Annotated in this window: 119 protein-coding genes and 2 riboswitches (1 of these 121 running past the window's edge); of the genes, 44 read left to right on the top strand and 75 right to left on the bottom strand. The window is 70.4% G+C overall.

Features of this window, described 5'->3' with window-relative positions; genetic code table 11:
• Window positions 1-328, bottom strand: the beginning of a protein-coding gene (locus KME80_RS51705) for an AfsR/SARP family transcriptional regulator (protein WP_219501490.1). It extends 2,363 nt beyond the left edge of the window; the window shows 328 of its 2,691 coding nt (coding positions 1-328); the start codon lies at window positions 326-328; the stop codon falls past the left edge of the window.
• A 114-nt stretch (window positions 329-442) separates the two neighbouring features.
• On the opposite strand from KME80_RS51705, the gene KME80_RS06660 reads away from it, so the two are divergent.
• The gene (locus KME80_RS06660; RefSeq protein WP_219501488.1) at window positions 443-1,366 is read left to right on the top strand and encodes a M23 family metallopeptidase; all 924 of its coding nucleotides are present in this window, start codon (window positions 443-445) and stop codon (window positions 1,364-1,366) included.
• Here KME80_RS06660 and KME80_RS06655 read toward each other — a convergent pair.
• Entirely contained in the window at window positions 1,363-2,166 is an 804-nt protein-coding gene (locus KME80_RS06655) for an FKBP-type peptidyl-prolyl cis-trans isomerase (protein ID WP_219501486.1), read from the bottom strand. The two genes, KME80_RS06660 and KME80_RS06655, sit on opposite strands and share 4 nt — an antisense overlap.
• Window positions 2,167-2,258: 92 nt before the next feature.
• On the opposite strand from KME80_RS06655, the gene KME80_RS06650 reads away from it, so the two are divergent.
• Both KME80_RS06650 and KME80_RS06645 read left to right on the top strand, forming a co-directional pair.
• Window positions 2,259-3,296 carry a DUF2293 domain-containing protein gene (locus KME80_RS06650; RefSeq protein WP_219501484.1) on the top strand — a complete coding sequence of 346 codons (1,038 nt, stop codon included), beginning with the start codon at window positions 2,259-2,261 and terminating at the stop codon, window positions 3,294-3,296.
• Complete coding sequence (locus KME80_RS06645) at window positions 3,293-3,667, top strand: MmcQ/YjbR family DNA-binding protein (RefSeq protein WP_219501482.1); 375 nt, start codon at window positions 3,293-3,295, stop codon at window positions 3,665-3,667. Before KME80_RS06650 ends, KME80_RS06645 begins: the two co-directional genes overlap by 4 nt.
• Here the strand turns inward: KME80_RS06645 and KME80_RS06640 are convergent.
• From KME80_RS06640 to KME80_RS06605, 8 genes are all read right to left on the bottom strand, one after another.
• Complete coding sequence (locus KME80_RS06640) at window positions 3,647-4,261, bottom strand: LysE family translocator (RefSeq protein WP_219501480.1); 615 nt, start codon at window positions 4,259-4,261, stop codon at window positions 3,647-3,649. The two genes, KME80_RS06645 and KME80_RS06640, sit on opposite strands and share 21 nt — an antisense overlap.
• A 116-nt stretch (window positions 4,262-4,377) precedes the next feature.
• Entirely contained in the window at window positions 4,378-5,565 is a 1,188-nt protein-coding gene (locus KME80_RS06635) for a kynureninase (protein ID WP_219501477.1), read from the bottom strand.
• Between the two features lie 4 nt (window positions 5,566-5,569).
• Window positions 5,570-6,676, bottom strand: a complete 1,107-nt coding sequence (locus KME80_RS06630) for an ABC transporter substrate-binding protein (RefSeq protein WP_219501475.1) — start codon at window positions 6,674-6,676, stop codon at window positions 5,570-5,572.
• Window positions 6,677-6,690: 14 nt separating this feature from the next.
• Window positions 6,691-7,659: an amidohydrolase family protein gene (locus tag KME80_RS06625; RefSeq protein WP_219501473.1), complete on the bottom strand. Its 969-nt coding sequence runs from the start codon at window positions 7,657-7,659 to the stop codon at window positions 6,691-6,693.
• Window positions 7,659-8,174 (bottom strand): 3-hydroxyanthranilate 3,4-dioxygenase, encoded by a 516-nt coding sequence (locus KME80_RS06620; RefSeq protein WP_219501471.1) that lies wholly within the window; start codon window positions 8,172-8,174, stop codon window positions 7,659-7,661. The genes KME80_RS06625 and KME80_RS06620 overlap by 1 nt, the downstream gene beginning before the upstream one ends.
• Window positions 8,171-8,575 (bottom strand): RidA family protein, encoded by a 405-nt coding sequence (locus KME80_RS06615; protein ID WP_308125642.1) that lies wholly within the window; start codon window positions 8,573-8,575, stop codon window positions 8,171-8,173. The genes KME80_RS06620 and KME80_RS06615 overlap by 4 nt, the downstream gene beginning before the upstream one ends.
• Before the next feature lie 26 nt (window positions 8,576-8,601).
• The gene (locus KME80_RS06610) at window positions 8,602-9,399 is read right to left on the bottom strand and encodes a 2-keto-4-pentenoate hydratase (RefSeq protein ID WP_219501467.1); all 798 of its coding nucleotides are present in this window, start codon (window positions 9,397-9,399) and stop codon (window positions 8,602-8,604) included.
• On the bottom strand, window positions 9,389-10,825 hold the full coding sequence (locus KME80_RS06605; protein ID WP_219501465.1) for an aldehyde dehydrogenase family protein: 1,437 nt from the start codon (window positions 10,823-10,825) through the stop codon (window positions 9,389-9,391). Before KME80_RS06605 ends, KME80_RS06610 begins: the two co-directional genes overlap by 11 nt.
• A gap of 106 nt (window positions 10,826-10,931) precedes the next feature.
• Here KME80_RS06605 and KME80_RS06600 point away from each other — a divergent pair, with 106 nt between their 5' ends.
• From KME80_RS06600 to KME80_RS06590, 3 genes are all read left to right on the top strand, one after another.
• A complete protein-coding gene (locus tag KME80_RS06600) occupies window positions 10,932-11,474 on the top strand; it encodes a VanZ family protein (protein WP_219501464.1) in 543 nt (180 codons plus the stop codon).
• A gap of 154 nt (window positions 11,475-11,628) precedes the next feature.
• Window positions 11,629-12,381 carry a GntR family transcriptional regulator gene (locus KME80_RS06595; RefSeq protein ID WP_308125632.1) on the top strand — a complete coding sequence of 251 codons (753 nt, stop codon included), beginning with the start codon at window positions 11,629-11,631 and terminating at the stop codon, window positions 12,379-12,381.
• Window positions 12,382-12,493: 112 nt separating this feature from the next.
• Window positions 12,494-12,724 (top strand): hypothetical protein, encoded by a 231-nt coding sequence (locus KME80_RS06590; RefSeq protein ID WP_219501459.1) that lies wholly within the window; start codon window positions 12,494-12,496, stop codon window positions 12,722-12,724.
• Between the two features lie 155 nt (window positions 12,725-12,879).
• Here the strand turns inward: KME80_RS06590 and KME80_RS06585 are convergent, their stop codons facing one another.
• Window positions 12,880-13,878 carry a coiled-coil domain-containing protein gene (locus KME80_RS06585; protein WP_219501457.1) on the bottom strand — a complete coding sequence of 333 codons (999 nt, stop codon included), beginning with the start codon at window positions 13,876-13,878 and terminating at the stop codon, window positions 12,880-12,882.
• 144 nt (window positions 13,879-14,022) lie between these two features.
• On the opposite strand from KME80_RS06585, the gene KME80_RS06580 reads away from it, so the two are divergent.
• Entirely contained in the window at window positions 14,023-14,544 is a 522-nt protein-coding gene (locus tag KME80_RS06580; RefSeq protein WP_219501455.1) for a gamma carbonic anhydrase family protein, read from the top strand.
• Here KME80_RS06580 and KME80_RS06575 read toward each other — a convergent pair.
• Window positions 14,516-15,418 (bottom strand): DUF1349 domain-containing protein, encoded by a 903-nt coding sequence (locus tag KME80_RS06575; protein ID WP_219501453.1) that lies wholly within the window; start codon window positions 15,416-15,418, stop codon window positions 14,516-14,518. The two genes, KME80_RS06580 and KME80_RS06575, sit on opposite strands and share 29 nt — an antisense overlap.
• A 53-nt stretch (window positions 15,419-15,471) precedes the next feature.
• Between KME80_RS06575 and KME80_RS06570 the strand changes: the two genes are divergently transcribed.
• Window positions 15,472-16,809: a hypothetical protein gene (locus tag KME80_RS06570; RefSeq protein ID WP_219501451.1), complete on the top strand. Its 1,338-nt coding sequence runs from the start codon at window positions 15,472-15,474 to the stop codon at window positions 16,807-16,809.
• Between the two features lie 450 nt (window positions 16,810-17,259).
• On the opposite strand, the gene KME80_RS06565 is transcribed toward KME80_RS06570, so the two are convergent.
• The 7 genes from KME80_RS06565 to KME80_RS06535 form a co-directional block, all read right to left on the bottom strand.
• A complete protein-coding gene (locus tag KME80_RS06565) occupies window positions 17,260-17,541 on the bottom strand; it encodes a metal-sensitive transcriptional regulator (protein WP_049560737.1) in 282 nt (93 codons plus the stop codon).
• 28 nt (window positions 17,542-17,569) lie between these two features.
• Window positions 17,570-18,637 carry a glycosyltransferase gene (locus KME80_RS06560; protein ID WP_219501449.1) on the bottom strand — a complete coding sequence of 356 codons (1,068 nt, stop codon included), beginning with the start codon at window positions 18,635-18,637 and terminating at the stop codon, window positions 17,570-17,572.
• Window positions 18,634-19,428 carry a hypothetical protein gene (locus KME80_RS06555; RefSeq protein WP_219501447.1) on the bottom strand — a complete coding sequence of 265 codons (795 nt, stop codon included), beginning with the start codon at window positions 19,426-19,428 and terminating at the stop codon, window positions 18,634-18,636. Before KME80_RS06555 ends, KME80_RS06560 begins: the two co-directional genes overlap by 4 nt.
• Window positions 19,429-19,575: 147 nt before the next feature.
• Window positions 19,576-21,675, bottom strand: coding sequence for a (Fe-S)-binding protein (locus KME80_RS06550; RefSeq protein ID WP_219501445.1), 2,100 nt, complete (start codon window positions 21,673-21,675; stop codon window positions 19,576-19,578).
• 117 nt (window positions 21,676-21,792) lie between these two features.
• Window positions 21,793-22,374 (bottom strand): TetR/AcrR family transcriptional regulator, encoded by a 582-nt coding sequence (locus KME80_RS06545; protein WP_219501443.1) that lies wholly within the window; start codon window positions 22,372-22,374, stop codon window positions 21,793-21,795.
• Window positions 22,371-23,120, bottom strand: a complete 750-nt coding sequence (locus KME80_RS06540) for a class I SAM-dependent methyltransferase (RefSeq protein WP_219501441.1) — start codon at window positions 23,118-23,120, stop codon at window positions 22,371-22,373. The genes KME80_RS06545 and KME80_RS06540 overlap by 4 nt, the downstream gene beginning before the upstream one ends.
• An 11-nt stretch (window positions 23,121-23,131) precedes the next feature.
• Window positions 23,132-23,941, bottom strand: a complete 810-nt coding sequence (locus KME80_RS06535; RefSeq protein ID WP_219501440.1) for a sugar phosphate isomerase/epimerase family protein — start codon at window positions 23,939-23,941, stop codon at window positions 23,132-23,134.
• A gap of 56 nt (window positions 23,942-23,997) precedes the next feature.
• On the opposite strand from KME80_RS06535, the gene KME80_RS06530 reads away from it, so the two are divergent.
• The 6 genes from KME80_RS06530 to disA all read left to right on the top strand — a co-directional run bounded on the left by KME80_RS06530 (window position 23,998) and on the right by disA (window position 31,596).
• A complete protein-coding gene (locus KME80_RS06530; protein WP_219501438.1) occupies window positions 23,998-24,696 on the top strand; it encodes a class I SAM-dependent methyltransferase in 699 nt (232 codons plus the stop codon).
• A gap of 44 nt (window positions 24,697-24,740) precedes the next feature.
• Window positions 24,741-25,109 (top strand): MerR family transcriptional regulator, encoded by a 369-nt coding sequence (locus KME80_RS06525; protein WP_219501436.1) that lies wholly within the window; start codon window positions 24,741-24,743, stop codon window positions 25,107-25,109.
• Window positions 25,106-25,411 (top strand): thioredoxin, encoded by a 306-nt coding sequence (trxA, locus tag KME80_RS06520; RefSeq protein ID WP_219501434.1) that lies wholly within the window; start codon window positions 25,106-25,108, stop codon window positions 25,409-25,411. The genes KME80_RS06525 and trxA overlap by 4 nt, the downstream gene beginning before the upstream one ends.
• A 73-nt stretch (window positions 25,412-25,484) precedes the next feature.
• A complete protein-coding gene (locus KME80_RS06515; protein WP_219501432.1) occupies window positions 25,485-27,701 on the top strand; it encodes a M28 family peptidase in 2,217 nt (738 codons plus the stop codon).
• Window positions 27,702-28,109: 408 nt separating this feature from the next.
• Window positions 28,110-29,516 (top strand): DNA repair protein RadA, encoded by a 1,407-nt coding sequence (gene radA / locus KME80_RS06510; RefSeq protein ID WP_219501430.1) that lies wholly within the window; start codon window positions 28,110-28,112, stop codon window positions 29,514-29,516.
• A gap of 997 nt (window positions 29,517-30,513) precedes the next feature.
• Window positions 30,514-31,596 carry a DNA integrity scanning diadenylate cyclase DisA gene (disA, locus tag KME80_RS06505; RefSeq protein WP_219501428.1) on the top strand — a complete coding sequence of 361 codons (1,083 nt, stop codon included), beginning with the start codon at window positions 30,514-30,516 and terminating at the stop codon, window positions 31,594-31,596.
• Window positions 31,597-31,625: 29 nt separating this feature from the next.
• Here disA and KME80_RS06500 read toward each other — a convergent pair whose 3' ends face one another.
• Window positions 31,626-32,306: a hypothetical protein gene (locus KME80_RS06500; RefSeq protein WP_219501426.1), complete on the bottom strand. Its 681-nt coding sequence runs from the start codon at window positions 32,304-32,306 to the stop codon at window positions 31,626-31,628.
• Window positions 32,307-32,385: 79 nt separating this feature from the next.
• On the opposite strand from KME80_RS06500, the gene KME80_RS06495 reads away from it, so the two are divergent.
• Window positions 32,386-33,261 carry an HhH-GPD family protein gene (locus KME80_RS06495; protein ID WP_219501424.1) on the top strand — a complete coding sequence of 292 codons (876 nt, stop codon included), beginning with the start codon at window positions 32,386-32,388 and terminating at the stop codon, window positions 33,259-33,261.
• A gap of 10 nt (window positions 33,262-33,271) precedes the next feature.
• On the top strand, window positions 33,272-33,742 hold the full coding sequence (locus KME80_RS06490) for a MarR family winged helix-turn-helix transcriptional regulator (protein ID WP_219501422.1): 471 nt from the start codon (window positions 33,272-33,274) through the stop codon (window positions 33,740-33,742).
• 14 nt (window positions 33,743-33,756) lie between these two features.
• Here the strand turns inward: KME80_RS06490 and KME80_RS06485 are convergent, their stop codons facing one another.
• The 6 genes from KME80_RS06485 to KME80_RS06460 all read right to left on the bottom strand — a co-directional run bounded on the left by KME80_RS06485 (window position 33,757) and on the right by KME80_RS06460 (window position 41,527).
• Window positions 33,757-34,695 carry a TIM barrel protein gene (locus tag KME80_RS06485; protein WP_219501420.1) on the bottom strand — a complete coding sequence of 313 codons (939 nt, stop codon included), beginning with the start codon at window positions 34,693-34,695 and terminating at the stop codon, window positions 33,757-33,759.
• Window positions 34,696-35,048: 353 nt separating this feature from the next.
• Window positions 35,049-37,538 carry an ATP-dependent Clp protease ATP-binding subunit gene (locus tag KME80_RS06480; protein WP_219501418.1) on the bottom strand — a complete coding sequence of 830 codons (2,490 nt, stop codon included), beginning with the start codon at window positions 37,536-37,538 and terminating at the stop codon, window positions 35,049-35,051.
• A gap of 710 nt (window positions 37,539-38,248) precedes the next feature.
• On the bottom strand, window positions 38,249-38,581 hold the full coding sequence (locus tag KME80_RS06475) for a histone-like nucleoid-structuring protein Lsr2 (protein WP_219501415.1): 333 nt from the start codon (window positions 38,579-38,581) through the stop codon (window positions 38,249-38,251).
• A gap of 514 nt (window positions 38,582-39,095) precedes the next feature.
• On the bottom strand, window positions 39,096-39,581 hold the full coding sequence (locus tag KME80_RS06470) for an RDD family protein (protein ID WP_219501414.1): 486 nt from the start codon (window positions 39,579-39,581) through the stop codon (window positions 39,096-39,098).
• A gap of 112 nt (window positions 39,582-39,693) precedes the next feature.
• The gene (locus KME80_RS52615; RefSeq protein ID WP_219501413.1) at window positions 39,694-40,872 is read right to left on the bottom strand and encodes an RDD family protein; all 1,179 of its coding nucleotides are present in this window, start codon (window positions 40,870-40,872) and stop codon (window positions 39,694-39,696) included.
• Between the two features lie 85 nt (window positions 40,873-40,957).
• On the bottom strand, window positions 40,958-41,527 hold the full coding sequence (locus KME80_RS06460) for an amino-acid N-acetyltransferase (protein ID WP_219501412.1): 570 nt from the start codon (window positions 41,525-41,527) through the stop codon (window positions 40,958-40,960).
• Between the two features lie 266 nt (window positions 41,528-41,793).
• Window positions 41,794-41,941, top strand: a riboswitch (cyclic di-AMP (ydaO/yuaA leader).
• Between the two features lie 3 nt (window positions 41,942-41,944).
• Between KME80_RS06460 and KME80_RS06455 the strand changes: the two genes are divergently transcribed.
• A complete protein-coding gene (locus KME80_RS06455) occupies window positions 41,945-42,940 on the top strand; it encodes a C40 family peptidase (RefSeq protein WP_246644224.1) in 996 nt (331 codons plus the stop codon).
• 24 nt (window positions 42,941-42,964) lie between these two features.
• Here the strand turns inward: KME80_RS06455 and KME80_RS06450 are convergent, their stop codons facing one another.
• A complete protein-coding gene (locus KME80_RS06450) occupies window positions 42,965-43,177 on the bottom strand; it encodes a LuxR C-terminal-related transcriptional regulator (protein ID WP_219501411.1) in 213 nt (70 codons plus the stop codon).
• A gap of 222 nt (window positions 43,178-43,399) precedes the next feature.
• Between KME80_RS06450 and KME80_RS06445 the strand changes: the two genes are divergently transcribed.
• The gene (locus KME80_RS06445) at window positions 43,400-44,542 is read left to right on the top strand and encodes a cytochrome P450 (protein WP_246644222.1); all 1,143 of its coding nucleotides are present in this window, start codon (window positions 43,400-43,402) and stop codon (window positions 44,540-44,542) included.
• Here KME80_RS06445 and lysX read toward each other — a convergent pair.
• Window positions 44,526-45,983: a bifunctional lysylphosphatidylglycerol synthetase/lysine--tRNA ligase LysX gene (gene lysX, locus KME80_RS06440; RefSeq protein WP_246644242.1), complete on the bottom strand. Its 1,458-nt coding sequence runs from the start codon at window positions 45,981-45,983 to the stop codon at window positions 44,526-44,528. The two genes, KME80_RS06445 and lysX, sit on opposite strands and share 17 nt — an antisense overlap.
• A 169-nt stretch (window positions 45,984-46,152) precedes the next feature.
• On the opposite strand from lysX, the gene KME80_RS06435 reads away from it, so the two are divergent.
• Window positions 46,153-46,626, top strand: coding sequence for a hypothetical protein (locus tag KME80_RS06435; protein ID WP_219501409.1), 474 nt, complete (start codon window positions 46,153-46,155; stop codon window positions 46,624-46,626).
• 51 nt (window positions 46,627-46,677) lie between these two features.
• On the opposite strand, the gene KME80_RS06430 is transcribed toward KME80_RS06435, so the two are convergent.
• The 5 genes from KME80_RS06430 to KME80_RS06410 form a co-directional block, all read right to left on the bottom strand.
• On the bottom strand, window positions 46,678-47,460 hold the full coding sequence (locus KME80_RS06430) for a type III pantothenate kinase (protein WP_219501408.1): 783 nt from the start codon (window positions 47,458-47,460) through the stop codon (window positions 46,678-46,680).
• Between the two features lie 3 nt (window positions 47,461-47,463).
• On the bottom strand, window positions 47,464-49,986 hold the full coding sequence (locus tag KME80_RS06425) for an L-aspartate oxidase (RefSeq protein WP_219501400.1): 2,523 nt from the start codon (window positions 49,984-49,986) through the stop codon (window positions 47,464-47,466).
• A gap of 77 nt (window positions 49,987-50,063) precedes the next feature.
• Entirely contained in the window at window positions 50,064-50,891 is an 828-nt protein-coding gene (panC, locus tag KME80_RS06420; protein ID WP_219501397.1) for a pantoate--beta-alanine ligase, read from the bottom strand.
• Between the two features lie 49 nt (window positions 50,892-50,940).
• Window positions 50,941-51,831: a Rossmann-like and DUF2520 domain-containing protein gene (locus KME80_RS06415; protein ID WP_219501395.1), complete on the bottom strand. Its 891-nt coding sequence runs from the start codon at window positions 51,829-51,831 to the stop codon at window positions 50,941-50,943.
• 321 nt (window positions 51,832-52,152) lie between these two features.
• Window positions 52,153-52,392, bottom strand: a complete 240-nt coding sequence (locus KME80_RS06410; RefSeq protein WP_308125631.1) for a chaplin family protein — start codon at window positions 52,390-52,392, stop codon at window positions 52,153-52,155.
• Window positions 52,393-52,538: 146 nt separating this feature from the next.
• Between KME80_RS06410 and KME80_RS06405 the strand changes: the two genes are divergently transcribed.
• A complete protein-coding gene (locus tag KME80_RS06405) occupies window positions 52,539-53,501 on the top strand; it encodes an SAM-dependent methyltransferase (RefSeq protein ID WP_219501394.1) in 963 nt (320 codons plus the stop codon).
• Window positions 53,502-53,536: 35 nt separating this feature from the next.
• Here KME80_RS06405 and KME80_RS06400 read toward each other — a convergent pair whose 3' ends face one another.
• Window positions 53,537-54,727 carry a cytochrome P450 gene (locus tag KME80_RS06400; RefSeq protein ID WP_219501392.1) on the bottom strand — a complete coding sequence of 397 codons (1,191 nt, stop codon included), beginning with the start codon at window positions 54,725-54,727 and terminating at the stop codon, window positions 53,537-53,539.
• Window positions 54,727-55,455: a TerC family protein gene (locus KME80_RS06395; RefSeq protein WP_219501390.1), complete on the bottom strand. Its 729-nt coding sequence runs from the start codon at window positions 55,453-55,455 to the stop codon at window positions 54,727-54,729. Before KME80_RS06395 ends, KME80_RS06400 begins: the two co-directional genes overlap by 1 nt.
• Window positions 55,456-55,561: 106 nt before the next feature.
• Window positions 55,562-55,677, top strand: a riboswitch (SAM riboswitch).
• Between the two features lie 43 nt (window positions 55,678-55,720).
• Here KME80_RS06395 and KME80_RS06390 point away from each other — a divergent pair.
• The gene (locus KME80_RS06390) at window positions 55,721-57,010 is read left to right on the top strand and encodes an aminotransferase class V-fold PLP-dependent enzyme (protein ID WP_219501388.1); all 1,290 of its coding nucleotides are present in this window, start codon (window positions 55,721-55,723) and stop codon (window positions 57,008-57,010) included.
• Window positions 57,011-57,013: 3 nt separating this feature from the next.
• Here KME80_RS06390 and KME80_RS06385 read toward each other — a convergent pair whose 3' ends face one another.
• Window positions 57,014-57,742, bottom strand: coding sequence for a DoxX family protein (locus KME80_RS06385; protein ID WP_219501386.1), 729 nt, complete (start codon window positions 57,740-57,742; stop codon window positions 57,014-57,016).
• Between the two features lie 101 nt (window positions 57,743-57,843).
• Between KME80_RS06385 and KME80_RS06380 the strand changes: the two genes are divergently transcribed.
• Window positions 57,844-58,989, top strand: a complete 1,146-nt coding sequence (locus KME80_RS06380; protein ID WP_219501384.1) for an NADH-quinone oxidoreductase subunit D — start codon at window positions 57,844-57,846, stop codon at window positions 58,987-58,989.
• On the top strand, window positions 58,986-60,080 hold the full coding sequence (locus tag KME80_RS06375; protein WP_219501382.1) for an acyltransferase family protein: 1,095 nt from the start codon (window positions 58,986-58,988) through the stop codon (window positions 60,078-60,080). Before KME80_RS06380 ends, KME80_RS06375 begins: the two co-directional genes overlap by 4 nt.
• A gap of 7 nt (window positions 60,081-60,087) precedes the next feature.
• On the opposite strand, the gene KME80_RS06370 is transcribed toward KME80_RS06375, so the two are convergent.
• From KME80_RS06370 to dacB, 12 genes are all read right to left on the bottom strand, one after another.
• Entirely contained in the window at window positions 60,088-60,288 is a 201-nt protein-coding gene (locus KME80_RS06370; protein ID WP_219501380.1) for a hypothetical protein, read from the bottom strand.
• 77 nt (window positions 60,289-60,365) lie between these two features.
• Window positions 60,366-60,821, bottom strand: a complete 456-nt coding sequence (locus KME80_RS06365) for a DUF3180 domain-containing protein (protein WP_219501378.1) — start codon at window positions 60,819-60,821, stop codon at window positions 60,366-60,368.
• Window positions 60,818-61,321, bottom strand: coding sequence for a 2-amino-4-hydroxy-6-hydroxymethyldihydropteridine diphosphokinase (gene folK / locus KME80_RS06360; RefSeq protein WP_219501376.1), 504 nt, complete (start codon window positions 61,319-61,321; stop codon window positions 60,818-60,820). The genes KME80_RS06365 and folK overlap by 4 nt, the downstream gene beginning before the upstream one ends.
• The gene (folB, locus tag KME80_RS06355; protein ID WP_372455345.1) at window positions 61,318-61,683 is read right to left on the bottom strand and encodes a dihydroneopterin aldolase; all 366 of its coding nucleotides are present in this window, start codon (window positions 61,681-61,683) and stop codon (window positions 61,318-61,320) included. Before folB ends, folK begins: the two co-directional genes overlap by 4 nt.
• Window positions 61,673-62,119, bottom strand: a complete 447-nt coding sequence (locus KME80_RS06350) for a nuclear transport factor 2 family protein (RefSeq protein ID WP_219501370.1) — start codon at window positions 62,117-62,119, stop codon at window positions 61,673-61,675. The genes folB and KME80_RS06350 overlap by 11 nt, the downstream gene beginning before the upstream one ends.
• Window positions 62,116-62,967 (bottom strand): dihydropteroate synthase, encoded by an 852-nt coding sequence (folP, locus tag KME80_RS06345; protein ID WP_443681011.1) that lies wholly within the window; start codon window positions 62,965-62,967, stop codon window positions 62,116-62,118. Before folP ends, KME80_RS06350 begins: the two co-directional genes overlap by 4 nt.
• A 101-nt stretch (window positions 62,968-63,068) precedes the next feature.
• A complete protein-coding gene (folE, locus tag KME80_RS06340) occupies window positions 63,069-63,647 on the bottom strand; it encodes a GTP cyclohydrolase I FolE (protein ID WP_219501367.1) in 579 nt (192 codons plus the stop codon).
• Window positions 63,644-65,638, bottom strand: coding sequence for an ATP-dependent zinc metalloprotease FtsH (gene ftsH / locus KME80_RS06335; RefSeq protein WP_219501365.1), 1,995 nt, complete (start codon window positions 65,636-65,638; stop codon window positions 63,644-63,646). The genes folE and ftsH overlap by 4 nt, the downstream gene beginning before the upstream one ends.
• A gap of 237 nt (window positions 65,639-65,875) precedes the next feature.
• Entirely contained in the window at window positions 65,876-66,427 is a 552-nt protein-coding gene (hpt, locus tag KME80_RS06330; RefSeq protein ID WP_049568591.1) for a hypoxanthine phosphoribosyltransferase, read from the bottom strand.
• 11 nt (window positions 66,428-66,438) lie between these two features.
• Window positions 66,439-67,395: a tRNA lysidine(34) synthetase TilS gene (gene tilS / locus KME80_RS06325; RefSeq protein WP_219501362.1), complete on the bottom strand. Its 957-nt coding sequence runs from the start codon at window positions 67,393-67,395 to the stop codon at window positions 66,439-66,441.
• A gap of 210 nt (window positions 67,396-67,605) precedes the next feature.
• On the bottom strand, window positions 67,606-68,682 hold the full coding sequence (locus KME80_RS06320; protein ID WP_219501360.1) for an Rv3626c family coenzyme F420 biosynthesis-associated protein: 1,077 nt from the start codon (window positions 68,680-68,682) through the stop codon (window positions 67,606-67,608).
• Window positions 68,683-68,706: 24 nt separating this feature from the next.
• On the bottom strand, window positions 68,707-70,128 hold the full coding sequence (gene dacB, locus KME80_RS06315; RefSeq protein WP_219501358.1) for a D-alanyl-D-alanine carboxypeptidase/D-alanyl-D-alanine endopeptidase: 1,422 nt from the start codon (window positions 70,126-70,128) through the stop codon (window positions 68,707-68,709).
• 85 nt (window positions 70,129-70,213) lie between these two features.
• Here dacB and KME80_RS06310 point away from each other — a divergent pair, with 85 nt between their 5' ends.
• Window positions 70,214-70,708 (top strand): inorganic diphosphatase, encoded by a 495-nt coding sequence (locus KME80_RS06310; RefSeq protein ID WP_219501356.1) that lies wholly within the window; start codon window positions 70,214-70,216, stop codon window positions 70,706-70,708.
• Window positions 70,709-70,711: 3 nt separating this feature from the next.
• Here KME80_RS06310 and KME80_RS06305 read toward each other — a convergent pair whose 3' ends face one another.
• The 6 genes from KME80_RS06305 to KME80_RS06280 form a co-directional block, all read right to left on the bottom strand.
• On the bottom strand, window positions 70,712-71,809 hold the full coding sequence (locus tag KME80_RS06305; protein WP_219501354.1) for a C40 family peptidase: 1,098 nt from the start codon (window positions 71,807-71,809) through the stop codon (window positions 70,712-70,714).
• Between the two features lie 59 nt (window positions 71,810-71,868).
• Entirely contained in the window at window positions 71,869-73,305 is a 1,437-nt protein-coding gene (locus KME80_RS06300; protein ID WP_219501352.1) for an RNA polymerase sigma factor, read from the bottom strand.
• A 101-nt stretch (window positions 73,306-73,406) separates the two neighbouring features.
• The gene (locus tag KME80_RS06295; protein ID WP_219501350.1) at window positions 73,407-74,207 is read right to left on the bottom strand and encodes a hypothetical protein; all 801 of its coding nucleotides are present in this window, start codon (window positions 74,205-74,207) and stop codon (window positions 73,407-73,409) included.
• 64 nt (window positions 74,208-74,271) lie between these two features.
• A complete protein-coding gene (locus KME80_RS06290) occupies window positions 74,272-75,882 on the bottom strand; it encodes an ABC-F family ATP-binding cassette domain-containing protein (RefSeq protein WP_219501347.1) in 1,611 nt (536 codons plus the stop codon).
• Between the two features lie 45 nt (window positions 75,883-75,927).
• A complete protein-coding gene (locus KME80_RS06285) occupies window positions 75,928-77,346 on the bottom strand; it encodes a serine hydrolase domain-containing protein (protein ID WP_308125630.1) in 1,419 nt (472 codons plus the stop codon).
• Window positions 77,347-77,356: 10 nt separating this feature from the next.
• Window positions 77,357-77,944, bottom strand: coding sequence for a hypothetical protein (locus KME80_RS06280; protein WP_219501345.1), 588 nt, complete (start codon window positions 77,942-77,944; stop codon window positions 77,357-77,359).
• A 109-nt stretch (window positions 77,945-78,053) separates the two neighbouring features.
• Here KME80_RS06280 and KME80_RS06275 point away from each other — a divergent pair, with 109 nt between their 5' ends.
• From KME80_RS06275 to KME80_RS06255, 5 genes are all read left to right on the top strand, one after another.
• Window positions 78,054-79,229: a DUF5005 domain-containing protein gene (locus KME80_RS06275; protein WP_219501344.1), complete on the top strand. Its 1,176-nt coding sequence runs from the start codon at window positions 78,054-78,056 to the stop codon at window positions 79,227-79,229.
• The gene (locus tag KME80_RS06270) at window positions 79,229-80,239 is read left to right on the top strand and encodes a DUF4432 family protein (RefSeq protein WP_246644218.1); all 1,011 of its coding nucleotides are present in this window, start codon (window positions 79,229-79,231) and stop codon (window positions 80,237-80,239) included. Before KME80_RS06275 ends, KME80_RS06270 begins: the two co-directional genes overlap by 1 nt.
• Window positions 80,236-81,006: an SDR family NAD(P)-dependent oxidoreductase gene (locus KME80_RS06265; protein WP_219501335.1), complete on the top strand. Its 771-nt coding sequence runs from the start codon at window positions 80,236-80,238 to the stop codon at window positions 81,004-81,006. Before KME80_RS06270 ends, KME80_RS06265 begins: the two co-directional genes overlap by 4 nt.
• 110 nt (window positions 81,007-81,116) lie before the next feature.
• Window positions 81,117-81,536 carry a peptidase inhibitor family I36 protein gene (locus KME80_RS06260; protein WP_219501326.1) on the top strand — a complete coding sequence of 140 codons (420 nt, stop codon included), beginning with the start codon at window positions 81,117-81,119 and terminating at the stop codon, window positions 81,534-81,536.
• A gap of 65 nt (window positions 81,537-81,601) precedes the next feature.
• On the top strand, window positions 81,602-82,393 hold the full coding sequence (locus tag KME80_RS06255; protein WP_219501325.1) for a hypothetical protein: 792 nt from the start codon (window positions 81,602-81,604) through the stop codon (window positions 82,391-82,393).
• A gap of 16 nt (window positions 82,394-82,409) precedes the next feature.
• Here the strand turns inward: KME80_RS06255 and KME80_RS06250 are convergent, their stop codons facing one another.
• From KME80_RS06250 to KME80_RS06220, 7 genes are all read right to left on the bottom strand, one after another.
• Entirely contained in the window at window positions 82,410-83,642 is a 1,233-nt protein-coding gene (locus tag KME80_RS06250; RefSeq protein WP_219501322.1) for an enolase C-terminal domain-like protein, read from the bottom strand.
• Window positions 83,639-86,644, bottom strand: a complete 3,006-nt coding sequence (locus tag KME80_RS06245) for a glycoside hydrolase family 38 N-terminal domain-containing protein (protein ID WP_219501321.1) — start codon at window positions 86,642-86,644, stop codon at window positions 83,639-83,641. Before KME80_RS06245 ends, KME80_RS06250 begins: the two co-directional genes overlap by 4 nt.
• Entirely contained in the window at window positions 86,644-87,453 is an 810-nt protein-coding gene (locus KME80_RS06240) for a carbohydrate ABC transporter permease (RefSeq protein ID WP_219501312.1), read from the bottom strand. The genes KME80_RS06245 and KME80_RS06240 overlap by 1 nt, the downstream gene beginning before the upstream one ends.
• Entirely contained in the window at window positions 87,450-88,292 is an 843-nt protein-coding gene (locus KME80_RS06235; RefSeq protein WP_308125629.1) for a carbohydrate ABC transporter permease, read from the bottom strand. The genes KME80_RS06240 and KME80_RS06235 overlap by 4 nt, the downstream gene beginning before the upstream one ends.
• Window positions 88,289-89,539, bottom strand: a complete 1,251-nt coding sequence (locus KME80_RS06230; RefSeq protein WP_219501310.1) for an ABC transporter substrate-binding protein — start codon at window positions 89,537-89,539, stop codon at window positions 88,289-88,291. The genes KME80_RS06235 and KME80_RS06230 overlap by 4 nt, the downstream gene beginning before the upstream one ends.
• A gap of 17 nt (window positions 89,540-89,556) precedes the next feature.
• Window positions 89,557-90,258 carry a FadR/GntR family transcriptional regulator gene (locus KME80_RS06225; RefSeq protein ID WP_219501308.1) on the bottom strand — a complete coding sequence of 234 codons (702 nt, stop codon included), beginning with the start codon at window positions 90,256-90,258 and terminating at the stop codon, window positions 89,557-89,559.
• 63 nt (window positions 90,259-90,321) lie between these two features.
• The gene (locus tag KME80_RS06220) at window positions 90,322-90,846 is read right to left on the bottom strand and encodes a DUF305 domain-containing protein (RefSeq protein ID WP_219501306.1); all 525 of its coding nucleotides are present in this window, start codon (window positions 90,844-90,846) and stop codon (window positions 90,322-90,324) included.
• A gap of 117 nt (window positions 90,847-90,963) precedes the next feature.
• Between KME80_RS06220 and KME80_RS06215 the strand changes: the two genes are divergently transcribed.
• Complete coding sequence (locus tag KME80_RS06215) at window positions 90,964-91,356, top strand: peptidase inhibitor family I36 protein (RefSeq protein ID WP_219501304.1); 393 nt, start codon at window positions 90,964-90,966, stop codon at window positions 91,354-91,356.
• A 15-nt stretch (window positions 91,357-91,371) separates the two neighbouring features.
• Here KME80_RS06215 and KME80_RS06210 read toward each other — a convergent pair whose 3' ends face one another.
• The 9 genes from KME80_RS06210 to KME80_RS06170 form a co-directional block, all read right to left on the bottom strand.
• The gene (locus KME80_RS06210; protein ID WP_219501302.1) at window positions 91,372-91,986 is read right to left on the bottom strand and encodes a class I SAM-dependent methyltransferase; all 615 of its coding nucleotides are present in this window, start codon (window positions 91,984-91,986) and stop codon (window positions 91,372-91,374) included.
• The gene (locus KME80_RS06205) at window positions 91,983-92,312 is read right to left on the bottom strand and encodes a hypothetical protein (RefSeq protein WP_246644216.1); all 330 of its coding nucleotides are present in this window, start codon (window positions 92,310-92,312) and stop codon (window positions 91,983-91,985) included. Before KME80_RS06205 ends, KME80_RS06210 begins: the two co-directional genes overlap by 4 nt.
• 122 nt (window positions 92,313-92,434) lie before the next feature.
• Complete coding sequence (locus KME80_RS06200; protein ID WP_219501299.1) at window positions 92,435-92,668, bottom strand: hypothetical protein; 234 nt, start codon at window positions 92,666-92,668, stop codon at window positions 92,435-92,437.
• A gap of 145 nt (window positions 92,669-92,813) precedes the next feature.
• Complete coding sequence (locus tag KME80_RS06195; RefSeq protein WP_219501296.1) at window positions 92,814-93,770, bottom strand: DUF3558 domain-containing protein; 957 nt, start codon at window positions 93,768-93,770, stop codon at window positions 92,814-92,816.
• Window positions 93,767-94,771, bottom strand: a complete 1,005-nt coding sequence (locus tag KME80_RS06190; RefSeq protein ID WP_219501294.1) for a hypothetical protein — start codon at window positions 94,769-94,771, stop codon at window positions 93,767-93,769. Before KME80_RS06190 ends, KME80_RS06195 begins: the two co-directional genes overlap by 4 nt.
• Window positions 94,772-94,825: 54 nt before the next feature.
• Window positions 94,826-95,323, bottom strand: a complete 498-nt coding sequence (gene kilB, locus KME80_RS06185) for a plasmid transfer protein KilB (protein WP_219501292.1) — start codon at window positions 95,321-95,323, stop codon at window positions 94,826-94,828.
• 385 nt (window positions 95,324-95,708) lie between these two features.
• Entirely contained in the window at window positions 95,709-96,317 is a 609-nt protein-coding gene (locus tag KME80_RS06180) for a DUF6461 domain-containing protein (protein WP_246644232.1), read from the bottom strand.
• Window positions 96,318-97,243: 926 nt separating this feature from the next.
• Window positions 97,244-98,128: a ClpX C4-type zinc finger protein gene (locus KME80_RS06175; protein WP_219501288.1), complete on the bottom strand. Its 885-nt coding sequence runs from the start codon at window positions 98,126-98,128 to the stop codon at window positions 97,244-97,246.
• Between the two features lie 56 nt (window positions 98,129-98,184).
• Window positions 98,185-99,207 (bottom strand): alkylmercury lyase family protein, encoded by a 1,023-nt coding sequence (locus KME80_RS06170; RefSeq protein WP_219501286.1) that lies wholly within the window; start codon window positions 99,205-99,207, stop codon window positions 98,185-98,187.
• 88 nt (window positions 99,208-99,295) lie between these two features.
• Here KME80_RS06170 and KME80_RS06165 point away from each other — a divergent pair, with 88 nt between their 5' ends.
• Window positions 99,296-99,784, top strand: a complete 489-nt coding sequence (locus KME80_RS06165) for a heavy metal-responsive transcriptional regulator (protein ID WP_219501284.1) — start codon at window positions 99,296-99,298, stop codon at window positions 99,782-99,784.
• Here KME80_RS06165 and KME80_RS06160 read toward each other — a convergent pair.
• Together KME80_RS06160 and KME80_RS06155 are read right to left on the bottom strand one after the other, a co-directional pair.
• Window positions 99,721-100,182: a DUF5990 family protein gene (locus KME80_RS06160; RefSeq protein ID WP_308125628.1), complete on the bottom strand. Its 462-nt coding sequence runs from the start codon at window positions 100,180-100,182 to the stop codon at window positions 99,721-99,723. The genes KME80_RS06165 and KME80_RS06160 overlap by 64 nt on opposite strands.
• Window positions 100,183-100,723: 541 nt before the next feature.
• Window positions 100,724-101,452 (bottom strand): phospholipase D-like domain-containing protein, encoded by a 729-nt coding sequence (locus KME80_RS06155; protein WP_219501282.1) that lies wholly within the window; start codon window positions 101,450-101,452, stop codon window positions 100,724-100,726.
• A 136-nt stretch (window positions 101,453-101,588) separates the two neighbouring features.
• Between KME80_RS06155 and KME80_RS06150 the strand changes: the two genes are divergently transcribed.
• From KME80_RS06150 to KME80_RS06140, 3 genes are read left to right on the top strand one after another with little or no spacing between them, the layout of a single operon-like run.
• Complete coding sequence (locus tag KME80_RS06150) at window positions 101,589-101,939, top strand: hypothetical protein (RefSeq protein ID WP_219501280.1); 351 nt, start codon at window positions 101,589-101,591, stop codon at window positions 101,937-101,939.
• The gene (locus KME80_RS06145) at window positions 101,926-102,384 is read left to right on the top strand and encodes a GntR family transcriptional regulator (RefSeq protein WP_219501278.1); all 459 of its coding nucleotides are present in this window, start codon (window positions 101,926-101,928) and stop codon (window positions 102,382-102,384) included. Before KME80_RS06150 ends, KME80_RS06145 begins: the two co-directional genes overlap by 14 nt.
• A 57-nt stretch (window positions 102,385-102,441) precedes the next feature.
• The gene (locus KME80_RS06140) at window positions 102,442-103,008 is read left to right on the top strand and encodes an HD domain-containing protein (protein ID WP_308125627.1); all 567 of its coding nucleotides are present in this window, start codon (window positions 102,442-102,444) and stop codon (window positions 103,006-103,008) included.
• Here KME80_RS06140 and KME80_RS06135 read toward each other — a convergent pair.
• The gene (locus KME80_RS06135; RefSeq protein ID WP_219501273.1) at window positions 102,976-103,452 is read right to left on the bottom strand and encodes an NUDIX hydrolase; all 477 of its coding nucleotides are present in this window, start codon (window positions 103,450-103,452) and stop codon (window positions 102,976-102,978) included. The two genes, KME80_RS06140 and KME80_RS06135, sit on opposite strands and share 33 nt — an antisense overlap.
• 2 nt (window positions 103,453-103,454) lie before the next feature.
• Entirely contained in the window at window positions 103,455-104,195 is a 741-nt protein-coding gene (locus KME80_RS06130; protein ID WP_219501271.1) for an XRE family transcriptional regulator, read from the bottom strand.
• A gap of 148 nt (window positions 104,196-104,343) precedes the next feature.
• Between KME80_RS06130 and KME80_RS06125 the strand changes: the two genes are divergently transcribed.
• Both KME80_RS06125 and KME80_RS06120 read left to right on the top strand, forming a co-directional pair.
• A complete protein-coding gene (locus KME80_RS06125; RefSeq protein ID WP_219501268.1) occupies window positions 104,344-104,544 on the top strand; it encodes a hypothetical protein in 201 nt (66 codons plus the stop codon).
• A complete protein-coding gene (locus KME80_RS06120; protein WP_219501266.1) occupies window positions 104,541-104,687 on the top strand; it encodes a hypothetical protein in 147 nt (48 codons plus the stop codon). The genes KME80_RS06125 and KME80_RS06120 overlap by 4 nt, the downstream gene beginning before the upstream one ends.
• Here KME80_RS06120 and KME80_RS06115 read toward each other — a convergent pair.
• The gene (locus KME80_RS06115) at window positions 104,662-105,003 is read right to left on the bottom strand and encodes a winged helix-turn-helix domain-containing protein (RefSeq protein WP_246644214.1); all 342 of its coding nucleotides are present in this window, start codon (window positions 105,001-105,003) and stop codon (window positions 104,662-104,664) included. The genes KME80_RS06120 and KME80_RS06115 overlap by 26 nt on opposite strands.
• Before the next feature lie 96 nt (window positions 105,004-105,099).
• Here KME80_RS06115 and KME80_RS06110 point away from each other — a divergent pair, with 96 nt between their 5' ends.
• The 8 genes from KME80_RS06110 (at window position 105,100) to KME80_RS06075 (ending at window position 110,352) form a co-directional block, all read left to right on the top strand.
• Window positions 105,100-105,429, top strand: coding sequence for an SCO3933 family regulatory protein (locus KME80_RS06110; RefSeq protein WP_219501264.1), 330 nt, complete (start codon window positions 105,100-105,102; stop codon window positions 105,427-105,429).
• Window positions 105,422-106,747 carry an FtsK/SpoIIIE domain-containing protein gene (locus KME80_RS06105; RefSeq protein ID WP_219501261.1) on the top strand — a complete coding sequence of 442 codons (1,326 nt, stop codon included), beginning with the start codon at window positions 105,422-105,424 and terminating at the stop codon, window positions 106,745-106,747. The genes KME80_RS06110 and KME80_RS06105 overlap by 8 nt, the downstream gene beginning before the upstream one ends.
• Before the next feature lie 19 nt (window positions 106,748-106,766).
• The gene (locus tag KME80_RS06100; RefSeq protein WP_219501260.1) at window positions 106,767-107,387 is read left to right on the top strand and encodes a DUF2637 domain-containing protein; all 621 of its coding nucleotides are present in this window, start codon (window positions 106,767-106,769) and stop codon (window positions 107,385-107,387) included.
• Between the two features lie 14 nt (window positions 107,388-107,401).
• Window positions 107,402-107,722 (top strand): hypothetical protein, encoded by a 321-nt coding sequence (locus tag KME80_RS06095; RefSeq protein WP_219501255.1) that lies wholly within the window; start codon window positions 107,402-107,404, stop codon window positions 107,720-107,722.
• An 11-nt stretch (window positions 107,723-107,733) separates the two neighbouring features.
• The gene (locus KME80_RS06090; protein ID WP_219501252.1) at window positions 107,734-107,895 is read left to right on the top strand and encodes a hypothetical protein; all 162 of its coding nucleotides are present in this window, start codon (window positions 107,734-107,736) and stop codon (window positions 107,893-107,895) included.
• 200 nt (window positions 107,896-108,095) lie between these two features.
• The gene (locus KME80_RS06085; protein ID WP_219501249.1) at window positions 108,096-109,460 is read left to right on the top strand and encodes a replication initiator; all 1,365 of its coding nucleotides are present in this window, start codon (window positions 108,096-108,098) and stop codon (window positions 109,458-109,460) included.
• Entirely contained in the window at window positions 109,457-109,642 is a 186-nt protein-coding gene (locus KME80_RS06080) for a helix-turn-helix domain-containing protein (RefSeq protein WP_219501246.1), read from the top strand. The genes KME80_RS06085 and KME80_RS06080 overlap by 4 nt, the downstream gene beginning before the upstream one ends.
• Window positions 109,639-110,352, top strand: coding sequence for an N-terminal phage integrase SAM-like domain-containing protein (locus tag KME80_RS06075; RefSeq protein WP_246644212.1), 714 nt, complete (start codon window positions 109,639-109,641; stop codon window positions 110,350-110,352). Before KME80_RS06080 ends, KME80_RS06075 begins: the two co-directional genes overlap by 4 nt.
• Window positions 110,353-110,429 lie beyond the last annotated feature (77 nt).

The following is a 110,429-nucleotide window of genomic DNA, read 5'->3' as shown; positions in this document are numbered from 1 at the left end:
CGTGGTCCTGGAAGACGAGCAGGTCGAGCGCGCCGGCGGGGACGTCGATGGCGTAGCCGGATCCGGCGCCGCGCAGGGTGTCGCCGGCGCGGGCGGCGCGGGACAGGTCGGCGCGCAGGGAGCTGACGTAGGTGCGCAGGTTGGCCTGGGCGGAGCGGGGCGGGCGCTGCGGCCAGAGGACCTCGGCGAGCTGGTCGCCGCCGACGACCCGGCCGGCGTCCAGCAGCAGGGTGGCGAGCAGCAGCCGTGGCTTCCTGCCGGAGATCCGGACGGGACGTCCCGCTGACCGGACTTCCAGCGGCCCGAGCACGTGAAAAGTGACCGTCATGACCGCATCAGCTCCTCTTTGGAGGCCTGACAGCTTTTTGTATCGGTTCTGGATGTTCTTTGTGCGGTGAATCTCGACCCTGGGTTCAGAGCCCCTCCCGGAAAGGATCACCCGATGAGGTTCAGCGGAGCAATGGTCGCGGGTGTCGCACTCTTACTCAGCATCGGAACGGCGTCCACGGCCTCGGCCGACCCGTCGCTCGACCCGGAGCCGTCGTCCGACAGCGTCGGGATTCTGGCCACCAACTTCCAGCTGCCGTTCCCCTGCGGGCAGTCCTGGAACGGCAACTCCAGCGCGAGCAGCGCGCACCAGTCGTGGGAGATCGACTTCAACCGGGGCAGCACGGCCGGCGCCGACCTCGGCGACACAGTGGTGGCGGCGGCGGCGGGCACGGTGGGCATCTCGGCGCACCAGGGCTCGGCGAACGGTTACGGCAACCTGGTCAGGATCGACCACGGCAGCGGCTGGTCCACCTACTACGCGCACCTCAACACGCGGTCGGTCAGCGCGGGCCAGTCGGTCTCGCAGGGCCAGAAGATCGGCACGGTCGGCAACACCAGCAAGCCGGGCAACAACATCAGCCCGCACCTGCACTACGAGGTGCGGCAGGGCACCGGCTACCCGGACAACATCCGCAAGGCGGTCTTCAACGGCGTCACGTTCGGCTATCCGGTCCAGACGCTGACCTCGCGCAACTGCGGCGGCTCCAGCAACCCGTACACGCCGCAGGAGGCGTGCGGATCGGGCTACGACGTGATCGACTCGGCCGGGCTGGGCACGTCGGGCACGGTCTACCTGCTGTACAACAACGGCAACGGCAACAACTGCGTCGTCACGATGAAGCACACCTCGCTGGGCACGCCCACGGCCACCACCGCGTATCTGGAGGTGCAGGGCAGCACCCGGAAGACCGATTCGGGCAGCTACTCCTACTATGCGGGTCCGGTGTACGCGTACGCGCCGGGCAAGTGCGTCCGGTGGGGCGGCAAGGCGGGCTCGTCCACGTACGACAGCCCGTTCGAGCACTGCGGCTCCTAGAGCGCGTCGAGGATGTCGATGACGTAGAGCGTCGGCTCGCCCCGTGAGCTGGTGGGCGAGCCGATGGCGACCCGGCCGCCGACCCGCTGGCCGCGTAGGCCGTCGACCCAGCCGGGCGGCACCGTGTCGGGGGTCAGCCGGTAGGCGCTCGGGCCGCCGCGCTTGTAGGAGGAGTCCACGACTTCGCGTGTGGGCCAGGAGGCCGCCACGTACTGGATGACGATCTTGTCCCCGGGCATGACCTCGGCCCCGGACCCGCCGATGAGCGTGCGGGCCGGGGCCGCCGGCGTGAGGTCGGCGGGGACGGTGGGCAGCGGCCGGCCCACCAGGCGGGCGTCCGGGGGGTAACCGCCGATGATGTCGAAGACCACGACGAGCGTTTCGGCGGGCGGGACGCCGTCGAGGCGCATGTCGGGCCCGAGCGTCTGGACGGCGGGGCCGACGAGCAGCACCCGGCTGCCCGCCGCCCGCCCGATGAGGGCTTCCTGCCAGGTGCGGGGCACCGCGCGCCCGTCGAAGACGACGGTGACGGGCTGGTTGACCTCGTACGTGCTCAGGTGCGGCTCGTTGCCCGACCAGCGGCGGATCTCGACGTCGGCGAGCACCACGTCCCCGGGCATCGTGCGCCGTCCGGCGCCGTGGGAGAGCAGGACCACCCGAGGCGTGCGTCCGGGTTTGCCGGGCGGGATGGTGACCTCGGGCGGGGCGCCGACGGGGCCGGCGACGACGGGCAGCGTGCCGCTGTCGGCGACGCCACAGGAGGTGGCGAGCACGAGTACGGCGGGCCAGAGCAGGCGCACGATTCCTCCCGGTGCGAGATCCGCCCGCTTCCTTGCCGGGATCACCACAAGGCATGCCCACCTGCTGACAAAGGCGCGGCACACTAAGGGGCGTGAGCAAGCCGAACCTGGCCCGCAGGGTCGCCGAAGCCGCCGAGCTCGCGCTGACCCGCAACAAGTACGTGACGTTCCTGGACGTGGTGACGGGTCTGCGCTGGCTGCATTCGCGTCATGTCGACACCTGGCGGCAGGGCCGGGCGGCCACGCTGGCGGAACTGGCCGCCGTCGACGAGGACCGCCTGGTGGCCACGGCCGCGCTGCTCGGCGACTGGGCGCGGGCCAGGGGGCTGCGCCCGGTGGAGACGCCGTACGTGTCGGGCAGCCGTGACCGGCGGCCGTTGCGGTTCACGGGCGGGGGCGGGCAGGAGGCGTTCCGGGTGCACTGGCTGTCGCCGGACCTGAGCGAGGCGCGGGTGCGGCAGCTCACCGAGCGGCAGAGCAAGGCGCCTGATCTGGTGGTGGTCGCGCCGCTGGAGGCGTGGACGTGCGCGTCGTGCCGCGACACCGGGCCTTATCTGATCATGGAGGACGACCGGCCGCACTGCCTGACGTGCGCGGATCTGGATCATCTGACGTTCCTGCCGTCGGGTGACGCTGCGTTGAGCCGCCGGGCCAAGCAGGAGAGCCGGCTGTCGGCGGTGGTCGTCCGCTACAACCGGCGGCGCAAGGTCTACCAGCGGGCCGGGCTGCTGGTGGAGGAGGAGGCGCTGGCGCGGGCCGAGGAGCGCTGCCTGGCCGACGAGGAGGTGCGGCTGCGCCGCCGCGAGCGTGACGCGGTGCGCCGGGCCGAGCAGGACGTGGAGTTCCAGGCGCGGATGGCGGCGGAGATCGCCCGGCTGTTCCCCGGCTGCCCGCCGGACAGGGCGCGGGAGATCGCCGAGCACGCGGGGCTGCGCGGCAGCGGCCGGGTGGGCCGCACGGCGGCGGCCAAGGTCCTGGACGAGAACGCGATCACGCTGGCCGTGATCGCGTCCATCCGTCATCGCGACACCGACTACGACGAGCTGCTTATGTCGGGGGTGCCTCGTATGGTGGCCCGAGACCGGATCAGGGCCGCGATCGACCGCAAGCTTGAGGAGTTCCGGACATGACCGACTGGCACGACATCCGCGAGGAGCTGCGCGCGTTCGCGCTCGGCCTCCCCGAGACCCACGAGGACCACCCGTGGGGCGAGACCGTGATCAAGGTGAACAAGAAGGTGTTCCTGTTCCTCGGCATCGACGAGCGGACCGAGAAGTGGGACCCGACCTTCGGCGTCAAGCTGCTGTCGGAGACGCACGGGCACGCGCTGACCGTGCCGGGGGCGGCGCCGAGCGGCTACGGGCTCGGCAAGGCCGGCTGGGTGACGGTGCCGTTCCTGGCCGAGCTGCCGGAGACCGAGGTGCTGCTCGACTGGGTCGAGGAGAGCTACCGGGCCATCGCCCCCAAGCGGGCGGTCAAGCTACTGGACGGCCAGCCGTAGCGCGAAGCCGACCAGCAGCACGCCGGTGACCCGCTCGACCCGGGCGCGCACCCGGGGCGTGCGCAGCAGCGCGCCGACCCGGTCGACGATCAGGTTGTAGAGGCTGAACCAGAGCGCGTAGAGCACGGCGATGATGCCCGACAGCAGCAGCGCGCTGCTCAGCGTGTCGCCGTGCGACGGGAGAAACTGCGGCAGCCACGTCACGAACAGCAGCAGCACCTTGGGGTTGAGCAGGTTGGACAGCAGGCCCCTGCGCACGTGGACGAGCGGCGAGCCGCCGGGCGCCGACTCGGCGGCCTCGGCGGTCTCGGCGGCCTTGCCGCGGCTCGACAGCAGCGCGTGGACGCCGAGCCAGAGCAGGTAGCAGATGCCCAGCCCGCGCACCACGGTGAAGGCGGTGGGCGAGGCCACGAGCAGCGCCGACAGGCCGATCGCAGCGGCGGCGGCGTGCACGGACAGGCCGAGCAGGCCGCCGAGCATGGTGAGCAGCCCGGCCATCCGGCCGTGGGCGAGCGAACTGCGCATGATCAGGGCCGCGTCGGGCCCGGGAATCATGATCATGACAAGCGTGGTGACCACGAAGGTCAGCAGCATGGCGGGGGTCTCCCGGAGCTGGAGGCGCGCTCCGGTCGACCCGCTCGTGCGCAGGCCGCACGGTGACGCGGGCGAACATCGGTGAAGTGCCTTGTGGGCAAGCCGATGTTACCTGGTCAGGTGACCGCGAGCCGCCGCGCGTATCGGTCGTCGCGCCAGAGCTCCTTCTCCAGCACCTCCAGCAGCGTGGTGGCCGCGTCGTACACGTCGGTGTAGCGCGTGTAGAGCGGCGCGAGGCCGAAGCGCAGGATGTCGGGGGCGCGGAAGTCGCCCTGCACGCCCCGGTCGATGAGCGCCCGCATGACCGGGTAGCCGTCGGGGTGGCGGAAGCTGACGTGGCTGCCGCGCCGTTCCGGGTCGGCGGGCGAGGCGAGCTCCAGCGCGTCGCCGACGAGCTCGACGAACAGCTCGCCGAGCGCCACGCTCTTGGCCCGTAGCTGGTCGAGCGGCACCCGGTCCCAGATGTCGAGGGCGGCCTCCAGCGCCGCGAACGACAGCACGTGCGGCGTGCTGATCGCGAACCGCCTGATGCCCTCGGCCGGGCGGTATCCGCTCTCGAACGCGAACGGGTCGGCGTGGCCGTGCCATCCGGACAGCGTGTTCACGGCCGTCGCATGGTGGCGCGGATTCACGTACAGGAAGGCGGGGGCGCCGGGGCCGCCGTTCAGGTACTTGTACGTGCAGCCGACGGCGAAGTCGGCGGCCGAGACGTCCACGCGCAGGGCGCCGACGCTGTGGCACACGTCCCACACCATGAGCGCGCCCGCGGCCTGCACCCGGGCGGTCACCTCGGCGACGTCGTGCCGTTCCGCCGTGCGGTAGTCGACCTCCGACAGCAGCACCACCGCCGCGTCGTCGAAGCGGCCCTCGGCGAAGTCGCGGATCTCGTAGCCGGCGGCCAGCCCTTCGATCATGTAGTGGTCGGTGGGGAAGTTGTTGACGTCGGAGACGATCACGCGGCGGTCCGGGCGCAGCCGCAGGGCCGCCGAGACGGCCTGGTGGACCGCGATGGACGTGGTGTTGCCGGCCACGACCTGGCCGGGCCCGGCGCCGATGAGCGGCGCGATGCGGTCGCCCACGCGCAGCGGCTGGTCGTACCAGCCCGCGCTGTTCCAGCCGCCGACGAGCTGGACGCCCCATTCGTCGGTCACGGCCTGGTTGACCCGTTCCGGAGTGCGGCGCGGCAGCGCGCCCAGCGAGTTGCCCACGAGGTAGATGACGCCTTCGGGCAGCGCGAACTCGTCCCTGAAGTCGCGCAGCGGGTCGTCGGCGTCCAAGGCGAGGCAGCGGTCACGGTCCTGCAACGCGTCACTCCTTCGGGGGGATTGTGGCAATCACCCGATTGATGCCATTTTCGTACTGTCTGGCATACCAGTTCTGGACCGGGTTGTGCGAGGTGTCGTCGAGCCTGAGCTTGCCGCGCGGGCTCTCCAGCTCCCCCACCCCGGCCAGCGCCTCCCCCAGGTCACCGCCACGCGCCGCCGCCCGGTCGATGAGCCGCATCGCGTCCCAGCTCTGCAACGCCACCACCGACGGGTTCTTGCCGGTACGCGCCCGCCAGGTGGCGACGAACGCGGTGTTGGCCGGGTTGTCCAGCGCCGGCGAGTAGCTGCCGACGCTGGTGATGCCCTCGGCGTCCCGGCCGATCGCCGCCAGCACGTCCTCGTCCACGAGCTGCTGGCAGGCCAGCAGCTCGATCCGGGCGTCGTAGCCGAGCTGCCTGAACGCCTTGACGAACGTGACCGCCTCCCCGCCCGCGTAGAACGCGTACAGCAGCTCCGCCTCCGGCGGGATCCGCTCCAGGTACGGCTCCAGGTCCCCGACCTTCCCGTACGGCGTCAGGATGCGCGTGAGCGGGCCCGCGCCGTACCCCTCCTCGAACCCGTCGAGCGTCTCCACGCCCGCCGAGTAGTCGGAGGCCATGAGCACCACGCCGGTCCGCCCGTAGCGCTCGGCGGCGTAGCGGCCGGCCGCCTCGCCCTGCTCGCGGTTGGTGTAGGAGACGCGGAAGACACCGGGGCCGCCCAGCTCGTCGGCGCCCGCGTTGGCGATCACCACCGGCGTGCCGTCCGCCGCCTCGGCGACCGACACGGCGACCGGCGAGGCCAGCAGGCCAGTGATCACGTCGGCGCGCTCCTGGCTCACCAGCCGCCGGGCCTCGCGCCCACCCCGGTCGGCGGCGCCCGCGTCGTCGGCCACGACCAGCCGGGCCGGCCTGCCGCCCAGCCTGCCGCCGTGCTCGTCCAGGTAGAGGCGCATGGCGGCCTCCATCTCGTCGCCGAGCATCGCGTACACGCCGGTCTGGGAGATGATCGCGCCCACCGTGAGCTCGCCGTCGTCGCGGGCCTCGGTCGGGGCCGGCCCGCCGCAGCCGGCGGCCAGCAGCACCAGCAACCCGGCCACGGGCAGGCGCATGGGTGCTCCCTTCGTCAGCCCAGGAACGCTCCGGCGTTGCCGCCGAGCAGCTTGGCCCGCGCCTCGTCGGACAGGAAGCCCGCCTTGCGGACCAGCGCGCCGACGGGCGACTCGCCGAGCGGGTAGGGGTAGTCGGAGCCGAGCATCACGTGGTCCTCGCCGATCGTGTCGACGAGCAGCCGCAGCGCCCGCTCGTCGAAGACCACGGTGTCGACCGCGAACCTGCCGAGGTAGGCCGACGGCGGCCGCTCCGAGACGCCGACCAGGTCGTCGCGCCGGTGCCAGGCGTTCTCGAACCGGCCCAGCCAGAACGCGAACGACCCGCCGCCGTGGGCGAAGCAGATCCGCAGCGTCTCCGGCACCCGGTCGAAGACGCCGCCGAGGATCAGCGCCAGGATCGACAGGTGCGTCTCGGCGGGCATCCCGACCAGCCACTGCGCCATCCACCGCTCGACGCGCGGGCCGCCGGGCATGTCCCACGGGTGCACGAAGACCGGCACGCCGCGTTCGGCGCAGTGCTGGAGGAACTGCACGATCCCGGCGTCGTCGAGGTCGCGGTCGCCGACGTGGTTGCCGATCTCCACGCCCCGGTGCCCGGCCGCGATGCTCCGGTCGAGCTCCGCGCAGGCCAGGTCGGGGTCCTGGAGCGGCACCTGGCAGAACGGGATCAGCCGGTCGCCGTCGCAGATCTCCAGCGCGAGGTCGTTGAAGATCCTCGCGACCCGTACGGCCTCGGCGGCGGGCCTGTCGTAGGCGAAGAACACCGGCGTCGGCGAGACGACCTGCCGGTCCACGCCGTCGCGGTCCATCGCGGCCAGGCGGACGTCGGGGTTCCAGCAGTCATCCTGGATCTTCCGGAAGTTCCGGTCGTTGACGAGGATGGTCGCCTCGCGCTCCGACTCGATCCGCAACCGGGGCGCCCCCGGCCAGCCCAGCTCCGGCCAGCCTCGGGGCACGTGGTGCGTGTGGATGTCGGTGATCATCAGCCCTTGCCAGGATGGAGCGTGCCGCAGGAGTCACAGGTGCGCGCCTTCTCGTCGGTGTAGAAGGCGTTGAAGACCGGCGGCAGGTCCTTGACGATGTCACGCACCTGCAGCTCGACCTCGTGCACCAGCGCGGCGCACTGCGGGCAGTACCACTGGAACCGCTCCAGGACCCCCTCCGGCCGCACCCGTTCCACCACCAGCCCGACCGAGCCCTCCTCGGGCCGCTGCGGCGAGTGGGGCATCCCGGGCGGCAGCAGCCACATCTGCCCCTCCCGGATGTGCACGGTGTCGGGCCCGTCGTCGGTCATCACGTTCACGTGCATGTTGCCGCGGACCTGGTAGAACAGCTCCTCGTACGGGTCGATGTGGAAGTCGGTGCGCGCGTTGGGCCCGCCGACCACCATCACGATGAAGTCCTCGGCCCCCTCGAACACCACCTTGTTCCCGACCGGGGGCTTGAGCAGATGGGCGTGCTCGTCGATCCACTTGGTGAAGTCGATGGGCGGGATCATGATCGCTCCTGGGGGTGGTAGGCGACGGCTTGCATCTCGATCAGCAGGTGGGGGTGCGGCAGCTGGTGCACCGCGACCGTGGTCCGCGTCGGGCCCTCCTCGTCGAAGAACTCGGCGTAGACCTCGTTGTAGCCCTTGAAGTCGTTCATGTTGACCAGGTACGTGGTGATCTGTACGAGGTCGGCCAGCGAGCCTCCGGCGGCCTTGAGAATGTCGCCGATGTTCTCGATGACCGCCCTGGTCTGCTCGCGGATGTCGAGCTCCGGCGCGCCGTGCTTGTCGACGCGCACGCCGACGAAGGTGTTGTCGGGCCGCCGCGAGCTCGTGCCCGACACGTACAGGAAGTCGCCTGCCCGCTTCACGTGCGGGAACCTGCCGAGCGGTGTCGCCTTGCCACGCACCTGCAGTGCCTCGCCCCGATCAAGGCTCACTGGGAGAACACCGCCCGCACCGAGCCCAGCCCGTCGATGTGCGCCTCGAAGGCGTCGCCGGGCTCCACCGGCACGACGGGGCCGAGCGCGCCCGTCAGCACGACGTCACCGGCGCGCAGCGGGTGCGCGGTGCGGCCGAGGGCCCCGGCCAGCCACACGGCGGCGTTGAGCGGGTGGCCCATGCAGGCCGCGCCGGACCCGGCCGACACCTCCTGCCCGGCGCGCGTCATCCGCATGACGGCCAGCCGCAGGTCGGTCCCGGCCAGCGGGACGGGCGTGTTGCCCAGCACGAACGCGCCCGCGGAGGCGTTGTCGGCGACGGTGTCGGCCGGCGTGATGTCCCAGTCGGCCACGCGCGAGTCGGCGATCTCGACGGCGGGCAGCACGAAGTCGACCGCCCGGATGACCTCCGCGACGGTGAACGGCCCGCCCACCAGGTCGGCGCCCATGACGAAGGCGATCTCCGCCTCGGCCCGGGGCTGCAGGAACCTGCTCACCGGCACGGGCAGCCCATCAAGGTAGGACATATCCGCATAAAGCATGCCGTAGGTGGGTGTGTCGATCCCGAACTGCTTCTGCATCAGCGGATTCGTCACGCCGATCTTCCGCCCGACCAGCCGCCGCCCCTCGTCCAGCGCCCGGGCTGTGTTGATCTCCTGTACGGCGTAGCCCTCGGCCAGGGTGCTGACCAGGTCCCGGATGGGCGCGCACGGCTTGCCCGACCGGGCCGCCTCCAGCAGTCGGTCGGCGGCCTGTCCACGCGCATCGACTGCCTGCGACCATTCATCGTGCATCGGGGTACTCCAGCTTGATCGTAATCGTGGTGGGCTCGGAATAGAAGTCGAGCGACCGTGTCCCACCTTCCCTGCCAATGCCCGACAGCTTGACGCCGCCGAACGGGGTGCGCAGGTCGCGCAGATACCAGGTGTTGACCCAGACGAGCCCGGCCTCGATCCGCTGCGCCACCCGGTGCGCCCGGTCGAGGTTCGCCGTCCACACGGTGGCCGCGAGCCCGTAGTCGCTGTCGTTGGCCAGCGCCACCGCCTCGCCCTCGGTGTCGAACGGCGCGACGTGGCAGACCGGCCCGAAGATCTCCTCGCGGTTGAACGCCGACGACTCCGGCAGCCCGGTCACCACGGTCGGCTCCACGAAGTAGCCCCCGTCGCGCGCGTCGCCGAACTCCGGCACGCCGCCGCCGGTCACGAACGTGGCCCCCTCGTCCCGGGCCAGCGCGTAGGCGCCGAGCACCTTGTCCCGGTGCTCGGCCGAGATCATCGGCTGCGGCTCCACCTCGCGCGCCCGCGCCGCCAGCCGAGCGCAGAACTCCTCGAACACCGGCCGCTCGACGTAGAGCCGCTCGGTGCACAGGCAGACCTGGCCGCCGTTGGTGAACACCGACCTGGCGCAGCCCTCGACCGCCCTGTCGAGGTCGGCGTCAGCGAACACCAGGCCCGCGTTCTTGCCGCCGAGCTCGAAGGAGACCGGCCTGACCCGGTCCGACACCGAGCGCATGATGGCCGTGCCGGTGCGGGTGGAGCCGGTGAACGTCACGCCGTCGACGCCGGGGTGCTCGACCAGGAGCCGGCCGCTGGTCCCGTACCCGAAGATCACGTTGACCACGCCGTCGGGCAGGCCGGCGTCGGCGCAGATGTCGGCGAACAGCGACGCCGAGCCGGGGGTGTTCTCCGACGGTTTGACCACCACGGTGTTGCCCGCCATCAGCGCGGGCGCGAGCTTCCAGGTCATGAGCAGGAACGGCAGGTTCCACGGCACGACCACCGCGACCACGCCGAGCGGCCTGCGGATCGTGTAGCTGAGCACGCCGGGCAGGTGGAACGCCTCGTCGGGGCGCTGCGCGGCGATCTCGGCGAACGCCCGGAAGTTGGCGGCGCCGCGCGGGATGTCGAGCGTGCGGGTCTGCTCCAGCGGCTTGCCGGTGTCGGCGATCTCGGCGGCCACCAGGTCGTCGAAGCGGGCCTCGATGCCGTCGGCGAGCCTGCGCATCCACCCGGCGCGCTCGGCCGCGGGCAGCGCCGCCCAGCCGGGCGCGGCCGCGGCGGCGGCCTCGACGGCCTGCCGGACGACCTCCTCGTCCGCCTCGCGCGCCTCGCCGGCCCGCGCGCCCGTCATCGGGTCATGGACGCCGAACGCCGGCCCTTGGGCCACCCGCCGGCCGCCGATGAAGTGGTTCAGCACCGAGCTCGCCTCCTCGCTCTGCATCGTCTCTCGCCGGCGGGCGCCGCGCCATGCCGCTCCTGCATGATCGCGGAGACCTGTCCTGGGAGTCATCTTCTCGTAGCCACGAATCGGCCGACATCATGGTCCGGTGAGGCAGACGTGGGTTTTGTGGGGAAACGTCATTATTGCTGGTACCTTTGCGCTGTTTTTCGGCGTGCTCGCCATCATGCTCCTCGCCCGGCGCCGCGCCCGCCGAGGCCACCCCGCGCCGCTGCGCACCGCGCTCGCCGACGTGGGGATCGTGGTCGGCACCGCGCCGTGGATCTGGATGATCCTCACCCCGGCCACCGGTCAGGAAGGTGTCAGTCTCGTCCCGTTCAAGGACCTCGCCTGGATCGCGAGCGCGCCGTGGGAGACAGTGTTCGTGCAGGTCGGAGGCAATCTGCTGGTGTTCGCGGCGCTGGGGGCGCTGCTGCCCGTGCGCACCGCCAGGATGGCCTCCGCGGCCCGCGTGGCCGCCGTCGCGGCCGGAGCCTCCGCGCTCGTGGAGGTGCTCCAGTATGCGCTGCGGCTCGGCAGGTTCTCGTCCGTGGACGACGTGCTGATCAACACGCTGGGCGCGGCGGCGGCGGCTTTGGTTACTCGCCGCTGGTGGGCGTCTCATATTTCGGTCGGCCCGAATTCCCGATAAATAGGCCATTAAAAACGGGCACTAATCGACACACAGGCACACACCGCTCAAAAGAATGCTCGGGACCAACCTCCGTATCTGTGCGATCGTGGACAAGACGGGGCAAGTTCTCTGGAGACGCCAAACCCGCTTGGTGACAGAGGGTGATCAAACAGTGTCTGAATCCCCGGTACCCCACGAGCCCCCTATCTATCGACGCATCGCCGACGGCCTCCGCTCCCGGATCCTGTCCGGCGAATTGCGCGACGGGGAACGGCTGCCGGGCGAGAACGCGCTCATGGCCGACTACGCAATCGCACGGGCCACCGCCAGGCAGGCGCTTGCGGTACTGATCAACGAAGGGCTGGCGGTGCCGAAGCGAGGCTCGGGGGTCTACGTGAGACTGTTCAAACCGATCCGCCGGCACGGCTCCCGCCGTCTGGCGCGCGAGCAGTGGGGCCAGGGACGATCCATCTGGGAGGCCGACACCCGCGGCCGCCCCTTCACCGTCGACGAGGTCGAGGTGGCCCGCGAACAGGCCCCCGACGAGATAGCCGGCGTGCTGGAGAGCCGCGAGGTCTGGGTGCGCCGCCGGCGCTACTCCGTCGACTCGCGGCCCGTGCAGCTCGCCACCTCCTACTTCCCGGCGCAGCTCGTCGAGGGCAGCGCCATCACCGCCGCCGAGACCGGGCCCGGCGGCGTCTACGCCAGGCTGGGCGACCTCGGCCTGCCCCCCGCCCACTTCACCGAGGAGGTCCGCGCCCGCATGCCCCGCCCCCGCGAGAGCGTCATGCTCGGCCTGCCCGGCGGCACCCCCGTGATCGTCATCGACCGCACCGCCTACACCGCCGGCGGCCTCCCCGTCGAGCTCAACGAGATGGTCCTCGACTCGGCGGCTTACGTGCTCCAGTACGACTTCGACGCCTGAGTCAAGAAGGCAACGCTGACCTGTCCTTCCCGATCATTGACGTCTCTAGAGATGTGGCGCACCTTCGAAGGAGATGGAACCTCGTACAGGGGCCCCTGGAAGGTTGAACCGGATGACCTTTGACCGGCATCTAGCAGAGATCGCCCGGGAGTACCCGAAGTGGACCATCTGGCGTAGCGACGCCGGCCGCTGGTGGGCCACCCGTCACCACCCGCTGGACGCGGCCCAGCGCGACGCCGGATGCGCGATGACCATCGACGCGGACGACCCGGAGCAACTCCGTGAGCAGCTCCGGGACCAGGAGAGGCGCGCAGGCGAGGAGGAGGGGCGCGCCCCTCCCTGAGGCGTGGGCCGGTGCTGGCCGGTCCACGCCCTAGAGCCGCCCGGTGCCGGGTCCAGCGTCTCGGCGGCCCCGGCACCGGGCAACCAAACGGGGCCACTGACGTGGAAGCCTCCGACCCGATCGGGGGCGGAGGCTTCCACTTCGATCCTTCTGTCCTACTTGCGGGCCTCGGAGAGCCGGCCGAGGTTCACGTCCGTGTCGTCGGCGCTCTGCGGCTCCTCCTGAACGTCCTCCCGAACGTCCTCCCGCTCGACGACGATCCGCACGTCGTCCTGCGGGGCCGGGCCCACCGCCGGCTGGGTGGCGTCGGCGATGAGGGCGCCCGCGGCGGCCTCGTTGCGCATGAGGTCGCCCAGCACGCTGGTGACCTCGTTGAGCCGGCGCACCACCTCGGTGTGGGTGTTGGTCAGATACTCCACCCGCCGGCCGGCGTGCTCGTCCAGCGCGGCGACCCGCTGCTGCGCGGCCTGGAGCGCCGCCTCGGCCTCCGCGTTCGCGGCCTTGACCAGCTTGTCCGCCTCCGCCTGGGCGGTGGTGATCAGCCGCTCCGCCTCGGCACGCGCGCCGCCGACCGTCTGCTCGGCCTCGGCCTGCGCCGACGTCACCATGCGCTCGGCCTCGGCGTGCGCCTCGCGGAGCCGGCTCTCGGCCTCGGCGCGGGCGGCGCCTCGGGTCTCCTCGGCGTCGGCGCCCGCCTGCGCCAGCATCCGCTCGGCGGCCTCCGTGGCCTCGCCCACGCGCCGCTCGGCCTCGGCCTGCGCCGAGGTGAGGATCTTGTCGGCCGTCTCGCGGGCCGTGCTCGTCATCCGCTCGGACTCCGACCTGGCGGCGTCGCGCAGCGCCTTGGCCTCGGCCTCGGCCTCCTCGCGCATCGCCGTCGCCTCTTCCTGGCCCAGCTTCAGGATCTGCTCCAGCCGGGTGCTGGGATTGAAGTTCTGCGGCACCTCGGCGATCTGCCGCCTGGCCTCCGCGAGCTCGATCCGGCCCTGCTCGGCCTGGTCGATCGCGCGCGCCAGCCGCTCTTCGAGATCCCTGATTTGGTTACGGGTGCGGATCATGTAGTCGTGGACCTGACGGCGGTTGTAGCCGCGCATCACGACTTCGAACGTGTCCTCTTGCATCAGATCGGGAATGCTCTCGTGCCGGTTTGTCATGCTCTACCTAAGGGGTTGCGTAAGGCGGGGAAAACTGCGGGTTGTGAGGGTCTGACGACGAGACGTTAAGAATCGACTTTCCTGCCATCTGCCCCCCTCCGCAACCGGAACGCCTGAGGAGAGACGGGAATTACGATGGGGCAGATGTACATCGCGGCATTGGACGGCGACGCTGTTCCGGACATCCATTCTCAGGCCTACATCGCCCCCGGTGCGGTCGTGGTCGGCAGGGTCTCGATCGGCAGGGCGTCGAGCATCTGGTACGGCTCCGTTCTGCGAGGTGACGACGAGCGGATAGAGATCGGCGAGGAGTGCAACGTGCAGGACCTGTGCTGCCTGCACTCCGATCCGGGCGAGCCCGCGATCCTGGAGTCGCGGGTCAGCCTGGGGCACAAGGCGATGGTCCACGGCGCCCACGTGGAGTCGGGCGCGCTGATCGGCATCGGGGCCATCGTGCTGGGCGGCGCCCGCATCGGCGCGGGCACGCTGGTGGCCGCCGGAGCCCTCGTGGGCCCCGGCAAGAAGATCCCGTCCGGCGTGCTGGTCGCCGGCGTGCCCGGAAAGATCGTGCGCGAGCTCACCGACGACGACCGGGCGTCCTTCGCCCGCACGCCGGACAACTACATGGCCAAGGCTCTCAGGCACCGGCAGGCGTCAGCAGTTTGATCAGGACCTCGTCCGACACCGAGGCGGTGTTGAGCGGGTCGGCGTACTCGGGCATCTCCGGCCGCAGGAAGCGGACGTAGTCCACGGTCAGCTTCAGGTCGGGCAGCCCCCTGACCTGCTTGGCGTTGCCCTTGGTCACGTCCTTCTTGAGCGTGCTGTAGCTGTCCCAGTCCGTGTAGGCGGTCACCCCCCACTGCAGCACCTCGGGCAGCTCCGACGGCCAGCGGCTGCCCACCTTCCACGCGCCGCCCTCGTCCTTGTAGAGGGCGACCGCGACCCGGCCCACCCGGGCCAGCACCAGCTCCACCCAGGCGCCCTTGACGGCCAGTTCCTGCGGCTTGGAGCTGCCGTCCCTGGTGAACTTCACCTCGACCTGGCTGCTCTTGTCGCCGGTGCCGGTGGTGACGGACATCCAGTTCGGGTTCTCGTACGAGCCCGGCACCCGGGCCATCAGGCCGCCGAGGGAGAACTTGCGCTTGGGCTTGCCGCCCCGCTTGCCCTCGACCTTGACCCGGGCGTGCATGACGATGTCGCCGGCCAGCTCCTGGTAGACGAACGGGCCGCGGAAGCCGTCGAACCAGGCGGACGTCTTCGGCTCCAGGTAGAGGGCGCCCTTGGCGGTCTTGTTCACGTCGAGGACCGCGATCCGGTCGACGTCCTTCTCGGTGTCGCTCAGCTTGGTCCACATCGACAGGTCGGTGGCGGCCCCGAACTCGGTCGAGGCTCCGCCCACCTCACCGCCGGGCGCCGGGGGCGAGGCCTTGGCGAGGGTGAGGACCCCGAGGGTGGGCGTCGGCGGCTGTGCCGTCGTCGCCGTGCCGCACCCCGCCAGGACGCACAAGGCCATCACGCTCCCCGCCATCTTTGCCCTCATAGCGGCCATTCTGCCGTGTTCCGGACGTGGTTGATTCGAGTTCGCCCAGTACGATGGCCGCCGTGCGCCCGTGGAATGCGTTCACCGCCGTGGAGGCGGAGGTCCGCGCGGTGGTCACCGGCCCACGCTGGCCGGAGCTCCCGGAGCCCGCGCGTGCCCACCAGATCGCCTCCCGCGCCCTCGTCACCGCCGACGGCGACCGATGGCTGTTCGCCGCCCACGCCCGCTGGCACCTGCACGACCCGGCAGGAGGCCGCTGGCACCCCGCGCCGCCGCCCCGCCACCTGCCCGCCCGCCGGGTCAGGCACGCCGCCGCCGCGCTGCCCGCCGACCTCGTCCCGCGCGGCCCAGACTTCGCCGCCGAGCCCGGCTCCACCCAGGCGTTCGTCGGCCCCGACGTGCCCGACCGGCTGTGCGGGCACATCCGTGAGCTGCTGCGGGCCAACTGCGGCAAGTCCGAGCCCGAATACCCGCTGACCGCCTTCGGCGAGATCTTCGCCGCCGACGTGCCCAGCACCGTGGCCGCCGTCTGGGGCACGATCATGTGGTGCGCCTACGCGCCCGCGTTCGACGGCAACGAGCGGCTGCTCACGGCCTTCGGGGAGTTCCTGCGCCGGCCGCTGCCCGGCGACGAGTGGGTGCGCTGGCTGCCCGCGCCGCCGCTCGCCGACCTCGTCCACCTCGTCGCCGAACGCCAGCGCGCCGGCCACCCGCGCGCCGCCCTCCGCCTGACCGCGCTCATCGCCGACACCGCCCAGTTCCTGCTCGCCGACGCCCGCTTCCGGCCCCGCGCGCTCGCGCTGCTCACCATGACCGAGCCCGCCCTGCAACAGCCCGGCCTGGACGACCACCTCCTCGACGACCAGGCCCTGCGGAGCGCCTGGCTCGCCCGCTGCCCACCCCGCCTGGCCCGCGCCCTCCTGCGCGACACCGACCCCGAGGCGCACCTCGCCCACACCGTCTACGACCTGCTCGAAGCCCTGGCCCACACCCCCGACCCGGCCCGGGCCGCCGCCGCCCACCTGGCCGACCTGTCCGACTCGCGGGGCCTGCTGCCGGGCCGCCTCGACCACCGCCTGCGCCGGGCCTACGACGACCTCCACCGCGCCGGCCTCACCAGCACCTCGGCCGCCGAGCGCACCCAGCCCGACGGCTTCCCCATCCGCCCGCCCGCTTCGAGGCATGCCACCGGGACGGGCCCGTACGCCGTGCTGGGGGAGGGCGGGGATCGGGGGCGGGTGGCGGCGGTGCTGGGGGCGGCGTACGCCGTGGGGCTCGCCTGGAGCAGGGTGTCGGGGGCGCGGGTGCCGGAGCGGGGGTTCGCGGGGGCGGCGGCGCTGGTGCGCAGGCTCATCCACGAACGGGACGACGAGCCACCCCTAAACCACTAATCCCAATTTTTCACTCCAACCCCGCCTATATCCCCCAATCACTCCATCGAACCGCCCATTCGCTGAATTGTGATCTGGGTTTGGGGAAATGACCCTCCTGTGGCCCGGGTGGCGCCGGAAGGAATGACTCCGATGGGCCATGTCGCCTGAAGGGACCGCACCGTAACCTCGAAGAGGGTGTGGGCTGCGGAAGGAAGGACGACGCGGTGGGGCACGATGACCTGGACTCTCGGGTCCACGACCGTGTCGCGTTGGACGAGATTGCGCTCTACGCCGAGGTGCTCACCGCCGTCGCTGTAAGCGAGCGGCGGCTTACCTTGGATGAGCTCGACGACGCGCTCGGATTGCGGACTTCGGCGAGCCGCTGAAGAAGATGACATGACCTGGTCCCGGACTCCCCAGGGGTCCGGGACAGTGCTTATCTGGAATGGCTCATCCTGACTAGTTCTTTCAGGACCGTACGAGCCGCGCGATGGCCGCCGACGCTTCCTTGACCTTGGCGTCGGCCTCCGGCCCACCGGTGGCGATGGCGTCGGCCACGCAGTGGGAGATGTGCTCCTCCAGCAGCCCGAGCGCCACAGCTTGCAGCGCGCGCGTGGCGGCGGAGACCTGGGTGAGGACGTCGATGCAGTAGGCATCGTCGTCGACCATCCGCTGCAGGCCCCTGATCTGGCCTTCGATGCGCCTGAGCCGGGTGAGATAAGCCTGCTTGTCTCCGCTGTACCCATGCATGGTTCTACGGTACCCGTTACCCGTATGGTCAGCGGAGGTCCGCGATCAGCTTCTCCCACTGCACGCTGACCTCGTCGGCCGCGTGCCTGATCGCGGTGTCGAGCGCTCCCGCCGCGAGCGAGCGCCGCCTGCGCTCGTCGTCGATGAGTGACAGCAGCGCGGCGGCCAGCATCTCGGCCTCGCCGGCCGACTCGGGCACGAGCACGCCGTTGTAGCCGGTCGCCACGAACTCGGCCGGCCCCCTGGCTCCCTCGAACGCCACGACCGGCACCCCGCAGCCCATCGCCTCCAGCACGGTCATGCCCAGGTCGGCGCTGCGCGAGCTGTTGGCCACGATCGACGCCTTGGCGAACTCCCCCGCCAGGTCGGGCGTGGTGCCCATGAAGTAGACGTGGTTGTGCAGGCCCAGCTCGCTGACCAGGGCGCGCAGCCTGCGTTCCTCGGGACCGCCGCCGTACAGCCTGAGCCGCCAGTCGGGGCGCTTGTCGGCGACGATGGCGAAGGCGTTGATCAGCCGGTCGTACGCCTTGGCGGGCACCCACCGCCCGCCGGCCGCCACGATGCGGTTGTCCATCCGGGAGCGCGGCCAGGGCGCGATGGGCAGCGCGTCGGGCACGCTGTGCACGGCCGGGCCGCCGTCGAGCAGCCTGCGCCACTCCTCCTGCGCCGACTCGGTGGCGGTGACGACGGCGTCGAGGCGCGGGTAGAGCTTCCTGACCGGGCCGGGAACGGCGGGGCGGGCCCACTCGCGGGCGATGCGCAGGATCTCGCGCGGCGCGTGCCTGGCGGCCTGGACACTCAGTCCGGGCCGGGTGGTGATGAGAACGTCACTCTTGAGCCCGCGCAGCGCCCGCCACAGCGCCACCTCGGTGCGCACCTGCCCGCGCGGCAGCAGGTGCCGCACGCCGGGCCTGGCGTCGATGACCGAGCGCATGGTCACGTTCGGGCCGACGGGGAAGAACGGCTTCTCCTTCTGCCGCCTGAGGCTGATCACCTCCACCTCGTGCCGCTGGGCGAGCGCCGTGGCCAGGTTGAGCGTGGACCGGACGTCGCCGCGCATGCCGTACGCGGAGGAGAGGATCAGGCTGACTCTCACCCGCCCACCTCGATGCGGAGCTCGTCGTCGGCCGTGTAGGAGGGCCGGATCGGGATGCCGTCGACCCGCGCCGACGGGTAGTGCAGGCGGCGGCGCTTGCCGTCGACGTCGTCGAGCCAGGCGCCGAGCCGCAGCGGCTCGGGCACGCCGTCGACCTCCAGCGACGGCTCCCAGGTGCCGGACCCCTCGGGGTCGGCCGCGAGCACGTCCACCAGCGAGAAGGCGGCGTGGAAGCGCACCCCCTGCACGGTGGCGGTGGCGCACACCCGCGCGCCCGTCTGCCTGCGCTGCAGGGCCAGCATGGCCTCGTGGCGGGAGTCGTCGTCCTCCAGCCCGGTGTAGGCGAGCAGGCCGGTGACCTCGAAGCGGCCTTCCCTGAACCAGACCGCGCGCACCTCGGCCACCGGCTCCGCGTCGTCGATCTTCAGCGCGAGATAGCCGTTGCGGGTGCGGTAGGAGCGGTAGGCGAGCGTGCGCTTGCACAGCGCGTACGCGTCGAGGTGGTCGAGCGAGAAGCCCGGGTCGATGCTGCGCAGCCGCACCCGCTTGCCGTCGTGGCGCAGGTAGGCGTCCCAGCGTCCGGCGCTGAGCAGCAGCGGGGCCAGCGACACGGCCAGGCTGGCCTCGCGGGCCACGGCTCCCGGGGTGCCGAGCAGCACGTCACGCTCGACGCCGCTGGTGCGGTGGCGCAGCACCAGCTCGGTGCCGGCCTTCAGCGGCTCGCGCATGGCCAAGCGCAGGGAGAGCACGTCGGCCAGGGTGACTTCCGCATCCGTCACGACGACGCTCATGCGTGCCCCCTCCCCGTCGAATAGAGCCATGCGACGTTGAGGTTACCGTGATTTTCCCGTTATGTGGATGGCAGATTTACGGGGATCGTCCCTTCTGACGTGCGAAACTCCTCCACAGACGGCTGTGGAGGAGTCCGACTATCCCGGTCAGGAAGGGCTCTTGACCGATTTGATCAAGAGCTGGGCCACGTCCACGACCTCCAGCGACTCCTTGGCCTCGCCGCTGTTCTTCTTCTCGTTGATGGCGTCGCCGAGCATCACCATGCAGAACGGGCACGCGGTCGACACCGTGTCGGGATTCGTGGTCAGCGCCTCGTCCACCCGCTCGGTGTTGATGCGCTTGCCGATGCGCTCCTCCATCCACATCCGGGCGCCGCCGGCGCCGCAGCAGAAGCCGCGGTCCTTGTGCCGGTGCATTTCCTGGGTCTGCACGCCGGGCACCTTCGACATGATGTCGCGCGGCTGCGAATAGACCTTGTTGTGGCGGCCGAGGAAGCACGGGTCGTGGTAGGTGATCTTCTCCTCGATCGGCGTAATCGGCGTGAGCAGCCCCTCGTCCACCAGCTTGGCCAGCAACTGCGTGTGGTGCACGACCTCGTACGTGCCGCCGAGCTGCGGATATTCGTTGGCCAGCGTGTTGAAGCAGTGGGGGCAGGTGGCGACGATCTTCTTGACGCCGGCCTCGTTCAGCGTCTCGATGTTCTGCTGGGCCAGCATGTTGAACAGGTACTCCATGCCCAAACGGCGGGCCGGGTCACCGGTGCACGCCTCCATCGGGCCGAGCACCGCGAACTTGACGCCCGCGATGTGCAGCAGCTCGGCCACGGCCTTGGTGGTCTTCTTGGCCCGGTCCTCCAGCGCGCCCGCGCAGCCCACCCAGAACAGGTATTCGGCGTCCTCGGGCATCTTGTCCTCGACGAGCTCGACCTCGAAGTCCAGCTCCTCGATCCAGTCGGCCCGCTTCATCTCGGACATGCCCCACGGGTTGCCCTTGTTCTCCAGGTTCTTCACCATCACTCCCGCCTCGGACGGGAACGACGACTCCACCATCACCTGGTAGCGGCGCATGTCGAGGATGTGGTCGATGTGCTCGATGTCGACGGGGCACTGCTCCACGCAGGCGCCGCAGTTGGTGCACGACCAGAGCACGTCGGGGTGGATCACGCCGTCCTCGCCGACCAGCGGCTTCTCCAGCAGCGCCAGCACGTCCTGCCCGGCGTGCTCGTTGCTCGCCGCCATCAGGTACGGGGCCACCGCGAAGGCGTGGTCACGCTGGTCGATGATGAGCATCTTCGGCGACAGCGGCTTGTCGGTGTTCCACGCCGGGCACTGCGACTGGCAGCGTCCGCACTCGGTGCAGGAGTAGAAGTCGAGGAAGCCCTTCCACGTGGTGTCGCCGATCTTGCCCCGGCCGAGCTTCTCCGGGTCGAGGTCCTCGTCCTCGAAGTCGACGGTCTTGCCGTCGACCCGCAGCTCGGGGGCCGCGCCCATGGCGTCGGGGCGGCGGGAGAACAGCACGTTGAGCGGCGCGGTGAAGATGTGCAGGTGCTTGGAGTTCATCACGATGACGAGGAACACCAGCATGAAGCCGATGTGCAGCAGCAGCCCGATCTCCTCGAGCAGCTCGCTGTGCGGCAGCACGTCGCCGAGCGCCAGCGAGACGAACGCGCCCGAGGAGTAGGGGAAGTTGCCGTTGGCCGCTGCCGCGCCCCTGGCCAGGAAGAGCGTCCAGATGATGTTGAAGATCATGAACAGCACGAGCCACGCGCCGCCCAGGTGCGACCCGGAGAAGCGGGAGCCCCGGCCGAGCGTCTTCGGCGAGTTCTTCACCCGGATGACGGCGAAGGCGACCACGCCGAGCAGACAGGCGACCGCAATGAAGTCCTGGAGGAAGCCCAGGACCCCCCAGGTGCCGATCAGCGGGATGTGGAAGTTCGGCCTGCCGGTGATGGCGCCCTGGATGATCGCGCCGTACGCCTCGATGTAGACGGTCAGCAGGATGAAGAACGCCCACATGACGAAGAAGTGCGCGACGCCCGACGCCGTCCACTTGAGCAGCTTCTTCTGCCCGAACACCTCGACGAGCTGGGCCTTGATCTCCTGCCCGACGTTGGCCTTGGCGTAGGCGATCCGCTCGGGCGCGGGCGGGCCCACTGTGGCGAGCTTGACCAGGAACAGCGCCCGGCGGCCCGCCATGGCGACCGCCGCGACGGTCATCACGAGCCCGATGATGGCTACCCAGAGCACGGATCCTCCCAACACCTCAGCGTATTGACCGGCCTCCCCAGAATCCTACCCGCCGGTAACATTCACAGGGTAACCCGCTACTCACCTTACGGTCAGGCCCGCGTCCAGAACAATGCTCTACCCGGTGAAGTAGCGTTGAATCGTCGGCCCCAGCAGCTCGGCCAGCTCCTCGGGATCGGCGCTCGCCATCGGCTCCAGCTTGAGCACGTACCGGGCCATGAGCACGCCGAACATCTGCGCGAAGGCCGCCTCGATCCGCAGATGCGGCACGTCGAGCTGGTCGGCCACCCTGAACAGCAGCGCGTTGGTGATGAACTCCCGGAACATCGGCACGGCCTGCTCGTTCGTCATGGCCGAGCGCACCAGGGCGATCATCGGCTCGCGCGTGTCGGGCTCGGCCGTCACGCTCAGGATCAGCGTGACCAGCCGCTTGCCCAGATCCTCACGCGGACCGTCGAGCAGCGTCGGGATCACCACGTCAGGCGTGATCGGCAGCCGCATCGCCGCCGCGAACATGCCCTCCTTGGTGTCGAAATAGTGATGCACGAGAGCCGGGTCGACCTGCGCCTCCCTCGCGATCCCGCGCACCGTCGCCTTGTCGAACCCCTTCTCCGCGAACACCTTCCTGGCCGCGCTGAGGATCTCGCCCCGCGTGTCGGCCGACCCGGGCCTGCGCCCCGGCCCCCGCCTGACCGTCACCGGCCCACCGCCAGGTAGACGCGCATCGGCACCGACAGCACGCCGCCGGGGAACTCCCTCGTCAGCTCCGCCCGCTGCCGCTCGACCAGCTCGTCGGCCGCACCCGCGGACAGCGCCGCCATGTAGGAGTGGGAGCGCAGGTCGAGCAGGAAGTCCTCGACGCGCACCAGCCGGGTCCACGGGATCCACCGCTCCGCGACCACCTCGAACGCGGCCGCGATCGGCGGCACGGACCACTCCTCCAGCGCCGGACCCCAATAGGTCGGGCACGACCTGGCCAGCCGCTCCTCGTAGGCCGCCAGCCAGCCCGCCTGCGCGGCGTGCGCCAGGTTCCAGCAGCCGGCGATCGCGCCGCCGGGCCGCAGCACCCGCCTGGCCTCGGCGATCGACGCCACCGGGTCGAGCCAGTGCCAGGACTGGGCATAGGTCACCAGATCGGCCACGCCGTCGGCCAGCGGCAGCGCGTTGCCGTCGGCCAGCACGGCCGCCGTACCGCCGGACCCGGCCCGCGAGCGCAGCCGGGCCAGCATCTCCGCGCCCGGGTCGACCGCCACCACCCGCGAGCCGCGGGCCCGCAGGGCACGCGTCAGGATGCCCGTGCCGGCGCCCACGTCGACCGCCGTAGCGCCGTCGAGGTCGACGCCCGACACCTCCGACAGCGCCTGGAACAGCTCGTCCGGATAGGTCGGGCGGGCCGCGTCATAGGCGTCGGCGACCCGGTCGAACACCTTGCCGAGCTCGCGCATCGGCCCCACGCTCATCGCGTGGCCGCCAGGTGGAGCCGGGCGAAGGCCAGCCCCTCGGCCAGGTCGTCGATCCGCTCGGTGCGGCTGGACGCCTTGCGCGTGTTGACCTCCAGCACGACCAGGCCGTCGTAGCCGGAGCCCGCCAGCCGCTCCAGCAGCGGCGCGCACGGCTGGTTGCCCCTGCCGGGGACCAGGTGCTCGTCCTTGTTGGTGACGCCGAGGCCGTCGGCCAGGTGCACGTGGGCCAGCCGGTCGCCGAGCTTGGTGGCCATCTCCATCGCGTCGCTGCCGGACACCGCCGTGTGCGACAGGTCGAGCGTGACGTGCGGGAAGTCGTAGTCGGTCGGGTTCCAGTCGGGCGAATAGGGCACCACGTCGTTGCCCCGGGCCCGCAGCGGGAACATGTTCTCGACCGCGAACGTGATGTCGGTCTCGTCGCGCATGCGGGCCAGACCGGTCTCGAACTCGCGCGCGTAATCCCGCTGCCAGCGGAACGGCGGGTGCACCACGACCGTCGAGGCGCCCAGCCGCTCGGCCGCCTTCTGCGCCTTGACCAGCTTGGCCCACGGGTCGCGCCCCCACACCCGCTGCGTGACGAGCAGGCAGGGCGCGTGGATGGCCAGGACCGGCACCTGGTAGTGCTCGGAAAGCCGCTCGATCACGTCGATGTCCTGGCTCACCGGGTCTGCGCCGACCATGATCTCGACGCCGTCGTAGCCCAGGCGGGCCGCCAGCTCGAACGCATCGGGAGTGCGTTCCGGATATACCGAAGCGGTGGACAATGCGATCTTCGCATTGGGCACGCGGATGACATCAGCCACGCTGCCAGCCTAAGCCGGTTGACGCGATATGGCGCGCCGCCCCCTACGGTTGGGCCATGCCCAGGATCGCGAAAGGCGCCATTCCCAGTCCCAACATCTGGAACACCCCGCAGGTGTACGAGCTGGAGAATCGCGCCGTCGATCCCGAAGGCGCCGCCGACGCGGCCATGCGCGCGCTGCGTCCGTGGGAGGGCGCCACCGTGCTCGACATCGGCTGCGGCACCGGCTTCCACCTGCCGATCTACGCGCGCCACGCCGCCCGGGTGATCGGCGTCGAGCCCCACGGCGACCTGGCCGCTATGGCCCGCCGCCGCTGCGCCGCGCTCCCCGCCGTCCAGGTGCACGCCGCCGGCGCCCAGGACCTGCCGCTCCCCGACGCCTCGGCCGACGTCGCCGTCGCGCGCTGGGCGTACTTCTTCGGGCCCGGCTGCGAGCCGGGCCTGCGCGAGCTCTCACGGGTCGTACGGCGCGGCGGGGCGGCCTTCGTCGTGGACCTCGACGCCACCAGGGGCGCGTTCGGCCGGTGGTTCCAGCGGACGGTGCCGACGTATTCGGCGAAAGCCGTGGAGGACTTCTGGGTCCGCCACGGATGGCAGCGGCAGGAGCTCGACCTGCGGATGGTCTTCGAACGGCGGGCCGACCTGGAGGCCGTGCTGCGCATCGAGTTCGCGCCCGAGGTGGCCGAGCAGGCCATCGCCGAGACCTCCGGCCTGGAGCTGGCCTATCCGAACGTGCTGCGCTGGCGCTACTACTGACCGGGCTTGACCCTGACGTCAGTGTCAACGTTTACCTTGAGGGCATGCGCATCGGAGAGCTGGCCGAACGGACCGGGGTGAGCACCCGCTCGCTCCGCTACTACGAGCAGCAGGGGCTGCTCAGCGCCCGCCGCAGCGCCAACGGCTACCGCGACTACTCCGAGGACGACGTCAAGCTCGTGTCGGAGATCCGCATGCTGCTGTCCGTCGGGCTGACGCTGGACGACACCCGCCCGTTCGTCGCGTGCCTGCGCGCCGGGCACAGCACGGGCGGTTCCTGTCCCGAGTCGGTCGCCGTCTACCAGCGCAAGCTGGCGGAGATCGACGAGCAGATCCGCGTCCTGCTCACCCGCCGCGCCGAGGTGTCGGCCCAGCTCGCCGACGCCTGCACGTTCTCTGGAGGTAAGCGATGATCACCCTGACCACGGACAACTTCGAGGAGCAGGTGCTCAAGGCCGACAAGCCGGTGCTCGTCGACTTCTGGGCCGAATGGTGCGGGCCCTGCCGCATGGTCGCGCCGGTCCTGGCCGAGATCGAGGCCGAGCACGGCCTGACCATCGGCAAGCTCAACACCGACGAGCACCCCGAGATCATGGCCCGCTACGGCGTCATGAGCATCCCCACGCTGCTGCTCTTCGACGGCGGCGAGCCGGTCAAGCAGGTGATCGGCGCCAAGCCCAAGCGCCTGCTCGTCAACGAGCTGGGGCTCGCGTAATCACAAGGATCTACGCGGCGAATCGTTCCCTGGACTGATTCGCCGCCCCACCCCCGCGGCCTAGGTTGGCCGCATGATCCGCTCCGCCCTGATCGGCCTGCTCACGCTGGCCGCCCTGCTCGCGCTCACCGTCGCGGGCCTTGCACCTCCATCGCCACGCGACTCCGGCGAAGGCTTCCAGGCCGTCAGGGCACACGAGCACGTCAAGGCCATCGCCCGCGCACCGCACCCCACCGGCTCCGCCGAGCACACCCGCGTGCGCGACCACCTGCTCACCGAGCTGCGCGCCCTCGGCCTGGAGACCCGCGTCCAGGAAGGCGTCGGCGTCCTGCCGCTCGACATCGACGGCGTCACCCCGATGGGCACGATGCGCAACATCGTCGCCGTCCGCCCCGGCACCGACCCGACCGGCCGCGTCATCCTGGCCGCCCACTACGACTCCGTCCCCGCCGCGCCCGGCGCCGCCGACGACGGGGCCGGCGTGGCCACCATCCTGGAGGTCGTCAGGTCGCTGCCGCCCGGCCAGCGCAACGACCTCGTCGTCCTGCTCACCGACGGCGAGGAGCAGGGCCTGCTCGGCGCCGAGACGTTCGCCCGCGACGACCCGCTGGCCAAGGGCACCGTCGTCGTCGTCAACAACGAGGCCCGCGGCGTGCGCGGCGCCGTCCAGATGTTCCGCGCCTCGCCGGGCTCGGCACCCCTCATCGACCTCTACGGCGCCGCCGCGCCGCACCCGTCGGCCGACTCGGCCTTCGCCGCGCTGCTCAGCATCCTGCCCAACAACACCGACTTCCACGTCTTCGACGAGGCCGGCTGGCTGGGCCTCGACTCCGCCTTCGTCGGCGGCGGCGCCTACTACCACTCGCCGCTCGACGACCCCGCCCACCTGAGCCTGAGCAGCCTGCAGCAGATGGGCGACAACACCCTCGGCGTCGCCCGCGCCCTCGGCGACGCCGACCTCACCAAGCTGCGGACCGGGGATGATTCGGTCTATTTCACGATTCCGGGCACCCTGATCCGCTACCCGCTCTGGCTCGAACTCCCCATCGCCGCACTCGCCCTCGCCCTGACCGTCGCCCTCACCTGGACCCTGCGCCGCCCAGCCCGTTCCCCTGCCGGCGACGGCTCCGCCTCACTGCCCCGGACCCTGGCCGCCGCCCTGCTCGCGCTGGTGCCCGTCCTGCTGTCGGCCGCCGCCGGCTTCGCCGTGATGCCGCTGCTCGGCCTCATCAGGCCCGAATACGACCAGATGTTCACCGGCGACCCCTACCGCCCCTGGCTCTACCAGGCGGCCCTGCTGACCTTCACCGTCGCCGTCGTCCTGGCCTGGCGGGCGATCCTGCGCCGCCTCGGCGCCACCGCGCTCGCCGCCGGCGCCCTGCTGCTGGTCGCCGTCCTGGGGACGCTCTCGGCGCTGCTGCTTCCCGGCGGCTCCCACACGTTCACCTGGCCCGCCCTGTTCGCCGCCGCCGGCTGGCTGATCGCCCGCCGCCTCCCGGGCACCGCCCTGCCCGCCGTCGCCCTCACCCTCGGCCTGGCGCCCGCCGTCCTGCTGCTCGCCGCCAACGCCGTGACCTCCCTGGACATCGGCCTCGGCGTCGGCGGCATGATCGCCGCGCCCCACTTCGCCCTCTTCGCCCTGCTCCTCCTCCCCCTCCTCAAGCAGAGTCCTCCCGCCGACGCCGCGAGCCCCGGGCGGCGCGGCCGGGCCTTCCTGCCGCCGCTCGTGGCCGTGGCCGCCGCCGTCGCCCTCCTCGCCGCCGGGCTGTTCGCCGACCCCTTCGACGCCGCGCACCCCCGGCAGCTCCGGCTCGCGTACGCCATGGACGCCGGCGAGAAGCGGGCCGTCTGGGGCACCCGCACCGACACCGCCACCCCCGGCAGCGAGCACTTCTTCCCCACCGGCGCCTGGACGACCACCACCGCCCAGCCCGCCCCCCTGCGCGCCCCGGCCCTGTCGGTGCTCGACGACCAGACCACCCCCACCGGCCGCACCCTCACCCTGCGCCTGACCCCGACCGGCGACGCCCCCGTCACCGGCCTCAGCCTGCCCCCCGGCGCCGCCCCCGCCCGCATGACCGTCAACGGCCGCGACCTGACCAGCACCGGCTTCGCCTACCACGCCCCACCCGGCGAACTGCGCGTCACCCTCACCCTGCCCCCCGGCCCGGCCCGCCTCCGCGCCTTCGAACAGAGCCACGACCTCCCGTCCCTCCCCGGCTACCAGCCCACCCCCGACACCGTCGTCATGAACCCCTTGGCCACCGTCTTCCAGGACCACCCCCTCTAACCACGGCCCCCATCGCCACAGACCCAGCGTCCCAACCGGCCCCACTGACCCCAACGCCCCCACCTCACCCGGCCCAAGGCCCTCAACGCCCTGGGCCGCCCTGTCGTCGTTGGGGATCGGCGGCCCGCGCCCCGTACGAGCCGCCAGCCTCAACTCCCCGGGCGGTGCGGAACGGTCGCGGGCTCCCGGGGGCGTGGGACGGTCGTTGGCCGGCAGCGCAGGCCGGTCGTGGGGCCCGGCTGCGCAGGCCGGTTGTGGGGCCCGGCTGCGCGGGGCAGTCGGCGGCCGGACACCGCAGGCCGGTCGGCGGCCGGGCACCGCGGGACGGTCGCGGACCGGACATCGCAGGCCGGTCGGCGGTCCTGCCACCCGGGACGATTGTCGGTCTTGGCCGCTACCCTGCTCGGCATGGCCAAGACAGCGCAGAAGCCCGGTTACCGCTGTGCCGAATGCGGGTGGCGTACCACCAAGTGGGTGGGCCGGTGCGGCGAGTGCCAGGCGTGGGGCACGGTCGACGAGGAAGGCGCCCGGGGCGGCGCGCACGTCGTCCAGGCTGGCGCCACCACTGCCCCGGCGATGCCGATCGGCCAGGTCAAGGCCGAGATCGCGGCCGCGCGCACGACGGGCGTCGGCGAGCTCGACCGCGTGCTCGGCGGCGGCCTGGTGCCCGGCGCCGTCGTGCTGCTGGCCGGTGAGCCCGGCATCGGCAAGTCGACGCTGTTGCTGGAGGCCGCGGCCCGCATCGCCGAGCGCGACACCGTCCTCTACGTGACGGGCGAGGAGTCCGCCGCCCAGGTGCGGCTGCGCGCCGACCGCATCGGCGCCATCCGCGACCACCTCTACCTGGCCGCCGAGACCGAGCTGTCGGCCCTGATCGCCCACGTCGAGAAGGTCCAGCCCCGGATGCTCGTGGTCGACTCGGTCCAGACGGTCGGCTCGGCCCAGGCCACCGGCGTCCCGGGCGGCGTCACGCAGGTGCGCGAGGTGGCGGCCAACCTGGTCCGCCTCGCCAAGGAGCGCAACATGTCCACCGTGCTCGTCGGCCACGTCACCAAGGAAGGCTCGATCGCCGGCCCCCGCACGCTGGAGCACCTGGTCGACGTGGTGCTGAACTTCGAGGGCGACCGCCACTCGCGGCTCCGCATGGTGCGCGCGATCAAGAACCGGTTCGGCCCCACCGACGAGGTCGGCTGCTTCGACCTGCACGAACGCGGCATCGAAGGCATCACGGACCCGAGCGGCCTGTTCGTGTCCAGGCGCAGCAGCCCCGTGCCCGGCACCTGCGTGACCGTCACCGTCGAAGGCACCCGCCCCCTCCCTGCCGAGGTCCAGGCCCTGGTCGCCCGCACCGAGGCCCAGCAGCCCCGCCGCACCTCCTCGGGCCTCGACACCTACCGGGTGCAGATGATCCTCGCCGTCCTGGAGCGCCGGCTCAACGCCCGGCTCGGCGGCTGCGACGTGTTCACCGCCACGGTCGGCGGCATCAAGCTCGCCGACCCGGCCGTGGACCTGTCCGTCATGCTCGCCGTCGCCAGCGCCGCCGGGGACAAGCCCCTTCCCGCCGGCCTCGTCGCCCTGGGCGAAGTCGGCCTCGCGGGCGAGCTCCGCCCGGTCAAGGACGTCCGCCGCCGCCTCTCGGAGGCCGCCCGCATGGGCTTCAAACGCGGCCTCGTCCCGGCCGGCTCCCTCAACGAAGGCACCCGCAAGCCGAACGGCCAACGCTCCCTCGTCCCGGTCGGCCCGGTCGCCTTCGCCCCGGGCTTCGAGGTCGTCGAAGCCGAGAACGTCTGGGACGCCCTGACCCACGTAACCTGACCCCATTTCCACGGTCAGGCCCGTACGTGATCCGCGCCCTCTAGGCTCCGGCCCTCCCAAAGGGCGCTTCGTCGGCCCCGGCCCTCCCGCCCGGGGGCCAGCCCGCTGTGGGGCGCCAACCGCGCCGGAGGCGTCGGCGCGGCGCCATCCCTGACGCGACGCCGCCCCTTCGGCGGAGTCGCCCCCTCCACCTCGGAAGCGCCCGCCCTCCGCGCCAACCCTCCGGCGTGACACCGGCCCTCCGGAGGCGTCAGCCCCGCGACGCCCACCCTCTAGGGACGTCGGCCGCGCCATCTCAGAGGCGTCGGCCTCCTCCGGCGGCCCCGGCGCGATGCAGACACTCCCGAGGGCGTCAGCCCTGCGACGCCAGCCACCTGCGAGGCGGCGGCGCGCGGCGGCTGACGCAGGGGCGACCGCCCCCGAGGATGCTGGGGGCCTGGGAGGCGTCGGGTCTGTTGAGCCGTCGGCCGCCTCGGAGGCGCAGCCGTCCGTAGCGGGGCCGCTCCCGCAGCGCCCCCTCCCTGCAGGCGGGAGCCTGTCAGCCGAGCGGCTCGACGAGCGGTTCGCGTCGCCGCGAGGCGGGCTCCGCTGCACCTGGCCTCGCCGGCAGCCGGGCTCCGCTGCACCAAACCTCGCCAAGAGTCGGACGTCGCCACAGCGATGGCGGATTTCCAGGAGGGCGGCCGTTCAGGGGTGGTCGTTGGATTGACCGGTCGTCCGGGAGACCCCTATGGCGGAAGGCGGCTGCGCCGCGGATGGGCCGGGCGGCGAGCAAGAAGGGCACCGTAGGCGGTGGCGGCCGGGGTGGGGAGGGGCGTCCCAGTCGGTTGGAGGGGGGAGGGCGTGGGGAGCGTTGGAGGGTGTCAGAGGCGAGGGTGGGTGGGGTGGTTGGAGGGTGCCGGAGGCCGGGGTGGGTGGGGTGGTTGGGGTGGAAGAGGGGGGATGGATCTCGGGCGGCGGGGATAAGCTGGGCTTGACTATTCGACACGGGGGTCAGGTGCCTAACGACAGGAGTCTTGACGACCGCCGTCGCGAAGCCCTGGCGGCTGTGGCCCCGGGCACTCCGCTGCGCGACGGCCTGGAGCGAATCCTGCGCGGTCAGACCGGCGGCCTGATCGTGCTCGGTTACAACAGGGTCGTCGAGCAGGTGTGCAGCGGCGGGTTCGAGCTGGACGTGGAGTTCTCGGCCACGAGGCTGCGGGAGCTCGCCAAGATGGACGGGGCGATCGTGGTCAGCGACGACCACAAGATCGTCCGGGCGGCGGTGCATCTGGTGCCGGATCCGGCGATTCCGACGGACGAGTCCGGCACGCGGCACCGTACGGCGCAGCGTGTGGCCAAGGAGACGGGGCTGCCGATCATCGCGATCAGCAAGTCCATGCGGATCATCGCCCTCTATCTCGACGGTATCCGTTACGTGCTGGAAGAGTCGGCAGCGATCATGTCCAAGGCCAATCAGGCCCTGGCGACGCTGGAGCGCTACAAGCATCGGCTCGACGAGGTGTCCGGCACGCTGTCGGCGCTGGAGATCGAGGATCTGGTGACGGTCCGCGACGTGGCGGCGGTGGCGCAGCGGCTGGAGATGGTCCGGCGGATCTCCGACGAGATCAAGGGCTACGTGGTGGAGCTGGGCACCGACGGCAGGCTGCTGTCGTTGCAGCTCGACGAGCTGGTGGCGGGGGTCGACTCCGATCGGGAGCTGGTGATCCGCGACTACCTGCCGGCTCCGGCGGGGCGGCGGCAGCGGCGGCTGTCGGAGGCGATGCAGGAGCTGGACGCGTTGTCGGGCAGCGAGCTGCTGGACCTCTCGGTGGTGGCGAACGTGCTGGGGCACGGCGGCACGGACAAGCTCGACAGCCCGGTGAGCCCGCGCGGGTTCCGGCTGCTGGCGAAGGTGCCGAGGCTGCCGGCGACGGTGGTGGACCGGCTGGTCAACCACTTCGGCAGCCTGCAGAAGCTGCTGGCGGCGAGCATCGACGACCTCCAGGAGGTGGGCGGCGTCGGCGAGTCGCGGGCCCGGAGCGTGCGCGAGGGGCTGTCGCGGCTGGCGGAGTCGTCCATCCTGGAGCGCTACGTCTGACCCGGCCTCCTGGGGCGTGGCCGTGCGGGTCAGCGCAGGTGGAAGACGCCCTTGGGGCTCTTGAGCTTGCCCATACGGGCCACCGCGACGTACGTGCCCGGCAGGGCGGTGGGCGGGTCGGCGCGGCAGTCGCCGCTGGAGCGGCGGCGGTCCCAGTCGAGCGAGCGCACGTACGGGACGCCGCGCTGCAGCTCCTTGACCTCGGTGCCGGGGCCGCTGACGCAGTCGGAGGTGGACCAGATGCGGTCCTCGCCGGAGGTGATGCGGATCTCCATGGCGCGCGGGCCGACGTCGGCCTTGCACATGACGTCGCCGGTGTTGACGACGGTGATGAGGAAGTTCGGGCGGGCGGCGCCGGCGTAGATCTCCTGCTTGCCCTGGAGGCCCAGCACCAGGTCGCGTTCGGCGCAGGGTTCGCCGGGGCGCTGGGTGCGCGCCTGTTCGGTGGCCTTGGCCGGGCTGGGTGTCGGCGTGGGTGTGGCGGTGCCGAGGGCCAGCGTGCGCAGGCCCGCGAGGAGCGGGTCGGCGGCCGGGGCCGGGGTCTGCGAGGTCTGGGCGCTGGAGGCGCGTTCCGGCCCTCCGGCGCTGCTCGAACAGGCCCACGCCACCACGGCAACCACCACGAGCACCGCGACGAGCACGCTCATGCGCCGCCGCCAGTAGACGTCGCCTCCGAATCCAGGGTCGTCACGCATCGCATCCGGGTCCATACGCACAGCATGTTCATTGGTGCGGCCACCTAGCGTGACGACACGCCGCACCTTGCCATCTCGGCATACGCTGGGGCCCGTGGTTGAGCCGAAACTCCTACACATTCCCATTCTGGAGTGGTACGAAAACAACGCCCGAGAACTCCCTTGGCGGGCGGCGGACGCGACGCCGTGGGGCGTGCTCGTCAGCGAGATCATGTTGCAGCAGACACCGGTGGCGAGGGTGCTGCCGGTGTGGCTGGAGTGGATGGCCCGCTGGCCGACCCCGAAGGATCTGGCTGCCGAGCTTCCCGGGGAGGCCGTACGCCATTGGGGCAGGCTCGGCTACCCGCGGCGGGCGCTGCGGCTGCACGCGTGCGCGCGGGCCATCACGGAGGAGCACGGCGGCGAGGTGCCGAGTGATCACGCGACGCTGCTCGCGCTGCCGGGCATCGGCGAGTACACGGCCGCCGCCGTGGCCAGTTTCGCGTACGGGGGGCGGCACGCGGTGCTCGACACCAACGTGCGCCGGGTGTTCGCCAGGGCGGTGCGGGCGGAGGAGTACCCGCCTACCGCGACCTCGGCGGCGGAGCGCCGGCTGGCGGAGTCGCTGCTGCCTGAGCTGGGCGCGGCCCGGTGGGGTGTGGCGGTGATGGAGCTGGGCGCGCTGGTGTGCACGGCCCGCGCGCCGCGGTGCGCCGACTGCCCGATCGCGTCGGCGTGCGCGTGGCGGCTGGCGGGCAAGCCGCCGCACGACGGGCCGCCGCGCAAGGGGCAGACGTACGCGGGGACCGACCGGCAGTGCCGGGGCCGTCTGCTGGCCGTGTTGCGGGACGCCCACGGGCCGGTGCCGAAGGCGGCGCTGGACGTGGTGTGGGACGACGCGGTGCAGCGGGAGCGGGCCCTGGACGGCCTGGTGGCTGACGGGCTCGCGGAGCCCTTGCCCGACGGGACGTACCGGCTGCCCCACGCATAGGCTGTCCAGCGTGCCAAGCGCGACCCCGGGCTTCGAGCTGCCGCTCCGCCTCTTCCTGGCCTTCCGTGTGCTCATCGACGAGCTGCACGCGGAGCTGGCCCGTCAGGGCCATCCGGACATGCGTCCCATGCACGGTTTCGTCATGCAGGCCATCGGCTCCCGGGGCACCACGGCGGTCGACCTGGGGCGGGTCCTGGGCGTGTCCAAGCAGGCGGCGGGCAAGACGATCGAGACCCTGGAGCGCGCCGGCTACGTGGAGCGCACCCGCGACCCGGACGACACGCGGCGCAAGATCGTCCGGCTGACCCCGTTCGGCGTCGACGCGCTGGCCAGGTCGGCCCGCATCTTCGACGCGCTGCGCGCCCGCTGGGCGGAGGAGCTGGGCCAGGACCGCCTGGAGGCCCTGGAGGACGACCTGCGCAAGGTCACCCCCGAGGGCCTGTGGCGGCTGGACGTGCCGGGCTGGTTCGGCACGATGTAGGGCGAATCAGCGGGTCAGGCGGCGAGCTGCAGCCCGAGGCCGGTCAGGCTGGTGCGGGCCCAGTCGAGCTCCTGGGCGAGCATCGACACGAGCGCGCCCGGCCCCTTGGCCCGGCCGGGTACGGCCAGGTTGTGCGTCTCGACCTCGATGTGGGCGCTGCCGCTGACGGCTCCCGACAGCATCGCGGCGAGGGTGTCGTGCAGCACCGCGCCGGTGTTGGGCGTGCCGGCGCCGTGGTTGTGCACGTGGCCGAGCTTGACCACCGGCGCGCCGGCCGCCGCCAGGCCGCGCAGGGCCTCGCCGGCCTCCTCGGCGCCGCCCGCCAGGTGGCAGGCGTCCAGGCAGACGCCCAGGTGCTCGGAGTCGATGCCGCCGACGCGCTCCAGCGCCTGCTCGGTCGTCTCCAGGACGCAGCCGGGCCACGGCTCGAACCCGACCCGGATGGTCTTGCCGGTGACGCTGTAGATGCCGCGCAGCTCGCGGGCCAGCCGCTCCAGCCGCCGGGTGGCGATGGCGTGCAGGTCGGCGGGCCAGTCGCGCCGCCAGCCGATCGGTATCGTCGAGATGCTGCCGAACCGTACGTCGTCGGGCAGCAGGAAGGCCAGGATCTTGGCCAGCGCCATCGTGTAGCGGTAGCGCTCGGGCTTGGCCCAGTCAGGGCCGGGCACGTCCTGGTTACGGCCGCCGGTGCCGTTGAGGCTGACGACCTCGAGACCGCGCTCGTCCAGCGAGCGGCGCAGGCGTACGAGCTCGATGCGGTCGGCGGTGAGGTGGTCGGCGACGGCGGGAGAGAGCCACAGGCCGATGCCCATCCGGTCCACGCCGAGCCGCTTGCGCACCGGCACGGCGTAACGGGTGAGGTGGGCGATCAGGTTCTCCAGGTCTTCTGCGGGGTGAACGCCTGCGTTGTAGGCGAGGTGAACGAGCGTTCCGTCATCGTGACGCAGGCGCATCGACTTCCTCCACGGCTTGCACTGGTTGTTCGGCCCCCGCCCGCGCGGTGTGTCGCGCGGACCCGGACGAGCATGGCTGCTTCCGGTGGGCTCACGCGTCAGCCCTGAGTTGATTGCCTCCTACACCTCAGGGAGCAGGCCCCACCGTAGGGACGCGCTCTTGCGGGTCACTTGGATGGGACTTCGACTCTGCTCTACGTAGTGTAGTACTACTCGTGGTGGCGGTACACCCGGCCGCTCAACAATTCGGCAACAGTAGCCCTGATCTTGAATTTTTGTCCGGCGAAGCCCCGGAAAACGAAGAACCCCTCGTGTGAGAGATCACACGAGGGGTTCTTCGCGAACCTGTGACGTCAGCCCGCGATCGCCGCGGCCGAGTCGGGCACCTTGGCGGTGTTCTCGCCGGTGAAGATGAACTTGGCGTCGTCGCCCTCGCCCTCGATCGTCACCTTGACGGTCTGACCGGGACGGAGGTCGCCGTAGAGGATCTTCTCCGACAGGGAGTCCTCCAGCTCGCGCTGGATGGTCCGGCGCAGCGGCCGGGCGCCCATGACCGGGTCGTAACCGCGGTCCGCCAGCAGCTGCTTGGCCTCCGGGGAGACCTCGAGCCCCATGTCGCGGTCCTTCAGCCGGGCGCTGACCTGGGTGAGCATCAGATCGACGATCTGGATGATCTCCTTCGGCGTCAGCTGGTGGAAGACCACGATGTCGTCGACACGGTTGAGGAACTCGGGCCGGAAGTGCTGCTTGAGCTCTTCCTGGACCTTGGCCTTCATCCGGTCGTAGTTGGAGTCGGCGTCGTTGGACTTCGCGAACCCGACCCCGATCCCCTTGGAGATGTCGCGGGTGCCGAGGTTGGTGGTCATGATGATGACCGTGTTCTTGAAGTCGACCACGCGACCCTGGGCGTCGGTCAGGCGACCGTCTTCCAGGATCTGCAGCAGCGAGTTGAAGATGTCGGCGTGCGCCTTCTCGATCTCGTCGAAGAGCACCACGGAGAACGGCTTGCGCCGCACCTTCTCGGTGAGCTGGCCGCCCTCCTCGTAGCCGACGTAGCCGGGAGGCGAGCCGAACAGCCTGGAGACGGTGTGCTTCTCCATGAACTCGGACATGTCCAGCGAGATCAGCGCGTCCTCGTCACCGAACAGGAACTCCGCGAGGGTCCTGGCCAGCTCGGTCTTACCGACACCGGACGGGCCCGCGAAGATGAACGAACCACCGGGACGCCGCGGGTCCTTCAGACCGGCGCGGGTGCGCCGGATGGAGCGCGACAGGCCCTTGATGGCGTCGTCCTGGCCGATGATCCGCTTGTGGAGCTCGTCCTCCATGCGGAGCAGGCGCTGCGACTCCTCCTCGGTGAGCTTGAAGACCGGGATGCCGGTGGCCGTGGCGAGGACCTCGGCGATGAGCTCCTCGGTGACCTCGGCGACGACGTCCATGTCGCCGGCCTTCCACTCCTTCTCCCGCCGCTCGCGCTTGAGCTGGAGCTGCTTCTCCTGGTCGCGGAGGGCAGCCGCCTTCTCGAAGTCCTGCGCGTCGATCGCGGACTCCTTGTCGCGGCGGACGTTGGCGATCTTCTCGTCGTACTCGCGCAGGTCCGGCGGAGCGGTCATCCGGCGGATGCGCATCCGCGAACCGGCCTCGTCGATGAGGTCGATCGCCTTGTCGGGCAGGTAGCGGTCGCTGATGTAGCGGTCGGCCAGCTGCGCGGCGGCGACCAGCGCGCCATCGGTGATCGACACGCGGTGGTGCGCCTCGTAGCGGTCGCGCAGACCCTTGAGGATCTCGATCGTGTGGCTGAGCGACGGCTCGGCCACCTGGATCGGCTGGAACCGGCGCTCGAGCGCCGCGTCCTTCTCGAGGTACTTGCGGTATTCGTCGAGCGTGGTGGCGCCGATGGTCTGCAGCTCGCCGCGGGCCAGCATCGGCTTGAGGATGCTGGCGGCGTCGATCGCGCCCTCCGCGGCGCCCGCACCCACGAGCGTGTGCAGCTCGTCGATGAACAGGATGATGTCGCCGCGCGTGCGGATCTCCTTGAGCACCTTCTTCAGGCGCTCCTCGAAGTCACCGCGGTAGCGCGAGCCGGCGACCAGGGCACCGAGGTCAAGCGTGTAGAGCTGCTTGTCCTTCAGCGTCTCGGGCACCTCGCCCCTGACGATCTTCTGCGACAGGCCCTCGACGACGGCGGTCTTGCCGACGCCGGGCTCGCCGATCAGAACCGGGTTGTTCTTGGTCCTCCGGGAGAGGACCTGCATGACCCGCTCGATCTCCTTCTCACGGCCGATGACCGGATCCAGCTTGCCCTCGCGGGCGGCCTGGGTCAGGTTGCGGCCGAACTGGTCGAGCACCAGGGAGGTCGACGGGGCCGACTCCTGCGGGCCACCCGCTGCCGCCGGCTCCTTGCCCTGGTAACCGTGGAGCAACTGGATGACCTGCTGCCGGACACGGTTGAGATCAGCTCCAAGCTTGACCAGCACCTGAGCCGCCACACCCTCACCCTCACGGATGAGCCCGAGCAGGATGTGCTCGGTGCCGATGTAGTTGTGACCCAGTTGCAAAGCCTCACGGAGCGACAGCTCGAGGACCTTCTTGGCCCGCGGGGTGAACGGAATGTGCCCCGACGGAGCCGACTGGCCCTGGCCGATGATCTCCTCGACCTGCTGACGCACACCCTCAAGGCTGATGCCCAGGCTCTCCAGAGCCTTGGCGGCTACGCCTTCACCTTCATGGATCAAACCAAGAAGAATGTGCTCAGTGCCGATGTAGTTGTGGTTGAGCATCCTGGCCTCTTCTTGGGCCAGGACGACAACACGCCTTGCTCGGTCGGTGAACCTCTCGAACATCTCGTCGCTCCTCACAGAGCGGTCAGTCAGGCCGGTAAATCCGGTCCCGTCATCCCGCATGCTAGCCCTGGCTCGGCGAACCGTGCCCACTGCCGCTGACGCGCTCTATAGCAGACACGTTCCCCGAGAGCAGGGCGTTCACCCTCCATCCAACTACTGTTCGGGGGTCACGTGTTCCCGATACGCCACCAGCGAACGAGGTTTAGGGCGCCCGGGTGAAGTGGCTCGAAATTCGCCGGGAGCGGCGCGACCGGAACGGTACGGATCGGCTGCGGACGCGGGGGCGAGCCAGGGGCGGCCGCGCCCGATCGCGGTGGACGCCGCGTCCTGTCTTCCATCGTATGTCCTGCTCCAATGCCAGGCCAAGCGTGACCGGAACAGGGAGCTCAATGCCGGCCCGAGCGTGAGCGGAACGGGGGCCTCAATGCCGACCCGAGCGTGACCGGAACGAGGACGCAATGCAAGGCAGGGCGTGACCGGAACGGGGCATCTGGTCAGCCGCGTTACCGATCAGTACGGGCGCGGAGTCGGGACATAACCGGCACCACGCCCGCGTAAATGGACCCAAACGCCCACTTAAGGGGCGGATCAGAAGATCAACAAATCCCGATGTCCACCATTTGAGATAATGGCAGAAATGATCATGCGCTTATGGCGGCCGCCGGGGTCCTAGGCGAACGGCATAAGCGCATGGTCAGGAGATCGGCTCCTTAGTGAGCCGCTTCGTACTTCTCGACGACGGTGGAGGCGATGCGGCCCCGCTCGCTGACCGGAAGGCCGTGGGCCTTGGCCCACTGACGGATCTCGGCGCTCTTCTCGCGGCTCATCGCCCGCTGCCCGCCACGCCCGCGACGGCGCGTGGATACGGCGCCCGCCCTGCGGGCGTGCTGCACGAAAGGCGTCAGAGCGTCCCTCAGCTTCTTGGCGTTAAGGTCGCTGAGGTCAATCTCATAGGTGGAGCCGTCAATAGCGAAGCTGACCGTCTCATTGGCCTCGCCCCCATCGAGGTCATCGATGAGAATCTCCTGGATCTGCTTGGCCATCTACGCAATCCTTTCCCGGAGCATTGTTTCATTCGCTCGCCCAAACATATACCCGGAAAGACGTTAAGACAATTCAGCGCCACGGGATTCGGCTGAGCGGCCGATCAGTTGCGGTTCTCGGCCTGATCCTGGCGGTTTGGCCGCCGGCCGGAGCCCTCGTGCCGCACCAACTTCACGACGCCAAAGATGAAGGCGCCGCCCACGACGACGGGCGGGATGAGCGCTGACAATACCTCTGTTACGGCTTCCATTCGGCCTCGCCTCCACGGCTGACGGGGTTTCAGGGGCGCTTTATACACAGGCTGCGGGACCGGCGCGAGCCTGGCGGACCTCGTGTCACTCGAGGCGACAGCCGCCCACACACGACCATAGCGGCACAGAGATGCCCATAGCCTGGCAGGCGCCCCAACATCCGGCAACCCGGACGCCTCATAGCCTAATGCCAGTCTCTCCAGGCTCCTTACCGGATCAAGCGGAAATTTTGCGAAAAGCCATCAGCGCAGGTACGGAACCCTCAACGAAGATCTTTTACGACCAGCGTTCCGGCCAGCCTGTCATGCGGCCCGCGCTGGAGCGGCTTGTCGATCAAGATGAGCAGGCCGACACCAAACACGAACATTCCGGCCAGCAGATTGGCCACCGGAATGCCCATCAGCATGGCAGGCGCCGGATAGAGCAGGGCGCGTTTCAGCCGGACCCGCGCCGGAAGACCCTCCGGGTCCACCCGAATCCCCATGATCGCCTTGCCGAAGGTGCGCCCACCCCGGGAAAGTGCGACCCAGTCATAGACCGTATAACCCAGGCCGGCGCCCACCCACGCGAACACGCCGGGCAACCGCCCCTCGAACGCGTCCAGCACCCCGACAGTCCGGAAGACGCCCCATAGCGCAATGAACAGAATGTAATAGAAGACTCCGAACACGAGCGCTTCAATGAGGCGGGCGACGAGCCGTTCCCACCATTCCGCCGGCAGCACGCCGGTCTCGGGTGTCGCGGCCATAACCTCACCTCGTCCGTTCGGCGGCCCTCGGCGTCCCCCCATTCTGGTACGGCTCGTACACACAAAACAGAGGCCGGCGGGATGCCGGCCCCTGTTTCGCTGTTGCTGAGACTTACTTGATCTTGACCACTACGGTGTTCGCGAACTTGTCGGCGAACGTCTGCTGCAGCGGCTTGTCCCAGAGCTGGGAAGCCGCGTTCAGCAGAACGAGGACGCCGCCGAGAAGCGGGCCGAGGAGCGGGATGACGCCCAGGACGTAGCCGCCCCAGGTCCCGCCGGCCCGCTTGAGCGCGGCGTCGTTGGGCAGCCCGCCGGACGGCATCGCATGACCGACCTGGACGACCTTGATGCCCATGACCATCTTGCCGACGGTCTGGCCGCTCATCTTCGTCATGAAGAAGTCGTAAGCCACATAGAGCGCGGCCAGGAGGAGGTACTGGATGATGCCGACGATGATGGAGCTCGCGATACCCGTCGTGACGCCGGTGACCGAGTTGTAGCTGACGACGAAGAAGATGCCCAGGATCAGGTTGATGATGAAGTAGACGACGCCGAAGATCAGGCCGTCGACGATCCTCGCCACCAGGCGCTGCCACCACTCCGCCAGCGGCGCGGGGGCGCCGGGCGGCTGGATGCCCACCGGCTGGCCGTACTGCTGCCCGTACTGGGGCTGGCCGTAGCCCTGCTGCTGACCGTAAGCGGGCTGGCCGTACTGCTGCTGCCCGTACTGGGGCTGCTGGCCGTACTGCTGCTGCCCGTAGCCCTGCTGCTGGCCGTAGTCGGGCTGACCGTACTGCTGCTGGCCGTAACCCGGCTGGGACTGCGGCTGCTGGCCGTAGCCAGGCTGGGACTGCGGCTGCTGGCCGTAAGCCTGCTGCTGGCCGTAGTCCGGCTGGCCGTACTGGGGCTGCTGGCCGTAACCCGGCTGCGACTGCGGCTGCTGGGCGTAACCCTGGCCGTAGTCGGGCTGGGACTGCGGCTGCTGACCGTACTGCGGCTGCTGGCCGTAGCCCTGCTGCTGGCCGTAGTCCGGCTGGCCGTACTGCGGCTGCTGACCGTAACCCTGCTGCTGGCCGTAGCCCTGCTGGGGCTGCTGGCCGTACTGGGGCTGCTGGCCGTAACCCTGCTGCTGACCGTAGGGGGGCTGCTGGCCGTAGGGGTCGTCCACGCGGTAGCCGACGACCGTCGCGTCGGGGTCGGGCTGCCCTTGGGGGCGTCCTGCGTTCTGGCCGTATTCAGGGGAGTTCTCGGGGGAATCGTCCTGTGGATACGGCGGCTGTCCTGTGCTCACCGTGTCACCTCGCTTCGAGTGCGCATGTGGCACGTGTCAGGGCACATGCCTGTCCTGCCCAACGTATCGACATAGGTATCAACAATCACCTTTCTCGGCAGTCAAGGTCCGCGTCACCCGATGTCAAGTGGAGCAGCATGCGTGTGTTGCCCAGGGTGTTCGGCTTGACGTGTTCGAGGTCGAGGAACTCTGCGACGCCCTCGTCGTACGAGGCCAGGAGTTCGGCGTACACCTCGGGTGAGACGGGCGTGCCCTGGATCGTACGGAACCCGTGCCTCGCGAAGAAGTCCACCTCGAAAGTGAGACAAAATACACGTTCCAGCCCAAGCTCCCGAGCGGTCCTGATGAGAGCCGAGACCACGCGATGGCCGATGCCGAAACCCCTGGCCGAGGGGTGCACGGCCACGGTGCGGATCTCGGCCAGATCCTCCCAGAGCACGTGCAGCGCGCCACAGCCGACGACCTCGCCGCCCCGCTCGGCCACCCAGAACTCCTGGACGTCCTCGTACAGCGTGACGGTGGCCTTCTCCAGCATCTTGCGCCCGACGCCGGCGTAGGTGTCGACCAGGAGCTTGATCGCCCTGACGTCCCTGGTCCGCGCGCGCCTGACGAGCACTTCGGTCTCGGGGACCGCTAGCTCGGCGACCTGCTCCATGGCCATCCAGAGTACAGACCCCATTACGGCTCGACCCAAACTCCCGGACCGTCACTGTGCGTGCACGCTCCGGATTGCACGATTCCTACAGTTTCACGATCGGGCGAACTTGGGGCAAAGAGGGCATAAAGTCTTTTCTGTACGGCTCGCCACGAGATCACCTTGTGACCCGTCGGTTGTGAAACCTCTACAGACTCGGCAGTTCCGGTTGAGCAGGAACCAGGAGTGCATTAGTGTCCAGCGACGATGTCACCCGCGCACACCGCGCGGTCGACACGCCCAATCCCCGCGAGGGGAGCCGGGGACCCGCCGGCGGTGTCAACCCGCTGCCAGGGGTGAATCCGAGCCACGCTCGGTAGGGCTGCTCCGGCCCGAACCCGTCAGCTAACCCGGTAGGCGTCAACGGAAGGAGCTTGGTTGGACAGGCGCTCTGGCAAGAAGCGATTCGGTGTCGTCGGCTTGGCCGCCGTGGCCGCACTGGTCCTCGCTCTGCCCTTGGGCTCACCAGCCTCCGCCGACCCCAAGCCTTCGCTCAAGGAGCTCTCCGAGCAGGTCGAGGAGATGCACCTGGAGATCGAGACGCTGGCCGAGCAGTACAACGGCCAGCGGGAGAAGCTCAAGACGGCCCAGAAGGCCGCCGACAACGCCAAGAAGACGCTGGCCGCCAGCGAGGCCGAGCTGGCCGACAAGCGCTCCAAGGCGATCCTGCTCGCGCAGACCACCTACATCAACGGCGGCCTGTCGGGCACCCTGGCGTTCGTCAACTCCGACGACCCCGAGGGCTACCTCGACCTGGCGGCCACCAACTACGCGATCCAGCAGCAGCAGGGCGAGGAGATCCTCCAGCTCACCAAGGCGATGCAGGCGGCCGAGCGGGCCCGCGCCGGCGCCAAGGCCCGCATCACCGAGGTCTCGAAGATCGTCAAGGACCTCGACGCCAAGCGCGACCGGATCGTCAAGCTCGTCGGCAAGGTCGAGAGCAACCTGTTCAGGCGCGCGCTCGGCGAGGCCGGCCGGCCGGGCACCCCGGCGGTCAAGGTCAACCTGCCGATCCCGGGCTCGGGCAAGGCCGCCCAGGCCGCCAAGTGGGCGCTCACCCAGCAGCTCAAGCCGTACATCTGGGGCGCCGAAGGGCCGCGCGGCTACGACTGCTCCGGACTGGTGATGGCCGCCTACCAGCAGGTGGGCATCTCGCTGCCGCACTACACCGGTGACCAGTGGACCGCCGGCCGGCACATCTCCAAGGAGGAGCTGCGCGCGGGCGACCTGGTGTTCTTCTACAACGACCTGCACCACGTGGGCATCTACCTGGGCGGCGGCATGATGGTGCACGCGCCGCGCACCGGCGACGTGGTGCGGATCGCGTCCATCGCCCGGCGCCCCTTCGCCGGAGCCGTCCGCATCGCCGACTAGCGGCGCCAGAGCCGGCCAGCGGCCTTAGATGAGCTGCCTGCGGGCAGCCCAGGCCACCGCCTCGATCGCGGTGGCCACGCCTATGCGGTCGCAGATGCCGCGCAGTCTTCGCCGCACGGTGCGACCGCTGATGTCAAGGCGTCGGCCGACCCGGTCCACGGTGACGCCCTTGGCCAGTTCGGCCAGCAACGCCAGATCGGCACGGCTCAGTTCAACGCCTTCTGTGAGCACATCCATCGGGAGCCCTCCCCCCACCAGCACCACCCGGAGACGTCTAGGGCCCGACCGGAGCGGCACATCCTCGCAGACGGTAAACGCATCCAGGAAAGGTCGTCAAGCACGAAATTCGCCGCACTTGACCTCCTCCGTTGACATGATCCGTTGTATGTGAAGTACTCGCCATATGTCGGCACTTATCGGAGCATGATGATCGATCACAGCGATCCTGACTACGCTCCTTTGACGCCAACGGACATGCTCGGGTTCGATCCATCCGACCCCGGCTTCCTGCGCGACCCGTACACCCGTTACCGCGAGCTGCGCGAGAGCGACGCGCTGCTGCGGACCCGCGGCGGGCTCCTCGTCGCCACCACGCACGAGCTCTGCTCCGCGGTGTTGCGTGACGCCCGGTTCGGCCACGGCGCCCCGGCCGACGGCGAGCCGCCCCGCTCGTTCTTGTTGATGAACCCGCCGGACCACACCCGGCTGCGCGGCCTGGTCAGCCGGGCCTTCACCCCGGGCATGATCAGGCGGCTGCGCCCGCGGATCGAGGCCATCACCGCCGGGCTCCTCGACGCGCTGCCCGACGAGGCCGACCTGATGAGCGCGTTCGCCTACCCGCTGCCCGTCATGGTGATCAGCGAGATGCTCGGCGTGCCGCCCGAGGACCACGAGCGCTTCCGCGGCTGGAGCGAGACGCTCGCCAGGAGCCTCGACCCGATCGTGCCGCCGGACCTGATCTCCCGGACCGAGCACGACCGGGAGGAGTTCCGCGCGTATTTCCGCCGCCTCATCGCGCTGCGGCGCGAGCGGCCCGGCGACGACCTGCTCAGCGCGCTCGCCCAGGTCGAGGAGCTGACCGAGCAGGAACTGCTGGGCACCTGCGTGCTGCTGCTCGTGGCCGGGCACGAGACGACCGTCAACCTCATCGGCAACGGCGTGCTCAACCTGGTCAGGCACGGCGTGCTCGGGCGCGCCGCCGACGCGCCCCAGCAGGTGGTCGAGGAGGTGCTCAGGTACGACCCGCCCGTGCAGCTCACCATGCGCGTGGCGCTGGAGGACGTGGAGCTGGCCGGGACCGCAGTGCCCGCCGGCAGCGCGGTGCTGGCGCTGGTCGGGGCCGCCAACCGCGACCCCGCCGCGTTCGCCGACCCGGACCGCTTCGACGTGGAGCGGACGCCGGGCCGGCATCTGGCGTTCGGGCTGGGCATCCACTTCTGCCTCGGGGCGCCGCTGGCCAGGCTGGAGGGCGAGATCGCGCTGCGCGCCCTGGCTCAGGCGGCGCCGAAGCTGGAGCTGGCCGACCCCGCGCCGCCGTACAAGGGAAACCTGGTGCTGCGCGGACTCGCCACCCTGCCGGTGCGGCTCAACGGGAGGGCTTGACCAGCGGGAAGAGGATCGTCTCGCGGATGTTCTTGCCGGTGAAAGCCATGATCATCCGGTCGATGCCGGCGCCCATGCCGCCCGTCGGCGGCATGGCGTACTCCAGCGCCTGGAGGAAGTCCTCGTCGAGCTGCATGGCCTCCGGGTCGCCGCCGGCCGCCAGCAGCGACTGCTCGACCAGGCGGCGGCGCTGCTCGATCGGGTCGACCAGCTCCGAGTAGGCGGTGCCCAGCTCGGTGCCGAACCCGATCAGGTCCCACTTCTCGGTGAGCAGCGGGTTGTCGCGGTGCTGCCGGGTCAGCGGGGAGGTCTCCAGCGGGTAGTCCATGACGAACGTGGGCTGGATCAGCGTGTGCTCGACCAGCTCCTCGAACAGCTCCTGGACCAGCTTGCCCTGGCCCCACTTGGCGTCCCAGTGCACCTCGTGCTTGTCGGCCAGCGCGCGCACCCGCTCCAGCGGCGTCTCGGTGGTGATCTCCTCGCCCACCGCGCCGGACACCAGGTCGTAGAGCTTCACCCGAGGCCATTCGGGCAGCCCCAGGTCGACCTCGACGCCGTCGTGCACCACCACGGTCGTGCCCAGCGCGGCCACCACGGCCTTCTGGTACATGCGCTGGGTCAGGTCGGCCATGTCGTTGTAGTCGAGGTAGGTCCCGTAGGCCTCGATCATGGTGAACTCGGGGTTGTGCGTGGAGTCCGCGCCCTCGTTGCGGAAGTTGCGGTTGATCTCGAAGACCTTCTCGATGCCGCCCACGACGAGCCGCTTGAGGTAGAGCTCGATCGCGATGCGAAGGTAGAGCTCCATGTCGTAGGCGTTGATGTGGGTCTTGAAGGGCCGGGCCGCCGCGCCGCCGTGGATCGGCTGGAGCATCGGCGTCTCGACCTCCAGGTAGCCCTCCTCGTGCCAGAAGTCGCGGACCGCGCGCACGGTGGCGCTGCGGATGCGCGCCATCTCGCGGGCCTCGTCGTTGACGATGAGGTCGACGTAGCGCTGGCGGACCCGCGCCTCGGGGTCGGTGAGGCCGACGTGCTTCTCCGGCAGCGGGCGCAGGCACTTGGCGGTGATCTGCCAGCTGTCGGCGAGGATCGACAGCTCGCCGCGCCGTGAGGTGATCACCTCGCCCTCGACGCCGACGTGGTCGCCGAGGTCGACGTCGCGCTTCCAGGCCGCCAGCGACTCCTCGCCCACCTTGTCGAGCGAGATCATCACCTGCAGGTCGCCGCTGCCGTCGCGCAGCGTGGCGAAGCAGAGTTTGCCGCCGACGCGGTTGAGCATGACGCGCCCGGCGACGCCCACCCGGTCACCGGTCTGGGTGTCGGGCTCCAGGCCCTGGTATTTCTCCCGGACCTCGGCGTTGATGGCCGTACGGGGAAAGTTCACCGGGTAAGGGTCGACGCCTTCGCTGCGAAGGCGGTCGAGCTTCTCCCTCCGGATGCGCATCTGCTCGGGAAGTTCGTCGCTCACAGCATCAAAGCGTAGGGGATACGGCCGCCTGCAAGTTCTCGTCGGCCCGGTGAAGGGGTGCTGCAACCACGCGGAGTTACCCATGACTCACGAGCTCAGCGGAACCGGTAGGGCGCCGGGTCGGGAAGGAGCTCAAGGAGAGATCATGTTCAAGAAGATCGCGATCGCGCTCCTCGCCGCCGCCGCGACCGGCACGCTGGCTCTGACCGCGCCGGCCGCCGCCGCCTCGCCGGGCCCCTACGACCAGAGCGACCAGTGGGGCCCCGTCCACGCCAGGCACCACCTGGCCAAGGCCAAGGGCTGGGTGGGCGTCGAGTGGGACGAGCACCAGGAGTCCAACACCGTCCACGTCAAGGGCCGGCTGTACGACCTGGACCCGCGCGGCTACGGGCAGGGCGGCAGGTGCGCCTACGTCAAGTTCCAGGCCGCCAGCTTCGACCACGAGTGGGACGAAGTCTACAGCAGGAAGCACTGCGGCTACCCGGGCTCGAAGAAGTTCGGCTTCAGCGTCGACGACGTCTCCGCGCTGCGGGTCAAGGTCTGCCAGGTGCACCCGTACAAGCACTGGGTGAGCAAGTGCGGCCACTGGGACCACCTGTACGCGGCCGAGAGCGAGTGATCCACCCCGGACGGCGGGCGGCTCCCTTCCCGAGCGGGGGGCCGCCCGCTTTCACGCGGTGTTGCGCTGGTAGATCAGGCGCAGGCCGATGAGCGTCAGCCAGGGCTCGTGCACGTCGATGCAGCGCGACTCGCCCACCACGAGCGCGGCGTGGCCGCCGGTGGCGACCACGGTCACGTCGTCGGGGTCGTCGGCCAGCTCGGCGGCCATCCGCTCGACGATGCCGTCGACCTGGCCGGCGAAGCCGTAGATGATGCCGGCCTGGAGCGCCTCGACGGTGTTCTTGGCGATCACCGAGCGGGGGCGGATCAGCTCGACCTTGTGCAGTTGCGCCCCGGCCGCGGCGAGGGCGTCGACGGAGATCTCGATGCCGGGCGCGGTGACGGCGCCGACGTACTCGCCCTTGGCCGACACGGCGTCGAACGAGGTCGCGGTGCCGAAGTCGACGATGATGCACGGCCCGCCGTACTGGTCGATGGCGGCCAGCGCGTTGACGATGCGGTCGCTGCCGACCTCCTTGGGGTTGTCCATCCGCACCGGCACCCCGGTGCGGACGCCGGGCTCGACGACCACGGCCGTGACGTCGCCGTAGTAGCGGCGGCACATCTCGCGCATCTCGTTGAGCACGCTCGGCACGGTGGAACAGATCGCGATGCCACCCACGTCGGCGCCCTTGAGCAGGGGCGACTGGCCGAGCAGCCCCTGCAGGACGACGGCGATCTCGTCGGCGGTGCGGCGGGCGTCGGTGGCCAGCCGCCAGTGCTCGATGACGTCCTCGCCCTCGAAGAGCCCGAGCACCGTGTGCGTGTTGCCGACGTCGATCGTGAGCAGCATCGATTACCCCCGTAGATCCAGTGCGACGTCCAGGGCGGGCGCCGAGTGGGTCAGCGCTCCCACCGCAAGGTAGTCCACGCCAGTTTCGGCCACATCACGCGCCAATTCCAAGGTCAATCCCCCGCTGGACTCCAGCGCAACCGCGTTTTTCGCCCCATTTTTAGCGATTTGTACGGCCTGGGCGGTCTGCTCCACCGTGAAGTTGTCCAGCAGGATCAGGTCCGCCCCCTCGGCGAGCACCTCCTCAAGCTGCTCGACGCTGTCGACCTCCACCTCGATCGGCACGTCCGGGTAGCGCTCGCGCACCGCGCGGAACGCCTCGGCGACCCCGCCGGCCGCCACCACGTGGTTGTCCTTGATCAGTGCCGCGTCCGACAGCGACATCCGGTGGTTGACGCCGCCGCCGCAGCGTACCGCGTACTTCTCCAGCGCCCGCAGCCCCGGCAGCGTCTTGCGGCTGTCGCGCACCCGCGCCCCGGTGCCGCTGATCGCCGCCACCCAGCGCCCGGTCAGCGTGGCTATGCCCGACAGGTGGGTGAGCAGGTTCAGCGCGGTGCGCTCGGCGGTCAGCAGGGTCCTGGTCGGGCCCTCCACCGTCATCAGCACGTCGCCCCTGCGCACCCGCTCGCCGTCCTTGACCCGCCGCTCGGCCTGGCCCGCGCCCAGCCGCGCGAACACCGCCTCGGCCACCGCCAGCCCGGCCACCACGCCGTCGGCCCGCGCCACCACGTCGGCCACCGAGCGGTGCCCGGCCGGGATCGTCGCCAGGCTCGTCACGTCGCCCGCCGCCTGCAGGTCCTCCGCCAGCGCCCGGTCGATCACCGCGTCGGTCTCGGCCGGGTCCACGCCGGCGGCGGCCAGCTCCTGCGCCAGGCGCCGCGGCATCGCGTCACCGTGCGGGGTGTAGGTCATGTGCACGCCCTCCTCCGTCAGGGTCACGTCCAGGTGCCCCAGCCATTCGTCGTCGAGGTCGGGGAAATCCTCCCGCCAGTGGGAGCCGCGCGTCTCCTGCCGCGCCGCCGCCGCGCCGGTCAGCACGGTCGCGACGGTGAGCAGGTTCGTCGTCTCCCACGATTCGGTGCACGACGCCACGTGGACCGGGGTCCACCGGGCGTCGTGCAGCGCCTTGGCGGTGGCGGTGAGCGACGCGCGGCTGCGCAGCACGCCCGCCCCGGCGCTCATGTGCGCCTGGATCCGGCCGCGCGCCCTCGGATCGATCAGCCCGGCGGGCGCTCCGGACACCACCGGCTCGCCCGGTTCGGGCCGTACGCGATGGATGTCCTCGGCGATGCGCTCGGCGAAGACGAGCCCTTCGAGCAGCGAGTTCGAAGCCAGCCGGTTCGCGCCGTGCACGCCCGTGCACGCCGCCTCGCCGCACGCGTACAGGCCCTCGATGCTGGTACGGCCCCGCAGGTCGGTACGGATGCCGCCGCTGGCGTAGTGGGCGGCGGGAGCCACCGGGATCGGCTCGGCGGCCGGGTCGATGCCGTGCTCGCGGCAGACCGCGTAGATCGTCGGGAACCGGGTGCGCCACGTGTCCTCGCCGAAGTGGCGGCCGTCCAGATAGACGTGCTCGCGCCCGCTCTCGCGCATCGTCCGGGTGATGGCCTTGGCCACGACGTCGCGCGGCGCCAGGTCGGCCAGCTCGTGCACGCCGGTCATGAACCGGTTGCCCTCGTGGTCGATCAGGAACGCGCCCTCGCCGCGTACGGCCTCGGAGATCAGCGGCTGCTGGCCGGTCGCGCCCGCGCCCAGCCACAGCACGGTCGGGTGGAACTGGACGAACTCCAGGTCCCGCACCACGGCCCCGGCCCGCAGCGCCAGCGCCACGCCGTCGCCGGTGGACACCACCGGGTTCGTGGTGGAGGAGTAGACCTGGCCCATGCCGCCGGTGGCCAGCACGACCGCGCGGGCGCGCACCGCGCCGACCCCGTCGCCCGCGCCCTCGCCCATCACGTGCAGCGTCACGCCCCTGGCCCGGCCGTTCGCGTCCTTCAGCAGGTCGAGCACCAGCGCGTGCTCGATCACCTCGATGCCGCTCGCCCGCACCGCCTCGACCAGCGCCCGCTGCACCTCCGCGCCCGTGGCGTCGCCGCCCGCGTGCACGATGCGGTGACGCCGGTGGCCGCCCTCGCGGGTGAGCTGGAGGTGCCCGTCGGGGGTGCGGTCGAACTCGGCGCCCCGGCCCATCAGCCGCCGCAGCGCGCCCGGGCCCTCGGTCACCAGCGCGCGGACCGCCTCGGCGTCGCACAGCCCCACCCCGGCGACCAGGGTGTCGCCGAGGTGCTCGTCGGGGGTGTCGGCCGGGTCCAGGACGGCGGCGATCCCGCCCTGGGCCCACCGGGTGGACCCGGCCGACAGCACGTCCTTGGTGACGACCAGGACCCTGGCCCTGGGTTCGAGCTCGGCGTAGTGCAGCGCAACCGTCAGTCCGGCGATGCCGGAGCCCACCACGACCAGGTCGGCCTCGACGTTCCACCCGGGTTCGGGCGCCGCCAGCCGCAGGGGAATGGCCGGTGCACTCATGGGGTCTCCTCGGAGGAGGGAATCTCGTCAATATGACGATAACGCCCCGGCCGCCGCTTCCCTTCCCCGGGGTTCGCCTAGAACGACAGCACCGCGTTGTCGATCAGCCGGGTGGTGCCCACCCGGCCGGCCACCGCGAGCACCGCCTCACCCGTGTACGGCTCCGCGACCTCGGCGAACGTGGCCGGATCGACCAGCACCACGTAGTCCAGCGCCAGCTCGGGGGCGGCGGCCTCCAGCACCTCGCGGGCGGCGGCGACCACGCGCGACGGCACGCTCTCGGCCGCGCCCGCGCGCAGCGCCCGGGACAGCGCCAGGGCCACCTCCCGGTCGGCCGGCGACAGGTAGCGGTTGCGGCTCGACAGCGCCAGCCCGTCGGGCTCGCGCACCGTCGGCGCGCCGACGATCTCCACCGGCACGTCGAGGTCGGCCACCATGCGGCGGATCAGCGCGAGCTGCTGGGCGTCCTTCTGCCCGAACACCGCGAGGTCCGGCTGGACCAGGTTGAACAGCTTGAGCACCACCGTCAGCATCCCGTCGAAGTGCCCCGGCCGCACCGCACCCTCGACGACCCGGCCCATCTCGCCGGACCGCAGGCTCACCTGCCGGTCCGGGTGGTACATGTCCTCGGCGGCCGGGGCGAACACCACCTCGACCCCCTCGGCGCGGCACACCTCCAGGTCGGCCTCGAACGTACGGGGATAGCGGGAGAAGTCCTCGCCGGGGCCGAACTGCAGCGGGTTGACGAAGATGCTGACCACCACGTGGTCGGCGCGCGAGCGGGCCGCCCTGATGAGGGAGCGGTGCCCCTCGTGCAGGGCGCCCATGGTGGGCACGAGGGCGACGGAGCCGTCACCGCGAGCCTTGATCAGGTCGGTGCGGTTCCTGGCGACGATGGGGTCCATGAGGCGGCCTCCGGGGGCGTCATGCGGATCCGTGCCATGCCGGTCACGGTCACGTCCATATGTTGCCACCCAGGGCGTCGAGCAAGCGTTCGGCCTCCTCCGGCTTGAGCAGGCCGGCGGCCAGCGCCCGGTCCGCGGTGAGCCGGGCCAGCGCGACGTAGGCGTCGGCCGCCTCCGGCGCGGCCAGGATGAGCGCGTCGACGTGCTTGCGCACGGTGCCCGCGTCGCCCCGCACCACCGGGCCGGTCAGCCCGCCAATGCCGAGCCGCAGCACGTTGTCGAGGGCGGCGCCGAGCAGCGGCCCGAGCATGCGGCCCGGGTGCTCGACGCCGATGCGGCCCAGCAGGTCGGACGACTCGGCGATGAGCGTGACCATGTGGTTGGCGGCGCTGGCCAGGGCCGCGTGGTAGAGGGCGCGGTCGGCGTCGGCGATCCACACCGGCTCGCCGCCCATCTCGATGACCAGCGCCTCGGCGATGGGACGCAGCGGCTCGGGCGCGGTGACGCCGAAGGAGCAGCCGGTGATCCGGTTGAGGTCGTCGTCCCTGCCGGTGAACGTCATGACCGGGTGCAGGGCGAACGGCAGCGCGCCCACCTCGGCGGCCGGTCGCAGCACGGACAGGCCGTAGGCGCCGCTGGTGTGGACGAGCAGCTTGCCCTGGAGGCCGGCGCCGGTGGCGGCCAGGCCGCTGACGAGGTCGGGCAGCGCGTCGTCGGGGACGGTGAGCAGGATGAGCTCCGCCGCCTCGACGACCTCCTCGGGGCGGACGGGCTCGACGCCGAGCCGGTCGGCGGCCCACCGCCGGGAGGCGTCGGACACCCCGCTGGCGGCCACGATCCGGTGCCCGGCCTGCGCCAGGGCAGCCCCGAGCGCGGAGCCGACCTTGCCCGATCCCAGCACGCCGACGGCCAGCCGTGCCGGGCGATCTGCTGCGTCCATGTCCCACCCCTGTCGAGCACCCCGGAAGACGCTGCCGCCCAGCGTAACGGCCGAGTTGCCACGGGGGCGTGACCTGGGCTTTGCCGCATGTTGCGTTAGCGACAAAACGGACAAGGGCATATAAACCGTGCACCCCCTGTCGGGAATGATGATGAGGAGAGGGGTACATCGCATTCAGCGGGCGCCGAGTCCTGAGCTGGACCCGACGCCCGCACTGTGACGAACTCCTTGGAGGTGCACCCTGGCCGCCATCGCCGACTGGCCGGCCCGGGTACGGGGCTCGGACCGGTTCACTCTCGGACCGGTCCGAGCTCCGGCATGTCAGCGATGCACGTGAGCGCTGGAGCCCCCCTTGCAGCCGGCGATGCCGACACCGGCGACCCCCACCCCGTTGCCGCAGGCGTTGATCGGCGCGGTGATGGGCAGGAAGAGCTGGTTGCCGGACAGCACGCCGCTGCGTCCGCTGGTGATGTCGCCGTGACCGGGGCCGTGGGCGTAGGCCGGGGCGGCCACCGAGAGCATGCCGAACGCACCCGCGACGACGATGGCTTTCTTGAACACGAGGGACTCCTTTTCGGGACGACTGCCGGATGATGACAATCAGCAGTCACTCGACTACTATATGTAAACGGTAGCGCAAGATCGCAACACCGCGTAGTAAAGAAATCGCGCCACGTGTTCGCCCGGAGTCGTGAGATAGTCCTGGGATGTGGCTCACCTGGCGCGCCGCCATGCAACGCGCGCTCTATGGCGAGAGCGGCTTCTACCTGCGCGAACGCCCCTCCGGGCACTTCCGCACCTCGGTCAGCGCCTCGGCGGCCTTCGCCGACGCGGTCCTGGCCCTGCTGGAGGAGGTCGACGCCGGGCTCGGCTCGCCCGACCGGCTCGACCTGGTCGACATCGGCGCCGGCGAGGGCACGCTGGTCCGCCGCGTGCTCGACGCGGCCGGCCCCTCGCTGCGCGACCGGCTGCGCATCACCGCCGTCGACCTGTCGCCCCGGCCCGACGAGCTGCCCGAGCGGATCGCCTGGCAGCCGCGGCTGCCGTCCGGCATCCAGGGCCTGGCGATCGCCAACGAGTGGCTCGACAACGTGCCGCTGGACGTGGCCGAGCAGGCGTCCGACGGGCCGAGACTGGTGATGGTCGACACCGAGACCGGCGAGGAGCGGCTCGGCGACCCGCCGCAGGGGGCCGACCTGGAGTGGCTGGCGCGGTGGTGGCCGCTGTCGTGCGTGGGCTCGCGGGCGGAGATCGGCTGGCCGCGCGACGCCGCCTGGGCGGCGGTGCTGAACCGGCTTTCCAGAGGCCGGGCGATCGCCATCGATTATGCACACCCTGTGGATAACCGGCCGATGCACGGCACGCTCACCGGATACCGTGACGGAGCGGTCGTCTCGCCCGTACCCGACGGCACCTGCGACATCACGGCGCACGTCGCGCTCGACGCGTGCGCCGAGGCGGGCCGCAAGGCCGGCGGGATATCCACAGGCTTGTCCACACAGCGGGCCGCGCTGCGCGCTCTGGGCATCACCGGCGACCGCCCGCCCCTCGACCTGGCCCGCACCGATCCGCGGGGTTATCTGCGCGCGCTGGCCCGCGCCTCCGAGGAGGCGGAGCTGATCGATCCGGGGGGCCTCGGCGGATTCGGCTGGCTCAGCCAGAGCCGGTGAAAACGACCAGAGCCGGTGATAACGGTCAGAGCCGGTCAGGCGACGCTGAGGTCCAGCGACTCCAGGCCGCGGATCACGTACCCCGGCTTCCACACCGGCTCGCGGACCAGCTCCAGCTTCGGCGCCCGCTCCAGCAGGGCGCCGAACGACTCGATGAGCTCGATCCTGGCCAGCGGCGCGCCCAGGCAGAAGTGGATGCCCGCGCCGAAGGAGATGTGCGGGTTGTCCACCCGGCCCACGTCCAGCCGGTCCGGGTCGTCGAACACCTCGGGGTCGCGGTTGGCCGAGCCGAACAGCAGCGCCACCTCCACGCCGCGCGGGATGGCGACGCCGCCGACCTCGATGTCCTCCAGCACCCAGCGCTCGAACATCTGCAGCGGCGTGTCCCAGCGCATCAGCTCCTCGACGGCCGTCGGCAGCAGCGAGCGGTCGGCGCGCAGCCGCGCCAGCTCGCCCGGGTTGCGGAACAGCGACCACCAGCCGTTGCCCGTCACGTTCACCGTGGCCTCGTGACCGGCGTTGAGCAGCAGCACGCAGGTGCCGACCAGCTCGTCCTCGGTCAGCTCGTCGATCGCCGCGAGCGCGCTGATCAGGTCGTCGCCGGGCCGCTCCTTGCGCTCGCGGGCCAGCTCCTTCAGATACGCCGCGAACTCCGACGCCGCCCTGACGGCGGTGTGCTGCGCCTGCTCCGACGGGTTCAGCTCGTACATCCCGCAGATGTCGGCCGACCAGGGGCGCAGCAGGTGGCGGTCGGCGTCGGGGATGCCGAGCATCTCGGCGATCACCGTCACCGGCAGCGGCTCGGCCACCTCGGCGATCAGATCACCGCCGCCCCGCTCCACGTACGCGTCGACCAGGCCCTCGGCGATCGCGCGCACCCGCGGGCGCAGCGACTCGACCATGCGGGGCGTGAACGCCTTGGAGACCAGGCGGCGCAACCGGGTGTGCACCGGCGGCTCCACGTCGAGCATGCCCGCGCGGATCACCCGCCAGAACGGCTCCTGGAACTCCGGCTCGGGCTCCTTGCCGAACTCCTCGTGCGTCGCCACGTGCAGGTACGACCTGCCCAGGCGGCGATCCCTGAGCAGGGCGTTCACGTCGGCGTGCCGGGCGACCAGCCACTGGCCGGTCGGCTCGAAGAAGCTCACCGGCGCCTCGCGCCTCAGCTCGGCGTAGACGCCGTACGGGTGAGCGACGAAATCCGGATTCCACGGGTCAAAGCGCACTATTCAATACTAGAAGCTTTCGCCCGCCTGCTCCTCACCCGGATGTTGAGCAGCTCCACGATGACCGAGAACGCCATCGCGAAGTAGATGTAGCCCTTCGGGATGTGCTGGTCCAGCCCCTCGGCGATGAGCACCACGCCGATCAGCACCAGGAACGCCAGCGCCAGCATCTTGATGCTCGGATGCGTGTCGACGAACCGGCTGATCGGCCCGGAGGCGAACAGCATCACCAGCACCGCCACGACCACCGCCGCGATCATCACGCCGAGCTCGTCCACCATGCCGACCGCGGTGATCACCGAGTCGAGCGAGAACACCACGTCCAGCACCATGATCTGCGCGATCACTGAGGCGAACGACGCCGCGACGGCCTTCTTGCCGTCCTTCTCGCCCACGTCCATCGTGTGGCCGATCTCGGTGACGCTCTTGGCGAGCAGGAACAGCCCGCCCAGCAGCAGGATCAGGTCCCGTCCCGATATCTCCTGCCCCAGCACCTCGAACAGCGGCTCCGTGAGCCGCACCACCCACGACAGGGCCAGCAGCAGGAGCAGCCGGCTGATCAGAGCCGCCGCCAGGCCGAGCACCCGCGCCCTGTCGCGCTGCTCCGGCGGCAGCTTCCCTGCCAGGATGGAAATGAAGATGATGTTGTCGATGCCCAGCACGATCTCCAGGGCCACAAGGGTGAAGAACCCTATCCAGATCTGGGGATCTGCCACCCAGTCCAACATCGGTTACCTCCTGCTATCGGGGGATGTCCGAGGAAGCAACGAGTCAACGGGCCGATAAGTTCGCGGTTGCGTTTTACGGGTGGGTGTCGGTTATAGTGCCGACGTAGGTCATGAGTGCCAGCGCCAAGCCCCGGCTCGCTGGCCGGCAACCCTCGCGTCCGCGGCGGGGTGCCCCGGGTGAAGACCTGGTCCGTCACGAGGTGTGGCGGGCAAGCGCGGGCTCACTGGCTGCTCCAGGGGTCCGATGACCCCGAGGAGGTTCGCCGTGTCCACCCTGACGATCTTCAACGCCGCCCGCACCACCGCCGCCGAGAAGCCGGCCCCCGTCCAGCAGGCCCGCGCCATCCCCGCCGTCGTCGGCGCCGACCTGGAGGTGCCGGTCAAGGGCGGCAAGCTCGTCGGCTACGCCAACCTCGACTACGCGGCCAGCGCCCCCTGTCTGGAGCCGGTCAGCGCCGCCGTCGCCGCCGCGCTCCCGGCCTACTCCAGCGTCCACCGCGGCGCGGGCTACGCCTCCCAGCTCACCACCGCCCGCTACGAGCAGGCCCGCCACACCGTACGGGCCTTCGTCGGCGCCCGCACCGACGACGCCGTCATCTTCACCCGCAACACCACCGACGCCACGAACCTGCTGGCCGGCTGCCTGCCCGAGGGCACCACCGTGGTCGTCTTCGACACCGAGCACCACGCCTCGCTGCTGCCCTGGCCGGACGCCGTGCGGCTGGCCCCGCCCGCCTTCCCCGGCGAGGCCGTGCGCGCCGCCGACGACGCGCTGGCCGCGATCGACGGACCCAAGCTGCTCGTCGTCACCGCTGCCTCCAACGTCACCGGCGAGCTGTGGCCCATCGCCGCGCTGGCCCACATCGCGCACCGGCACGGCGCCCGCATCCTCGTCGACGCCGCCCAGCTCGTGCCGCACCGGCCGGTCAACCTGACCGCGCTCGACCTCGACTACGTGGCCTTCTCCGGCCACAAGCTGTACGCGCCGTTCGGCGCCGGAGTGCTGGTCGGCCGGCGCGACTGGCTGTCGGCGGGCACGCCGTACCTGAAGGGCGGCGGCGCGGTGCGCTCGGTCGGGGAGAGCACCGAGTGGCACGACGACGCCGAGCCCCGGCACGAGGCCGGGACCCCGAACGTGCTCGGCGCGATCGCGCTGGCCGCCGCCTGCGACGCCCTCACCGCCACCGGCTGGACGCCGCTGCTGCGCGAGGAGGAGCGGCTGATCGCCCGGCTGCGCGCCGGCCTCGCCGGCATCGAGGGCGTACGGGAGCTGTCGCTGTGGGGGCCGGAGCACCCGCGCGTGGGCATCGTGTCGTTCACCGTCGACGGCTACAGCGCACGCGAGGTCGCCGAGGCGCTGTCGAGCGAGTACGGCATCGGCGTGCGGGACGGGAAGTTCTGCGCCCATCCGTTCGTCCGGCACCTGCTCGGCACCGCCGACGGCGGCTGCGAGGACGACACGGCCTCGGCGGTGCGCGCCTCCATCGGCATCGGCACCACCCAGGAGCACGTCGACCGGCTGGTCGGCGCGCTGCGTGACCTGGTCAGCCGCTAGGTCTCAGCGGTTCGGCGGCTTCGGGCGCGTCGGCTGGTCGTTCACCACCGCGTCCACGTCGCGCATGTCCTCCTCGCTCAGCCCGCCCGGCCGGTGCTCGGCCGGGTGCGGACGCTCGGCGGGCTCGGCGGCCTGCGTGCGGTCGTACTCGCTCGCCTGTGTGCGGTCGTAGTCAGCCGCCTGCGTGCGCTCGTGCTCGGCGGGCTGCCGGGGCACCGAGTGCCGTTCGTCCGGGTAGGCGGCCTTCGTGTCGGGCGCCGGCCTGTCCACGGTCGTCGTGGCACCCGCCGCCGCGTCCCGCTCGGCCGCCCGCCGCTCGGCCCGGCGCCTGTACACGACGCCGAGAATCCCGTCGAGGCCGAAGCGTCCCCCGCCCAGCGCCAGGAACAGCAGCGACGCCGCGCCGAGCGCTCCGACGAGCTCCCAGCCGCCCTGCTGGACGAAGATGCCGTTCGGCGCGTGCACGAACACAGCCGCGCCGATCATGCCGATGAGCAGCACCAGCGCGGCCGGCCGCACCAGCAGGCCGAGGATCAGCAGGATGCCGCCGACCGTCTCGGCCACCGTGACGAACGCGGCGGCGAGCTGCGGCATCGGCACGCCCGACTCGGCGAACATGCCGCTCGTGGCGCCCAGCCCGGCCTGCCACTTCTGCAGCCCGTGCGCCAGGAAGATGACGCCGATCACCACCCGTGCGATCAGGGCGGCGATGTCGAACACAACCCTTTTCATGGTCTTTTCTCCCCCGTTTCCAGTACTCATCCCCCTGGCTGGACCAGCGATGCGCCCCCATACCGTTCCTTGACCGACCCGCCGGTGGCAGCATGGGCCATATGACGGAACGCGTGGTCGGAATCGGTGCCGGGGCCAAGGAGCTGGCCACCGAGGACATGATCCTGAATATCGGGCCGCAGCACCCGTCGACTCACGGAGTTCTGCGCCTGCGGCTCACTCTTGACGGTGAGCGCATCTCCGGCGCCGAGCCGATCATCGGCTACATGCACCGGGGCGCGGAGAAACTGTTCGAGGTGCGCGACTACCGGCAGATCATCGTGCTGGCCAACCGGCACGACTGGCTGTCGGCGTTCGCCAACGAGCTCGGCGTGGTGCTGGCCGCCGAACGCATGCTCGGCATGGAGCCGCCCGTCCGCGCCGTCTGGGCGCGCACGCTCCTGGCGGAGCTCAACCGGGTGCTCAACCACCTGATGTTCCTCGGCTCGTACCCGCTGGAGCTGGGCGCGATGACGCCCATCTTCTACGCCTTCGACGAGCGCGAACGCATCCAGGCCGTCATGGAGGAGATCTCCGGCGGGCGCATGCACTACATGTTCAACCGCGTCGGCGGCCTCAAGGAGGACCTGCCGCTCGGCTGGCTCGACCGGGTCGCCCAGGCCGTCGCCGACACCCGCCGCCGCGTCCCCGACATCGAGAACCTCATCCACGGCAACGAGATCTTCCAGGCCCGCACCAAGGGCGTCGGCGTGCTCTCCCGCGAGCAGATCCTGCAGTACGGGGTCAGCGGCCCCATCGCCCGCGCCTCCGGGGTCGACATCGACCTGCGCCGCGACCAGCCCTACCTGGCCTACCCCGAGCTGCCCGTCACCGTCGTCACCCGCACCGCCGGCGACTGCCACTCCCGCTTCGAGGTGCTGCTGGAGCAGGTCAAGGTCTCGCTCGACCTGGCCGACGCCTGCGTCCAGCGGCTGCGCGAGCTCCCCCAGGGCCCGATCAACCAGCGCCTGCCCAAGGTGCTCAAGGTCCCCGAAGGCCACACGTACGCCTGGACCGAGAACCCGCTCGGCATCAACGGCTACTACCTGGTGTCCAAGGGCGACAAGACGCCGTGGCGGATGAAGCTGCGCTCCGCCTCCTACAACAACATCCAGGTGCTGCGCGAGATGCTGCCCGGGCACCTGGTCTCGGACATGGTGGCGATCCTCGGGTCGATGTTCTTCGTGGTGGGTGACATCGACAAGTGACCTCCCCTCCGCGACGCGACAGGTACGTCGACTGGCTGCGGGCGCTGAGCCTGATCGTGGTGGTGGTCTGGCACTGGGCCTTCACCATCCTGCAGTGGAAACCGCACGGCCCCGAGCCCACCAGCCCGCTCGGCTTCACCTCCGGGCTGTGGATCCTGACCTGGCTGCTCCAGGTCTTACCCCTGTTCTTCTACGTCGGCGGGCACGTCCACCTGCTGTCGTGGGGCCGGGCGTGCGAGCGCGGCACCGGCCTCGGCCGCTTCGTCTGGCGCCGCCTGCGGTCCCTGTCGATCCCGGCGCTCGGCCTGATCGGCGTGTGGGTCGCCGTCGGCGCCGTCGTCACCTGGCTGTTCGACGTGCCGTGGATGTGGCGGGTGGTGCTGCTCGTGCTCAGCCCGCTGTGGTTCCTCGGCGTCTACCTGGTGCTCATCGCGCTCCTCCCCGTCGCGCTCCTCCTGCATCGCAAGTACGACGTGCTGGCCCTCGTCTGGCTGGGCGGGGCGGCGCTGGTCGTCGACGTGGTCCGGTTCCGCTACGACGTCGAGTGGGCCGGCTGGCTCAACATGGTCATCGTGTGGGGGCTGGCGCACCAGGCCGGCTTCTTCTACGACCGCATCGTCGCCCTGCCTCGCCGCTACGACGTCGGCATCCTGTGGACCGGGCTGTTCGCCCTGTTCGGGCTCGTCTACTCGGGCATCTACCCGGGCTCCATGGTGGGCGTGCCGGGGGACAAGTGGTCCAACATGGCGCCGCCGACGTTCGTCATCGTCGCGCTGCTCATCTTCCAGATCGGGCTGGTGGAGGTGCTGCGCCCGGCCATGGAACGGGTTCTGGAACGGCCGGGCTGGAACCGGGTCAACGCCGTCATCAACCGTTTCGCGCTGCCGCTGTTCCTCTTCCACACGACCGGCATGGCCATCGCGCTCGGCCTGTCGTGGTGGCTCTTCGGCAGCCTCACGCCCGAGGTGCCGCCGGACGTGTGGTGGTGGCTGGAGCGTCCCCTGGCCGTCGCCGGCCCGCTGATCTGCACCCTCCCGGTCATCTACCTCTTCGGCCGCCGCCCCCGCGCCGGGCGGCCGGACACCGGCTGAGGGCCTGTCAGCAGAACTCGGCGGCGAGCACGTCGTCGAAGACGTTGAGCGGCGCCCAGTCGCCGTTGACCTGGGCGGTGAGGCGGTGGCCGCCGTCGCGGGCGCCCATGCTGTAGCACCAGGAGCCGTAGGTGGCGCCGCAGGGCAGCACCTGCTCGAAGACGCCCAGACCGTAGCGGGTGCCGGGGATCCAGCCCTCGGTGGGCACGGTGGCAAGCAGCTCGGCCGGCAGGACGCGCCCGCCGAACAGTGGCGCCAGACCTACGACGCCAGGAGGACGAGCGGCTAGCCGGGCCGCTGGTCCTCCGGATCCTTCGGGACGCGGCAGGCGTGCTCCAGGAAGAGCGCCGCCACGATCAACGCCACGCACGACAGGAACGAGCCCGTCGAGACGAAGAACTCCGACCGCGGCGTCTCCTTGGCGAAGAGCTGCACCGTGTGCAGCGCGAAGCCGCCGAACAGCCCCGCGAACACCGCGCCGCCGTAGGCCGACGCCTTGCCCAGGGCCGCCAGCCGGGCCACCGCCAGCGGCTCGACCGGCTTGGTGCCCGGCTTGCGGGCGATCCGCGCCTTCGTCATCCAGGCGGTGTAGGCCTCGCCGATCGCCAGCAGCAGCATCGTCGGGATCGCCGTCCACGGCACCAGCACCAGATCGACGTAGACCAGCCGCACCACGCCCCAGGCGATCAGCGCGACCACGACGATGAGCCCGACGAGCACGCCGGGCCGGGTCGGCCTCAATCCGGCCTCTGCAGCTTCAGGTCCTCGCGCAACCGCACACCCCGCCGGTCCAGGCCTACGAGCAGGTCGGCCACCCGGCCCCGCCCCGGCAGCTCACCGTCAGGGTCGGCCGCCGCCCACGGCACCAGGACGAACGCCCGCTCGTGCGCCCGAGGATGCGGCAGCGTCAGCTCCGGGTCGTCGCTGACCGTGTCACCCACCATGATCAGGTCGACGTCGAGCGTGCGCGGCCCCCACCGCTCCTGGCGCACCCGCCCGAACGCGTTCTCCACGCTCTGCGCCCGCTCCAGCAGCGTGCGCGGCGGCAGCGTGGTCTCCGCCACGACCACCGCGTTCAGATAAGGGCGCTGGCCCCCCGGACCGCCCACCGGATCGGTCTCGTAGACCGGCGACGCCGCGACGAACTCCAGCCCCGGCGCGTCGAACAGCGTGTCGACGGCCCCCTGCAACGTCAGGAACCGCCGCCCCAGGTTGCCGCCCAGGGCGAGGACGACCTTCATGCGCGCCTCCGCTCGATCGTCACCACCACGTCGCCGAACGGCAGCGGGATCGGCGCCGCCGGCTTGTGCACACTCACCTCGACCGACTCGACGAGCTCCCGGGCCAGGCAGACGTCGGCCAGCCGCTGCGCGAGCGTCTCGATCAGGTCGACCGGCTCGCCCTCGACCACCTTGACCAGGTCCTGGGCCAGCTCGCCGTAGTCGACGGTCCTGGACAGGTCGTCACCGGCCGCGGCCGGCGCGGTGTCGAGGAACAGCGTCACGTCGACGACGAACTCCTGCCCCAGCTCACGCTCGGCCGCGAGCACCCCGTGTCTCCCCCGGGCCCGCAGGCCCTTCAGCGCGATCCGGTCAGCGCTCAAGCTCGCCTTCCTCCTCCTCGTCGTCATCGCCCTGCAGCACCGGCGAGCCGTGGTGCATCCACAGCCGCCAGCCCTGACCCGTGCGGATGTAGACGTTGCTGGCCACCACCTTGCCGGCGGCGAAACTCGACTCGCCCTCCTCGCCCGCGGTGAGGATGTTCTCCACGCAGGTGAGCACGGCCACGTCGCCCAGCACCGTGGTGTTGACGTCGGTGAGCACGAACTGGATGTAGGTCGTGTTGGCCATGATCAGCGCCCACGACCGCAGCACCTCCGAGCGGCCCGTCAGCAGGGTCCAGCCGGGATGCACGCAGCTCACCTGGTCGTCGGCGGTGTCCTCGGCCCAGATCTCGGTCATCCTGTCGAGGTTGCCGTCCTCGATCGCGGTGTAGAAGTCCTGGTTGACCGTCTCGATGGCGGCGGTGTCGACGCTCATGTGTTGGCTCCGGCTCTCTTCCATGCTGCGGCCACGCGCACGGCGTCGGCGTTGGGACCTACGTGGTGGACCCGTACGCACCAGGCGCCCTCACGGGCCGCCAGCGCGGTCACGGCCAGGGTCGCGTCGTCGCTGCCGCTGAACGGGCGGGGGGTGCCGTCGGCGCCGGCCAGCAGCCGCCCCAGGAACCTCTTGCGTGAGGCCCCGATGAGCAGCGGATAGCCGAGCTCGGCGAGTTGCTGCGTGCCGGCCAGCAGCGCCCAGTTGTGCGCCGCGTTCTTGGCGAAGCCGAGGCCGGGGTCGAGCACGATCTGCTCCTCGGACACGCCCTCGGCGAGCACCAGGTCGACCCGCTTGGCGAGCTCCTCGCGCACCTCGGTGACCACGTCGTGGTAGACGGCGCGGCTGTCCATGTCCTGACTGTGGCCGCGCCAGTGCATCACCACGTAGGGGACGCCGGTGGCGGCGACCACGCGCGGCATGGCGGGATCGGCCAGGCCGCCGCTCACGTCGTTGACCAGCCGCGCGCCCGCCTCGACGGCGGCCCTGGCCACCTCGGCGCGCATCGTGTCGACGCTGACGGCCACGCCCTCCGCGTTGAGCGCCCTGATCACGGGCACCACGCGGGCCAGCTCTTCCTCCAGCGACACCCTGGCGGCGCCCGGCCTGGTGGACTCGCCGCCCACGTCGACGATGTCGGCCCCCTCGGCGACCAGCTCCAGGCCGCGGCGGATCGCCACGCCCTCGTCGAACCAGAGGCCGCCGTCGGAGAACGAGTCAGGGGTCACGTTGACGACGCCCATGACAAGGCACCGGTCCTCGTCGCCCAGCCCCGGCACTCTCGTCATGAGGCCAAGCCTAGGCGCTCGCCCATACCTGGTGATATCGCGGGTCCCTGGTTGTGGATAACGATCCATCCCCGGCGGAATGCATGCGGCGCGGTCAGGCGTCAGCGTCCCAGGATCAGCGCCATCGCCTCGGCGCGGGTCTTGTCGCTGGTGCGGAAGTCGCCCCGGACGGCCGACGTGACGGTCTTGGCGCCGGGCTTGCGCACGCCCCGCATGGTCATGCACAGGTGCTCGGCCTCGACCACGACGATGACGCCGCGCGGCTCCAGCACCCGCATGATCGCGTCGGCGATCTGCGACGTCATCCGCTCCTGGACCTGCGGCCGGCGGGCGAACACGTCGACCAGCCTGGCCAGCTTCGACAGGCCCGTCACCTGACCCTGGTCGTTCGGGATGTAGCCGACGTGGGCCGACCCGTAAAAAGGCACCAAATGGTGCTCACAGGTTGAGTAGACCTCGATGTCCTTGACCAGCACCATCTCGTCGTGGTCGACGTCGAAGACCTTGTTGAGCACGTCTTCCGGGGTCTGGTGCAGGCCGGAGAACTGCTCGGCGTAGGCGCGGGCGACACGGGCGGGCGTCTCGAGAAGGCCGTCGCGGTCGGGATCCTCGCCGATGGCGTACAGGATCTCGCGGACGGCCTTCTCGATCCGGCCGAAATCTACGTCGTGCGGCTTCACGCACTGTCCCCGGAAGGCAGCGCGTCCTGGTGGCCCGAGGTGAGCGAGCCGTTGGCCGACTGCTCCTTCGGCGTCAGGATCGGCGGCCGGTCGGAGGGCAGCCGCTTGCCGTAGCCCGCGTAGGAGGGACGGTGCTCCTTGACGACCACCGGGGAGAAGATCTCCAGCACCTGGGCGCGGGAGAGCGTCTCCTTCTCCATGAGCTCGAGCACCAGGTTGTCGAGCACGTCGCGGTATTCGACCAGGATGTCCCACGCCTGGTCGTGCGCCGTCTCGATCATCCGGCGGACTTCCTCGTCGATCGTGGAGGCGATCTTCTCGGAGTAGTCGCGCTCGTGGCCCATCTCGCGGCCCAGGAACACCTCGGCCTGACCGCTGCCGAACTTACGGGCGCCGAGCTGCTCGCTCATGCCGTATTCGGTCACCATGCGGCGGGCGACGGCCGTGGCCTTCTCGATGTCGTTGGAGGCGCCGGTGGTGGGCTCGTGGAAGACGAGCTCCTCCGCCGCGCGCCCGCCCAGCAGCATCGCGAGCTGGTCCATCATCTCCGACCTGGTGGCCAGGAACTTGTCCTCCATCGGCAGCGTCATCGTGTAGCCGAGCGCGCGACCCCGGGACAGGATCGTGATCTTGTGCACCGGGTCGGAGTTCGGCAGCGCGTGCGCCACCAGCGCGTGACCGCCCTCGTGATAGGCGATCATCTTCTTCTCCTTGTCAGACATGACCCGCGTCTTGCGCTCGGGCCCTGCCATGACACGGTCGATCGACTCCTCCAGCATGTCCATCGTGATCAGCTTCTCGTCGGCACGCGCGGTGAGCAGCGCGGCCTCGTTGATCACGTTGGCCAGGTCGGCGCCGGTGAACCCGGGAGTGCGGCGGGCGATGACGTCGAGGTCGACGCCCGGCGCGAACGGCTTGCCGCGCCCGTGCACCTTGAGGATGCCCTTACGGCCCTCCAGGTCGGGACGGTCGACGGTGACCTGCCGGTCGAACCGGCCCGGACGCAGCAGCGCCGGGTCGAGGATGTCGGGCCGGTTGGTCGCGGCGATGAGGATCACGCCGCCCTTGACGTCGAAGCCGTCCATCTCGACGAGGAGCTGGTTGAGCGTCTGCTCGCGCTCGTCGTGACCGCCGCCCAGGCCGGCGCCGCGGTGGCGGCCGACGGCGTCGATCTCGTCGATGAAGATGATCGCCGGGGCGTTGGCCTTCGCCTGCTCGAACAGGTCACGCACCCGGGAGGCGCCGACGCCGACGAACATCTCGACGAAGTCGGAGCCGGAGATCGAGTAGAACGGCACGCCCGCCTCACCCGCGACCGCGCGGGCGAGCAGGGTCTTGCCGGTGCCGGGCGGGCCGTAGAGCAGCACGCCCTTGGGGATCTTGGCGCCGATCGCCTGGAACTTGGCCGGGGCCTGCAGGAACTCCTTGATCTCCTGAAGCTCCTCGATGGCCTCGTCCGCGCCTGCGACGTCGGCGAACGTGGTCTTGGGGGTGTCCTTGGTGATCAGCTTGGCCTTGGACTTGCCGAAGTTCATCACCCGGCTGCCGCCGCCCTGCATCTGGTTCATGATGAACAGGAAGATCAGCACGATGATGACGATCGGCAGGAAGCTGAGCAGGAGGCTCACCAGGAAGCTCTCCTGGGGCACGTCGGTCGCGAAGCTCTTGGTCTTTTTGGCGTCGACCTGCGCCTGCAGCTCGTCGGTCAGCTTTGCGCCGTAGCCGGTGACCCAGTCAGACTGGATCGTCTTCGTCGGCGTGCCGCTGCCGCCGACCTGGATCGGGCTGTGCAGCGTCAGCTCGATCCGCTGGTCCTTGTCGATGATCTTGGCATTGCTGACATTGCCGGTGCGGATCTGCTGGAGCACCGTTGACGTGTCGGCCTGCTTGTAGTTGCCGCCGCCGCTCCAGAGCTGGGTGACGAGCAGGAGCAGCACGACGATGCCCAGGATCCACAGCAGTGGCCCACGTGTAAATCGCTTGAGATCCATCCGATGCGGAACCCCTTGCGGGCCCGTCCCTTCCTGACCATGGCCTGGAACCCCGGGAAATCCCGGGGCCGCGGCATCCGACACCGCGACTTCTGACTACCCGAAGGGGACGCAGGGTCACCCTCCCGGAGTCAGAAGGTACACCGGAGGAGCGCACGGAGGGACCGCCCGCTACACCGGTCTTGCCCTACCAACGTACGTCAAGGCACGCGGTGTTCCCGGCCACAGTCAGGATTGCTAGCGGTAAACGTGCGGCGCGAGGGTCCCGATGAACGGAAGGTTCCGGTATCGCTCGGCGTAGTCGAGGCCGTAGCCGATCACGAACTCGTTGGGGATGTCGAAGCCCACGTACTTGACGTCGATCGGCACCTTGACCGCGTCGGGCTTGCGCAGCGCCGTGCAGATCTCCAGCGAGGCCGGGTTGCGCGACTTGAGGTTCTCCAGCAGCCAGTGGAGGGTCAGACCGGAGTCGATGATGTCCTCCACGATGAGCACGTGGCGGTTCATGATGTCGGTGTCGAGGTCCTTCAGCACCCGCACGACACCCGACGACTTGGTGCCGGCCCCGTAGGACGACACCGCCATCCAGTCCATCTGCACCGGCACGTGCAACGCCCTGGCCAGGTCGGCCATCACCATGACGGCGCCCTTGAGCACGCCCACGAGCAGCAGCTCCTGGCCCGCGTAGTCCTCGTCGATGCGCCCGGCCAGCTGCTTGATCTTGGCCTGGAGCTCGTCCTCCGGGATGAGGACCTTCTCCAGATCCTTGCCCATGTCGGCAGCGTCCACCTGTTGGTTCCTTACGCGATGGGACGGATGGCGACTATCAGGGTGCCATACCGCCGGACGGCGCTCAGACCCCCGGGCAGGTCCACCGCCTTCTGCCCGTGCCACCGCGTGATCAGCCGCTCCACCGCCCGCACGTGCCCCGCCGAGAGCGCCCCGGAGGGCGCTCCCGCCGCGAGCGCCGCCCGCCGCAGCACTCGTGTCCGTACGGCCCCGGGGACCCCTTCCAGAGCCCGTACGGCCAGCGTCACGTTTCCGGCGATATCGCTTAGAGCGCAATCCTGGTACACCGATTCGGCCCACTGATCGAGCGCGTCCGCGTCCTCACGCGCCAGCCCCGCCGTCCGCGCCAGCGCCTCCGCCACCCCCGGCCCCAGCTCCCTCTCCAGAACCGGCAGCGCCACCGCCCGCACCCGAACCCGCGTGAACCGCGGATCGTCGTTGTGCGGATCCTGCCACGGAGCCAGCCCCAGCGCCTCGCACGCCGCCGCCGTCGTCGCCCGCGAAAGCTCCAGGAACGGCCGCCGATAGACGCCCGACACCGCCGCCATCCCCGCGATCGACCGCAGCCCGCTCCCCCTTGCCAGGCCCAGCAGCACGGTCTCCGCCTGATCGTCACGCGTGTGCCCCAGCAGCACCGCCGCCGCCCCATGAGCCTCGGCCGCCTCGCCCAGCGCGGCATAACGCGCATCCCTGGCCGCCGCCTCGGGCCCGCCCGCCGTGCCCACCACCACGGCCCGCACCTCACCGAACCCCAGGCCCAGCTCCCCCGCCAACGCCGCCACCCGCGCCGCCCGCTCCCCGGAACCCTCCTGAAGCTGGTGATCGACACTCACGAGCCCCGTACGCAGCCTCGCCCTCGGCCCCACGAACCCCGTCGCCGCCGCCAACGCCAGCGAATCGGCGCCCCCACTGCACGCCACGAGCACCAGCGCCCCCTCGGGCACGTCCGCCAGCGCCTCACGCACCATCCTGCGAACATCGGCTACAGCCGGATGCGGTCCCACGTCCCCATTCTCCCCGCCCGGGCCGTCAACCCGTACGAGAGCGCCGAGCTCCACCGACCATCACCCCACCGACCCGGCGCCGGAGGGGAGGGCGGAGGGCCGTCCGAGGGTGCGCCACTGAAGGCCCGCCCTGCCAATGGACGACCCGCTGCCGTCAGGCGGCCGCGCCGGAGGTCAGCTGGGGAGGGCGGGGGTGCCGATGACGCGGCGGATCCAGGCGTCCGGGTCGGAGATCTCCGCCGGGGTGGGCAGCGTGTTCGGTGAGGTCCAGACGCGGTTGAAGCCGTCCATGCCGGCCTGGCCGACGACGCGGTGGACGAAGGCGGAGCCTTCGGCGTACTGCTTCATCTTGAGCTCGATGCCGAGCAGGCGGCGGATGGTGCGGTCGAGGCGGGAGCCGCCTTCGCGGCGCTGGGCGAACTTGGCGCGGATGTCGGCGACCGACGGCACGACGGAGGGCCCGACGGCGTCCATCACGTAGTCGCCGTGCCCCTCGACGAGGGTCATGACAGCCGTGAGCCGGTCGAGGATCTCCTTCTGCTGGGGCGACTGGATGACGTCGATGAGGTTGCCCTCGCCGCCGCGGACGACGTCGGCGACGGTGTCGGCGGCGCCGCGCAGGCGGTCGACGAGCGTGGGCAGGTCGAGGTCGGAGGCGAGCAGGAAGTCGGTCATCTGGGACCGGACGTACTCGCGCAGCCAGGAGACGCCGGTGAACTGGACCCGGTGGGTCTCTTCGTGCAGGCAGACCCACAGGCGGAAGTCGTGCGGGTTGACGTTCATCTCGCGCTCGGCGTTGACGATGTTGGGCGCGACGAGCGTGAGGCGGCCGGCGGGCTCGCGTCCGCTGGGGTCGGGCGGCAGGAACAGCTCGTACTGGCCGAGGACCCGGGTGGCGAGGAAGGCGAGGACGGCGCCGACCTCGACGCCGGTGATGCGGGAGCCGACGGCGGAGATGATCGCGGGCGGCGGGTTGGCGCCGTTGGCGACCTTCTGCGTGAGGGGCTCCAGCACGACGCGGAAGCCTTCGACGTTGGCCCGGATCCAGCCGGGCCGGTCGACGATGGTCGCGGGCTGTGGCGCGGTCTCGGTGTGGATCTTGGTGAACTCGCGTACGTGGCCTTCGGCCTCGCGCGAGAGCGTGCGGAGCTCGGCGACGGCCTGCCTGGCCTCCTCCCGGCTCACTTGGGGACCGGGGCGCACCAGGCGCGTGCCGGTCGTGACGGCCAGATCCCAGTCGATCACCTGCATAACGTCCACCGTACGTGTTTCTCGTCAAGACCGCGCGACGATGGCGGCCAGCCTGTCGAGCACGGGTTCGGCGTAGACGGGGACCCGGTCGGCCAGGAAGGCGAAGGTGACCAGCCTGCCGTCCTTGGTGGTGGCGAGTCCGGCGAGCGTGTTGACGTGGTTGAGGGTGCCGGTCTTGGCCCTGACCAGGCCGACCTGGCCCTTGCTGTCGGCGCCGGTGAAGCGGCGGCCGTTGCCGAGGGTGCCGGTGAAGCCGGCGATGGGCATGCCGGAGGCGACGGCGCGCAGCTCGGGGTGCTGGGGTGAGCCGGCGAGGGCGATGGCGCGGGCCATGGCGGAGGCGCTGATGCGGTTGCGGATGGACAGGCCGCTGCCGTCGGACACCTGGACGCCCTTGGTGATGCCGAGCCGGTGGAGCACCTGGGGGACGGCCTTGGCGAGCCCGGCGAACGAGCCCGGCTGGCCTTCCTTGATGGCGACGTGCCGGGCGAGGGCTTCGGCGAGGTCGTTGTCGCTGAAGGTGAGGGTGTGCTCGACGAGGGCGTAGATCGGCGCGGATTCGACCCTGGCCAGCTCGGCGGCTCCGGCGGGGGCCTTGCCGGGGCGTACGGACCTGGCGGCGCTGATGCCGTGCTTGCGCAGGACGCCGGCGAAGGCGGCGGCGGCGTGGGCGGCCGGGTCGGCGACGCGGGGCTGGCGCTGGCCGGGGATCTGGCGGCCCTCGTCGATGGTGAGGGCGTGGACGGGGGCGACCTCGCCGTCGGGCACGTAGTTGGGCTTCCAGCCGGGCGCCTGGACGGGCCCGGTGAACAGGGAGGCGTCGTAGGTGAGCGTGACCTTGGTGACGCCGCGGGCCTTGAGCGCGGCGGCGGTGCGGGAGGCGAGCGTGGTGAGCGACGCCTGGTCGGTGAAGTCGCCGGGCTTGGCCTGGGGGCCGCGCAGCATCGGGTCGCCGCCGCCGACGAGGACGATCGCGTTCGCGGAGCCCCCCTGGACGACGCGGGTGGCCAGGCGGGTGTCGGGGCCGAGGGAGGCGAGCGCGGCGGCGCCGGTGACGACCTTGGTGGTGGAGGCGGGGGTGATGCCGGTGTCGGGGTCGGCGGCGAAGATCTGCTCGCCGGTCGTGACGTCGACGACGACGGCGCCGACGCGCTTGCCGAGCGCTTCGTCACCCAGCGCATCGGTGAGCTGCTGCGTCAAAGTACCCTTAGTCGGGAGAGGTCCGTCTCCTGACCTCGCCGGAAGCTGGGCCAGCACAGGCCCGGCGGTGACCACGGGGACGGGGGGAACCCCTTCGGGAGACGCGCTCGTCTCGGCCGGTGACGGCCGCCTCGTCAGCGCGCTCAGGTCGAGGTCGTTGTTCATCGCATAGACGCCGGTGACGATGGTCACGACCTGCAGCATGACGAGAGTGGTCAGCATCACCCACCGCTCGTGCCGCGCCACGTCGCCTGACCTCTCTCCTGGTGTTCGCCTACGAGACATTAACGCCCGCCCGGGGGTGCCCGGGGGGCCGAGCGGAGGAACCGCGGTGGAGTTCGACGTTGTCGTTGAGATTCCCAAGGGGCAACGGAACAAGTATGAAGTGGACCACGAGTCCGGCAAGATCAGGCTGGACCGGCTGCTGTTCACCTCCACGCAGTACCCCGCCGACTACGGCTTCATCGAGAACACCCTCGGTGAGGACGGCGACCCGCTGGACGCGCTGGTGCTGCTGCAGGAGCCGACGTTCCCGGGCTGCTACATCACCTGCCGGGCGGTCGGCATGTTCCGGATGACCGACGAGAAGGGCGGCGACGACAAGGTCCTGTGCGTCCCCGCCACCGACCCGCGCATGGCGCACATCCAGGACATCCACCATGTCCCGGAGTTCGACCGGCTGGAGATCCAGCACTTCTTCGAGGTCTACAAGGACCTGGAGCCGGGCAAGTCGGTCGAGGGCGCCAACTGGGTGGGCCGCATGGAGGCGCAGGCCGAGATCGAGCGCTCCTTCCAGCGGGCCAAGGACGAGGGCCACGGCCACTGACCTTCAGCGGGGCCTGGTGGCGCCCACCAGGTCCCCTCGCCACATCGACGCGATCCGCACGACGTCGCCGGTCTGCGGGGCGTGCACCATGAGCCCCGGCGCGACGTACATCCCCACGTGGTGGATGGTCGACGGGTCGTTCTTGTCGTAGCCGAAGAACAGCAGGTCGCCGCGGCGCAGCTGGTCGAGCGGCACGTGCGGCCCGGACGTCCACTGGGTGCCCGTCCAGTGGTCGAGCCGCACGCCGGCCCGCTCCCAGGCCCGCATGGTCAGGCCGGAGCAGTCGTAGCTGGCGGGCCCGTCGGCGGCCCACAGGTAGGGCTTGCCGAGCTGGGTCAGCGCCCAGTTGGCGGCCACGTCGCCCATCGAGGAGCCGCTGGAGAGCGGCACGTGCCCGATGCGGGTCTGCCGCCGCCTGGCGAGCAGTTCGGCGCGGGTGCGGGCGGCGTCGACGAGCCGTTGCAGCTCGTCGCGCCTGGCTCTGAGCTCCTTGGTCTCGCGCCGCTGCCGGGCGACCGCCTCCCGGGCGGCGATCTTGGCGCGTTCGGCCGCCTCGGCGGCGTACTGCTGGGCGGCGTGCACGCTCGCGGCGTGCGTGGTCAGGATCTCGGCGACCTCCTCGGCGTCGCGCAGCCGGGTGAGCAGCAGGCCGCGCTCGCCGCCGAGCTGCCGCAGCAGCCCGGCCCGGTGCAGGTAGCCGTCGTGGTCGCCGCGGTCGTTGAGCATGCCGAGGTATTCGGCGGGCAGCGGCAGCCCGCCGTAGCTCTGGGCGGCAAGCATCGCCACCGCCTGCCGGGCCCGCTCGACCTCCGTGGTCGCGGCGCTCTGCCGCTCGGCGGCCTCCAGGTGCGCCTGCTCGGCCTGGCGGAGCCGGACCACCTCCCCGTTGTACGCCTCCACCAGCCGCTCGGCCTCGACCGCGAGCCGGTCGAGCCGCCCCTGCGCCTCGGCCAGCTCGGCGCTTGCCGTGCCGAGCTCCTTCGCACGATCCCGTACGGCCTGCCGCGCTCTGGCGACGTCACGCGGCCCCGGTTCGGCGTGAACCGGCGGGCACAGCGCGACGACCAGGGTGGCGACCAGGAATCCGGCTCTGACGTGCATAGAATCCCCCTGCGGTCACTCTATGCACACACTTCCCAACAGTAACGAATGCCACACTCTCAGCTCGTTACAGAGGGTGATACCGACTCGGTGGGGGTCGCCGTGGCGGGCGGCGTGGCGGTGCTGGTCGGCTTGCCCGTCGGTTTCGCCGTCGGCTTCGGGGACGGTTTGGGCGACGGCGTGGGCGTCGTCGGCGTGGGCGCCGGGGTGGGGTCGGGCTGCGGTGACGGCATCACCGGCGGCTTGCCGGAGGGGCGCGGCTTGCCGGGCGGCGGGGTCACCGGGTCGACGGGGTGGACCGGGTCGAGCGTGGGGTCGCCGAGGTCGGGGCCGGTCGGCGGCGGAGTGCTCGGCACGGGCTCGGGGTCGCCGCCGATCGGGGTGAAGACGGGCGGCTGCGGGCTGGGCGTCTGCTGCCCGGCCGTCGCGGGGGTCACGCCGAGCGGGCGGGTGGCCGTGCTGTCGACCTCCACGCTGCCGGGCACCTGCCGCCGGTCGGACCAGGGCAGGGTGAGGCCGGGCGGCTCGCCCTGCGGCGGGAACGCGACGGAGGCGACGCCGGGCAGCCCGCCGACCTCCTTGCCGAAGTAGTCGAAGATCGTCGCTATCGCCACCAGGGTCGCGACCGCCGCCAGCGCGCCTGCCAGCGCCCGAGGCCACTTGCGCGGCCCCCGCTCGACGGCAACGGGAAACCCGGCGGCGTCCAGCGCCTCCGAGCGCCTGGCCACATAGCGCCGGTAGAGGTGCAGCTCGGGGTCGACGAAGCAGCTCAGCACCCGGACCCTGAGCACGTCGGGCAGCGTGATCTGCGGCAGCAGCTCGTAGACCTTGGCGGCCGACACCTGGCGGTTGCGGTGCGGGGCGCAGGTCTCGCAGCGGGCCACGTGGGCGACGAGCTGCTCGCGCATGCCGGCGGTCAGCTCGCCGGCGAAGCCGGTGAGGATGCGGGCCCGGCGCGGGCAGTCGTAGGGGCCCTTCCTGGCCAGGAACTCCACGGTGATGGCGTCGCGCAGCCGGTCGCGGGCGGCTTCGTGGGCCGTCTCGGCCTGGCGGGCGGTGACGCCGAGCACGGCGGCGACGTGCGGCATCGGCAGCCCGTGCCGGGCGTTCAGCTCCAGCGTCTCGCGGTCGGCCGTGGGCAGGCTCTGGACGGCGTTCCAGGCCACGACCCGCAGGTCGGCGTCGTCGGGGTCGGTGATCTCGGGCGCCTCGGCCAGCGTCTCGCCGGCGTCGGGCAGGTCGGCCATGCGCCTGCGCAGGCACTCGCCGCGGGCCAGCGCGTAGAGCCAGGGCCGCAGCAGGTCGGGGTCGGACAGCGCGGCGGCGTGCGCCTCGGCGGCGATCAGGGCGTCGCGGAGCGCGACCTGGGCGCTGTCGGTATTGCGCAGAAGGGTCCAGCAGTAGCGGTAGATGCCTTCGGCGTAGGTGTCGTACAGGACGGCCACGGCGCCCGGGTCACCGGAGCGCAGGGCCTCGACCAGGTCACGGTCACTCATGTAACCGAAGGTAATGGATTGGTAACTTGTAGTTCTACCGATTCCGCGGGATAAACATAGGTTGTCGCCAGCCGCTTTTACGATTTATCGCATTAATTGGGCTATTGCACCCGGGCTTTCAACGCCTGGCTGCCCCGGTCGATCTGGAACGGCTCCGTGGTCGGCTTGACCGTGTGCATCGGCACGATCCCGCCGAGCGCCAGATCCTCGTACGGCCTGCCGGTCGAGCCCCACGTGCGGGCCGTCACCTCGGTCCGCCCCACGGCGCTGCCCTGCGGGAGCCCGGTGATCGTCAGGATGAAGCGCGGCGGGCTGCCCGCCTTCACGTCGTCCACGAACGTGCTCCCGCCGCCGAGCAGCTTGCCCGCCTTGTCCCGCAGCAGCGCGTTCACCACCAGGCTGCCCGCCGGCACCTGGTACGGGTTCGACACGTACCCGGTGATCAGGTACGAGCCGTCCTTCTGGCGCAGCGTCTGCACCCGCGACACCGGGAACGGCCGGAACGCCGAGGCGATCCTGGCCGCCATCCGCCACTGGGCGGGCCGGTAGTCGATGCTCACCTTGACCGGCTTCTCCGACGCCCCGGCCTCGCCGGTGAACACCAGCGAGCCGCCCGGCGGCACCGCGTCCAGCGGCTGGTCCATCCGCACCACCTCGCGCCCGGCGGCGTCCTTGCCGACGACCGTGGCCACCACGTGCTCGCCGAAGTGCCACGGGTTGCGATTGGTCAGCACGCCCGCCCAGTTGACGGTGTAGCCGCCGGCGGACTTGACCACGTTCGACGCCTGCTCCTTGAGCGTGAGCGGCTTGAGCTGCTGTTGCGGACGTTCCTCCGACGAGCACCCGGTGAGGCAGATCGCCCCGAGTGCGAGGAGGCTGACGGTTCGGCTACGCGGGATCACTTTGCCGTGATAACCCGTTCATGGGTACGGCAGGTCCGGGACACGCGCCTGCCGTACCAAAGCTTTAACGCGCCCGTACGACCCGCTTTTCATCCCAGACCGGCTCCGGCGCCTCGTACACCACCCCGTCGGACCCGAACACCAGGTAACGGTCGAAATCCGCGGCGAACCAGCGGTCGTGGGTGACCGCCAGCACCGTGCCGTCGAAGGCGTTCAGGCCGTCCTGCAGCGCCTCGGCGCTGGCCAGGTCGAGGTTGTCGGTCGGCTCGTCGAGCAGCAGCAGCGTGGCGCCGGACAGCTCCAGCAGCAGGATCTGCAGCCGGGCCTGCTGGCCGCCGGACAGCGTGTCGAAGCGCTGCTCGGCGACCAGCCCGGCCAGCTCGTAGCGGGCCAGCGCCTTCATGGCCTCGTTCTTGAGCTTGGCGTGCTCGGTCATCACGATCTCGACGGGGGTGCGGCCGAGCAGGTCGGGCCTGGCGTGCGTCTGGGCGAAGTGGCCGGGCACCACGCGGGCGCCGAGCCTGGCGACGCCCGTGTGGGCGACCTGCTCGCCGGCGATCAGGCGCAGGAAGTGGGACTTGCCCGAGCCGTTGGAGCCGAGCACCGCGACCCGCTCGCCGTACCAGATCTCCAGGTCGAACGGCCGCATCAGGCCGGTCAGCTCCAGCCGCTCGCAGATGACCGCGCGCTTGCCGGTGCGGCCGCCCCGCAGGCGCATGCTGATGTTCTGGTCGCTGGGCGCCTGCTCGGGCGGCCCCGCCTCCTCGAACCTGCGCAGCCGCGTCTGGGCCGCGTGGTAGGGGGCGGCCATGCCGTCGTTGTAGCGCGCCTTGTTCTTCAGCATGTTGACCAGGGCCTTGAGCTTGGCGTGCTCCTCGTCCCAGCGGCGGCGCAGCTCGTCGAGGCGCTCGTTGCGAGCCCTGCGGGCCTCGGCGTAGGTGCCGAAGCCGCCGCCGTGGATCCAGATGTTGCCCGACTCGACGGTGACGATCCGGTCGGCCGCGTTGGCGAGCAGCTGCCGGTCGTGGCTGACCAGCAGCACGGTCTTGGGCGTCTCGCGGAGCTGGGCCTCCAGCCACTCCTTGCCCGGCACGTCGAGGTAGTTGTCGGGCTCGTCGAGCAGCAGCGTCTGGTCGGGGCCGCGCAGCAGCGCCTCCAGGACGAGCCGCTTCTGCTCGCCGCCGGACAGGGTGGACACGTCGCGATATTTCACGTTGTCGTACGGCGCGCCGAGCGCGGCCACCGTGCACGTGTCCCAGAGCACCTCGATCTCGTAACCACCGGCGTCGGTGTAGTCGCTGATCGCCTGGGCGTAGCGGAGCTGCGCCTTCTCGTCGTCGCGCTCCATCATGACCAGCTCGGCCTTCTCCAGCCGCGCGGCCGCCTCCCGCACCGCCGGCGGGGCCACGCTCAGCAGCAGGTCGTGCACCGTGCTGCCGTCACGCACGCTGCCCACGAACTGCCGCATCACCCCGAGCCCGCCGGAGCTGGCGACGCTCCCCTCGACCGGCTGCAGGTCCCCCGCGACCAGGCGCATGAGCGTGGTCTTGCCCGCCCCGTTGGGCCCGACGAGCGCGGCCTTGACCCCCTCGCCGATCCGGAAGGACACGTCGTTGAGCAGCGGCCGCCCGTCGGGCAGCACATACGTCAGGTGGCCGACCTCGACGTGTCCCATGGCATTTCCCCTCCTACGGATCCCCGCGCAGGTTACACGCCGGTTTCAGCACCGGTCATCCCTATTTCCCCGCCCCCGGAGCCGTACCGCGCTGACCAGCCGGGCGGCCACGACCACCGCGCAGCCGATCGCGGTGATCACCAGGCAGAGCGTGAACGCCGGGTAGAGGTAGGCCACCTGGATCCACATGATGTCGGCGCCCCGGGCCAGCACCCGGAAGATCGGGGCCAGCGCCGCGCACAGCGCGATCGGCGCCAGGTAGGGCAGCAGCCGCCACCGCTGCCGTCCCCTGCGCCGCGCCGCCCAGCGGCGGGAGCGCGCCACGCCCCGCGCCGCCAGGGCCCCGGCCCCCGCGCCGGCCAGCAGGAAGAGCGCGTCCGTGACCAGGGTCGGCGACATCGGGGGGACCTCGGGCGTGCCTCCCTCGACGAGGGCGACGAGCCCGTCCAGGAGCGCGCGGGCGTCGCCGAAGGCCATGCCGGTGTTGGCCATGACCGCGACGCCGTAGCCGGAGCCGGGCATGAGGAGCTGGTGGGCCGTCGAGGTGAACAGGTCGCCGCCGTGCTCGAGGACGGGCGTGCCGCGCCCGGTCCGGCCGAGCGACCAGCCGAGCGCGTACGAGTCGTTCAGGCGGGAGGGGGTGCGCATCTCCTTGACGCTCCCGGGCGACAGGATGCCGCCCTGCTGCGCGATCAGCCAGCGGGCCATGTCGGCGGCGGTGCTGAGGACGCCGCCCGAGCCGTTGCCGAACCCGGCCGGCTCCGGCGCCGGGACCGCCCGGCCGAGGACCATCAGGTGACCGCGGGCGCTGCCGGGCAGGTCGCGGTCGGTGTCGATGGTCGTGCTGTTGCGCATGCCGAGCGGCTCGAACACCCGCTCGCGCAGGTAACCGGCGAACGGCCGACCGCTGACCACCTCGACGAGCCGGGCGGCGACCTGGTAGTTGGTGTTGTGGTAGCTGTAGCGCGTGCCCGGCTCGGCGGCGAGGCGGGCCGTCCTGAGCCGCGCCACGGCGCCCTCCAGCGTGCCGGGCTGCGGCAGGCTCTTCTCCCGGAAGGCCGAGTCGGCCATGCCCGACGTCTGGTCGAGCAACTGCCTGACGGTGATTTTCGCCGCCCTCGGGTCAGCCATCGCGAACTCGGGCAGATAGCCGCGCACCGGCCTGTCGAGCTCGACCCGGCCCTGTTCGACGAGCTGCATCACGGCCAGCGAGGTGAACGACTTGCTGACCGACGCGACGGCCATCGGGGTGTCGGCCGTGACCGGCTCGCCGGCCGCGGTCCGGCCGTACCCGGCGGCGTGCACGACCCGCTCGCCCCTGGTGACGGCGACGGCGACGCCGGGCAGCCCCGTCGCCTCCTGGTAGCGCGTCACGAACGCGTCCACGGCCGCCGGCGTGACCTGACCGGGCGGCGACACGGGCGAAAGGGCGAGACAGAGCGCGATGACGAAATTTACTGACACGTACAGAAAGCTAGGGACGCCCCCTGCCCCGCGACCATTGCGGAACCCCGCCGTCTTCCTTACGGGGAACCGCCACCGTGGCCAGCCAGGCGACCACGACCAGCGGCGTGGCCTCGGCGGCCAGAAGAGTCTGCAGCCCGAGCGGTGTCGTCCCGGCGGCGACCGGCCGGACCAGCAGGATCAGCAGCGCACCCGTCCACGCGAGCGCGGGCAGGACGGCCTGGCGGTCAGGCGGCGCGCCCCGGGCGGCCAGGAGCAGCAGCGCCGCGAGCGCCAGCGCGCCCGCCGACGCCCAGTGGACGGCGTCGTCCTCGAACGGCCCGCGCGGAAGGCCCAGCCTGGCGGCGAGGGCCGCGACGACGAGGACGAGACCGGCGGGGCGCAGCAGCCGGGGCGCCCAGAGCGCCAGCAGCGCCAGCGCCAGCGGCAGTGCCGGAGCGACCCAGGGTCGCACCTGCTCGCCGGCGAGCGCCGGGGTGAGGGGCGCGTAGGCGAACCAGCCGAACGACTCCGGCAGCGGCTTCAGGCTGCCCAGCAGGGTCGGGACGGCGGCGGCGAGCACGGCGGCACTGCGGAGGACGGCGGTGGTGCGGGACATCGCGGCTCCGGCACGGTCGGGGATCTGCCAGGAGCCTAGCCGGGCCTAGACAACAAGTGATCTAATCACTAGAACTGTACGGGAGCCCCCACCCCCAAGGACGTGTGCGATGGCGCGACTGCGTTCAGCCAGATCTGCCCTCCTGTCCCTCGTCGCCGTGACGGCCCTGGCGGTCGCGCCGCAGCAGGCCGTGGCGGCGCCGCCGAAGCCGGTGCCGTCGACGGCCGCCGCCGTTCCCGAGCAGCCGGCCACGCCCTCCCCGTGCGCCCCCGCGTTCCGGGGGACGACGATCGACCAGCGGCTGACCAGCCTGTTCACCAACTACGGCAACGACAACAGCCGCCTGGACGACTGGACCGGCGCCGACGGCACCTACTCGGTGCGGCTGCCGAACGGCAGGGAGGTGTGGGTGTTCTCCGACACGTTCCTGGGCCGGGTCAACCCCGACGGCAGCCGCCCGCCGGTCGTGGAGGAGGGCGGCACGACGGTCTTCCTCAACAACTCCTTCGCCGTCGAGCGCGACGGCAGGCTGCGCACCATCCACGACGGCACGGCGGCCGCGCCCACCGCCGTGATGAAGCCCCGCGACGGCGACCACTGGTTCTGGGCCGGTGACGCAACGCTCGCGGGCGGCCTGCTGGAGGTGACCTACCAGGAGTACGAGCGCTTCGGCCCCGGCGCGTGGGACTGGCGCTGGCACCGCAACGTGGTGGCGCGCTTCCCGCAGGGCCGGTTGGAGCGCCCGGTCAGCGTGCACGACCTGCCGTCCGGGCACGGCGTGGCGTGGGCCTCGGCGATCCTGAAGGACGGCGGCCACACCTACGTCTACGGCGTGGAGGACCTGGGCGGCACCAAGTACATGCACCTGGCCAGGGTGAAGGGGCAGAGCCTGCTCGGCGAGTGGGAGTTCCGCACGGCCGGCGGCTCCTGGTCGAGGGACGAGGCGGATTCGGCCAGGCTGATGGCGGGCGTGGCGAACGAGTACAGCGTCAGCAAGGTCGGCAACGGCTATGTCCTGATAACTCATGACACGACCGAGGCGCTCAGCGCCAAGATCGTCGCGTACGCGTCCTGCTCCCCGACCGGCCCGTTCACCGGCAAGCAGGTCGTCTACACGACCCCCGAGACGAACGGCAACATCTTCACCTACAACGCCCATGCGCACCCCGCCATCGAGGGAGACGGCCTGGTGGTCTCCTACAACGTCAACAGCTTCGTCAACACCGACCACTACCGCGACGTGTCCATCTACCGGCCGCGCTTCCTCAACGTGAAGTTCGGCTGATGCGCAACTGGGCGGCGCGGCTGCGCCAGGGCACGCTCGACGGCATCGACTGCGTCACGCTGGAGAACGAGCTGCTGCGCGTGACCGTGCTGCCCGGCAAGGGCGGCGACGTGGTCGAGTTCCTGCACAAGCCGACCGACACCGACTTCGTCTGGCTGTCGCCGCAGGGCCTGCGCGACCCGCGCGGGCACCTCCAGGGCGCCGCCGACGACGTGGCCCCGTTCGCCGACCACTACGAGGGCGGCTGGCAGGAGGCGTTCCCCAACGGCGGCGCGCCCAGCACGTACCGGGGCGCCCGGCTGGCCCAGCACGGCGAGGTCTCCGGCCTGCCGTGGCGCTGCGAGGTCGTGGCCGACTCCGAGCAGGAGGTCGCGATCCGCCTGACCGTGCGCACCAGGCGGCTGCCGTACCGGATGGAGCGGACGATGCGGCTGCGGTCAGGCAGGGCCGCGCTGGAGGTCGAGGGGCGGGCGGCGAACGAGTCCGGCGTGGCGCTGCACGCGATGTGGGGACAGCACCTCGTGTACGGGGCGCCGTTCCTCAGGGCGGGCGCCCGGATCCGGCTGCCGGAGGGGGTGCGCGTGATCCCGCACGACACGCCGATCAACCCGCTCGGGCGGCGGGTGCGCGCGGGCGGGCCGTGGGAGTGGCCGGTGGTCCCCGCCGACGGCGGCGGCACCACCGACCTGAGCGTCGTGCCCGCGCCCGGCGGGCCGAGCGACATCGTCTACCTGACCGGGTTCGGCGACGACGGATGGTACGAGCTCGGGGCCGGGCCCGGCATCCGGGTCTCATGGGACGCCACGCTGCTGCCGTGTCTGTGGATGTGGCAGGAGCTCGGCGCGAGCGCGGACTACCCCTGGTGGGGCCGGGCCTGCGTGCTGGGCCTGGAGCCGTTCGCCGGCCTGCCGACCGACGGGCTGGCGGCGGCCGTGGCCAACGGCACCGCGCTCGTCCTGGAGCCGTACGAGACCAAGACGCTGAAGTGGCGCGCGGAGGTGCTTGCGTGAGGGAGTTCGACGGGAAGGTGGCGCTGGTCACCGGCGGTTCGACGGGCATCGGGCGGGCGGTCGTGGACCGGCTGGCCGACGGCGGCGCGTCGGTGGTGTTCTGCGGGGCCGACGCGGAGTCGGCGTTCGAGAGCGAGCAGGTCACGGGCGTGGTCGCGGACGTGCGCCGGGCGGGCGACATGCGCGATCTGGTGGACCTGGCCGTGGCCAGGCACGGCGGCCTGGACGTCGTGGTGACGTGCGCGGGCGTGCAGCGTTACGGCACGGTGGTCGACACGCCGGAGGACGTCTGGGACGAGGTGATGGATGTCAACCTCAAGGGCGTCTTCCTGACCTGCAAGGCGGCCGTGCCCCGGCTGAAGGCGCGCGGCGGCGGGTCGATCGTGGTGATGTCGTCGGTGCAGGCGTTCGCCTCGCAGGCGCAGGTGGCCGCCTACACCGCGAGCAAGTCGGCGCTCAACGGGCTGACCAGGGCGATGGCGCTCGACCACGCCGCCGACGGCATCCGCGTCAACGTGGTCTGCCCGGGGTCGGTCGACACGCCGATGCTGCGCTGGGCGGCTGACCTGTGGCGCGGCGGCCTTTCGCAGGAGGATCAGGTCGCCGAGTGGGGCCGGGCGCACCCGCTCGGCCGGGTGGCCAGGGCCGAGGAGGTCGCCGAGCTGGTGGCGTTCCTGGCCGGGCCGCGTTCGTCGTTCATCACCGGCGCGGAGCACCGGGTGGACGGCGGGCTGCTGGCCAGGAACCCGGCCGCGCTGCCGGAATAGCGGCGCCGCTCACTTTTACCCTCGGACGCGCGTCGATAACACAGCGCACGCGAAGCCTCACGCTAGGTTACGGGTGTTCCGAAGGACTCACCCCGATCAAGGAGACCCCTGTGAGGCTGTCCAAGCGTTTCGCCGGCGCCGTCGCCGCCGCGGCTCTGCTCACCGTCGTCGCCCCCGCGGCCACCGCCTCGGCGAGCCCCCGCTCCACCTGCTACGGCGGCAGGCTCTGCCTGTACGCGGGCTTCGACTACAACCGCGGGCAGGTCGACCACTGGCGCGACTTCGTCCACGACGACGCCAACTTCGCCGACAACAACTGGCTGACCTGGGACTACAGCAACTCCTGGCACAGCATGGACAACGAGACCAGCTCGGTCCGCAACCGCGTCGGCTGCCCGGTGACCCTGTGGCAGCACGCGTACTACACGGGTGCGCACAGCACGTTCCTGCACAACTCCAACGACGGCTTCCTGGCCAACAACGCGGTCGGCAACAACCGCGCCAGCTCGGTCGACATCTGGTGCCGCTGAGCTTTCCGGTGTCACTGAGCCGAAGCAGCGCCGGTTTCCGGATTTTTCCGGAAACCGGGCGCCGCGTGCCCCTACTCCTCGCCGCCCTCCTCCTGACCGGCTGCGCCACCCCGGAGCCACCGCCCGGCGTCACCTCGGTGGCCGACCTGGTGCTGCCGTTCGACGCCTACAAGCCCACCCCGGGCCAGCGGGCGGTCCTGGCCAACGCGCACAACCTGCTGGTCGTCCGGTGCATGCGCCGCCACGGCGTCACCGTGAACCCGCCCGCCGAGGACGAGGAGGCCATCGCGGCGGCCGACCCCGGCAACACCCGCCGCTACGGCGTCGCCGACCCGCGCCAGGCCGCCGAGCACGGCTACCACCTGGCCGGCGGCTCGCCCGCCAAGCCGTGGACGGCCAAGCTGACCAAGGCCGCGCGCAGGCAGCTCAACGGCCGCCAGGGCTGCCTCGACCGGGCCGACGCCCAGCTCAGCCGCGACACCCCCAAGGCCGACTGGTCATGGCTGGCCCTCCAGGACTCGCTCACTCTGGAGCAGGCCGCCAGGGAGCCCGCCGTGTCGCAGGCCGTCGACCGCTGGAAGGCGTGCATGGAACGGGCCGGCCACCCCTACCCGTCGCCGGAGGCCGCCATCGCCGACCGGCGCTGGAACCTGGACAAGCCCGAGGTCAGCGACGAGGAGAAGCAGACCGCGAGCGCGGACGTGGCCTGCAAGTGGTCCTCCGGCCTGGTCGCCGCCTGGTACGCGGCCGACGCCGACCTGCAGCGGGCCGTCGTGCGCGACAACGACCGCCGCTTCGCCGCCTTCCGCGACAACCTGGGCCGGCGGCTCGACCGGGCGACCGCCCTGCTCAAGTGACCGCCCCGCTCGACCGTCAGACGGCGACCTCGACCGACACGGAGGGGTCGGCGAAGCGCTCGTTCGGCACCCGGGCGAACCAGCCGGGCCGGCCCGGGTCGCGGTCGTACGGGTAGCCGCCGGTCTCCCGGTAGAGCTCGGCGTAGCGGGCCACCCGCTCCCGGTCCAGCCGCACGCCCAGCCCGGGCCCCTGCGGCACCGCGATGGCGCCCTCCGCGTACGCCATCCGGCCGCCCTCGATCACGTCGTCCCGTAGCTGGTGGTAGTGGGCGTCGGCCGCGTACGTCAGGTTGGGCAGCACCGCGCCGAGGTGCAGCATGGTCGCGAGCTGGATGCCCAGCTCGCCGGAGGAGTGCACGGCCACGTCCACCTGGAACGTCTCGCACACCCCCGCCGCCTTGACGCACGGCCTGATGCCGCCCCAGAACGTGGTGTCCAGCAGCACCACGTCGGCGCCCCGGCGCAGCACGTTCGCGGCGAGCTGCTCGAAGTTGACCACCACGGTGTTGGTCGCGATCGGCACCCTGACCTGCTCGCGGACCAGCCGCAGCCCTTCCAGCCCGAAGACCGGGTCCTCCAGGTAGTCGTTGTCCAGGTGCTCGATGGCCCGGCCGAACCGGACGGCCTCGGCCATCGACAGCACCGCGTTCGGGTCGTAGCGGAACCGGTCGCCGGGGAACGCCTCGGCCAGCGCCCGGTAGCACTCCAGCTCGTAGTCCGGCGGGAACACGCCGCCCTTGAGCTTGTGGACGGTGAACCCGTGGGCCGCCTTGAGCGCGCGGGTCTGCTCGACGAGCTGGTCCGGCGTGCGCACCTCGGCGTAGCCGTCGGCGGCGTAGCGGTAGAACAGGTAGGAGGCGAACGGGACGGCGTCGCGCACCCGGCCGCCCAGCAGGTCGCACACCGGCACGCCGAGGTGCTGCCCGATCAGGTCGAGGCAGGCGAACTCGACGGCGGCCAGGAGCTGCGTCCGGTTGTTGTAGAGCGAGGCCGTCGGGTTCGCGATCTTGAAGCGGAGCGCTTCGAGCTGGAACGGGTCGTGGTCCTTCAGGTAGGGCACGAGCGCGCGGAACGCCGCCTCGGCGCTCTCGCCGCCGCCGCCCATCTCGCCCAGGCCGACGAGCCCGTTGTCGGCCTCGACCTCGACGATCGTGCGGACGAACCGGCCCCAGTGCGCGCCGTTGCTGTGCCGCAGCGGCGCCTCCAAAGGCACGGCGACCGTCGTGGCCCGGATGTCAACGATCTTCACAGGTCCCCCCAGACGACGGCGACCCCGCAGGCCGGGAGCCGTACCTTGACCGATTCCCCGTCAACCCCGGCAGGCCGCACGTCGTGGCCCAGACCGGCGCTCACGCTCGCGCGGCGCAGGCCCGGCAGGGTGACCGTCACCTCGACGGGCTCGGGGGCCAGCGACTGCAGCCGTACCAGCGTGGACTCCCCGTCCCTGCCCAGCGAGGTCACCAGCACGTCCGGGTGGTCGGCCGACACGTACGTCCTGGCCGCCTCGCCGGCAGGCCCGGTGAGCAGCGCGCCCACGAACGGGTCGGTCAGCCCGGTGGCGGCCAGCGCGCCGAGCCGCCTGCCCGGGGCGCCCGCCTCGGACCTGACGGCGTAGCGGAACGTGGTCTCGCCCTGCTGTTGCGCCGGGAAGTTGGTGTCCCAGATGTTGTTGAGCGCCCACGAGTAGACCGTGCCGTCCTCCTGGTCGAGCGTCGGGGGGAACGGCGCGTACGGCATGTGGATGGTGCCGAGCTGCACCAGCGGCGCTTCCAGGGTGGCCCAGGCGACGGTCAGCTCCGGGTCCTCGAAGGCGATCCAGTGCCGGATCGGCAGCATGTACTCGGCCGAGCCGGGCACGCGCGGCACGTCAGGCCCGCCGACGCCGCCGGTCAGCTCCCAGGCCGTGGGCTGCCCGGTGGCCAGCGGGAAGGCCAGGAACACCGCCTCCTTGGCCGGGGTGCCCTGCTTGGCGAGCTGGTAGGTCAGGTCGAGGCGGGCGACGCCGTGGTGCAGCTCGACGGTGGTGCGCAGCCAGTCGACGCCTTTGCCGCGCAGCTCGACGACCAGCTTCTCGCCGACGGCGGTGCGCTCGGCCTTGACGATCGTGGCGTTGCCCGCGATGGCGCGGTCGCCGAGCAGGGTGCGGTCGTGCGCGCCGACGTGCCCGGACAGGTGGTTGAAGTGCGGGGCGGTGGCGTAGCGGTCGTAGACGTACTGGCCGAATCCGGCGGCGGCGTCCTGGTTGACCAGCTCGCGGCCGGCGACCTTGTCGAACACCGAGCCGATGTAGCCTTCGCGGACGTCGTAGGCGACCCGGTAGAACTCGTTCTCGATGACGCCGCCGGGGTCGAGGGCGACGGGCTCGGGGGCCTGCCGCTCGCCGCGCACGACGTCGAGCCGTACGTACCCGAATCCCGAAACATCCGGCACGACGGCGTGGATGTGCCGCCCGATCGGCCGCGTCGGCCAGTCCGCCGGATCGACGTACTCCTCGTGGTGCGGCACCGTCTCCCCGGTGCGCGCGTCCACCAGCGCGATCGGCACGTCCACCGGCACCACGTCCCTGGGCAGGAACGTCCGCACCACGTCCGTCCGCGTCGCCGTCCCCGGGTTGAACACCGCGAACGCCGCCAGCGCCGCGCCGCCCGAGCCCTCGGCCGACAGCGCCGCCGCGAACCTGCGCACGCCCGCCTGGAGCAGGTCCGCCGCGTCGTCCTGCGCGTCGTAGGCGCCCGACGACTTGCGCGTCCACTGCAGCCCGCCCGAGTCGCCCGCCTCCTCGGCGTCCTCCCACGGGTTGGCCGCGCCCCAGGTGTGCTCGTTGAACAGCGCCACCTTGTCGTAGGCGAGCCCGATCCGCTCCCCCGCGTCGACCCCGGCCAGCGTGTGCAGCGTCTCGGCCGTCCGCAACGCCGACTGCGCCCGCCGCACGTACCCGAGCGGGCGCGCCCCCGACCCGAGCCCGTCAGCCCACCAGTCGGTCCAGTCGCCCTCGTGCACGGCCAGCCGGTCGTGGTAGCGCTCGGCCACGTGGTCGAAGAAGTCGCTGTTGGCCGCCGAGCGCAGCCGCGGCCAGGCCCACTGCTCGTTCCAGCGCCGCGCGATCGACGCGGGCACGATCGACGGCCCGGCGTTGTCGGCGTGCGCGCCCTGCACCCGCAGGTGCAGCACGTCCAGCTCGTACGGCTCGCGCGGCGCGTCCGGCCCCTGCCACCCGAACGTGCCCGGCCCGTACGGGTAGCCGCGCGAGGCGAGCGCGGCCAGGTAGCGCGGCAGCAGGTCGTCGGCCAGCTCGTAGGAGTCGGTCAGCCCGACCGTGTTGCCCTCCATGTACGCCATGCCGTGGGGCGTGTCGGTGAACCACACGAGCAGTTCGTTCCCGCTCGGCGCCCGCCACCGGAACGGCCTGGTCAGCTTGTCGCCGCCGTGCAGGTACGGCACCGAGCGCCCGGCCCAGTTGTGCGCGGCGGCCAGGTAGCGCACGCCGGCCGCGTTCAGCGCGTCGATCAGCCCGACGACCGCGCCCGGCACGTCGGTGTGCATGGCCGAGCGCGCCGGGATGCCGTACGCCTGCCGCAGCTCGCCGGTGAAGCGGAGCTGCCGGTAGAGCTCCTCGGTCGAGCACGCCTCGGTGTGGAGCTGGAACGGCAGCGCCGTGACCTCGATGATCCCGGCGCGGGCCAGCGCGGCGAACTTCTCGACCTGCTCGGCGGGCCGGGCCTCCAGCCACTTCAGCGCGGGCATGGACGACTCGACCGACCAGCGGAACTTCGCGTCGTCGGGCCAGGAGGCGGTCTCCTCGCCCAGCCGGACGGCCGCGTCCAGGTAGTCCAGGTGGTGGCGCAGCACCGTGCCCTGCGGGTCGGTGTAGCCGATGTCCAGGTGCGAGTGGTGCACGACGAACACGTTCCACTTGCGCTGCGGCCCGACCGTGATCTGCGCGGTGCCGACCACGCCGGCGTCGTCGCGGCACTCCAGCGTCAACGCGCGCGGCGCGCTCACCTCCGGCACCAGCAGCGTCACGTCGGTCCCTGAGGCGCTGTCGACGCCCACCAGCACGTGCGTGAGCGCCCGCGTGCTCGACACCCGCACCGCCTGCCGGCCGTCGTGGGTGAACAGCGGCAGCACCGCCACCCGCACCTCCAGCCCGCGCACGCTGATCACCGGCGTCGAGGTGTCGTCGCGCAGCGCCTGCCTGATCCCGTCGTAGTCCGGGGATCCGAGGCTGCGCTGCAGCAACCGGCTCGTCATCAAACACTCCCTAGAGACAGGCCCCGTGCGAAGAGGCGCTGGGTGGCGAGGAACAGCACGACCGTGGGCAGCGACACGACCAGGCCCGCCGCCAGGCCGACCGGGACGGGCGTCCCGGCGTACACGTCGGTCATCAGGCCGGCGAGCGCGGTCATGACGGGCCGCACCTCGGCGGTCTGCGTCAGCGTCAGGCCGAAGATCAGGTCGTTCCAGATGAAGGTGAACTCCAGGATGAACACGGCGGCCAGCGCGCTGGTGGCCAGCGGCAGGTAGATCCGCCAGAAGACGCGCCAGGTGGAGGCCCCGTCCATGCGGGCGGCCTCGAAGATCGAGAACGCCACCCCGCTGTAGAAGTTGCGCAGCACGAACGCGGCCAGCGGCACGTTGATCGCCGTGTAGATCAGGATCATGCCGAGGCGGCTGTCGTACAGCCCGGCGTCGCTGTAGCCGACGAACAGCGGCACGAGCAGCATCTGCGACGGGAAGACGGTGCCGCCGAACAGCAGCAGGAACCACCAGAAGCCGTGCCGCAACCGCAGCACCACGATCGTGTAGCCGGCCAGCGCGCCGATGAGCACGCCGAGCGCGGGCGACACGACGCTGTAGAGGGCGGTGCTGGCCAGACTGGGGCCCAGGTCGGCGCCCTCCAGCGCGCGGGCGAAGTTGTCCAGCAGCGCGAAGTCGCCCGGCGGCGCCCAGGCCCGCGCCGGGTCGTACGACTCGGCCGGTCTGGAGGCGTTGACGATGAGCAGGTAGGTGGGCCCGAGCCAGATCAGCCCGAGCACGACGAGGACCGCGCGCCGGATCATCGCACCTGCCGCTTCAGGTAGAGGTAGGAGGCCAGCCCCGCGACCACGGTGAGCGCCACCGCGACCGTGGAGCCGTAACCGTAGTCGCCGGCCACGAACGTCTCCTTGTACATGGTCACGGCGAGCGTCTCGGAGTTGCGCCCCGGGCCGCCCTGCGTCAGGACCCAGACGATGTCGAACGTCTTCAGGCTCGCCACCAGCGCCAGCCCCACCACGACCGCGGTGAGCGGCCGCATCAGCGGCCAGATGACGTGGCGGAACAGCCGCCAGCCGGACGCCCCGTCGAGCCGGGCCGCCTCGATCGGCCCCTTCGGGATCGACTGCAGCCCGACCACGAACAGCAGCGTGTTGACGCCGAGCTGCTGCCACGTCCACACGAGCAGCATCGCGATCGTGTTGTGCGGCGCCTTCTGCAGGAACGCGGTGTCGACGCCGAGGAGCAGATTGGCGACGCCGCCGTGCGACAGCACCGGGCTCCACACCATGGCCAGCCCGGCGCCGCTGAGCGCGTACGGGAGCATGAACGGCACCCGGTACCAGGCGCCGCCCCTGATGTCGTAGGACAGCACCGCCACCAGCAGGCCGAGGCCCACGGGCAGCGCCATCGTGCCGACGACCCAGATCAGCGTGTTGCCGGCCGAGGACAGCAGCACGGGGTCGTCGAAGAGCTTGGCGAAGTTGGCCAGGCCCGCCCATTCGGGCGGCGCCAGCCCGTCGTACCGGGTCAGGCTCAGGTACGCGGTCCACACGAACGGCGCGTAGAGCAGCCCGGCGACGAGCAGCGCGGCGGGGGCGACGTACCCGTGCCTGAACCTGCCGAGGATCGGGGCGCGCGTCACTGATGCGTGCTCCAGTACTCGTCGGCCTCCTTCTGGATCGTCTCCAGCACCTCCATGTACGTCCCGGGTTCGGTGACGAACTTGCTGAAACCGTCCAGGGCGGCTGTCAGGATGGGCGGCGGGGTGGCCTCGAAGTAGCGGTTGACCAGGCGGTACTCGCCGCTGCCCGCGTCCTTGGTGACCTGGCCGAGCGCCTCGTCCTCGATGGTGACCTTGGGGTTGGCGCTCACGTCGCCACGGATGCCGGCCCACTTCTTCTGGGCTTCGGCGGTGGTCCACCACTTGAGGTACTTCATGCTCGCGTCGGGGTCGGCGGCCTTGGCGAGGGAGCAGAGCGGGCCGCTCTCGAAGATCATCGAGGTCTTGGGCAGGCTCGCGTTCACGTTGGGGATGACGAAGAAGCCGTAGTCGGCGCCGGCTTTCATGTCGCGCTGGGTCATGCTGGTGTTGAACCAGGTGCCGAACGAGACCATCGCGGCCTTGCCGGTCTTCAGCACGTCGCCGGGGTCCGTTTTATCGCCCGGATTCATGAAATATCCGGCGTCGATGAGCTCTTTCCACTTCTCCATCACCGCGACCACGCCCGGATCGGTGTACTTCGCCTGACCCGTGGACAGCCGGTCGTACAGGTCGGGGTCCATCCCGGCCATGATCTGCTCGAACCAGACGAACGAGAACAGCACGCTGGTGTGGTAGAACGCCTTCACGTCGTGCTGCTTCAGCGTCTCGGCGATCTTGACCAGGTCCTCCCAGGTGGCCGGGGGCTTCAGGTCGTGCTCGTCGAAGATCTTCTTGTTGTAGAACATGCCCCAGTACGCGACGTTCATCGGCACGCAGTACTGCTTGCCGTCGATCGTGTAGTAGGGCGCCAGGTCCTGCGACAGGTCGCCGGCCTTGATGGCCTCCTGCCAGACGGCCGTGGTGTCGGCCACCTGCTTCTGCTTGACGATCTCCTGCAGCATCCCCCCGGTCTGCCAGGTGAAGAGGTCAGGCTTGACGTTCGTGCGGAACGAGGCCTTGATGAACGCCTGATACTGCGCGGAGTCGGTGTAGCCGGTGGGCTTCATGGACAGGCCGATGCTCTGCTTGGACGCAGCGCCCATCTCCTCGAAGTACTTGCTCCACGCGCCCTTGTCGTTGTAGAGGGTGAGCTCTGTCTTCTTCTGCGCCGTCTCGGCGCCGTTCCCGCCACAGGCGGCGAGAAGGACGGCCGCCACGCCGAGCGTGGCCACTCGTGACCGGACCATGTTCCCGGCCTCCTTGATCATTTGGGGGGGTTGTGCAACCGCTGCTCGATGACCGTCTTCACGTCCACCAGATGGGCCCGCATGCGCTCCCCGGCCAGCGCGGCGTCGCCCGCCTCGATGGCCTCCAGGATCGACAGGTGCTCGTCGTAGTCGCGGCGGCGGTCGTCGAAGATCTGCAGGATCTGGCGCTGCTCCGGCCCGTGGATCGTGAGCAGCGAGTCCACGACCTCGTGCAGCACGCTGTTGCCCGCCATCCGGGCGGCGGCCCGGTGGAAGGTCATGTTGGCGTCGTGCAGCTCGGCGTCCTGGCCGCGCAGGTGGTCGCCGGCGGCGGCGAGCACCCGCTTGAGCGCGGCCAGTTCCTCGGGCGAGCCGCGTTCGGCCGCCATCGCCGCCAGCGGCGGCTCGATGACGATCCGGGCGTCCAGCAGGTCGAGGAGCTGGGCGCCGTGCATCTCGCGCATGTTGGGGTTGGGCAGCACGAGCCGCTCGATCGCCGCCCCGACGTAGATGCCGGAGCCGTGCCGCAGCTCGATGGCCCCGGTGGCCTCCAGCCTGCGCAGCGCCTCGCGCAGCGTCGGGGTGGTGACGGCGAAGCGCTGGGAGAGCTCCCTGGTGGATGGCAGCCGGTCACCCGGCCGGTGCCCGCCCGCGTGGATGAGCTCCAGCATGCGCTCGGTGAGAGCGTCGGAGAGGGTGGGCCGTGCTACCTCGGACATATCAAGTGATCTAATCACTTATCCGGGACGGCGTCTATGACGGAGTGCCGACTTTTCCGGTTCTCAGCGTTCGAGCAGCTTGCGCAACTGCTCGATCTGCTCCCTGCGTGACGCCTGCACCTGCGCCGCCCACCGCATGACCTCGGGATTGGCGCCGTCGAGCACCTCGGTCCCGGCCATCCGCGCCGCGTCGCCCTGATGCGCGATCAGCAGCGCCATCAGCTCCGGCTCCGGATCCTTCGCCTTCCGGAGCGCGTCGATCTTCTTCTGCTCGGTCTCCGGCAGCCCGCCGTGATGGTCGTGCGCCCCGTCGGGCGGCGTCAGCGGCTGCCCCCAGGCGTGCAGCCACCGCAGCATCATCTCGACCTCGCTCTGCTGCGTGGCGGCGATGGCCTCGGTCAGCGTCCTCAGCTCCGGCGTGGTCGCCCTGTCGGCGCCGACCTTGGCGATCTCGATGCCCTGCCGGTGGTGCTGCACCATCATCTGCACGAACATCACGTCGTCGGCGTTGACCGGAGGCGCCGCGGCCTCACCCGGCCCGCAGGCGACCGTCAGCAGGAGTCCCAGGGCCGCTAAGACGTACCTCATGTCACGCCAGCCTTACACGCCGACAGCCCTCCGTCCACGGACGGGACTTGACTACGATTAGTAATCACTGCCTTACTGAGGGTGCTAGAGGTCGTCCCCGGACCGAAAGGGTCTCTGATGAAGGCATTCACCAAGCGAGCCGCCGCCGTCGCGCTCTGCGCCGCCGTCGCGCTGCCCGCCAGCGGCGTCGCCGCCCCCGCCAACGCCGCCGTCCAGCAGGCAGCGGCGCTCCAGCGCGCCGCGGCCCAGTGCGCGGCCGGCGAGATCTGCTTCTGGCACGACCGCGACTACCGGGGCACCCCCTGGCGCTGGATGCCCTCCAACGGCTACCGCGACATGCCGCCCAACCTCCACGACCACGTCTACTCCTTCTACGCCAACGTCCGGGGCTGCTTCATCGACTACGACCCCCGCGAGTTCCGCAAGGTCAACATCGGCGACTACGCGCAGGCGTACGACACCAACTTCGGCAAGCGCATCGACGCGGTGGCCCTCCACAGCGCCTGCTGACGCCGGGCCGGGTCTTCACGCACGCAAGGTCAGCGACTGGAACCGGGAGTGGTCCGCACCGACGGCATGGAAGTCCACGACCTCGAAGACCCGGCTCGCCTGCTCCACCAGCTCCTCGTCGCTCCGGAACGAGAAGAACCGGGGCGGCCACTGCTCGTCGTCCGCGAACTCCCCCTCCCCGGTCAGGCTGCCCCCGCCGTAGACGCCGAGAAAGAACAGCCCGCCCGGCCGCATCACCCGGTGGATCGCCTCCAGCACCGCGGGCAGGTCGCGGTCGGGCACGTGCAGCAGGCAGTTGAGCGCGTAGACGGCGTCGAACGAGCCGGGCGCGAAGTCCAGGCCCAGAAAGTCCATGACCCGGGCGTCGAGCCCCTTCTCCCGGCACCGCGCGACCATCTCCGGCGACAGGTCGACGGCCACCACGTCCAGGCCGTGGTCACGGAAGTAGACGCTGTCCTGGCCGGTGCCCGCGCCGATCTCCAGCAGCTTGCCGCCGTCCGGCAGCCGGCCCAGGAACGCCTCCCGCTCGGCCTGCTTCCACGCCGCCTTGCCGCTCGCGTCGCGCTGCCGCGCGCTGCGGTCGTACGCCTCACGCAGCGGTCCGAGCACGTCGTCGTAACGCGCGCTCATGGCAGGTCGGGACGCACCAGCGCCTGTGCGAACGGCTCCCCGGTGCGGCGCGCGTACACCATCCGCGCCTTCACCTCCCCGAGCGTGCGCGGCCGGTAACCGGGCCCGCCACAGCAGCTCCGAGGGAAGCGCACGCCCGCGTGCAGCAGCACCGACAGCACCCGCCACGCCGCGACGTCACGACGCCTCGGCGCCGCGAACGCCGTCCCCACGTGGATCAGCACCCCCGCGCAGCGCGGGCAGCGCCGCTCGGAGCCGCCGGCATAGGGCTGCTTGTACGAGGCGCGGCACGGGAGACAGACGAAGGACGTCTTCGCATGAGACATGTGGTCGGCTCACCTCCCGGAGCAGTCGTCATCCTAGGCTCCACCCGATCAGCGATCAACGAGATTGCCCCCGGACGCGAAGCGGCCCCCCGCGGGCAACCGCGAGGGGCCCAGGCGGACGATCAGAGCGTCAGGCAGCCCACGAGCGGGACTTCGGGCGGAATGACCACGGCTCCGAGCGGATCGGCGGCGCCCCCGGTGGTGCAGTTGGCCATCAGCACGGGATCGATCCGCTGGACCGAATCCAGGACCGAGATCTTTTTCGGGTCGACGACCGCGTGCGCGGCCGACGCCGGCAGCACCAGCCCACCGGCGACCACGACGACTGCGGCGAGCTTGCGGGGAGATGTACGCACTGAACCTCCATGGGTGTGTACGTGAACGACCATCGTTCATCACTGATGGTAGTTTTCAGGTAACACCCAGTACATGGCACGGGCATTAGAAAGCTCCCATGTACGCGCCCAGGCCGGCTTGCGGTTGCCCCTCAACCAGCCGGCTTTATCGGGCGGGCAGGCGGCTCAGCACGTTGGCGACCTCGTCCCGCATCTCCGGCGTGAGAGTGCCGTCCTCCTTCGTGAACGGGATCTCCAGGACGAGGTTGCTCACCCGCACCCACACCGTCAGCCGGGCCCCGTCGCGTTCCGCGAACGCCTCGTCCCCCAGGCCCTTCACCGGCTTGACCGGCTTCTCGGGCCACTGCGTTCTCCGGTAGTAGGCGAAGATCTCCTTGGCGACGGCGATCCCGCTCCGCCCCTGCCATGCCCGCCCGAGCCGCAGCTTGAGCCCGCCGCACTGGGTCGCCGACTCGGGAACCCCTTCAGGCAGCAGCGAGCAGGCGTACGGCGCCACCGCGAACCGCCCGTCCGCCGGGTCCGCGACGGCGGGGGCGGGCCGGTCCATCGCCTCGGCGATCCACCGCGCGGCCTTCAGCGCCCCCTCCTGATGCCGCGGAGCTGGCTTCGCCCGCCAGCCGTAGTTGATGTTGACCACCGCGTTGCCGAGCCGGAAGGCCAGGACCGTGGCGTGCCTCCCCAGAGCCGGGGCCTGGACGAACGACTCGTCGCCCACCTGCGCGTCGACGGGGGGTTCGGGCCGATCCCTGACCGCCATCGCGGGGAAGGCGGAGTCCGGGGGCCTGACGAAGAAGGCGTGTGCCGCCGCGACGTCCGCGGCCAGGTGGACGCCGACGCTGAGCTCGTGGACCGCCTGCCCTTTCAGCGACAGGCCGGGGGTGGTCCAGGTGCACCCGCCCTCGTCGTACTTCTGCTCGGCGAGCGTGACGAGCTGCTCCACCTGCTCGGCGGTGAGCAGCGAGCAGGGGTCGACGACCCCGGTGAACCTGCCGGGCCCCGACGGCGGCGGGCTCGCCGCCCGGGTCGGGCGAGGCGGCGCCGGCTCGGCCGAGCAGGCGGCTGCGGTGAGCAGCACGAGTACGGCCAGCACGACCCTGATCACGACAGCGCCTCCACGATCCACCGGGCGGCCCGCTCGGCCTTGGCCTCGTCGCCCGCCCGCACGTACCCGAGCAGGTTCGCCTTCCTGAAGACCACCACCGGCGGGCCGGGAACCTGCGGCGTCCCTTCGCGGAACGCCAGCGCCTCGTCCGCGAGGTCCAGAGCCCGCGTGTCGTCGTCCCGCCATCCGGCGAACATCTCCTTCGCCTGGGCGACGCCGTCACCCGCCGGGCCGCGCCGCGGCGCCCAGAACTCCAGCCTCAGCTGCCGCCGGTCCGAGGACTCGTTCGGCTCCTCCCACGAACAGGTCGCCGAGTTCCCGGTCCGCGCGTACGCCGACGGCTCGACGAGCTGCCGCACCTGCGCGGGGCTGAGCACGGCACACGCGATCGGCGGCTCCGCGTACGTGCCGGGCGCGACCGGAGCGGCAGCAGGATCGGCCGGGCTCGCCCGGACCAGCGCGTCCGCCATCCGGCGGGCCACCGCCACCGCCCCCTGACGCAGCCGCCGGGCGCCCGGCGCCGGCCCGAAGTGCTCGACCTCCACCAGCAGGTTGCCGACCCGGAATACCACCTTGACGAGCTCCACCCGTTCCGTGCCCGCCGCGACGTGGTCCAGCAGATGGCCCTCGTCCCCCACGCCCCGCACCACCCGCGCCCGCCCGCCGAGCAGGTCGCGGGAATCGCCGTTGACCCACAGGGAACGGGGTGACGTGTCCGGGCGGAGGTCACGGGCCAGGCTCCTGCGATACTCCTCATGAGCCTGCGCGGAGGTGTAGTCCCAGGGCTCCCCGTCGTCGTTGATCCACCTGACCCCCAGCTCGCTGCCCGGCTTCGTCCAGACGCAGTGCCGTCCCTCCAGCCTGCTCCCGCCGCCGGGCACGAGCCGCTTGACCAGGTCCGCGTCGACCATCGCGCACAGGTCGAGCGGCGCGGGGAACCTCGGCTGCGTCCCCGGCGGCAGCGGGCTGAGCCACAGCATCAGGGCGATCATCAGGCGCACCGGAGGACCCTATGAGAGCCCGGTATGTTCCCGGTATGCCGACCGCCGCAAGGCCTATTTCTTCGACCCTTCGATCTTCTTCGGGCCTTCGATCCGGAGGGCGACGAACGGCTTCGAAGCACGGATGAAGGCAGCGATGAGCGTCCTGGAAACGGCCCGCTGCTGATCCAGCTCCTCACCGGTTTTCAGCTCGTTCATGCGGTCGACGGCCTGCAGCGCCTCCCAGCCCTTGGCGATGAGCGACTCATCGTCCGTCAGGAGCTCCATCCGGTACAGCGCCTCCAGAGCCGCCGACCGCAACCGCTGCTCCTCCCGGCGCAGCTCGATCCAGCTCGACTGCTCCGGGCTCTCCTGCCTCGCGTACCAAAGATCAAGCTGCCCGCGCCGATAGTTGGTGAGTGCGCCCCCGAGAGTGCAGTACGCGTCCATGCGTTCCGCCCTGAGCCTGTCGGCCCTCGCCAGGTGTTCCGCCCGGTTCGCCGTTCGCGCGGCTAACAGGTGGTTCAGCGTGGCTCCGAGAAGAGTGCCCAGTACCGCGACGATGCTTGTCACAACCGCTCCCATAGCGTCATGGAAGCACACGCCCCGCGACGCCCACGGGCAGGGACAATGACGAATGGGCCACTGGAGATTGGAGAGGCTGAGTTTCAAGCTGTCTATCGAGAAGGCGCGTCTACTTCAAGCTGGGCGAGAACGGGCCCAGCGTGGACCCCTACGGCTACGTATGGAGCCCCAAGCACGTTCCGGTCGATGACTCCAACCCGCGGTCGCTTCGTCCTTCGAGCACATCCAGGGCCCCTGGTACCACTGGAGCGACAGCTACTAGCGCTGTCCACGGCCATCGGACGAGCCCGCATCCGCAGCGAACGCCGGCAACGCTGGGGCCGTCCTGAGCAGCTTGATCATCCGCACCTAGCGGACCATCGTGGTCAACGCCCTAGCGAGGGCGGATGAGCGAGTGCGTCGCCTCAAGCCAGTCAGTGGCGATGTCCGTCCCCGTGATCCGGCCGATCAGCGTCAGGACGGAGCTGATGCTCTCGCCCTCGTCCACGCGATCCTCGATGACGTCGTCGCCACTGGTCCGTAAGCGCAGCCCTTCCATGAGGTGGTCGAGCGCGTGCGGATCGCTCCCGCGCACGGGGTCGGGCCAGGTGGGCTGGAAGGCGACAACCACCTCCCCGTCCTTCAGATACTTGAAATGGTCATGGCCACCCATATCCATACTGAAGCAGAGCGCCTCCCGCCCGCCCGCAGTCAACGGCAGCAGGAAATCGTCGTCGGTCGGCCCCGGAATGACGCAGGTCCACCCTCCGGCCTCGCCCACCCAGGTGGGCCCGCCTTCCTCACTGTTGTCGAGCAATTCGTTCAGGTGGCTCGGCGTACTGGTGGCGAGGTCCAGGGAGAAGGCCTCAGCGACGGCGTCGCGATCCATTCCTTTGACCCAGAGGGCGCTGAACCCCAGCGTCCACAGGTCCATCTCGTCATCGAGTCCCTCGGTGAAGATGGTCGAGGCCAGGAGATCGTGCAGGTGCGTCGGCGACTGCATGCTCACCTTCCGATGGTGGAGGAACCGGGAAAGGGCGAGGCCCTCTCCCGGCCATGACGGTGGTGCGCCGTTGCGGATTCTGGCCCAGAAGGCATGTGACGGCCAGTCGCCCGCGCCACCTTCGAGCTCACGGTATGCAAAAGGCCCTCCCGGATCATCCGGAAGGGCCTTTGACCTGGAGCCGCCTTGGGGATTCGAACCCCAGACCCCTTCATTACGAGATTCCGCATGATCGTCCAGAACCGTCCATGCGGGCCTTCCGCTCCAGCTCAGGGGCCAAATTTGCATGATCACAGTCCATGCCCGTCCACCAGCGTTCTGGGGCGTTGTTAGCACCGGCGTTAGCAAGATCGCCCGGTCGGGATGGCCCGAACTTCGCGAACCACAGACCCCTCCTCGCCCCGAACTGGCTACGCTGCCACGGAGAGTGACCGAAGGGGGCTGAGTGTCACAGGACCGCGACTTGCCACCAATGACCTTCGTCCGAAGCAGCCCGCGCCCGCCCTGGATCAGGAGGGTAGCGAACGGGGTACCGAAGCGCCTGGCCGTGGTCCTCGCAGCATCAGCTTTGTTCACTGGCTTCGGAGCCGGAGCGCTGCTCACCTCCGATACCTCATCGTCCACGACCGCAGTAAAGCCAGCTGGATCGGCTTCTCCCCCGACGTCGTCGGCCTCGCCCCTTCCATCCCCGTCCACGCCCGTCGCGAGCCCTTCCCCGTCAGGCAGCCCGAACGCTGAGCGGCGAGCACGGAAGCGCAAAACGACCGTCATTCCGCGCTCCCGAGATCAGCAACCGCCACGACCCAAGCCTCGATCCACAACCCCTGGGCACCCTGCGCGGGACTTCTGCTCTCGGTTCTCCGACTTCCGCGCGCCGTACTGTCGGATGCTGTTGAACAACCGCTGAACGCCTCGCCGGGTGATCTTCAGCCGGTTCGCAGTCCCTGGGGCTGGGCACGGAGGATGTCCATGGCCGTGTGGACACAACTGCCACAGATCCACACTCCAGGACCGGCAACCAGAGGTCCAAGGTCCTTGCAGCCGCAGAACGAGCATGCGCGATCCGGCCCCTTGGCCTTACCGATCCGCCGGTGCCTGCGTTGGACCGGCGGAATCCACTCCTCCATCTCCTTCTTGATCCTTGCAACGTCTACCCCGAGGTCATTCAGGACTCGTCGAGCCGACGATCCGGGGTCCGTGGCGAGACAGAACAGGACATGCTCGGAGCGATACTGTGACTGACCTCGACGCGCGGCCAAACGGCGTGCGTGGTGCATGACATCATCAGCCTCGCCGTCGCCCACTACGCGGCGCTCGTGCCCGTCCTCGCCGAGGATCATCGTGGGCTCGAACAAGCGGGCGTTGGCCTCGCGTACCTTCTCGCGGGTAACTCCGAGCTGGTCCAGGATGTTTGCGGCCACACCCACATGGAGCAGTCCGAGGAGTAGGTGCTGTGTGCCTGGCACGCTGTCGTCGGCGTCTGCTGCGGCCTGGGCCGCCTGTAGGCAGGCAGAAAGGCGCGGCCCCATCATTATGTGCTCGGCGGCCTCGCCCAGTAGATCGCTGACTTCTAGCCGGTGAGCGAACTTCTGCCGAGCTGCTTGCTTGGACACCCCGAGCCGTTCGCCGATCAGCGTCCAGGAGACGTTCGCCGCGCGTGCGGCGCCCACGAAGTGCTCGATCAGGTCGTCGGCAAGGGCGGCGGTTTCCCCAGCGACGGTGACTGCCGCTTGCAGGAGCGCGAGCGGATCATCACCGTCAGCGCGTTCTTGTACGGCAGTGATTAGCTCGCGCAGGTTCACCTCAGCCATACGACAACCCTAAATTGTCGAATTGAAGGCGACAATCCCCAATTGTCGAATCTGGGCTAGTCGAACGGCCGGAGGAGCGGGCCGAAGATATGCACGCCGATCTCCCACGCCTGACGCTGGGCAAGCATCTGCCCTGCCACCTGCGGGTGCGACGTGCTCCACGCCTGGGCGGCTGCGGCGTCGGTGAAGAAGTTGATGTAGCCGCAACAGACGTCCGCTGCCACCGATGGCACCGAAGTGTCAGCGCTCGACTCGGGCGGACAGGTCTCACAGCAGGCTGCATCTTCCTGCTGGCCGTAGAAGACCACAGCAGAGCCCGGTTTCCACTCCACCTGGTCACCCTGCGCAGAAACCGTGACAGTGATCGCCTGGCCGGTACCGGGCTCGGTGGCATGAATCGTGACGTCCCGACCGATCATCGCGGCGATACCCAGTGCGTCGATAGCGCACATGGAGTAGACCTCGGGACCCCCGCTGATCTGCACCCGGTGCAGGGTCGGAGTCGGGGAGAACGGATAGGCGGCGACGATCACACCACTATGGTCCAAGCGCAGGAAGTCAGCCGCATGGAGCTGAGCCATCACCTCGGAGCCGCTACTCCCGTACGGCGCTGCGGCCTGGTCGAGATCCTTCTGAGCAGGCGGCTGGCCGGTCTCGACAAAAGCCCTCAGGACACGCTGATGCACCGCCCGCAAGCCGCCTTCCACGGGAGCGACCCTGCCGAGCCCGGCGCGGCCGGCTGCCTGAGCGAGCGCAGCAGGGATCGGAGTATCGACGGCGTGACGCAGAGCCTCCCGCAGCGCGACCACCGAGGGAGCGCCGCCGGTCGGCCCTGACTCATCTCGGTAGAGGCGACATGAGACGCTGGCCGGGGTGTTCGGCGCGGCAAAGACGTCTACCCCATTGATCAGCAGGGTCGGAGACCCATGCATACCCCAACGAGCCGCGTCGGCCTGGTTGTCGATCACGTGTGTAGTTATCTGCGCCTCTGGGTGGTCGGTGAGGGCATGGACGAGTCGTTCCCGCAACACTGCCTCGTTCGGGCAGTCGGGCACGGTCAGCATGGTCAGCTCCAGCATGGTCGCCTCCTGGTCCTGGACGGCATTTACGCTCACCTTGGACGGTAAGGGTTCCAGTGCACTGGAAGGTCAAGCGTAGAGTCGAAGGATGCGCATAGGAGCACTCGCCGAACATGCCGGAGTCAGCGCGAAAACCATCCGGTTCTACGAGGAGGCTGGCCTGATGCCCGCCCCGCCTCGCACCTCGACCGGCTACCGCGACTACCCGGCCGAAGCCGCTGACCGGCTGGGTTTCATCCGCGATGCGCAAGCCGCAGGACTCACCCTCGCTGAAATCAGGAGCGTCCTGGCGATCCGCGACAGCGGCCGCGCCCCGTGCAACCACGTCACCGACCTGATTGACCAGCACCTCGTCCAGATCGAACAGCGCCTTGCAGAACTCGCCCAAGCACGGGACGCCCTCCGACGACTCAAGCGCCGCGCCGACGCCACCGATCCGACCCGCTGTGCCAGCAAGGATGTGTGCAGCATCCTCACCAATCCCGGATCCAGCACCCAACCCAAGGTCGGAGGTCATGAGGAAGGCAGTGCGGACCACTCCACCAACGGCGGACGAACCGCCGCGCACAGCGGCTGACCGCGAGAGTCCGTCAAGCTCAGCCGCGCCACCAATCCGCCATGCTCAACCGCCGCCTCCAGCACGCTCGCGGGGATGCCGTCGAACCACAGCTTCGCCCGCCGAAACATCGTGAACGCCCCGGCCTCATCGACCGTCCCCCATGACAGATACACGAACCGACCGCCCGGCCCGCCCTGCACGTACGGGCCAAGAAGGTCCCACCCGGCCCCGTTGCGAGTCGCCTTGGCCGCCAACTCCCACACCGCCGATGGAGCATCACCCGGATACAGCTGGAGCAACTCGTCGGGACGCCCCCGGCGCTGCACACCGACGTGGATATTGCTGTAGCCCGGAAATCCCGGGGCCTGCCCACACTGCCGACCTGGCAGATCGCTCGCCTCGATACGAATCAGCACACCAGCATCATCCCTGGGTCGGGGCCGCCCCCACAGCTCCCCCTGCCTGATCACCTCGTACGCCGTCGACCCACCGCGAAGCGGCAGCGGACCGGGGACGGAGTGTCAAGCTCGGCTTCGCGTGTACATTCACGGATCACACTTCCACGATCATCTGTTGTCCTGCGGTCACAGCCGGGCTTGATACGGAGGAGCCGGTCTGCTGGGCTTGCCTGGGTCGATGGTGTGCGAGGCGATCAGGCTTCCACCGCAACCACTCCACACGCCCAGTCCCGCGAAATGATCACCTTGGGGCCGGAGATCCTCGCCGAAGGCATGTTCTGACCTTCAGTGGCACAACCGGGATGCCTGCCGCCTGGCCCTGTGAAGTACTTCGATCGACGTAGCCGGTATCTGCGTCGGACAGCGCGCGTGGGCGGTGCTGGCCGCGACCGGCCGGAGAGCCGCAGCGCGGCCAGCAGACCGCCAGACGCGCGCCGGGCCGCCGCAGGCGGACCGGCTTTAATGACGTACAGAAAAGTTGCTTTCACTTGCAGCGGGGTCAGCCTGTCACGGGCTCCGCGCCAGTCCAGACGCGCTCAAAGCTGCTTGCGTAGACGGCTGCGGCTCCCTCCGGCTCCTGGATGCGGAAGTGTGTCACCGGGGCCTTGGCTGCTGGAACTGCGTAGGCATGTGTGTTGACCATGAGCTGTCTATCAGCACGGTAGATCGAGTTGTAGAGGACCGTCCGATGCACCCGGAGCTCCACACCGGGCACCTCAACCAAAGGCCGGAAGAGCGCAAGAGCGTTCTTGGTCCTGGCCGCCATGACCTCCGGACCGATGCACTCGTCGATCCCCCTCGCGGCTACTTCCGCGCTTGCTGAGTCCCCAAGGAGGATTCGCACTCGCACGCCTGCCCGTGCCCGTTCTCCGATCGTCCGCATGACGGCAGGGTCCTCGGCAAGAAACAAGCCGCTGTAGGTGAGGATGCCAATCTCCTCTTGCGCGCTCCCAAAGAGTTCATGCCACACAACTCGGGGGACCTCGTGCCTGTGCCGGTAGACCGCGCGGATCTCTCCACAGAGCGGCCGCCTCCCGCCCTCGACGTCTGGCCATAGGTCGGCCTCGTCTACGCGAAGAAGATCAGCGACAGCCCACCGATGACGCGGGTACGGAACCCGTCCTCTGATCCAGCGCTCCACAGTCTTGGGGTCAACGGCCAGCCGGGCCGCCACGTCCACCGCCTGGAGACGGGCAACCGCCATGGCCTGGTGCAAGCGCTGGTTCATCCGCCCTGCTCCTCCCGCAGAACCACCTCTATCTGCGAAGCTAACACGAGACGTCCCTAGACGTCCCTAAGTCGTGGTATCCCGGCCCTCGACCCTGCGTGACCCTCAAGGCACACAAGCGAACGGAGGGACACGGATGCAGGGAAGGCAGATCATCAAGGAGCGGCAACGCGCCTACGCACAGGAGCTGCTCACCGGTCTTCGCCAAGAACTCACCGAACGAGACGTGCCGGTCGTCCTGGGCGTGACGACCGATGGGCGGCCCGCACTTGAAGTCACCGACAGCCAAGGCCGGTTGCGATGGATCTTCGCGCACCTGCCGTTCTGCTGGTTCTACTGGGGGGATCAGCAGAACGAACGGGTCTCGTTCCTCCGGTTGCCTGCGGCGGCTGACCGCATCACGGAGGCAGCTCGGGACGGCTGGCGCGAGGGCGACCAAGGAGAACTCGGCATCGACCTCAGCAAGATTGCCGATGCGTACCGCTGAGATCTTGACCGGCTGGCGGGTCTACTCCCAGATTGCCGACCGCCTCCGTGCTCGCATCAGCGAGGGTGTCTACCCGGCGGGCTCCCCCATGCCCAGCGAGGCAGAGCTGTGCGCGGAGTTCGGCGTAGCCCGCAACACCGCACGACGCGCCCTGACCGTCCTGGAGGACGAGGGCCTGATCGTCACCATCCCGTCCAAGGGGCGCGTGGTCTCCGGCAGTACGGCGGAGCCGTACCGCTATCGGCAGATCGCCGATGACCTCCGCGCTCAGATCACATCCGGAGCGCTCGGCCCTGCTGTCCCGAGCGAGGCCGCGCTCCGGCGGCGCTACACGGCGTCTCGCAATACCGTCCGCCAAGCCCTCAGCGTCCTGGAGCAGGAGGGATTGATCCACGCTGAGCACGGGCGGGGACGGTTCGTGAAGCAATGTGGCGAGACGTCCTGAGACGTCCAAGCGCGTCCCCTAGATCTGCGCCGGGGCTGCCAGGTTATGTTGAACAGCGTGGGACAAGCTGACTGGGCACATGACCTGGCCAAACACCTGCTGGAGCCGACCTTGCCCCGGCGCTGGGCGCACACCAAGGGCGTAGCCAAGCGCGCCGAATCTCTGACGCCGATCCTCGGCGCGGAGACCGACACCCTGATCGCCGCCGCCTACCTCCACGACATCGGGTATGCCCCGAATCTCGTCGAGACCGGGTTCCACCCGCTCGATGGCGCACGCTACTTGCGCGACGTAGCCAAAGCCGATGAGACGTTGTGTCGCCTTGTGGCGCACCACTCCTGCGCGGTCAACGAGGCACTCAACCGCAACCTCTTCGACGCCCTCACGACAGAGTTCAACGAGGAACGTCCGGAGTTGGTGGAGGCCCTAACGTACTGCGACATGACCACCGGCCCGGATGGCACCCATCTCGACGTCACCGAGCGCCTTGCCGAGATCCACTCGCGCTATGGCCCCGAGCACTTGGTGTCCCGCTCCATCACGACCTCGACCCCGTGCATCCTCGCCGCCGTCAAGGCTGTCGAGACAGCGCTATCCGATGTACGGCAGGCCAGTCCCGGCTAGGTAGTGCTCGATCCGCATCCTCATCGAGCGGTCCATCGGCAGGTCGGCGAGCTGGCCGCGCGGCACCCAGCGTACTTCGCGCGACTCGTCGCTCGGGGCCGGCTGCCCGCTCACGGCTCGGGCGGTGAGGACAAGGGAGAACTCTTGCCGGGCCTCACCGTTGGAGGTGTAGAGGATCACGTGTCGGGGGTCGCTGTAGGTGCCAACCAGCCCAGTGACCTCGCACGTGATCCCCGTCTCCTCCAGCGTCTCCCGTACGGCTGCCGCCGGGATCGACTCCCCCAGGTCGATCGCTCCGCCAGGGACGGCCCAGTTCCCGTTATCGGTGCGCTGGATCATCAGCACATCTCCGGCGTCGTTGGTCACCACGACGTTCACGGAGGGAACCAGGCTGTTCGGCTTGGGTGCGTCCGGGTCGTCGTAGTAGTCGATGCGGCGGCTCATGCTCAGGACTCTACGGGGACGGCCCCGGCCCAGACCCGCTCGAAGCTCTCGACGTAGGTGTTGACCATGTCGCCCCCCTCGACCTTCTGAAGGTGGAAAACGGGCGCGTTGGCTGCGGGCGTGCCGTACACGTGGGTGTTGACGAGAAGCTGATCGTCGGCGCGGTAGATCGAGTTGTACAGCACCGTGCGATGCAACCGGATCTCGACGTTCGCCCGCCCGCACAAGGGCCGGTAGAGCACCAAGACGTTCTTGATACGGGCAGCCATGCCGTCGTCGATGCCTTCGTCTGCGCCGCGCTGCGCCACCTCGGCGCATTCGGGGTCGCCAAGCAGGATACGCACCCTGACACCGGCCCCGGCCTTCTCGCGCAGCATCCGCACGATCCCAGCATCGTCGGCAAGGAAAACCCCGCTGTAGACGAGGATGCCGATCTCCTGGGACGCCTCGGCGAACAGTCGTCCCCACTCGTCCCTCGGGACGGTCCATCGATGCGGATACACCCGCACCAACTCGCTCTCCGACGCTGACGCCACCTGCTCCCGCGTCAGAGCCTCCGGCCACAGGTAAGACTCGTCCACACCCAGGTACGAAGCTGTGGCAAAGCGGTGCTTTCTGTACGGCTGACGCCCCTGCGTGACCCACCGCTCCGCCGTTTTGGGGTCCACCTGGACCGCCTCGGCCAACTGGGCGATGCCCACGCCCTTCTTGAGCAGGGCCGCGCGGAGCCGTTCGTTCGCCATTTCACCTGCCTGCGGGGGACATCCAGGGACCGCAACATCGTAGGCCGGACGTCTTGAACATGTCCCGTCGTGTAGTGATCTCGTCCTCACTCTCCGTCGCATTCTCGATCTGCAAGCAAGACCGCTGATCGAAAGGAGAGGTGATCACATGACCAACGAGATCTACCCGTCCCCCGCCTGCGAGTGCGGCGGACAGCTCGACGAGGGACAGAACCGCTGCACCAAGTGCCTTGCCCGGGACCGCTGGATCAAGAAGCAGGCGGCCAGGAACAGGAAGCGGCGGGGCGAGACTCGGCGGCCTCCGCGCGGCCCGCGCAACGGCGGCAAGGCCGGGGTGGTCTGGTCATGATCGCGCTCATCGGTACCGCCCTGCTGACCCTGGCGCTGGCGACCGGCTTCGTCGCCCTGGTGGTCCACATTCATCGGGCCGATCGGCGGATGAGTGCCAGCCTCCGCGCCCGGATGGTTACGAGGGGCGTTCAGTGGACGTAGCGAGCTGCTCCTCAACCCGCGCGAGCCGTACGGACAACTCCTGTACGGCGGCGCGCAGCTCGGCAATCTCGTCCGCCGGGGTCTCCGCAGCGTCCCGGACGAACACGCCTTTGCCTTGCTGGCCGACCACGAGGCCCTCAGTGCGGAGCACGCCGACGGCCATCTTCACCAGCGACAGCGAAGCGTCGTACTGCTCGGCGAGCTGGGCCGTGGAGGGCAACGGGGCCCCGGGCGCGAGGGCTCCGCCTCGGATCTGCGCGCGCAGATCGTCAGCGATCTGGAGATAGCCGGGCCGCCCGGTGTGCTTAACCATCATCCCAATCTCACCACACCAAGCCAGCCATGCAAACATTGACAACTGAGCCAACTAGGTTAACTATGTTGGCTACGACGAATAAGGAGGTCAGACCCTATGCGTTCCGTCCCGATCCCTGTGGACACGTCCAAGCTCTCCATCACCTGCGTCAAGGCTCCCCGGCCGCGCGTGCTCAACCGCGACACCGGCGAGATCAAGACTGACAAGAACGGCAACACCGTCTACGAGGTCACCGTCTCGGTAGAGGACGAGTTCGGCCGGATCGAACTCGTCAAGATCGGCACCACCGGCGAACCACCCATCACCACCGGAGACTCCGTCAACGCGGTCGGCCTGCTCGGCTACGTGTGGGAGATCGCCGGACGGTGGGGCATCGCCTACCGCGCCTCGGCGCTGCTTCCTGTGCGGGAGGGCGCCGATGCTTAAGGCCCTTCTGGCCCTGGTGGTCATCGGCGTCGGGCTGTGGGCCTGGCGCCGGTGGCACTACCGGTCCTTCTGGCTGGTGCTCGGCTATCCGCTGATGGCCCTGTCGGTCCGCGCGTCCTGGCGGCGGGTGGCACTCGGCTGCGGGCTGACCAAGAAGCGGCAGCGCTGGTGGTTCACCACCGTCCCCGGCGCGATCGCCTCCACCGGCATCGTCAAAGTACGGCGGCGCTTCCAACGGGTCGCCGTCGATACCAAGCCGTGGATGTGGCTGCCACTGCCAACCCGGCACGGCTGGCGCGTCACCCTGTGGACGCTGGAGGGCCAGGTCCCCGGCGACTACGCCGAAGCCGCGGAAGCACTGGCGCACTCGTGGGGCGTTCATGCGGTACGAGTCTCCTCGCCCCGGCCTGGGCGCGTGGTGCTCATGGCCACGATGCGTGACCCGCTGGTGAAGATCGACCACCTCCCCGCGAGTCCGGAGTTGCTCAAGGTCACCGTGGGCCGGTTGGAGACCGGCAAGCCGTGGGTGGTCGACTTCCGCACCATCCCGCACTGGCTCAACGCCGGAGCGACTCAGAGCGGCAAGTCCAACCTCGCTAATGCCCTCATTGTCGGCCTGGCCCCGCAGCCTGTGGCGCTGGTCGGCTTCGACCTCAAGGGCGGGGTCGAGTTCACTCCCTACGCTCCGCGCCTGTCGGCCCTGGCCACCGACCGTTCGGAGTCTCTCAAGCTGCTGGATGATCTGGTCGCCCTGATGGTCGATCGCATGGGCCTATGCCGTCAGGCCGCTGCCCGCAACATCTGGCAACTCCCGCCCGCCCTACGCCCGGTCCCGGTCGTCGTCCTGGTCGATGAGCTGGCAGAGCTCTACCTGATGGCCGACAAGTCCGAGAAGGACGAGGTCGCCCGCACCTCGACCGCGCTCCTGCGGGTGGCACAGCTCGGGCGGGCGTTCGGGATCTACCTGTTCTGCTGCGGCCAACGGATCGGCTCCGACCTCGGCCCCGGCGTCACCGCTCTCCGCGCCCAGTGCTCGGGACGGATCTGCCACCGGGTCAACGATCCAGAAACGGCGACCATGACCCTCGGCGACCTCGACCCCGCCGCGCTCGTCTCCGCTCGCTCCATCGCTGCCGAGACACCCGGCGTCGCGATCATCGCATCCTCGGACGGCCAGTGGTACCGCGCTCGCTCCTTCTACGTCACCGAAACCGCCGCTGAACACGCCGCCAGGACGTACGCCCACCTGGCCCCGGCCTGGGACGAGATCACCGCCCACCTGCCCGACTTCGACCCGTCCCAACTGCTCGACGCCTGATCCACGAAAGGGGGTAACGATGCGAGGCTTCGCCTCCTGGCTGCTCGACTCCGGGCCGGTCCTCGTCCTGGCCGTCATCGCTGGTGCCGGATCGTTCACCCACATCCGCGACACCGCCGCCGACCACGGCCAAACCGGCTGGATGTCCTGGGCGGTGGCGGTGTGCATCGACCTCACCTGTGTCATGGCCGCCAGAGAAAGGCAGCGTGACAAGAAGACGGGCCGCGTCCGGCGCGGGCTGATCTCCTGGCCCGTCCTCGTCCTGGCTGGCGGTGTCGTCCTGTCCCTGGCTGCCAACCTGGCGCAAGCCATACCGACCGTGTGGGGCTGGATCACCGCCGCTACGCCTGCCGGGGCCTTCCTGGTCGCCGTCTCCATGCTGGAGCGCCGCGCCACCGACTCCCGTCCTGAGCCGTCCCCGGCGCTCGTCCCCGTCCCGGAGATCGAGGACGCCGGGGACGAGTCCGAGGACGAAGGAGCCGAAAGCCCCGCCCCGGCCCTGCTCGACTACGCCCGCCGTGTCGCCGACGAACATCAAGCCAAGCACGGCAGGCCCATCACCCGCGACGCCCTCCGAGTCCGCCTCGGCGTCTCCAACCAACTCGCCTCCGACCTGCTGCGCACCCTGCGCACTGCCTGAAGGGAGATCACCACATGAACCACCGAACCGCCGTCATCTCCGGCCTGCGCGACCTGGCCGCCTTCCTGGAGGCCAACCCCGCCCTGCCGGTCCCCCGCACCGCGACAGTCCATCACTTCCCGCACGACGCTAGCGATGGCGCTCTGTGCGCCGAAGTCGACCAGATCGCCACCTGGCTCGGGACCACGGTCGAGATCGAGGAGATCCCGCACGGCCACTATGGCACCTCGATCCACTTCGGGCCGGTCGAGTACCGGGCCGTGGCGATCCTCTCCGGTGCACGTGCTCGCCACCAGGCCGAATCCAGCTACTACGGCCACGTCCATCCCGAATAGGAGACCCGATCATGCGAATCCGCCTCGACGGCACCCGCGCCGAGATCATCGACGCCCTGTTCCGGCTCCGCCTCAACTTCACCGTCTCGGGTGTCTCCCGCGCCTACCCCGACCGCGCTCGCCCTCGCCACTGGCGGGTCTACGTCAACACCCTGCCCAAGGAAGGGAGGTGATCGCCATGCGCTTCGCCTGCTGTACCTGCAACGGCACCGGCCTCGACGGTGACCGCGAGACCTGCCGCGACTGCTTCGGCTCCGGTCTCGACAACCACGGCGCATAGCGCAGCGCCCCCGGCCTGGCCGTACATCCGCCAAGACGCCTGCCAGGTCGGGGGCCATCCCTTCACCCGAACGAGCGAAAGGAGGTCTCCATCTTGCCCACAAGCATCACCAATCCGCACGTACTCCACGGCCTGATCACCCGCCTCAACTCCGACGACTTCGACCGGTGGGCCGCCCAGATCCACGCCACGGGCGGATGCCGACAGCCCATTCACCTGCGAGGCAAGGTCGAGCACTACGACGCCGCCACCGGCGCACTGCTCCACCGCTACAGCACCAACCGCGAGCCTGACGGCGTCCTGCGCCTGCCCTGCAAGACCCGCCGCGCTTCCCGCTGCCCAGCCTGCGCTGAGGTCTACCGGGCCGACACCTACCAACTCATCCGCGCCGGGCTCGTCGGCGGCAAGGGCGTCCCTGAGGCTGTCACCTCGCACCCGACGCTCTTCGTCACCCTCACCGCTCCGTCCTTCGGCGTGGTCCACTCCCGCAAAGAGAGGAGCGGGAAGGCCCTGCCCTGTCACGCCCGCCGCGACGCCGAGACATGTCCTCACGGGCGCGTCCTGTCGTGCACGGCCAAGCACAGCCCCGACGATCCCCGCCTCGGCGAACCGCTGTGCCCGGACTGCTACGACTACACGGGCTCAGTCCTGTTCAACGCTCTGGCGCCCACCCTCTGGAAGCGGTTCGCCGACTCGTTGCGTCGCCACCTGGCCAAGCTCGGCGGCCTGGCCCTCAAGGACCTTCGCAACCACGTGACGGTCTCCTTCGCCAAGGTTGCCGAATACCAGCGACGCGGCGTCGTCCACTTCCACGCCATCATCCGCCTCGACGGCCCCGGCGGGCCTGCCGTACCGCCTCCGGCCTGGGCCACCGCTGACGTCCTGGCGCAAGCCGTACGGCACGCCGCCCATGTCGTGAGTGCTCTCGTCCCTGCGATCGAGAATGCCCCGGCTCGGCTGCTCAAGTGGGGAGCTCAGCTCGACATTCGCCCGATCACCATGGACGGCGACCTGACCGAGCAAGCCGTGGCCGGCTACATCGCCAAGTACGCCACCAAGGCCGCTGAATGCGTCGGCACCCTGGACCGCCGCATCAACCCACTCGACAACCTCGACGCCTTCAATCTCCGCGACCACGCCCAACGACTCGTCACCCAGTGCCTCCGCCTGGGTGCCATCGACGACCTCAAGGAACTCCGCCTTGCCGAGTGGGCACACATGCTCGGCTTCCGGGGCCACTTCTCCACCCGCTCCCGCCGCTACTCCACCACCCTCGGCGCACTGCGCGCCGCGCGCGAGGACCACGTACGCGACCACGAGATCGCCGTTGGCCGCCTGCCCCTCTTCGACGAGGACACCGTCCTTGTGATCAGCGAGTGGGCCTACGCAGGCAAGGGCCACTCAGCCGGAGACGCGCTCCTCGCCGAAGCCTTGCACAACTCCAGGGGCCGCCCATGACCAGGCTCCTGCTCACCGTCCCCGAAGCGGCCGAAGCCCTCGCGATCTCCCGTAGCAAGCTCTACGAGCTGATCACCACGGGCGCGATCGCCTCCCTTCGCATCGACGGCTCTCGCCGTATCCCCGTCACCGCTCTGACCGACTACATCGCCCGCCTGACCGCGAAGGAGGACGCAGCATGACCAAGACTCTCGTAGGCGCTCCGGACGAGCAGCCCCGGAAGAAGACCGGCCCGAAGCTGCGCGACGGCGTGATCAAGCGCGGCAACTCCTGGTACTACGTCATCCGCGTCAAGGACCCCGAGACCGGCCTCAGCCGTCCTCGCTGGGTCGGCGGATTCACCACCGAGGACAAGGCCAAGGAAGCTCGCGACGAGGCGAGGGTGAAGGCTCGTCGCGGTGAGTACGTAGACCGCGATGAGATCACCGTGGCGGAGTTCCTCGACATGTGGATCGAGGACCACGCGATGGAGATCAAGCCCGGCACCCTGGAGGACTACAAGGCGGGCATCCGCCTCTACATCAAGCCGTACATCGGCAAGATGCGCCTTCAAGCGGTACGGCCCGCCACGATCACCAAGCTCTATCGCGACCTGAGCACCAAGGGCCGCCAGGACGGCAAGCCGCTCAAGGCCTCGACCGTCACGCACACTCACGCCATCCTGCGCCGTGCCTTCCGGGATGCGGTCGTCGTCCACGAGTACCTGAGCAGCTCCCCCGTGGAGAAGGCCAAGCGGCCTCGCTCAGAGATCAAGCCACCCGGAACGATCTGGACCGCCGCTCAACTCCGAACCTTCCTCATGCACGCCAAGCGGCATCGGCTCTTCGCCTTCCTCCACGTCGGGGAGTGTAAGAACAACGGTGTAACTCCTGATCATGGAGGACACCCGTGATGAGTACTGTGATCCAGGCATCGACGGAGATCGACCTGGAGGACGCCGGCGTGGCGGGCAAGCCCAAGCAGAGCAAG

It is taken from the genome of Nonomuraea ceibae (genome assembly GCF_019396325.1).
Lineage (GTDB): Bacteria > Actinomycetota > Actinomycetes > Streptosporangiales > Streptosporangiaceae > Nonomuraea > Nonomuraea ceibae.
The sequence above is the reverse complement of the archived record's forward strand: the minus strand, read 5'-3'. Positions and strand labels throughout refer to the sequence as shown.

What these genes read in the sequence shown, in the direction of transcription:
- KME80_RS06115 (WP_246644214.1), bottom strand. Translation starts at nt 105,003, where the DNA reads ATGATGGTTAAGCACACCGGGCGGCCCGGCTATCTCCAGATCGCTGAC.
- KME80_RS06565 (WP_049560737.1), bottom strand. Translation starts at nt 17,541, where the DNA reads ATGCATGGGTACAGCGGAGACAAGCAGGCTTATCTCACCCGGCTCAGG.
- KME80_RS06145 (WP_219501278.1), top strand. Translation starts at nt 101,926, where the DNA reads ATGCGTACCGCTGAGATCTTGACCGGCTGGCGGGTCTACTCCCAGATT.
- KME80_RS06425 (WP_219501400.1), bottom strand. Translation starts at nt 49,986, where the DNA reads ATGAGTGCACCGGCCATTCCCCTGCGGCTGGCGGCGCCCGAACCCGGG.
- KME80_RS06570 (WP_219501451.1), top strand. Translation starts at nt 15,472, where the DNA reads ATGGCCGCCGTGCGCCCGTGGAATGCGTTCACCGCCGTGGAGGCGGAG.
- KME80_RS06135 (WP_219501273.1), bottom strand. Translation starts at nt 103,452, where the DNA reads ATGAGCCGCCGCATCGACTACTACGACGACCCGGACGCACCCAAGCCG.
- KME80_RS06430 (WP_219501408.1), bottom strand. Translation starts at nt 47,460, where the DNA reads ATGCTGCTCACGATCGACGTCGGCAACACGCACACGGTGCTCGGGCTC.
- KME80_RS06080 (WP_219501246.1), top strand. Translation starts at nt 109,457, where the DNA reads ATGACCAGGCTCCTGCTCACCGTCCCCGAAGCGGCCGAAGCCCTCGCG.
- KME80_RS06220 (WP_219501306.1), bottom strand. Translation starts at nt 90,846, where the DNA reads ATGAGGTACGTCTTAGCGGCCCTGGGACTCCTGCTGACGGTCGCCTGC.
- tilS (WP_219501362.1), bottom strand. Translation starts at nt 67,395, where the DNA reads ATGGTGCGTGAGGCGCTGGCGGACGTGCCCGAGGGGGCGCTGGTGCTC.
- KME80_RS06075 (WP_246644212.1), top strand. Translation starts at nt 109,639, where the DNA reads ATGACCAAGACTCTCGTAGGCGCTCCGGACGAGCAGCCCCGGAAGAAG.
- KME80_RS06130 (WP_219501271.1), bottom strand. Translation starts at nt 104,195, where the DNA reads ATGGCGAACGAACGGCTCCGCGCGGCCCTGCTCAAGAAGGGCGTGGGC.
- KME80_RS06305 (WP_219501354.1), bottom strand. Translation starts at nt 71,809, where the DNA reads ATGCACGTCAGAGCCGGATTCCTGGTCGCCACCCTGGTCGTCGCGCTG.
- KME80_RS06120 (WP_219501266.1), top strand. Translation starts at nt 104,541, where the DNA reads ATGATCGCGCTCATCGGTACCGCCCTGCTGACCCTGGCGCTGGCGACC.
- KME80_RS06515 (WP_219501432.1), top strand. Translation starts at nt 25,485, where the DNA reads ATGATCCGCTCCGCCCTGATCGGCCTGCTCACGCTGGCCGCCCTGCTC.
- KME80_RS06555 (WP_219501447.1), bottom strand. Translation starts at nt 19,428, where the DNA reads ATGAGCGTCGTCGTGACGGATGCGGAAGTCACCCTGGCCGACGTGCTC.
- KME80_RS06530 (WP_219501438.1), top strand. Translation starts at nt 23,998, where the DNA reads ATGCCCAGGATCGCGAAAGGCGCCATTCCCAGTCCCAACATCTGGAAC.
- KME80_RS06610 (WP_219501467.1), bottom strand. Translation starts at nt 9,399, where the DNA reads ATGCACGATGAATGGTCGCAGGCAGTCGATGCGCGTGGACAGGCCGCC.
- KME80_RS06270 (WP_246644218.1), top strand. Translation starts at nt 79,229, where the DNA reads ATGCGCAACTGGGCGGCGCGGCTGCGCCAGGGCACGCTCGACGGCATC.
- KME80_RS06525 (WP_219501436.1), top strand. Translation starts at nt 24,741, where the DNA reads ATGCGCATCGGAGAGCTGGCCGAACGGACCGGGGTGAGCACCCGCTCG.
- KME80_RS06485 (WP_219501420.1), bottom strand. Translation starts at nt 34,695, where the DNA reads ATGCGCCTGCGTCACGATGACGGAACGCTCGTTCACCTCGCCTACAAC.
- KME80_RS06585 (WP_219501457.1), bottom strand. Translation starts at nt 13,878, where the DNA reads ATGACAAACCGGCACGAGAGCATTCCCGATCTGATGCAAGAGGACACG.
- folK (WP_219501376.1), bottom strand. Translation starts at nt 61,321, where the DNA reads ATGAAGGTCGTCCTCGCCCTGGGCGGCAACCTGGGGCGGCGGTTCCTG.
- KME80_RS06630 (WP_219501475.1), bottom strand. Translation starts at nt 6,676, where the DNA reads ATGCGCCTGCCCGTGGCCGGGTTGCTGGTGCTGCTGGCCGCCGGCTGC.
- KME80_RS06275 (WP_219501344.1), top strand. Translation starts at nt 78,054, where the DNA reads ATGGCGCGACTGCGTTCAGCCAGATCTGCCCTCCTGTCCCTCGTCGCC.
- KME80_RS06380 (WP_219501384.1), top strand. Translation starts at nt 57,844, where the DNA reads ATGACGGAACGCGTGGTCGGAATCGGTGCCGGGGCCAAGGAGCTGGCC.
- KME80_RS06165 (WP_219501284.1), top strand. Translation starts at nt 99,296, where the DNA reads ATGCGCATAGGAGCACTCGCCGAACATGCCGGAGTCAGCGCGAAAACC.
- KME80_RS06640 (WP_219501480.1), bottom strand. Translation starts at nt 4,261, where the DNA reads ATGCTGCTGACCTTCGTGGTCACCACGCTTGTCATGATCATGATTCCC.
- lysX (WP_246644242.1), bottom strand. Translation starts at nt 45,983, where the DNA reads ATGCGCATCCGGAGGGAGAAGCTCGACCGCCTTCGCAGCGAAGGCGTC.
- KME80_RS06350 (WP_219501370.1), bottom strand. Translation starts at nt 62,119, where the DNA reads ATGAGCGTCGACACCGCCGCCATCGAGACGGTCAACCAGGACTTCTAC.
- panC (WP_219501397.1), bottom strand. Translation starts at nt 50,891, where the DNA reads ATGGACCCCATCGTCGCCAGGAACCGCACCGACCTGATCAAGGCTCGC.
- KME80_RS06605 (WP_219501465.1), bottom strand. Translation starts at nt 10,825, where the DNA reads ATGCAGAGCGAGGAGGCGAGCTCGGTGCTGAACCACTTCATCGGCGGC.
- KME80_RS06620 (WP_219501471.1), bottom strand. Translation starts at nt 8,174, where the DNA reads ATGATCCCGCCCATCGACTTCACCAAGTGGATCGACGAGCACGCCCAT.
- KME80_RS06290 (WP_219501347.1), bottom strand. Translation starts at nt 75,882, where the DNA reads ATGGGACACGTCGAGGTCGGCCACCTGACGTATGTGCTGCCCGACGGG.
- KME80_RS06395 (WP_219501390.1), bottom strand. Translation starts at nt 55,455, where the DNA reads ATGTTGGACTGGGTGGCAGATCCCCAGATCTGGATAGGGTTCTTCACC.
- KME80_RS06210 (WP_219501302.1), bottom strand. Translation starts at nt 91,986, where the DNA reads ATGAGCGCGCGTTACGACGACGTGCTCGGACCGCTGCGTGAGGCGTAC.
- KME80_RS06590 (WP_219501459.1), top strand. Translation starts at nt 12,494, where the DNA reads ATGACCTTTGACCGGCATCTAGCAGAGATCGCCCGGGAGTACCCGAAG.
- KME80_RS06645 (WP_219501482.1), top strand. Translation starts at nt 3,293, where the DNA reads ATGACCGACTGGCACGACATCCGCGAGGAGCTGCGCGCGTTCGCGCTC.
- KME80_RS06475 (WP_219501415.1), bottom strand. Translation starts at nt 38,581, where the DNA reads ATGGCCAAGCAGATCCAGGAGATTCTCATCGATGACCTCGATGGGGGC.
- KME80_RS06225 (WP_219501308.1), bottom strand. Translation starts at nt 90,258, where the DNA reads ATGTCCGAGGTAGCACGGCCCACCCTCTCCGACGCTCTCACCGAGCGC.
- KME80_RS06460 (WP_219501412.1), bottom strand. Translation starts at nt 41,527, where the DNA reads ATGGAGCAGGTCGCCGAGCTAGCGGTCCCCGAGACCGAAGTGCTCGTC.
- KME80_RS06110 (WP_219501264.1), top strand. Translation starts at nt 105,100, where the DNA reads ATGCGTTCCGTCCCGATCCCTGTGGACACGTCCAAGCTCTCCATCACC.
- trxA (WP_219501434.1), top strand. Translation starts at nt 25,106, where the DNA reads ATGATCACCCTGACCACGGACAACTTCGAGGAGCAGGTGCTCAAGGCC.
- KME80_RS06105 (WP_219501261.1), top strand. Translation starts at nt 105,422, where the DNA reads ATGCTTAAGGCCCTTCTGGCCCTGGTGGTCATCGGCGTCGGGCTGTGG.
- KME80_RS06215 (WP_219501304.1), top strand. Translation starts at nt 90,964, where the DNA reads ATGAAGGCATTCACCAAGCGAGCCGCCGCCGTCGCGCTCTGCGCCGCC.
- KME80_RS06540 (WP_219501441.1), bottom strand. Translation starts at nt 23,120, where the DNA reads ATGCGCGAGCTCGGCAAGGTGTTCGACCGGGTCGCCGACGCCTATGAC.
- KME80_RS06100 (WP_219501260.1), top strand. Translation starts at nt 106,767, where the DNA reads ATGCGAGGCTTCGCCTCCTGGCTGCTCGACTCCGGGCCGGTCCTCGTC.
- KME80_RS06575 (WP_219501453.1), bottom strand. Translation starts at nt 15,418, where the DNA reads ATGAGGGCAAAGATGGCGGGGAGCGTGATGGCCTTGTGCGTCCTGGCG.
- folP (WP_443681011.1), bottom strand. Translation starts at nt 62,967, where the DNA reads ATGACGAGAGTGCCGGGGCTGGGCGACGAGGACCGGTGCCTTGTCATG.
- KME80_RS06280 (WP_219501345.1), bottom strand. Translation starts at nt 77,944, where the DNA reads ATGTCCCGCACCACCGCCGTCCTCCGCAGTGCCGCCGTGCTCGCCGCC.
- KME80_RS06155 (WP_219501282.1), bottom strand. Translation starts at nt 101,452, where the DNA reads ATGAACCAGCGCTTGCACCAGGCCATGGCGGTTGCCCGTCTCCAGGCG.
- KME80_RS06580 (WP_219501455.1), top strand. Translation starts at nt 14,023, where the DNA reads ATGTACATCGCGGCATTGGACGGCGACGCTGTTCCGGACATCCATTCT.
- KME80_RS06240 (WP_219501312.1), bottom strand. Translation starts at nt 87,453, where the DNA reads ATGATCCGGCGCGCGGTCCTCGTCGTGCTCGGGCTGATCTGGCTCGGG.
- KME80_RS06300 (WP_219501352.1), bottom strand. Translation starts at nt 73,305, where the DNA reads ATGAGTGACCGTGACCTGGTCGAGGCCCTGCGCTCCGGTGACCCGGGC.
- KME80_RS06175 (WP_219501288.1), bottom strand. Translation starts at nt 98,128, where the DNA reads ATGGCTGAGGTGAACCTGCGCGAGCTAATCACTGCCGTACAAGAACGC.
- KME80_RS06320 (WP_219501360.1), bottom strand. Translation starts at nt 68,682, where the DNA reads ATGCAGGTGATCGACTGGGATCTGGCCGTCACGACCGGCACGCGCCTG.
- KME80_RS06625 (WP_219501473.1), bottom strand. Translation starts at nt 7,659, where the DNA reads ATGATCACCGACATCCACACGCACCACGTGCCCCGAGGCTGGCCGGAG.
- KME80_RS06500 (WP_219501426.1), bottom strand. Translation starts at nt 32,306, where the DNA reads ATGGACCCGGATGCGATGCGTGACGACCCTGGATTCGGAGGCGACGTC.
- KME80_RS06150 (WP_219501280.1), top strand. Translation starts at nt 101,589, where the DNA reads ATGCAGGGAAGGCAGATCATCAAGGAGCGGCAACGCGCCTACGCACAG.
- KME80_RS06180 (WP_246644232.1), bottom strand. Translation starts at nt 96,317, where the DNA reads ATGCAGTCGCCGACGCACCTGCACGATCTCCTGGCCTCGACCATCTTC.
- KME80_RS06205 (WP_246644216.1), bottom strand. Translation starts at nt 92,312, where the DNA reads ATGTCTCATGCGAAGACGTCCTTCGTCTGTCTCCCGTGCCGCGCCTCG.
- KME80_RS06125 (WP_219501268.1), top strand. Translation starts at nt 104,344, where the DNA reads ATGACCAACGAGATCTACCCGTCCCCCGCCTGCGAGTGCGGCGGACAG.
- KME80_RS06230 (WP_219501310.1), bottom strand. Translation starts at nt 89,539, where the DNA reads ATGGTCCGGTCACGAGTGGCCACGCTCGGCGTGGCGGCCGTCCTTCTC.
- KME80_RS06090 (WP_219501252.1), top strand. Translation starts at nt 107,734, where the DNA reads ATGCGAATCCGCCTCGACGGCACCCGCGCCGAGATCATCGACGCCCTG.
- KME80_RS06415 (WP_219501395.1), bottom strand. Translation starts at nt 51,831, where the DNA reads ATGGACGCAGCAGATCGCCCGGCACGGCTGGCCGTCGGCGTGCTGGGA.
- KME80_RS06095 (WP_219501255.1), top strand. Translation starts at nt 107,402, where the DNA reads ATGAACCACCGAACCGCCGTCATCTCCGGCCTGCGCGACCTGGCCGCC.
- KME80_RS06435 (WP_219501409.1), top strand. Translation starts at nt 46,153, where the DNA reads ATGTTCAAGAAGATCGCGATCGCGCTCCTCGCCGCCGCCGCGACCGGC.
- KME80_RS06245 (WP_219501321.1), bottom strand. Translation starts at nt 86,644, where the DNA reads ATGACGAGCCGGTTGCTGCAGCGCAGCCTCGGATCCCCGGACTACGAC.
- KME80_RS06660 (WP_219501488.1), top strand. Translation starts at nt 443, where the DNA reads ATGAGGTTCAGCGGAGCAATGGTCGCGGGTGTCGCACTCTTACTCAGC.
- KME80_RS06450 (WP_219501411.1), bottom strand. Translation starts at nt 43,177, where the DNA reads ATGGATGTGCTCACAGAAGGCGTTGAACTGAGCCGTGCCGATCTGGCG.
- KME80_RS06470 (WP_219501414.1), bottom strand. Translation starts at nt 39,581, where the DNA reads ATGGCCGCGACACCCGAGACCGGCGTGCTGCCGGCGGAATGGTGGGAA.
- KME80_RS06385 (WP_219501386.1), bottom strand. Translation starts at nt 57,742, where the DNA reads ATGAAAAGGGTTGTGTTCGACATCGCCGCCCTGATCGCACGGGTGGTG.
- KME80_RS06405 (WP_219501394.1), top strand. Translation starts at nt 52,539, where the DNA reads ATGTGGCTCACCTGGCGCGCCGCCATGCAACGCGCGCTCTATGGCGAG.
- radA (WP_219501430.1), top strand. Translation starts at nt 28,110, where the DNA reads ATGGCCAAGACAGCGCAGAAGCCCGGTTACCGCTGTGCCGAATGCGGG.
- KME80_RS06170 (WP_219501286.1), bottom strand. Translation starts at nt 99,207, where the DNA reads ATGCTGGAGCTGACCATGCTGACCGTGCCCGACTGCCCGAACGAGGCA.
- ftsH (WP_219501365.1), bottom strand. Translation starts at nt 65,638, where the DNA reads ATGGATCTCAAGCGATTTACACGTGGGCCACTGCTGTGGATCCTGGGC.
- KME80_RS06480 (WP_219501418.1), bottom strand. Translation starts at nt 37,538, where the DNA reads ATGTTCGAGAGGTTCACCGACCGAGCAAGGCGTGTTGTCGTCCTGGCC.